Annotated in this window: 92 protein-coding genes, 2 tRNA genes and 1 pseudogene (2 of these 95 only partly in view); 42 read left to right on the top strand and 53 right to left on the bottom strand. The window is 69.4% G+C overall.

Annotated elements, in window-relative coordinates; translation table 11 throughout:
- From AB0436_RS05965 to AB0436_RS05955, 3 genes are all read left to right on the top strand, one after another.
- Nucleotides 1–48, top strand: the final stretch of a protein-coding gene (locus AB0436_RS05965; RefSeq protein WP_366466478.1) for a sugar ABC transporter permease. Its footprint begins 924 nt before the window's first position; only the last 48 of its 972 coding nucleotides appear in the window; its start codon lies beyond the left edge, outside the window; the stop codon is at nt 46–48.
- Nucleotides 49–55: 7 nt separating this feature from the next.
- On the top strand, nt 56–931 hold the full coding sequence (locus AB0436_RS05960) for a carbohydrate ABC transporter permease (protein ID WP_366466477.1): 876 nt from the start codon (nt 56–58) through the stop codon (nt 929–931).
- 68 nt (nt 932–999) lie between these two features.
- On the top strand, nt 1,000–2,583 hold the full coding sequence (locus AB0436_RS05955) for a glycoside hydrolase family 43 protein (protein WP_366466476.1): 1,584 nt from the start codon (nt 1,000–1,002) through the stop codon (nt 2,581–2,583).
- Between the two features lie 18 nt (nt 2,584–2,601).
- Here the strand turns inward: AB0436_RS05955 and AB0436_RS05950 are convergent, their stop codons facing one another.
- The 5 genes from AB0436_RS05950 to AB0436_RS05930 all read right to left on the bottom strand — a co-directional run bounded on the left by AB0436_RS05950 (nt 2,602) and on the right by AB0436_RS05930 (nt 7,682).
- Complete coding sequence (locus tag AB0436_RS05950) at nt 2,602–3,480, bottom strand: carbohydrate ABC transporter permease (RefSeq protein ID WP_366466475.1); 879 nt, start codon at nt 3,478–3,480, stop codon at nt 2,602–2,604.
- On the bottom strand, nt 3,473–4,423 hold the full coding sequence (locus tag AB0436_RS05945; RefSeq protein WP_366466474.1) for a sugar ABC transporter permease: 951 nt from the start codon (nt 4,421–4,423) through the stop codon (nt 3,473–3,475). The genes AB0436_RS05950 and AB0436_RS05945 overlap by 8 nt, the downstream gene beginning before the upstream one ends.
- Nucleotides 4,423–5,730 (bottom strand): extracellular solute-binding protein, encoded by a 1,308-nt coding sequence (locus tag AB0436_RS05940; protein ID WP_366466473.1) that lies wholly within the window; start codon nt 5,728–5,730, stop codon nt 4,423–4,425. The genes AB0436_RS05945 and AB0436_RS05940 overlap by 1 nt, the downstream gene beginning before the upstream one ends.
- A 165-nt stretch (nt 5,731–5,895) precedes the next feature.
- The gene (locus AB0436_RS05935) at nt 5,896–6,543 is read right to left on the bottom strand and encodes a DUF624 domain-containing protein (RefSeq protein WP_366466472.1); all 648 of its coding nucleotides are present in this window, start codon (nt 6,541–6,543) and stop codon (nt 5,896–5,898) included.
- On the bottom strand, nt 6,540–7,682 hold the full coding sequence (locus tag AB0436_RS05930; RefSeq protein WP_366466471.1) for a LacI family DNA-binding transcriptional regulator: 1,143 nt from the start codon (nt 7,680–7,682) through the stop codon (nt 6,540–6,542). The genes AB0436_RS05935 and AB0436_RS05930 overlap by 4 nt, the downstream gene beginning before the upstream one ends.
- A gap of 412 nt (nt 7,683–8,094) precedes the next feature.
- Here AB0436_RS05930 and AB0436_RS05925 point away from each other — a divergent pair, with 412 nt between their 5' ends.
- The 7 genes from AB0436_RS05925 to AB0436_RS05895 all read left to right on the top strand — a co-directional run bounded on the left by AB0436_RS05925 (nt 8,095) and on the right by AB0436_RS05895 (nt 18,108).
- Complete coding sequence (locus AB0436_RS05925; protein ID WP_366466470.1) at nt 8,095–9,447, top strand: extracellular solute-binding protein; 1,353 nt, start codon at nt 8,095–8,097, stop codon at nt 9,445–9,447.
- Complete coding sequence (locus AB0436_RS05920) at nt 9,444–10,442, top strand: sugar ABC transporter permease (protein WP_366466469.1); 999 nt, start codon at nt 9,444–9,446, stop codon at nt 10,440–10,442. The genes AB0436_RS05925 and AB0436_RS05920 overlap by 4 nt, the downstream gene beginning before the upstream one ends.
- A gap of 20 nt (nt 10,443–10,462) precedes the next feature.
- The gene (locus AB0436_RS05915; protein ID WP_366466886.1) at nt 10,463–11,302 is read left to right on the top strand and encodes a carbohydrate ABC transporter permease; all 840 of its coding nucleotides are present in this window, start codon (nt 10,463–10,465) and stop codon (nt 11,300–11,302) included.
- 40 nt (nt 11,303–11,342) lie between these two features.
- Entirely contained in the window at nt 11,343–12,866 is a 1,524-nt protein-coding gene (locus tag AB0436_RS05910; protein WP_366466468.1) for a glycosyl hydrolase family 28 protein, read from the top strand.
- Nucleotides 12,863–16,219 carry an alginate lyase family protein gene (locus AB0436_RS05905; RefSeq protein WP_366466467.1) on the top strand — a complete coding sequence of 1,119 codons (3,357 nt, stop codon included), beginning with the start codon at nt 12,863–12,865 and terminating at the stop codon, nt 16,217–16,219. Before AB0436_RS05910 ends, AB0436_RS05905 begins: the two co-directional genes overlap by 4 nt.
- Before the next feature lie 83 nt (nt 16,220–16,302).
- Nucleotides 16,303–17,559 carry an alginate lyase family protein gene (locus AB0436_RS05900; RefSeq protein WP_366466466.1) on the top strand — a complete coding sequence of 419 codons (1,257 nt, stop codon included), beginning with the start codon at nt 16,303–16,305 and terminating at the stop codon, nt 17,557–17,559.
- A 126-nt stretch (nt 17,560–17,685) separates the two neighbouring features.
- The gene (locus AB0436_RS05895) at nt 17,686–18,108 is read left to right on the top strand and encodes a DUF350 domain-containing protein (protein WP_365858786.1); all 423 of its coding nucleotides are present in this window, start codon (nt 17,686–17,688) and stop codon (nt 18,106–18,108) included.
- Between the two features lie 54 nt (nt 18,109–18,162).
- On the opposite strand, the gene AB0436_RS05890 is transcribed toward AB0436_RS05895, so the two are convergent.
- Entirely contained in the window at nt 18,163–18,723 is a 561-nt protein-coding gene (locus tag AB0436_RS05890) for a DoxX family membrane protein (protein WP_366466465.1), read from the bottom strand.
- A 160-nt stretch (nt 18,724–18,883) separates the two neighbouring features.
- Between AB0436_RS05890 and AB0436_RS05885 the strand changes: the two genes are divergently transcribed.
- Nucleotides 18,884–19,567: an endonuclease V gene (locus AB0436_RS05885; RefSeq protein WP_366466464.1), complete on the top strand. Its 684-nt coding sequence runs from the start codon at nt 18,884–18,886 to the stop codon at nt 19,565–19,567.
- Here the strand turns inward: AB0436_RS05885 and AB0436_RS05880 are convergent.
- Nucleotides 19,564–21,573, bottom strand: a complete 2,010-nt coding sequence (locus AB0436_RS05880) for a translation factor GTPase family protein (protein WP_366466463.1) — start codon at nt 21,571–21,573, stop codon at nt 19,564–19,566. The genes AB0436_RS05885 and AB0436_RS05880 overlap by 4 nt on opposite strands.
- Nucleotides 21,574–21,852: 279 nt before the next feature.
- Here AB0436_RS05880 and AB0436_RS05875 point away from each other — a divergent pair, with 279 nt between their 5' ends.
- The 6 genes from AB0436_RS05875 to AB0436_RS05850 all read left to right on the top strand — a co-directional run bounded on the left by AB0436_RS05875 (nt 21,853) and on the right by AB0436_RS05850 (nt 29,377).
- The gene (locus AB0436_RS05875; protein ID WP_366466462.1) at nt 21,853–23,025 is read left to right on the top strand and encodes a substrate-binding domain-containing protein; all 1,173 of its coding nucleotides are present in this window, start codon (nt 21,853–21,855) and stop codon (nt 23,023–23,025) included.
- A gap of 101 nt (nt 23,026–23,126) precedes the next feature.
- Entirely contained in the window at nt 23,127–24,494 is a 1,368-nt protein-coding gene (locus AB0436_RS05870; RefSeq protein ID WP_366466461.1) for an extracellular solute-binding protein, read from the top strand.
- Between the two features lie 41 nt (nt 24,495–24,535).
- Complete coding sequence (locus AB0436_RS05865) at nt 24,536–25,543, top strand: sugar ABC transporter permease (RefSeq protein ID WP_366466460.1); 1,008 nt, start codon at nt 24,536–24,538, stop codon at nt 25,541–25,543.
- Nucleotides 25,540–26,415, top strand: a complete 876-nt coding sequence (locus AB0436_RS05860; protein ID WP_366466459.1) for a carbohydrate ABC transporter permease — start codon at nt 25,540–25,542, stop codon at nt 26,413–26,415. Before AB0436_RS05865 ends, AB0436_RS05860 begins: the two co-directional genes overlap by 4 nt.
- Before the next feature lie 38 nt (nt 26,416–26,453).
- Nucleotides 26,454–27,482, top strand: a complete 1,029-nt coding sequence (locus AB0436_RS05855) for a hydroxyacid dehydrogenase (protein ID WP_366466458.1) — start codon at nt 26,454–26,456, stop codon at nt 27,480–27,482.
- Entirely contained in the window at nt 27,479–29,377 is a 1,899-nt protein-coding gene (locus AB0436_RS05850; protein ID WP_366466457.1) for a DUF2264 domain-containing protein, read from the top strand. Before AB0436_RS05855 ends, AB0436_RS05850 begins: the two co-directional genes overlap by 4 nt.
- A 10-nt stretch (nt 29,378–29,387) precedes the next feature.
- Here the strand turns inward: AB0436_RS05850 and AB0436_RS05845 are convergent, their stop codons facing one another.
- A complete protein-coding gene (locus AB0436_RS05845; protein ID WP_366466456.1) occupies nt 29,388–31,283 on the bottom strand; it encodes a rhamnogalacturonan lyase in 1,896 nt (631 codons plus the stop codon).
- Nucleotides 31,284–31,405: 122 nt separating this feature from the next.
- Here AB0436_RS05845 and AB0436_RS05840 point away from each other — a divergent pair, with 122 nt between their 5' ends.
- Both AB0436_RS05840 and AB0436_RS05835 read left to right on the top strand, forming a co-directional pair.
- Nucleotides 31,406–31,981, top strand: coding sequence for a YdeI/OmpD-associated family protein (locus AB0436_RS05840; protein WP_366466455.1), 576 nt, complete (start codon nt 31,406–31,408; stop codon nt 31,979–31,981).
- Nucleotides 31,982–32,016: 35 nt separating this feature from the next.
- Entirely contained in the window at nt 32,017–32,235 is a 219-nt protein-coding gene (locus AB0436_RS05835; RefSeq protein WP_365858740.1) for a hypothetical protein, read from the top strand.
- Between the two features lie 61 nt (nt 32,236–32,296).
- Here the strand turns inward: AB0436_RS05835 and AB0436_RS05830 are convergent.
- Nucleotides 32,297–32,370 (bottom strand) — tRNA-Pro (locus AB0436_RS05830).
- Nucleotides 32,371–32,484: 114 nt separating this feature from the next.
- On the opposite strand from AB0436_RS05830, the gene AB0436_RS05825 reads away from it, so the two are divergent.
- Nucleotides 32,485–32,958: a DUF309 domain-containing protein gene (locus AB0436_RS05825; protein WP_366466454.1), complete on the top strand. Its 474-nt coding sequence runs from the start codon at nt 32,485–32,487 to the stop codon at nt 32,956–32,958.
- Between the two features lie 39 nt (nt 32,959–32,997).
- Here AB0436_RS05825 and AB0436_RS05820 read toward each other — a convergent pair whose 3' ends face one another.
- The 3 genes from AB0436_RS05820 to AB0436_RS05810 are packed head-to-tail and all read right to left on the bottom strand — an operon-like array spanning nt 32,998 to nt 35,782.
- Nucleotides 32,998–33,627 carry a lactate utilization protein C gene (locus AB0436_RS05820; RefSeq protein WP_366466453.1) on the bottom strand — a complete coding sequence of 210 codons (630 nt, stop codon included), beginning with the start codon at nt 33,625–33,627 and terminating at the stop codon, nt 32,998–33,000.
- Entirely contained in the window at nt 33,624–35,042 is a 1,419-nt protein-coding gene (locus tag AB0436_RS05815; RefSeq protein ID WP_366466452.1) for a LutB/LldF family L-lactate oxidation iron-sulfur protein, read from the bottom strand. Before AB0436_RS05815 ends, AB0436_RS05820 begins: the two co-directional genes overlap by 4 nt.
- Nucleotides 35,039–35,782, bottom strand: coding sequence for a (Fe-S)-binding protein (locus AB0436_RS05810; RefSeq protein ID WP_366466451.1), 744 nt, complete (start codon nt 35,780–35,782; stop codon nt 35,039–35,041). Before AB0436_RS05810 ends, AB0436_RS05815 begins: the two co-directional genes overlap by 4 nt.
- A 167-nt stretch (nt 35,783–35,949) precedes the next feature.
- On the opposite strand from AB0436_RS05810, the gene AB0436_RS05805 reads away from it, so the two are divergent.
- The 3 genes from AB0436_RS05805 (at nt 35,950) to AB0436_RS05795 (ending at nt 39,538) form a co-directional block, all read left to right on the top strand.
- A complete protein-coding gene (locus AB0436_RS05805) occupies nt 35,950–37,971 on the top strand; it encodes an NADPH-dependent 2,4-dienoyl-CoA reductase (protein ID WP_366466450.1) in 2,022 nt (673 codons plus the stop codon).
- A gap of 53 nt (nt 37,972–38,024) precedes the next feature.
- Nucleotides 38,025–38,555, top strand: a complete 531-nt coding sequence (locus tag AB0436_RS05800) for a helix-turn-helix transcriptional regulator (protein ID WP_366466449.1) — start codon at nt 38,025–38,027, stop codon at nt 38,553–38,555.
- A 68-nt stretch (nt 38,556–38,623) separates the two neighbouring features.
- Entirely contained in the window at nt 38,624–39,538 is a 915-nt protein-coding gene (locus AB0436_RS05795) for a DUF2510 domain-containing protein (RefSeq protein ID WP_366466448.1), read from the top strand.
- Between the two features lie 31 nt (nt 39,539–39,569).
- Here AB0436_RS05795 and AB0436_RS05790 read toward each other — a convergent pair whose 3' ends face one another.
- The gene (locus tag AB0436_RS05790; RefSeq protein ID WP_366466447.1) at nt 39,570–39,893 is read right to left on the bottom strand and encodes a hypothetical protein; all 324 of its coding nucleotides are present in this window, start codon (nt 39,891–39,893) and stop codon (nt 39,570–39,572) included.
- 129 nt (nt 39,894–40,022) lie between these two features.
- Here AB0436_RS05790 and AB0436_RS05785 point away from each other — a divergent pair, with 129 nt between their 5' ends.
- Entirely contained in the window at nt 40,023–40,556 is a 534-nt protein-coding gene (locus AB0436_RS05785) for a GNAT family N-acetyltransferase (RefSeq protein WP_366466446.1), read from the top strand.
- A gap of 48 nt (nt 40,557–40,604) precedes the next feature.
- Here the strand turns inward: AB0436_RS05785 and AB0436_RS05780 are convergent, their stop codons facing one another.
- The 4 genes from AB0436_RS05780 to AB0436_RS05765 all read right to left on the bottom strand — a co-directional run bounded on the left by AB0436_RS05780 (nt 40,605) and on the right by AB0436_RS05765 (nt 47,021).
- Nucleotides 40,605–41,363, bottom strand: a complete 759-nt coding sequence (locus AB0436_RS05780; protein WP_366466445.1) for a sulfite exporter TauE/SafE family protein — start codon at nt 41,361–41,363, stop codon at nt 40,605–40,607.
- A gap of 86 nt (nt 41,364–41,449) precedes the next feature.
- On the bottom strand, nt 41,450–44,173 hold the full coding sequence (locus AB0436_RS05775; RefSeq protein WP_366466444.1) for a TIM-barrel domain-containing protein: 2,724 nt from the start codon (nt 44,171–44,173) through the stop codon (nt 41,450–41,452).
- Between the two features lie 136 nt (nt 44,174–44,309).
- Nucleotides 44,310–45,848: a glycoside hydrolase family 71 protein gene (locus tag AB0436_RS05770; protein WP_366466443.1), complete on the bottom strand. Its 1,539-nt coding sequence runs from the start codon at nt 45,846–45,848 to the stop codon at nt 44,310–44,312.
- A 135-nt stretch (nt 45,849–45,983) separates the two neighbouring features.
- Nucleotides 45,984–47,021, bottom strand: a complete 1,038-nt coding sequence (locus AB0436_RS05765; RefSeq protein WP_366466442.1) for an LCP family protein — start codon at nt 47,019–47,021, stop codon at nt 45,984–45,986.
- Between the two features lie 349 nt (nt 47,022–47,370).
- Between AB0436_RS05765 and AB0436_RS05760 the strand changes: the two genes are divergently transcribed.
- Nucleotides 47,371–48,774 (top strand): sugar transferase, encoded by a 1,404-nt coding sequence (locus AB0436_RS05760; RefSeq protein ID WP_366466441.1) that lies wholly within the window; start codon nt 47,371–47,373, stop codon nt 48,772–48,774.
- 55 nt (nt 48,775–48,829) lie between these two features.
- Here the strand turns inward: AB0436_RS05760 and AB0436_RS05755 are convergent, their stop codons facing one another.
- Complete coding sequence (locus tag AB0436_RS05755; protein WP_366466440.1) at nt 48,830–49,768, bottom strand: GDP-L-fucose synthase; 939 nt, start codon at nt 49,766–49,768, stop codon at nt 48,830–48,832.
- Nucleotides 49,769–49,893: 125 nt separating this feature from the next.
- Here AB0436_RS05755 and gmd point away from each other — a divergent pair, with 125 nt between their 5' ends.
- The 3 genes from gmd to AB0436_RS05740 all read left to right on the top strand — a co-directional run bounded on the left by gmd (nt 49,894) and on the right by AB0436_RS05740 (nt 54,571).
- The gene (gene gmd, locus AB0436_RS05750; RefSeq protein ID WP_366466439.1) at nt 49,894–50,907 is read left to right on the top strand and encodes a GDP-mannose 4,6-dehydratase; all 1,014 of its coding nucleotides are present in this window, start codon (nt 49,894–49,896) and stop codon (nt 50,905–50,907) included.
- A gap of 147 nt (nt 50,908–51,054) precedes the next feature.
- Nucleotides 51,055–53,775: a LamG-like jellyroll fold domain-containing protein gene (locus AB0436_RS05745; RefSeq protein ID WP_366466438.1), complete on the top strand. Its 2,721-nt coding sequence runs from the start codon at nt 51,055–51,057 to the stop codon at nt 53,773–53,775.
- A gap of 115 nt (nt 53,776–53,890) precedes the next feature.
- Nucleotides 53,891–54,571 carry a hypothetical protein gene (locus AB0436_RS05740; RefSeq protein WP_366466437.1) on the top strand — a complete coding sequence of 227 codons (681 nt, stop codon included), beginning with the start codon at nt 53,891–53,893 and terminating at the stop codon, nt 54,569–54,571.
- Here the strand turns inward: AB0436_RS05740 and AB0436_RS05735 are convergent.
- On the bottom strand, nt 54,550–55,677 hold the full coding sequence (locus AB0436_RS05735; RefSeq protein ID WP_366466885.1) for a glycosyltransferase: 1,128 nt from the start codon (nt 55,675–55,677) through the stop codon (nt 54,550–54,552). The two genes, AB0436_RS05740 and AB0436_RS05735, sit on opposite strands and share 22 nt — an antisense overlap.
- 5 nt (nt 55,678–55,682) lie before the next feature.
- On the bottom strand, nt 55,683–56,219 hold the full coding sequence (locus tag AB0436_RS05730) for a WcaF family extracellular polysaccharide biosynthesis acetyltransferase (protein ID WP_366466436.1): 537 nt from the start codon (nt 56,217–56,219) through the stop codon (nt 55,683–55,685).
- A gap of 134 nt (nt 56,220–56,353) precedes the next feature.
- On the opposite strand from AB0436_RS05730, the gene AB0436_RS05725 reads away from it, so the two are divergent.
- The gene (locus tag AB0436_RS05725; protein WP_366466435.1) at nt 56,354–57,886 is read left to right on the top strand and encodes an O-antigen polymerase; all 1,533 of its coding nucleotides are present in this window, start codon (nt 56,354–56,356) and stop codon (nt 57,884–57,886) included.
- On the opposite strand, the gene AB0436_RS05720 is transcribed toward AB0436_RS05725, so the two are convergent.
- From AB0436_RS05720 to AB0436_RS05710, 3 genes are read right to left on the bottom strand one after another with little or no spacing between them, the layout of a single operon-like run.
- On the bottom strand, nt 57,859–59,097 hold the full coding sequence (locus AB0436_RS05720; protein WP_366466434.1) for a hypothetical protein: 1,239 nt from the start codon (nt 59,095–59,097) through the stop codon (nt 57,859–57,861). The genes AB0436_RS05725 and AB0436_RS05720 overlap by 28 nt on opposite strands.
- On the bottom strand, nt 59,094–60,812 hold the full coding sequence (locus AB0436_RS05715) for a lipopolysaccharide biosynthesis protein (protein ID WP_366466884.1): 1,719 nt from the start codon (nt 60,810–60,812) through the stop codon (nt 59,094–59,096). Before AB0436_RS05715 ends, AB0436_RS05720 begins: the two co-directional genes overlap by 4 nt.
- Nucleotides 60,813–60,817: 5 nt before the next feature.
- Nucleotides 60,818–62,023 carry a glycosyltransferase family 4 protein gene (locus AB0436_RS05710; protein ID WP_366466883.1) on the bottom strand — a complete coding sequence of 402 codons (1,206 nt, stop codon included), beginning with the start codon at nt 62,021–62,023 and terminating at the stop codon, nt 60,818–60,820.
- 182 nt (nt 62,024–62,205) lie between these two features.
- Between AB0436_RS05710 and AB0436_RS05705 the strand changes: the two genes are divergently transcribed.
- Nucleotides 62,206–62,724, top strand: coding sequence for an adenylyltransferase/cytidyltransferase family protein (locus AB0436_RS05705; RefSeq protein ID WP_366466433.1), 519 nt, complete (start codon nt 62,206–62,208; stop codon nt 62,722–62,724).
- On the opposite strand, the gene AB0436_RS05700 is transcribed toward AB0436_RS05705, so the two are convergent.
- Entirely contained in the window at nt 62,684–63,406 is a 723-nt protein-coding gene (locus AB0436_RS05700; protein WP_366466432.1) for a CDP-alcohol phosphatidyltransferase family protein, read from the bottom strand. The two genes, AB0436_RS05705 and AB0436_RS05700, sit on opposite strands and share 41 nt — an antisense overlap.
- Nucleotides 63,407–63,649: 243 nt before the next feature.
- Between AB0436_RS05700 and AB0436_RS05695 the strand changes: the two genes are divergently transcribed.
- Nucleotides 63,650–65,842, top strand: coding sequence for a discoidin domain-containing protein (locus AB0436_RS05695; protein WP_366466431.1), 2,193 nt, complete (start codon nt 63,650–63,652; stop codon nt 65,840–65,842).
- A gap of 129 nt (nt 65,843–65,971) precedes the next feature.
- Here the strand turns inward: AB0436_RS05695 and AB0436_RS05690 are convergent.
- A pseudogene (locus tag AB0436_RS05690) lies at nt 65,972–68,277 on the bottom strand (glycoside hydrolase N-terminal domain-containing protein).
- 544 nt (nt 68,278–68,821) lie between these two features.
- Between AB0436_RS05690 and AB0436_RS05685 the strand changes: the two are divergent.
- Nucleotides 68,822–70,600, top strand: a complete 1,779-nt coding sequence (locus tag AB0436_RS05685; protein WP_366466882.1) for an alpha-L-fucosidase — start codon at nt 68,822–68,824, stop codon at nt 70,598–70,600.
- Between the two features lie 52 nt (nt 70,601–70,652).
- Complete coding sequence (locus AB0436_RS05680) at nt 70,653–71,216, top strand: hypothetical protein (protein WP_366466430.1); 564 nt, start codon at nt 70,653–70,655, stop codon at nt 71,214–71,216.
- 12 nt (nt 71,217–71,228) lie between these two features.
- Here the strand turns inward: AB0436_RS05680 and AB0436_RS05675 are convergent, their stop codons facing one another.
- The 3 genes from AB0436_RS05675 to AB0436_RS05665 form a co-directional block, all read right to left on the bottom strand.
- The gene (locus tag AB0436_RS05675) at nt 71,229–74,360 is read right to left on the bottom strand and encodes a glycoside hydrolase family 2 TIM barrel-domain containing protein (RefSeq protein WP_366466429.1); all 3,132 of its coding nucleotides are present in this window, start codon (nt 74,358–74,360) and stop codon (nt 71,229–71,231) included.
- 234 nt (nt 74,361–74,594) lie between these two features.
- On the bottom strand, nt 74,595–75,917 hold the full coding sequence (locus AB0436_RS05670; protein ID WP_366466881.1) for a DUF4157 domain-containing protein: 1,323 nt from the start codon (nt 75,915–75,917) through the stop codon (nt 74,595–74,597).
- A 456-nt stretch (nt 75,918–76,373) separates the two neighbouring features.
- Nucleotides 76,374–76,447 (bottom strand) — tRNA-Pro (locus AB0436_RS05665).
- A 144-nt stretch (nt 76,448–76,591) separates the two neighbouring features.
- On the opposite strand from AB0436_RS05665, the gene AB0436_RS05660 reads away from it, so the two are divergent.
- The gene (locus tag AB0436_RS05660; protein WP_366466428.1) at nt 76,592–77,287 is read left to right on the top strand and encodes a transketolase; all 696 of its coding nucleotides are present in this window, start codon (nt 76,592–76,594) and stop codon (nt 77,285–77,287) included.
- Between the two features lie 24 nt (nt 77,288–77,311).
- The gene (locus AB0436_RS05655) at nt 77,312–78,208 is read left to right on the top strand and encodes a transketolase (RefSeq protein WP_366466427.1); all 897 of its coding nucleotides are present in this window, start codon (nt 77,312–77,314) and stop codon (nt 78,206–78,208) included.
- A gap of 18 nt (nt 78,209–78,226) precedes the next feature.
- Here AB0436_RS05655 and AB0436_RS05650 read toward each other — a convergent pair whose 3' ends face one another.
- The 5 genes from AB0436_RS05650 to AB0436_RS05630 form a co-directional block, all read right to left on the bottom strand.
- Nucleotides 78,227–80,407, bottom strand: a complete 2,181-nt coding sequence (locus tag AB0436_RS05650; protein ID WP_366466426.1) for a right-handed parallel beta-helix repeat-containing protein — start codon at nt 80,405–80,407, stop codon at nt 78,227–78,229.
- Entirely contained in the window at nt 80,404–81,864 is a 1,461-nt protein-coding gene (locus tag AB0436_RS05645; RefSeq protein ID WP_366466425.1) for a M1 family metallopeptidase, read from the bottom strand. The genes AB0436_RS05650 and AB0436_RS05645 overlap by 4 nt, the downstream gene beginning before the upstream one ends.
- Nucleotides 81,861–83,540 (bottom strand): extracellular solute-binding protein, encoded by a 1,680-nt coding sequence (locus tag AB0436_RS05640; RefSeq protein WP_366466424.1) that lies wholly within the window; start codon nt 83,538–83,540, stop codon nt 81,861–81,863. Before AB0436_RS05640 ends, AB0436_RS05645 begins: the two co-directional genes overlap by 4 nt.
- Nucleotides 83,541–83,601: 61 nt before the next feature.
- Nucleotides 83,602–84,462, bottom strand: coding sequence for a carbohydrate ABC transporter permease (locus AB0436_RS05635; RefSeq protein WP_366466423.1), 861 nt, complete (start codon nt 84,460–84,462; stop codon nt 83,602–83,604).
- A gap of 85 nt (nt 84,463–84,547) precedes the next feature.
- The gene (locus AB0436_RS05630) at nt 84,548–85,549 is read right to left on the bottom strand and encodes an ABC transporter permease subunit (protein WP_366466422.1); all 1,002 of its coding nucleotides are present in this window, start codon (nt 85,547–85,549) and stop codon (nt 84,548–84,550) included.
- 336 nt (nt 85,550–85,885) lie between these two features.
- Here AB0436_RS05630 and AB0436_RS05625 point away from each other — a divergent pair, with 336 nt between their 5' ends.
- The 6 genes from AB0436_RS05625 (at nt 85,886) to AB0436_RS05600 (ending at nt 95,166) form a co-directional block, all read left to right on the top strand.
- Nucleotides 85,886–86,872 (top strand): hydroxyacid dehydrogenase, encoded by a 987-nt coding sequence (locus AB0436_RS05625; RefSeq protein ID WP_366466880.1) that lies wholly within the window; start codon nt 85,886–85,888, stop codon nt 86,870–86,872.
- 59 nt (nt 86,873–86,931) lie between these two features.
- Nucleotides 86,932–88,026, top strand: a complete 1,095-nt coding sequence (locus AB0436_RS05620) for a LacI family DNA-binding transcriptional regulator (protein ID WP_366466879.1) — start codon at nt 86,932–86,934, stop codon at nt 88,024–88,026.
- A 141-nt stretch (nt 88,027–88,167) separates the two neighbouring features.
- Entirely contained in the window at nt 88,168–89,538 is a 1,371-nt protein-coding gene (locus tag AB0436_RS05615) for a M60 family metallopeptidase (protein ID WP_366466421.1), read from the top strand.
- A gap of 35 nt (nt 89,539–89,573) precedes the next feature.
- On the top strand, nt 89,574–92,015 hold the full coding sequence (locus AB0436_RS05610) for a polysaccharide lyase 8 family protein (protein ID WP_366466419.1): 2,442 nt from the start codon (nt 89,574–89,576) through the stop codon (nt 92,013–92,015).
- Nucleotides 92,016–92,080: 65 nt separating this feature from the next.
- Complete coding sequence (locus AB0436_RS05605) at nt 92,081–93,280, top strand: M60 family metallopeptidase (protein WP_366466418.1); 1,200 nt, start codon at nt 92,081–92,083, stop codon at nt 93,278–93,280.
- A gap of 17 nt (nt 93,281–93,297) precedes the next feature.
- Complete coding sequence (locus AB0436_RS05600; protein ID WP_366466878.1) at nt 93,298–95,166, top strand: DUF2264 domain-containing protein; 1,869 nt, start codon at nt 93,298–93,300, stop codon at nt 95,164–95,166.
- 20 nt (nt 95,167–95,186) lie between these two features.
- Here AB0436_RS05600 and AB0436_RS05595 read toward each other — a convergent pair whose 3' ends face one another.
- The 10 genes from AB0436_RS05595 to AB0436_RS05550 all read right to left on the bottom strand — a co-directional run bounded on the left by AB0436_RS05595 (nt 95,187) and on the right by AB0436_RS05550 (nt 103,019).
- Nucleotides 95,187–95,756 carry a GAF domain-containing protein gene (locus tag AB0436_RS05595; protein ID WP_366466417.1) on the bottom strand — a complete coding sequence of 190 codons (570 nt, stop codon included), beginning with the start codon at nt 95,754–95,756 and terminating at the stop codon, nt 95,187–95,189.
- The gene (locus AB0436_RS05590; protein WP_366466416.1) at nt 95,753–96,346 is read right to left on the bottom strand and encodes an ATP/GTP-binding protein; all 594 of its coding nucleotides are present in this window, start codon (nt 96,344–96,346) and stop codon (nt 95,753–95,755) included. The genes AB0436_RS05595 and AB0436_RS05590 overlap by 4 nt, the downstream gene beginning before the upstream one ends.
- Nucleotides 96,324–96,695, bottom strand: a complete 372-nt coding sequence (locus AB0436_RS05585; RefSeq protein ID WP_366466415.1) for a DUF742 domain-containing protein — start codon at nt 96,693–96,695, stop codon at nt 96,324–96,326. Before AB0436_RS05585 ends, AB0436_RS05590 begins: the two co-directional genes overlap by 23 nt.
- A gap of 2 nt (nt 96,696–96,697) precedes the next feature.
- Nucleotides 96,698–97,132, bottom strand: coding sequence for a roadblock/LC7 domain-containing protein (locus AB0436_RS05580; RefSeq protein WP_366466414.1), 435 nt, complete (start codon nt 97,130–97,132; stop codon nt 96,698–96,700).
- Nucleotides 97,133–97,139: 7 nt separating this feature from the next.
- The gene (locus tag AB0436_RS05575) at nt 97,140–98,891 is read right to left on the bottom strand and encodes an ATP-binding protein (protein WP_366466413.1); all 1,752 of its coding nucleotides are present in this window, start codon (nt 98,889–98,891) and stop codon (nt 97,140–97,142) included.
- Nucleotides 98,892–99,126: 235 nt separating this feature from the next.
- Nucleotides 99,127–99,651 (bottom strand): peptide-methionine (S)-S-oxide reductase MsrA, encoded by a 525-nt coding sequence (gene msrA, locus AB0436_RS05570; RefSeq protein ID WP_366466412.1) that lies wholly within the window; start codon nt 99,649–99,651, stop codon nt 99,127–99,129.
- Nucleotides 99,652–99,708: 57 nt separating this feature from the next.
- Entirely contained in the window at nt 99,709–100,233 is a 525-nt protein-coding gene (locus AB0436_RS05565) for a methylated-DNA--[protein]-cysteine S-methyltransferase (RefSeq protein ID WP_366466411.1), read from the bottom strand.
- A complete protein-coding gene (locus tag AB0436_RS05560; protein WP_366466410.1) occupies nt 100,230–100,889 on the bottom strand; it encodes a TetR/AcrR family transcriptional regulator in 660 nt (219 codons plus the stop codon). The genes AB0436_RS05565 and AB0436_RS05560 overlap by 4 nt, the downstream gene beginning before the upstream one ends.
- 63 nt (nt 100,890–100,952) lie before the next feature.
- Nucleotides 100,953–102,095, bottom strand: a complete 1,143-nt coding sequence (locus tag AB0436_RS05555; protein ID WP_366466877.1) for an MBL fold metallo-hydrolase — start codon at nt 102,093–102,095, stop codon at nt 100,953–100,955.
- A gap of 132 nt (nt 102,096–102,227) precedes the next feature.
- Nucleotides 102,228–103,019 (bottom strand): SGNH/GDSL hydrolase family protein, encoded by a 792-nt coding sequence (locus AB0436_RS05550; RefSeq protein WP_366466408.1) that lies wholly within the window; start codon nt 103,017–103,019, stop codon nt 102,228–102,230.
- 214 nt (nt 103,020–103,233) lie between these two features.
- Here AB0436_RS05550 and AB0436_RS05545 point away from each other — a divergent pair, with 214 nt between their 5' ends.
- The gene (locus AB0436_RS05545; RefSeq protein ID WP_366466407.1) at nt 103,234–104,049 is read left to right on the top strand and encodes a tyrosine-protein phosphatase; all 816 of its coding nucleotides are present in this window, start codon (nt 103,234–103,236) and stop codon (nt 104,047–104,049) included.
- Between the two features lie 54 nt (nt 104,050–104,103).
- Here the strand turns inward: AB0436_RS05545 and AB0436_RS05540 are convergent, their stop codons facing one another.
- From AB0436_RS05540 to hpnD, 10 genes are all read right to left on the bottom strand, one after another.
- Nucleotides 104,104–104,232, bottom strand: a complete 129-nt coding sequence (locus AB0436_RS05540) for a DUF6126 family protein (RefSeq protein ID WP_365855304.1) — start codon at nt 104,230–104,232, stop codon at nt 104,104–104,106.
- Nucleotides 104,233–104,248: 16 nt separating this feature from the next.
- Nucleotides 104,249–104,827, bottom strand: coding sequence for an XRE family transcriptional regulator (locus AB0436_RS05535; protein WP_366466406.1), 579 nt, complete (start codon nt 104,825–104,827; stop codon nt 104,249–104,251).
- 71 nt (nt 104,828–104,898) lie between these two features.
- Nucleotides 104,899–106,296 (bottom strand): aspartate aminotransferase family protein, encoded by a 1,398-nt coding sequence (locus AB0436_RS05530; protein WP_366466405.1) that lies wholly within the window; start codon nt 106,294–106,296, stop codon nt 104,899–104,901.
- Nucleotides 106,293–108,173, bottom strand: a complete 1,881-nt coding sequence (gene dxs / locus AB0436_RS05525; protein WP_366466404.1) for a 1-deoxy-D-xylulose-5-phosphate synthase — start codon at nt 108,171–108,173, stop codon at nt 106,293–106,295. Before dxs ends, AB0436_RS05530 begins: the two co-directional genes overlap by 4 nt.
- Before the next feature lie 153 nt (nt 108,174–108,326).
- On the bottom strand, nt 108,327–109,349 hold the full coding sequence (gene hpnH, locus AB0436_RS05520; RefSeq protein WP_365855296.1) for an adenosyl-hopene transferase HpnH: 1,023 nt from the start codon (nt 109,347–109,349) through the stop codon (nt 108,327–108,329).
- Between the two features lie 5 nt (nt 109,350–109,354).
- The gene (locus AB0436_RS05515) at nt 109,355–109,993 is read right to left on the bottom strand and encodes a 1-hydroxy-2-methyl-2-butenyl 4-diphosphate reductase (RefSeq protein ID WP_366466403.1); all 639 of its coding nucleotides are present in this window, start codon (nt 109,991–109,993) and stop codon (nt 109,355–109,357) included.
- Nucleotides 109,993–112,038 carry a squalene--hopene cyclase gene (gene shc, locus AB0436_RS05510; RefSeq protein WP_366466402.1) on the bottom strand — a complete coding sequence of 682 codons (2,046 nt, stop codon included), beginning with the start codon at nt 112,036–112,038 and terminating at the stop codon, nt 109,993–109,995. The genes AB0436_RS05515 and shc overlap by 1 nt, the downstream gene beginning before the upstream one ends.
- A 102-nt stretch (nt 112,039–112,140) precedes the next feature.
- Nucleotides 112,141–113,223 (bottom strand): polyprenyl synthetase family protein, encoded by a 1,083-nt coding sequence (locus AB0436_RS05505; protein WP_365855290.1) that lies wholly within the window; start codon nt 113,221–113,223, stop codon nt 112,141–112,143.
- Entirely contained in the window at nt 113,220–114,608 is a 1,389-nt protein-coding gene (gene hpnE, locus AB0436_RS05500) for a hydroxysqualene dehydroxylase HpnE (RefSeq protein ID WP_366466401.1), read from the bottom strand. Before hpnE ends, AB0436_RS05505 begins: the two co-directional genes overlap by 4 nt.
- Nucleotides 114,609–114,735: 127 nt before the next feature.
- Nucleotides 114,736–115,343 carry the 3' portion of a presqualene diphosphate synthase HpnD gene (gene hpnD / locus AB0436_RS05495; RefSeq protein ID WP_366466400.1) on the bottom strand. The gene runs 343 nt beyond the window's last position, so 608 of the gene's 951 nt are visible here — the last part of the coding sequence; its start codon lies beyond the right edge, outside the window — the gene reads right to left on this strand; its stop codon occupies nt 114,736–114,738.

Genomic DNA, 115,343 nt, shown 5'->3' with positions numbered 1-115,343 from the left:
TCCGGCATCAACTACGCACTGTCGCGGCGTATCGCGACCAAGGGGTGACCGCGTCATGTCCACCACCGCAACCGCCCGGCCGGAACGCCGCAAGCAGCACATCTCCCCACTCAGCCGCCGGCCCGGATTTCTCACCTACGCGGTACTGATCGCGGCGCTGCTCGCGTCCGTCTTCCCGCTCTACTACTCCTTCGTCGTGCCCACCCGGGACAACTCCGTCATCGGGGACTCGGCCCTGAGCCTGACCCCCGGCGGCCACCTCTTCGAGAACATCCACCGGGTCTTCGACAAGGTCGACTTCTGGCTCGCGATCCGCAATTCGCTGATCATCTCCACCACGGTGACGGTCTGCTGCGTGCTGCTCGCCTCACTCGCCGGCTTCGCCTTCGCCAAGCTCCCGTTCCGGGGACGGGGTGCGCTCTTCCTCATCGTGGTGATCACCGCGATGCTGCCGACCCAGCTCGGTGTCGTGCCGCTCTACATGCTGATGGGTCACCTCGGCTGGATCGCCACCCTGCCGGCCGTGATCGGCCCGGCGCTCGTCTCCGCGTTCGCGGTGTTCTGGATGCGCCAGGCGTGCGAGGAGTCGGTTCCGTACGAACTCGTCGAGGCGGCGCGGATCGACGGGTGCTCCACGCTCGGCACGTTCTGGCATGTCGCGCTGCCCGCCATCCGTCCGCAGGCGTCGGTGCTCGCCATGTTCACCTTCATGGGCGCCTGGAACGACTTCATGTGGCCGCTGATCGTGCTCGATCCCTCGGAGTCACCGACCGTGCAGACCGCGCTGTCCTCGCTGGCCGCCGGCTACTCACTGGACTACACGCTCATCCTGTCCGGCGCCGCGCTCGGTGTGCTGCCGCTCATCGTCATCTTCATCCTACTCTCCCGGCAGATCGTCGCCGGTGTGATGCAGGGAGCCGTGAAGGGCTGAGTCCTCCGGGGCCCTCCGGAGCCTGAGCGCTCTCCCCCGCACGCACTCGTACACACGAAAGGACCTGCATGTCCGCGGGCCAGATACACAACCCCGTGCTGCCCGGATTCCATCCGGACCCCAGCATCGCGCGGGCGGGCGACCACTACTACCTCGCCACCTCCACGTTCGAATGGTTCCCCGGGGTGCCGCTGCACCGCTCCGCGGACCTGGTGAACTGGGAGCTCATCGGTCATGCGCTGGACCGTCCGGACCTGATCGACCTGCGCGGTGTGCCCGATTCGGGTGGGGTGTGGGCGCCTTCGCTCTCGTACGCCGACGGTCAGTGGTGGCTGATCTACAGCATCGTGCGGACGGTCGGCGCCCCGTACAAGGACGTCGACAACTACCTGGTCACCGCTCCGGGCATCGAAGGCCCCTGGTCGGAGCCGGTGTTCCTGAACTCGTCCGGCTTCGACCCGTCCCTCTTCCACGACGAGGACGGGCGGAAGTGGCTGGTCAATCTGCAGTGGGACCACCGGGCCGGCCGGCAGGCCTTCGCCGGCATCGTGCTCCAGGAGTACGACGCGAAGAAGCAGGTCCTGGTCGGGCAGCCGTGCAACATCCTGCGCCACGACGAGCTCATCGAGGGGCCGAACCTCTACCGCAGGGACGGCTGGTACTACCTGATGCTCGCGGAGGGCGGCACCGGCTGGAACCACGGCATCCTGATGGCCCGCTCCCGCGCACTCACCGGACCGTACGAACTCGATCCGCGCGGCTCCCTGCTGACCACCCGGGACGATCCCGAAGGGCCGCTGCGCAAGGCGGGCCACGGCGAACTGGTGGAGACGCCCGACGGCGAGTGGTTCCTCGCGCACCTCGCCTCCCGGCCGGTGGACACCCCCGACGGGCCGCGGTGCATTCTGGGCCGGGAGACCTGTCTGCAGCGGGTCGGCTGGACCGACGACGGCTGGCTGCGGCTGGTGGGCGGCGGCAACAAACCGCTGACGGAGGTGGCGGGACCGCGCGGGGCGCTGCACCCCGTACCGGAGCCGCCGGCGCGTGACGACTTCGGTTCGCTCGCGCTGGATCCGAGCTGGAGCACCCTGCGGGTCCCGCTGGGTCCGGACCGGCTCACCCTCGCTGAACGTCCCGGCTGGCTGCGACTGCGCGGGCGGCAGAGCTCGCACTCGGCGTTTCAGCAGAGCCTGGTCGCCAAGCCGCTGCGGTCGGTGCGCTGCGAGGCGACGACCGTCCTGGACTTCCACCCGTCGCACTTCTCGCAGATGGCCGGCCTCATCTGCTGGTACGACACCACCACCCATTTCTATCTGCGGGTGACCCATGAGGAGGGGCGGGGCAGGGTCCTCGGCATCGACCTGACCGACGACGGCGCCTACCAGGAGCTCACCTCGTGTGCCGTCCCCGTCGACGACTGGCCGCTGGTCCACCTGCGGGCCCGCTTCCAGGGCGCCGAGCTCCGGTTCTCCGCCTCCCCCGACGGCACGGACTGGCAGCGGATCGGCCCGGTGCTGGACGCCGGCAAGCTCTCCGACGACTACGGAGCACGGCTGCGCTTCACGGGAGCGTTCGTCGGTGTCTGCGCCCAGGACCTGGGTGGTACGAGCGCACCCGCCGACTTCGACTGGTTCGAACTGCGGGACCGGTGACCCGGGGTGGTCGCCCTCTCATCCCTTCAGGCCGGCCGAGGCCATGCCTTCGACAAAGTAGCGCTGCGCGACGAGGAACAGGGCGATCATGGGGAGGGTGGCCAGCGCCGTGCCCGCCATGAGGTAGTTCCACTGCACCTCGATGTCTGCCTTGCTGAAAACGGCGAGACCCAGCTGGATGGGCCGCATACGGTCGGTGCGGGTGGCGAGGAGGGGCCACAGGAAGTCGTTCCAGGACGACTGGAACTGGAAGACCGCGATGGTGATGACCGCCGGCTTGATCAGCGGGGTCATCACCCGCGCCCAGATGCCGATCTCGGAGAGACCGTCGATCCGCGCGGCGTCGGCCAGTTCGCCGGGCAGGTCGACGTAGAACTGCCGGGCCAGGAAGACGTACAGCGGAGCCAGCGCCCCCGGGACGATCAGCGCCCACCAGCTGTCGAGCCAGCCGGTGCCGCCCTGGCCCAGCCAGTCGTTGCCGCCGAAGAACGGGATCGAGCGGACGATGAGGAACTTCGGGACGAGGATGACGTACGCCGGGACCATGATCATGGCCACCGTGAAGCCGAAGACGATGCCGCGACCACGGATCGGCGTCCGGGCGAGCGCGTAGCCCGCCGCGCAGGCGAAGACCACGGTGATCAGGGTCTGGCCGGCTGCCATGATCACGCTGTTGCGGAAGTACAGGTCGAAGGGCGCTGCTCTGAACGCGTCGGCGAAGTTGCCCCACTGGATGTGCTTCGGCAGCCAGTCGGCGCTGCTGAGTTCCGCCTTGGGCTTGAGTGCGGTGAGCACCATCCACACGAAGGGGGCGAGCATGGCGAGCGCGCCCAGCGTCAGGACGGTGTACAGCAGGCCGCGGGCGGCAACACCGGTTCCGGTCTCGGTCCTAGTCACGGCGGGCCCCCTTGTTGAGCAGCATCACCGCGGCCGTCACCATACCGATGATCAGCAGGAAGACGATGGACTCCGCGCAGGCGTAGCCGAACTTCAGCCGGGTGAAGGCGTTCTGGTAGATGTCGTAGGTCAGGACGAGTGTGCTGTTGATCGGACCACCCTGGGTCATCACATAGACCTGCTCGAAGACCTGGAACGAGAAGATCACCGAGGTGACGAGCACGAAGAGGTTGGCCGAGGAGATCGACGGCCAGATGACGTTACGGAAGACCTGCAGGCGGTTCGCGCCGTCGAGCTGCGCGGCCTCCTTCAGCTCACGGGGCACGGTCTGAAGTGCGGCGAGGTAGATCACCATCTTGGTGCCAAGGCCCTGCCAGATGCCGAGCACCATGATCGCGGGCAGGGACCACTGGGTGCTGCCCAGCCAGTTGACGCGTGCGATGCCGAACAGCGCCAGGAACTGGTTGACCGCACCGAGGTTGGGGTCGAGGAGCCAGAGCCAGACCACGGCGATCGCCACGGTCGCTGTCATGTGCGGCAGGTAGTAGGCGGTGCGGAAGAAGCCGCGCAGCTTGATCTTCTGATCGAGGGCGAGTGCGATGAGCAGGGCTATGCCCATGCCGACGGGCACCACCACGACGGTGTAGACGACGGTGTTCCACAGGGCGGTGCGGAAACGGTCGTCGTCCAGCAGGGTCGCGTAATTCTGCAGGCCGATCCACTGCGGGGCCTGCAGGAAGTCGTACCGGAAGAAGCTGAATCCCAGCATCATCAGCACCGGTGCGGCGACGAAAAGCCCCATGTGCGCGAGACTCGGCGCGAGCAGGGTCCAACCTGCCCTGCGCTGGCTGCGGGTGAGCCGACGGGACTCCGGCGATGGGCCGGCGGCACGGCCCCGGGCTTTCGAGCCGGCCGGGGTGCGGGGTGCGGTGATCGTGCTCATCACATCGCCCCCGCCTTCTTGGCGAGGATGTCCAGGCCCTGTTGCGGACTGCGGCGGCCCATCAGCACCTCGTCGAGCGCCGGGGTGAAGGCGTTCTGCAGGTCGAGCCAGTTCGGAGCACCACCCGCATAGGCGGAAGCCGCGGTGGACTTCGCGGCGAACTCGCTCGCCGGGTTGGACTTCTCCACCGCGGATCCGACGGCCGCGCTCGCAGCGGGTATCGCGAGGTTGAGCTTCGCCAGGTCCTGTTCGGCCTCGGGCGAGGTGAGCACTTTCAGCAACTGGTAGGAGGCACCGGGAAGTTTGGTGCGCGAGGACAAGGAGACGATCTGCCCGCCCATGAACATCGACTCCTCGGAGCCAGTGATATTGAAGAACCCCAGGTCGTCACAGGTCTTCTTGCCGATTCCGGTCTTGTTGTCACAGTCCACGTAGGCACCGGTGAAGCCCATCGCCGCCCGGTCGGAGAGGACGAGCGGGCTGCCGTCGGCCGCCCCGGTCGCGAAGTCCGTGGCACGGTCCTTGCTGATCAGGTCGTCCATCACCTGGAGAGCCTCGACACCCTTCGGTTCGTTGAAGGCCGCCGCACCACCGCTGTCATACATCCGGCCGCCGGTGGCTTTGAGGAAGGTGACGTAGTCCTGGATGTACTGGTGCTGGACCGGGTTGACCCAGAAGTCGAAGCCCGAGCGGACCAGTTTGCCGCCCTTGCGGATCGTGAGCTTCTTGGCGTAGGACCGCAGCTGGGCCAGGGTCGTCGGTGGTTTGTCGGGGTCGAGCCCGGCCGCCCGGAAGTCGCTCTTGCGGTACGCGATGACTTTCGCACCGCCGATGTTCGGCACCCCGTACACCTTGCCGTCGTACACGGCGGGCTGCACGAAGCCGGGCCGCACCTGCTGGGCGAGCGACTTGGGGGTGAGGCCGAAAGCGGAGAGGTCGGCGAAGGCGCCCTTGTCCGCGAAGGGCGGGATCCAGCCGACACCGGTGACCATCACGTCAGGCATGTCACCCGCCGCGATGGAAGTGGTGACCTTCTCGCTCAGATGCGAGAAGGAGGCAAGGTCGGTCTCGACCTTCACCTTGGGATACGTCCGGTGGAAGGTGTCGATGACCTTCTGGAGGGCCGCCTTGCCCTCCGGGGTGGTCGGATAGCCGGGTGTCATGAAGTGCAGTGTTCCGCTGACCTGGGACGGGTCCTTGTCGAGCGAGAAGCTGCCGACCGCCGATGTGCGGTCCGCGCATCCGGTCACGGACAGCAGGCCCGCCAGGGCCAGCGCCGCAGCCAGACACCGCGCCGAGCTGCGCATGTCTGTCTCCCGGGATGGATAGAAACCGGTTGTCGGAGTGAGCATAGGTAGGAGCTCCCAGCCCGACAAGACTCTGGGCGGAGGAATCGACAACCGGTTTCTACGCTCACTGTCCTCGTCCATGCGCCGGGCGAAGGCGTCCTCAGGACGACGAGCAGGGTGTCCTCAGGAGCGACGGAACAGACGGTGGAGCAGTAGCGCGGGTGCGCTGATGCCGCACACCGGCGCCAGGCCGGGAAGCCGCCACAGCACCGCGGCCCAGGTCACACAGGCGGCCAGCGCAAGCAGACAGCGACCGGGACGGGTGACGGCCGGCTGCAGCGCGGCGCGCACCAGACTGCCGAACGAGGCATCGGCCCTGTCCTCGTGCGAGGCCACCTCGAAGAGGGTGAGGTGGCCGATCAGCACCAGCACGGCCAAGGGCACGAGCGCGACAGCGGCCACGGCGAGCAGCGGACCGGGGGCGCCCAGCCAGAACGAGGCAGCGCACCAGAGCGCTGCCAGCAGCGGCAGACCGGCGACCGCGAGCGGCAGCGAACTGCGCAGCCGGGCCCGGAACTCGGCGATGAAGCGCACGCTCGGACGGGTCTCGCCCTCTTCGCGCCACGCACGCAGGCTCGCGTGCAGGGCGATTCCCGCCCCGTAGGAGGTGATCAGCGGCAGCGCGGCAAGCAGCCAGCACAGATTCAGCACCGCCAGCTGGGCGGGGAATTCCAGCCACTTCAGGAGCCGGGTACTGCCCGCTCCGGCAGCACCGTCGGAGTCGGCGGTGTCAGCGGCTCCGGCGGTCACCGACTGCCCGCCGGCGCTCATGTCACGCCGCCGCCCGGCCGAGTCCCGACCGGCTGCTCGGCCGGCGGCCGAGCAGGCCGATCGGCGCGGGCCGCCCCGCCCGAGCCCCGCAGGTCACCTACCGAGTCCCGCACCACCACATGGGTGCCGAGCAGCCGATGCTCGTTCCGCGCCGTAGGACTCCGGTCCAGTGCGGTGCTCACCGCGATTCGCCCCAGTTCTTCGTACGGCACGTGCACCGTGGTCAGCGGCGGATACAGGTCGCGGGCGAAGGCGATGTCGTCGTACCCCGCCAGCGAGACGTCCTCCGGCACCCGCAGCCCGGCCTCACGCAGAGCCGTCAGGGCTCCCGCGGCCACCATGTCCGTCGTCGCGAAAACCGCCGTGAAGTCCAGCTCGGCGGCGAGCACCTCGCGCACCCGCCGGTGCCCGCCGTCCCGGGTGAAATCGCCCGTCCTGATCAGGGCTGGGTCCGGATCGATGCCCCGCGCCGCATACGCCTCGCGGTAGCCGCGCTCGCGGCCGTCCGCGGTCATATGGCCGCGGATGCCGCCCAGGAAGAGGATCTTGCGATGCCCATGGGACAGCAGGTGGCTGCAGAGGGCGAACGCGCCGCCTTCGTTGTCGTACTCGATCACCGTGGCGGGAACGTCCGGTCCCAACGGAGGCCTGCCGCACAGGACGAGCCGCGACCCCGCGGACTGCAGGGATCGCGCGATCCCGGACATGCGCTCATGGTATCCAGGGCTCTCCACCGTGCCGCCGACCAGGATGACGGCTGCCGCACGCTGCGCCCGCATCACTTCGACCACGGCGAGCTCCCGTTCGGGGTCGCCCTCCGTCGTGCACACCTGGCACAGGTGCCCGCGCCTGCTCGCTTCCCGCTCCACGCCGTGTGCCATCTGTGCGAAGGACGGGCCGGTGATGTCGTCGAGGACGAAGGCGACCGTGCTCGCTCCCGCGCCGGCGATGGCCCGGGCGCGGGCGTCGGCCACATAGTCCAGTTCCTTCACGGCGCGCATCACGCGGGTGCGCGTCGCCGCGCTCACCGGGTAATGGCCGGCCAGTACCCGCGAGACGGTGGAGGCAGAAACCCCGGCTCGGGCTGCGACATCGCGAATGGTGTGGCGCCCTGCGGCGTCGGCGCTCTTCCTGGTCAAGACCCTACCCCTGTCGGCAACCGGTTTCTGAGCGGAGGCTAGCAGTTGCTGAGCACAGGAGGGGAGAGGTTTCACCGATGGGTCTGGACCACTTCTTGCCGAGGCGGGGCGGGCAGGGGACGGCACGCGGTCTTCGAAAGTTTCCTGCCCGCACGGAGGGGTGTCATGGCTGCCGGGTGGGCCTAACATCCGGGATGCACCGGCCGTGACAACCGGTTGTCCACTCCCCCGCCGTCCCTTCTCGTTTTCAGTGTGTCTCCATTCTTCTGACGTACCAGGCCCATGCGAACCAATGCTTTCGAAACTATGTCAAGAGACTTGACGCACTTTTAGGGACGGCAGCATGATCTGGCCACTCAGGTCCCCACCTCCCCGGGTGACCTGCGACCTTCGATGCGGAAGAGAGGCGTTCATGCGCTCACCTGCCGGCGCTCCGATGAGTCGCCGCCGGTTCCTCACGCTGTCAGCAGCCGGAGCCGCTGCCGGGGCGGCAGCACTCAACGGCTGCGCCCTGCAGGTCGCCGGCGGAGTCAGGGGTGGTGGCGGCGAATCCGTCACGATGATGGTCAACGACGGCGACATCGCCCCGGAACTGCTCAAGCAGGCCCACAAGGAACTCGGCATCCGGATCACGCTGGTCAAGAACGACATCACCCGACTGATCGCCATGATCACCAACGGCGATCCACCGGACCTGGTGCGCGGCATCGGCGCCCTGGATACGCCGTATTTCGCCGCCCGGGGCGTGGCCGAGGACCTGGATCCCTACTTCGCCACCAGTGCCGTCCTCAAAGCCGGCGACCTGGACCCGGTCAACGACCTGTGGCGCTACGACGGCACGACCCAGGGCAAGGGCCCGCGCTACGGCATGGCCAAGGACTTCTCCCAGGACTCCATGTTCTGGTACAACACCTCGCTCTTCGACAAGTCGGGCCTCGACTATCCGCCGGAAACCGAGTCGGTGACCTACGAGGAGTGGCTGGAGAAGGCCAAACGTCTCACCCAGCGCAGGAACGGCCAGACCACCGTGTACGGCGGCAGCTACAACGGCCTGGGCATCACCGTTCTCCTCGCGTCCCTGACGGTGGCCGCAGGCGGCAGCCTCTTCTCCGACGACTTCACCCGCGTGGACTTCACAGCTCCCGAGGCCCGCAAGGCACTGGACTGGTACGTGGGCTATGCGAAGGCGAGGGTCGGGCCGAGCCTCATCGACCCGGACCCCAACACCTGGGACGGGCCCACCTATCAGGCCGGACGCATGGCCATGTCGGGCAACGGCTACTGGCTGGGGGGCGTGTTCGCCGCCGACAAGCAACTCGCGAAGGCCTCGCGTCTGGCGCCCGCGCCGCACTTCGAGGGCGGCACGCGGATCAGCTCCTGCCAGGGCGGCACCGGGCTGTGGATGCCGAAGAAGGCACGGAACAAGGACGCCGCATGGCGGGTCTTCGAGTGGTTCTTCGGCGAAGGCCCCGCCAAGGACCGCGCCTCCGGCGGCTGGGGCATCCCCACCCTGAAGTCGCTGCGTCCGTTGATGCCCCATCAGGAGGCCTATCAGAAGCAGACGCTGAAGGTTCAGGAGGCCGAGCTGAAGCACTTCTCGGTGGTCCCCTTCACTCCCTACGCCAAGTGGGACGCCCTTGACGCCACCACGAACCAGATCATTCCAGCGGCGATGAAGGGCGAGATGCCGGTCAGCACCCTGGCGGACCGTCTGAACGCGGGGATGAACAGTCAGCTGAAGCGCGGCAAGGAGCAGGTGGGATGACAGTCGAGCAGATATCCCCCGTGTCGGACCGTCCCGGCCCGTCCGCCGTACGAACCGGCGCGGCCCGCAAGGCCGACCGCCGGACCTCCATGACCGCGCGCAAGCAGCGGGCGTTCTATCTGTTCACCGCGCCCTGGGTCATCGGGCTCCTGCTGCTGACCATCGTCCCGATGGGATACGCGCTGTGGCTGAGCCTCACCACCTTCGACGGCATATCCCCCCACTGGCGCTACGTCGGGCTCGGCAACTACCGCGAGCTGCTGTCCGACTCGGTCACCTGGGGGGCGCTGGGCCGCACGGGCCTGTTCGCCGTGACCTCCGTGCCCCTGTCGATCATCGCGGGCCTCGCACTCGCGGTCCTCGTCAATCGTCCCCTCCGGGCGCGCGGCCTGTTCCGCACCCTGCTGTACCTGCCCGCCGTGGTGCCCCCGGTGGGCGCGGGACTCGCCTTCAAGCAGCTCTTCGACACGAACTCCGGCGCCGCCAACGGCATCCTGGGTTTCTTCGACATCAGGGCGGTGGGCTGGCTCGCCGATCCGTACGCCCGCTACGTCATCCTGATGACGGTCCTCTGGGGCGCCGGTAACGTCATGATCATTTCGCTGGCCGGGCTGCAGGACGTCCCCCGCGAACTCCACGAGGCGGCCCGAGTCGACGGCGCGAGTGCCTGGCGGACGTTCCGCAGCATCACCGTGCCGCTGCTCTCTCCGGTCCTGCTCTTCCAGACCGTCACCGGCGTCATCGCCTCGGTGCAGACCATCATGCCGTTGCTGCTCGCCGCCAATGCCAATCTCGCCGGCGTCACCGCGATCCCGCAGTCGAACTACATGTACATGATGCACGTCTTCGCGCAGTACTTCGCGTACGGCCGCTTCGGCTACGCATCGGCACTGCTGTGGGTGCTCTTCGTGCTGATCCTCATCGTCACAGGACTCATCTTCAAGGCCACGTCCGGCGTGGTGTTCTACAACGTCGACCCGGAGGCGAAGAAGTGACCACGGTACCTGTGGGCTCCATGACGGCGTTCCGGACGCGGCTGCGGATGTCCCGGCTCCTCCTTTACACCGTTCTCGTCTCGGTGACAGGGCTGTTCCTCGGCCCGTTCGGCTGGCTGGTCATCACCGGGCTCAAGTCGCCCGGCGAGCTCGCGGCTTCCCCGGTCCACTGGCTGCCCGATCACATCCAGTGGGGCAACTTCGCCGAAGCGTTCACCACGATCGACTTTCTCGGTTACGCCCGCAACTCCCTCATCATCGCCACCCTCTACGCCACTCTGGTGACACTGAGTTCGGCCTGGGTCGGCTTCGGGTTCGCCCGGCTGTCCGCGCCCGGCAAGAAGCAGATGTTCGGGGTGCTGCTCGGCTCGATGATGCTGCCGCAGATCGTCACGCTTTTCCCGACCTACCTGATCTTCGCGAAGCTCGGCATGGTCAACACCTACTGGCCGTGGGTGCTCTGGGGCCTTGCCTCCGCACCGTATCTGGTCTTCCTCTTCCGGCAGTTCTTCGCGGGGATGCCCCGTGAACTGGAGGAGGCCGCGATCATCGACGGCTGCGGCTATGTCCGGATCTTCTGGCGGATCTTCCTGCCCCAGTCCCTGCCGGTGATCGCCGCGAGCTTCGTGATCGCCTTCACCTGGACCTGGGGCGACTTCATCGCCCCCTCGCTCCTGCTGGACACCGACCGCACCACGCTCGCCGTCGCCGTCTCCAACTCCTACGTCAACGCATCCGGGGCGCCGATCAACAACCTGGTGGCCGCCGGAGCGGTGATGTACGTCGTGCCCATCCTGCTGATCTTCCTGGTCGCCCAGCGCGGCTTCGTCAGCGGAGCGGCCACCACCGGCCTCAAATGACCCTCCGCCCCCCGCTGTTCCCGTTTACAAGGAGTCATGCATGAACATGCCCCTGTCCCGCCGTACCGCCCTCCAGGCGGCAGGTGCCACCGCGCTCGCCGCCGGCCTGTCCGGCCTGACGGCCACGGCGGCCCGGGCGGACGACGGTCCCTCCGCGCCGAAGCTGGTCACCTACCCACGCCCGTCCGCCATGCCGACCAACACCAGCTTCAAGGTGCGGGTCCGGGTCGCCCCCGACGGCGATTGGCAGACCCTGGACAACTACCGGCCCCAGCTCGAGGAGATCAACGCCACCACCGGCTCGGGCAAGGTCTACAACACGTCGATGGTGTACTTCGACTTCCAGGGCTCCGTCGAGCTCGAGGTCACCTACCTCAAGGGCGGCACCACCAAGGCCCGCGTGAGACCCGACGCGCTCGGCATCAAGCCCGAACTGCTCGGCGACACCCTCCGCTTCACCCTCGACGAGCCGCGCGACATCGTCGTCCAGATCAACGACGAGATCTTCGACTGCCTGCACGTGATCACCAACCACATCGACCACCATCCGCCCGCCGCCGACGACCCGGACGTCATCTACTTCGGCCCCGGCATGCACAGCGTCACCGGCAACGTCCTCACCGTCCCCAGCGGCAAGACCGTCCACCTGGCCGGCGGCGCCGTGCTGACCGCACAGGTCTACTTCAAGGACGTGGAGAAGGCCTCGCTCACCGGCCACGGCATGCTCACCGCTGGCCCCGGCGCCATCCTGTGCGAGGGCAGCAAGAACATCCGCGTCGAGAACGTCATCCTCATGAACCCGAACGGCTACGCCGGCACCTTCGCCGAGAGCGAGAACGTCCATATCAGGAAGGCACGTTCGTTCAGCTCGAAGGGCAACGGCGACGGCTTCGACGTCTTCTCCTCCACCGGCGTCGTCTTCGACGGCTGCTTCATGCGCAACTCCGACGACTGCATCGCCATCTACGCCCACCGCTGGGACTACTACGGCGACACCCGCGACATCACCGTCCAGAACTGCACCCTGTGGGCCGACGTCGCTCACCCGATCAACGTCGGTACGCACGGCAACTCCGACGCCCCCGAGGTACTGGAAAACCTGGTCTTCAAGAACCTCGACATCCTGGACCACCGCGAGCCCCAGATGGGCTACCAGGGCTGCATCGCCCTCAACCCCGGCGACTCCAACCTGATCAGGAACGTGCACATCGAGGACGTCCGCATCGAGGACTTCCGCCAGGGCCAGGTGATCCACATGCGGGTCATGTACAACACGAAGTACAACACCTCGGTCGGCCGCGGCATCGAGGACGTCTACGTCAAGAACCTCAGCTACACCGGCACGCACGCCAACCCGACGCTGCTCCTCGGCTATGACGCCGACCACGCCATCAAGAACGTCACCTTCGAGAACCTGGTCATCAACGGCACCGTCGTCGCCGACTCGATGAAGAAGCCCACCTGGTACGCGACCACCGACACGGTCCAGTGGTACTACAACGAGCACGTCCTGAACCTGAAGTTTCTCACCACCGCCGAGGCCGAGGCGGCCGCCGCGTCATGAGCCTTCCCACCACGAGCCGCCGAGGCTTCCTCGGCGGCGCCGCGGCCCTGCTGCTGGCTTCGGGCGCGAGCGGACTGCTCGTGCCCGGCACGGCGCGGGCCGACGGCCGCACACCGGCCGGCCTCCGGGCCTTCTCCCACCCCGGGCTGCTGCACACCGCCGACGACCTCGCCCGTATGAAGGCCGCCGTCGCCGCCAAGGAATCACCCATCTACGATGGGTACACCGCGCTCGCGGCACACACGCGCTCCTCGTCGACCTACGCCGTGCAGAACACCGGACAGATCACCTCCTGGGGACGTGGCCCTTCGAACTACATGAACCAGGCCGTCGCCGACTCCGCCGCGGCCTACCAGAACGCCCTCATGTGGTGCGTCACCGGCGAACGTGCCCACGCCGACAAGGCCCGCGACATCCTCAATGCCTGGTCCGCCTCGCTCACCGCGGTGACCGGCGCCGACGGCCAGCTCGGTGCGGGCCTGCAGTGCTTCAAGTTCGTCAACGCGGCCGAACTGCTGCGCCACGGTGGCTACGACGGCTGGGCGGACGCCGACCTGGCCCGCTGCGAGGAGTCCTTCCTCCGGGTCTGGTACCCCTCCGTGTCCGGTTACATGTTGTACGCCAACGGCAACTGGGACCTGACGGCCATCCAGACCATCCTCGCCATCGGAGTCTTCTGCGAGGACCGCACCCTCTTCGAGGACGCGCTGCGCTTCGCCACAGCCGGTTCGGGTGACGGCAGTGTGCCGCACCGTATCGTCACCGACGCCGGCCAGGGCCAGGAGAGCGGCCGGGACCAGGGCCACGAACAGCTCGCCGTCGGCCTGCTGGCCGATTCCGCGCAAGTCGCCTGGAACCAGGGCGTGGACCTGTACGGCTACCTGGACAACAGGATCCTGAAGAACGTCGAGTACGCCGCCGGATACAACCTGGGCGGCGACGTCCCCTTCACAGCGGATCTCGACCGGACGGGCAAGTACATCAAGACGGCCGTGTCGGCCATCTCGCGGGGCAACCTGCCACCCATCTACGAGATGGCGTACGCCCATTACGACGGCGTGCGCGGGCTCGACGCACCCAACACGAAACGAGTGCTGTTCCGCGGTGCCGGCGGGGCCCGTGCGGTGGAGGGGAGCAACGACGACCTGCCGTCCTGGGGCACACTGACCTACGCCGGAGCTCAGGCCTCCCCCGCCGCGCCGACAGCGCCGGCCGGGCTCTTCGCCGCCGGTGAGGACAGAGCGGTCCAGGTCTCCTGGCTGCCGTCGGCGTGGGCGACCGGCTACACCGTACGGCGGTCGACCGCACCCGGCGGACCCTACGAGCAAGTCGCCGCCGGGGTCACGACCGCTCCGTACACCGATGACGCGGTGCACGCGGGCCGGACGTACTACTACACCGTGTCGGCCACGGACTCGTCCGGCGAGAGCGCGACGTCATCCGCCGTCGCCGCTACCGCGGGGCTCCCCGGGCACTGGGAGGCGCGGGACGTCGGGGACGTGCGCAGGGCCGGCAGTACGGTCTTCGACGGTGAGCGATTCGTCCTGGAGGCGGGTGGCGCCGACATCGGTGGCACAGCCGATGCCCTGCGCTTCGTTCATCTGCCGCTGCACGGGGACGGCGTGATCACGGCGCGGGTGGTGTATCCGCTCAGCTCGCAGTACTCCAAGGTGGGCGTCGCCGTCCGCGGGTCCCTGGCGGCGAACACGGCGCACGCCGCGATGCTGATCCAGGGCCTGCCGCTGCACACCTGGAGCGGCGTATGGACCACCCGGCCGGCGCCGGGCGGGCCGACCACCGGCACCGGCAGCACACCGGTCGCACCGTCCCAGCAGCAGACGATCACCACCAGTGCCTCCTTCCCCATCTCCGACCTCGGAACGCTCCCCGAGTCGGCGACACCGCTGACCGCGCCGTACGTCGAGGCGGCCGGCGACGGTTACCGGCTGCGCAGGCCGTACTGGGTGCGGTTGGAGCGCCGCACGAACCGGCTGACCGGATGGATCTCCCCCGACGGCGTCAGCTGGACCGAGGTGGGCTCCAGCGAGGTCGAGTTGGGCAGGAACGCGCACATCGGTCTGGTGTTCAGCTCCTGTCTGGGCGTCGACGCGTCGTACGCCGAGACCGGGACCGCCGCGTTCGACAACGTCAGCGTGCAGGCCCCGGCGGGAGGCGGCTGGACGATACCCCGACCGGCCGGCACGGCCACCGGCCTGCGGGCCGAAGCAGCGGCCGACGCGGTCGAACTCACCTGGACCGACCCGGACCTTTCGGCCCGGTACACGGTGCTCAGGGCGACCCGTGCCGCAGGACGGTACGAGAAGATCGCCACCGCGGTGGGCCCGCTGGGTTTCGGCGCCCGCACCCGGTACACCGACGCGACCGGCACACCGGGACGGACGTACTACTACACCGTCGCAAAGGCCAACTCCGCGGGAACCGGCCCGCGCCCCGACCCGGTGAGCGCCGTCATGCCGAGCCCCGCGGCGCCGGAGGCGGTCGCTTCGGCCACCGCCTACGCCAACCGGGGGGTCCCCTTCGATTACCTCATCAGCGCCTCGCACGAACCGACACGCTTCTCCGCGGCGGGGCTGCCCACAGGTTTGGACCTGGACAGGAGGACCGGTCTGATCTCCGGAACACCCACCGGAACCGGCGAGTTCACGGTCCGCACGACGGCCGGCAACGCGACCGGGAACGCCGGCACGGTTCTCGGGCTCACCGTCGGCGCACCGCCACCCGCGCCCTGGACATACGGCGACGTCGGCGACTTCGTCCTCGACGAGCGACAACTGGGCACGTACGGTGTGGCGGCCGTCCGCACACCCGGGATCACCAGTTATGAGAGCGGCAGCTTCACCGTCCGTGGCGCCGGCAGCGATCTGAACGTCAACGGACAGGGGATGACCGGCCAGTTCGCCCGCCTGCCGGTGACCGGCGACTGCGAGATCACCGCGCGGATCGTCTCGCGGGCGGGCTCCGTCACGGCGGACCGGGTGGGCCTGCTGATGGCCAAGTCGCTGTCACCGTTCGACCAGGCAGCCGGTGCGATCGTGACAAGCAGCGGCAACGCCGCCGCCGGCACCCCACAACTCCTGCTGCGCAAGACCGTGGCGGGCCGCACCACCTTCACCGGCGGCGCCCCCACCCCGCTGTCCCTCTGGTTGCGGCTGCGGCGCACCGGCACCACCTTCACCGCGGCCGTCTCGTCCGACGGCGTCACCTGGACCTCTCTCGGCCGGGACACCGTCCCGGACTTCGGTGACGCCTCCTACTACGCCGGGCTCATGGTCTGCTCCCGGGATCCGATGACCCTCAGCACCACGGTCTTCGACCACGTGAGCATCAGCTAGAGCCACGGGTCCGGAACGAGAGCCCCCCATTCGAAGAGTCCCGCAGGGACTCGAAGATCTCGCAGAATGGAGACACCCCACGTATGAACTCCATCGACCGCGACACCACACACCGCGAGCACAACCAACACAGGATGAGTCGCCGCAGCCTGCTGCGAACCGCCGGCGGCCTGGCAGCCGCCGGCGCCCTGGGCGGCGCTGCCACAGTTCTGACCCGTGGCAGCGCGAACGCCGCTCCCGCGACGTTCGCCCACCCCGGTGCGCTGCACGCCTACGGCGAACTGAACCGAGCCAAGGTCCGGGTGGCCGCGGGTGACGACCCGTGGCTGTCCGGCTGGCAGCGGATCACCGCCAACTCCCACTCGGCCAGCACCTGGAAGGCGAACCCGCAGGCCACCATCATCCGTGGCGGCACCGGCGAAAACTACGGCATCCTCTACAACGACATCCACGCCGCCTACCAGAACGCCCTGCGCTGGAAGATCGCGGGGACCTCGGCCAACGGTGACGCCGCCCGCGACATCCTCAACGCCTGGTCGGCCAAGCTCACCACGGTCACCGGCAACGCCGACCGCTTCCTGGCCGCCGGAATCTACGGCTACCAGTTCGCCAACGCGGCGGAACTGATGCGCGGATACAGCGGTTTCGACCTCGACCGGTTCAAGACGATGATGCTCAACGTCTTCTACCCGCTCAACAACCAGTTCCTCACCGGTCACAACGACGCCTGCATCACCAACTACTGGGCGAACTGGGACCTGTGCAACATGAACTCCATCCTGGCCATCGGCATCCTGTGCGACGACGGCGCGAAGTACGACCAGGCCGTGAACTACTTCAAGACCGGAGCGGGCAACGGCTCCATCGGCCATGCGGTCCCCTTCCTGTACGACAGCGAGGGCCTCGCGCAGTGGCAGGAAAGCGGCCGCGACCAGGGCCACACCATCATGGGCATGGGCCAGATGGGCGCGTTCTGCGAAATGGCCTGGAACCAGGGCGACGACCTGTACGGCTACGACAGCAACCGGTTCATGAAGGCCGCCCAGTACGTCGCCAAGTACAACCTGGGGCAGGACGTACCGTTCACCAAGTACACCTGGGGCACCGGGCAGAGCTGTGCGTACAGCGAGCAGACCGTCATCTCGTCCGGCTCTCGCGGGCAGCTCAGGCCGGTGTGGGACATCCTGCACTACCACTACGCGGGGCGCCGCAAGCTGTCCGTTCCCTACATCACGGCGATGGCCGAGAAGGTCCGACCCGAGGGCGGCGGCGGAGACTACGGATCGACCAGCGGAGGCTTCGACCAGCTCGGCTTCGGGACGGTGATGTACGCCAAGTGAGCCGCGCGTCCACCAAGTCGGAGCAGTGACCGTGATGTTCGTGCCCTGACGTGCGGACAGGACCGTGCGATAGGTTTTGCGTCTCCTTGACCGCGAACAACCCGACCAGTGGAGACACGCTTCCCGATGAACGACATCGTCAACGGACTTGGCCGCGCCGCCGTCTACGGAGCCCTCGGAGTGGTGCTGCTGATTCTCGGCATCGTCCTGGTGGACTTGCTGACCCCCGGAAAGCTCGGCCGGCAGATCTGGGAGGAACGCAACCGCAATGCCGCCACGCTGCTCAGTTCGGCGCTGCTGGGCATCGGCGGGATCGTGTTCACGTCCATATGGACGACGTACGACGACTTCGGCAAGGGCCTTGCGTCGACCGCGCTGTTCGGTGTGCTCGGCCTGGTGATGATGGCGGTCGCCTTCCTGATCGTCGACCTGGTCACCCCGGGGAAGCTCGGCGCGACGCTGGTCGAGCAGGAGCCGCACCCCGCGGTATGGGTCACCGCCTCCTGCAACATCGCGGTCGCGGCCATCATCTCGGCGTCCATCGCCTGACCGGGCCTCACCGACCGCCGGTGGCGGCGCCGAACCATGGCGCCGCCATCGCCGTTATTCGGCGTCGGACTCGCTGCCCACCGCGGCGGCCGCCGCGGCCTGCGCCGCCTCGGCCTGCACCCTGATCCGCTTCCCGACGACGGCGACGACCGCGAGCGCGCTGCCCGCGAAGGCCACGCCGACCGTCCACGGCTGGTCGAACCGGTGGTGGGTCGCGCGGTCGAGTGAGAGACGGCCCGGTCCCGCCAGTCCGATCACGGCAGCGGTGAAACCGAGGAAGGCGGGATACTCGTAGCCGCCGCTCTGGGCGAAGAAGCCGGCCGGGGCGTGAACCGCCACGGCTCCGGCCATCGCTCCCGCTGCCGCCGCCCCGGCAGCGGGCGTCGCCAGGCCGAGTGCCAGCAGCGCGCCACCACCCGCCTCACCGAGCCCGGCGGCGATCGCGCTTCGGCGGCCCGGCAGGAAGCCCATGTGTTCCATTCCGGCCGCCGTCCCCGCGAGTCCGCCGCCGCCGAACCAGCCGAACAACTTCTGGGCCCCGTGCGCGCCGAGCACCGCGCCGGTACCGAGCCGCAGCGCCAGCAGTCCGAGGTCATGTCGGTTGATGCAGGTCATCGGGGCTCCAGGTGAGTGGCTGCGGACAACGGCTTCGGGCGTACCTCTCCACTCTCCGCGCAACGGACCGCCCAGCCGTACCGGTGCTGGGCCATCCGGGCGGAACGGCCGACACACGTGTCACCCGGGGCGAGGATGCCGGGCCCCTACAGTGGCCTCCATGGAGACACCCGCCGACGAGGCAGCAGCCCGCGCGATACAGGACGAACTGCGTACCCGTGTGGTGCTGGACGAGCCCGGTCCGCCGCCGGGCACCGGTCTGATCACCGGTGTCGATGTGGCGTACGACGACGAGCGGGACGTGGTGGCCGCCGCTGCCGTCGTGCTGGATGCCGCCACCCTGGCGGTCGTCGACCGGGCGACCGCTGTCGGCCGGGTCGCGTTCCCGTACGTTCCGGGGCTCCTGGCCTTCCGGGAGATCCCCACCGTGCTGGCGGCGCTGGATTCGCTCACCGTGGACCCGGGTCTCGTGGTCTGCGACGGTTACGGCCTGGCGCACCCCAGGCGCTTCGGCCTGGCCAGCCATCTGGGCGTACTGACCGGACTGCCGGTGATCGGCGTCGCGAAGAACCCCTTCGCCTTCTCGTACGAGCAACCGGGCGACCGTCGCGGCGAGTTCACCGCGCTCATCGCCGACGACGGTGAGGAGGTGGGCCGGGCGTTGCGCACGCAGGACGGCGTCAAGCCGGTCTTCGTCTCGGTCGGCCACCGGGTCGGCATCGACAACGCCTGTGCCCACACACTGTGCTTGTCTCCCCACTACCGCCTTCCGGAGTCCACCCGCAGCGCCGACACGCTCTGCCGCCGGGCGCTGCTGGAGGCCACCGGGGTACGGCCCGGTTAGCCGGCGCCGCCCTGCCCGCCGACCCGCCGTACGACCCGCAGCAGATACCCCTTGCGGTCGAGGGGATCACGGTCCGTCCGCGGCCGGGACGCAATCTCCGCGCCGGCGAGCTGATAGTGGTCGAAGGTGGACTCCAGCACGCCCTCACCGCTGGTCAGGGTCGGCAGTTGCTGTCCCAGCCGGTGCACCGACGCCGCTGGGATGTCCCCCTCCAGGAGGTACGAGGCACCGTGTACGGACTGGGTGTGCGGAACGGCGCGCAGCCGCCCCAGAACCGGCAGCACCGCACCGAAGGCGTCGGCGGGGACCTCGAGCCGGAAGCGGTGCATCGGCTCGTGCACCGTGGTACCGGCCTGTCGCAGGGCGTCCATCAGCACCAGCGGTGTCAGATTGCGGAAGTCCCCGGCCGTGCTCGACATGCTCTTGTCGAAGGTGCCGTGCGCGTGGCTCTGCCGCGCCCAGTAACCGGAGTGCGTCAGGGTGACCGTGCAGTCGGTGACCTGCCATCCGCACATCCCCTGGCCCAGGGTTTCCATCACGGTGTCTTCGACCGCCTTGATCAGAGCGTAGGGCATGGAGCCGAGTTCCACCTCCAGCCGGAATTCCACGCCGCTGCCGACCGGTGCCGGTTCGATACGCAGTCCGACGGTGGCGAGAAAGGGATTGGGATCCTTCGCGATGTATTCGACGGCGTTCCCGGTGCCGGCCGGCCTTTCGATACAGATGGGGGTCGTCTCCCGGAAGGATACGGCCAACCCGAATTCACTCTCCAGCGTTGCCTGGATCACCTCTTTCTGAACCTCACCGTAGAGCGAAACGGAAATCTCCTGCCGCATCCCGTCGTGCCGGAGGTTGATCAGTGGGTCCTGCTCGGCGAGCTGCGAGAGCGCTGTGTGCAGCGCCCCCTTGTCGGCCGGGCGGCAGGGGACGACGACCGTTTCCAGGGTGGGCGGGGCGAAGTGGTGACGCGGTGCGGCGTCCTTGCGCGGTACGCCGATCACATCGCCCACCTGAATGCCGCCGAGCCCGCGGATCGTCCCGATCTGCCCCGCGGAGACCGATGCACGACTCACCACCGAACCTCGCTCGAAGACACCGATCGCGGTGACTTTCGCCTCGCTGTCCCGGCCGAACCGCAGCAGCCGTCGCGTATGGATGGTGCCGGAGAACATGCGTACCTGCGCGATCCGCTCGCCGGCCGGGCCGCGTTCGACCTTGAAGACGGTGCCCGAGACCGGGCCGTCCACGTCGCCCTCGGAGGACGGCAGTAGCTCCTTGATCCCGGCAATCAGCGCGTCCACACCCGCACCGGTCAGGGCCGAGCCGAAGTAGACCGGGTGAACGAGCGCCCGCCGGGTTTGCGCGGCCAGTACGCTCCGCAGACCGCTGTACGGCACCGGCGTGCGGTCGTCGAGGCAGGCGGCGAGAAACACGTCGTCGTTCTCGGCGAGCACGTCGGTCAGGGCGTCCGTGAAGTGGGTGTCGTCGGCCCCGTAGGGAGTGAATGCGGGTCCCCGGGTGCCGACTTCGCTGGGCGAGCCCATCGCGACGGCGGCGCTGCTCAGTTTCCCGGAGATGCCCCGCAGGATGCTGTCACCCTGGGCACCGGGGCGGTCGATCTTGTTCACGAAGATGAGCGTGGGAATGCGCAGGCGTCGGAGTGTCCGCATCAGTACGCGGGTCTGTGCCTGCACCGCCTCGACCGCGGAAACCACCAACACGGCGCCGTCCAGCACGCTCAGCGCGCGCTCCACTTCGGCGATGAAATCCGGATGGCCCGGAGTGTCGATCAGATTGACCGTGACATCGCCGATGACGAAGGAGACGACAGCCGACTTGATCGTGATGCCGCGTTGCCTCTCCAGCGCGAGAGTATCGGTGCTGGTATTCCCGTCACTCACGCTGCCGATCTCTTCGATGACGCCCGTGGCATACAGCAGCCGCTCGGTCAGGCTGGTCTTACCGGCATCGATATGGGCGAGAATTCCCAGGTTCAGAGAGCGCACGAAGTTCCATGTCCTCGAGATAGGGGTGAATTCCTGTCCGAATGAACATGAAAGATCCGCGCATGATCAGCTCCCTGGTCGCCTTACCGGTAAGGAGAACAGCCCGGCAGAACCACAGCCCGGCGAAAGCAGTACAGCAAGGGCCGCCCCGGTGCGCAAGCGATTTGTCCGGGCTGCGGAGCAGTGGACAGCCGGGTGCCGATCGCTATGCTGCGACAGACGCTCAGTCGAAGCGTTCAAACAGACAGTGTGCAGCGGTGCGGCGAGGGGGCCAACAGCATGCGGGAACCGGTCGAACTCAGGCGACAGCGGATCCTCGCCGTGGTGCAGTCACGCGGCACCGTCAAGGTCAGCGCGCTCGCCGACGAACTCGAGGTCTCGGTGGTCACCGTCCGGCGCGATGTCGAGGAGCTGACGCTGGCCGGAAAACTGCGGCGCGGACATGGGGTGGCCCGACCGGTGGACGACATCGGAGAACTGCGCGCCGTCCCGGCCGCACGCCCCGGGGAACCGGCCGGTGCATCCGCGGGAGAACCGACGGCGGATGGCGGCGCGGTCGTCCTGGTGGTGCCGGAACGGCATTCGTACCTCTACGAGACCCTGCACGGCGCCCGTAGCGTCCTGGAGGAATCCGGAATGCGGATCGCGCTGCATATCGCCCCGCAGTCTGCGGGCGCCGAACACCCCTTGGTGGAGAGGGCGTTGGCGAGCGGGGCGCGCGGCCTGCTGATCGCGCCGCGGTGGCGCAGCGCCGTCTCGGAGGAGGCGGACTACGGCTGGCTCGCGGATGTGCAGGTGCCGACCGTGCTGATGGAGCGGCGCCCGCGGCCGGGCAGTGCCCTGCACGCGCTGGACTCGGTGTGCTCGGACCACTGGTACGGAGTGCATCTCGCGGTCGACCATCTGGTGGCCCTGGGGCACCGTCGTATCGTGCTGGCCGCCCGCGACGACAGTCCCACCGCCCGCACCGTCCGTGCGGCGTTCGCGGAGATCGCGGCGGCCAGGCCCGAGGTGGAGGACTGGACCGTGGTGCTCAGCACCCCGAACGCGGTGCCCGAGCCGGGTCGCGCCGCCGGGCGGACGACCGTGACGACGCCGGCCGGCACCGTGGCCGCGCCGCTCGACCTGGCCGCGCTGCTGCGCGAACGCGGAGCGACCGGTGCGGTGCTGCACGGTGATGTGGACGCACTGATGCTGGTGCAGCGACTCGCCGAGAGCGGTGTGCGGGTGCCGCAGGACTGCTCGGTGGTGGCGTACGACGATGTGGTCGCGGCGCTGGGCAGCACGCCGCTGACGGCCGTTTCCCCGCCGAAGGCGGAGATCGGCCGGGCCGCGGCCGAACTGCTGCTGCACCGGCTGTCCCGCCCGGCAGGCGACAGCGGCCCGGTGCGCCGGACGGAACTGCTGCCGACGCTGAAGGTGCGCGGGTCGGCCCGGACTCCCGCGCACTGATTGTTTGACCGCTTCGACTTTCTTCCGATCGATCTATTGACCTGCTCCGATCAGCCGATCAGTATTCCCGTGTCTCGACTCAACAGCCGCGGGAGGCGCCCATGCCCGGCCCACAGAGCCGTCGATCCGTGCTCGCCACGATCGCCGCGCTGCCTCTGGCAGGAGCGCTGAGCGCCTGCAGCGGTGGTGACGGGTCTGCGCAGCCGGGCAGCACGGGTACGGCCGGCACCCTCAGCCGCAGGAAGGCGAAGAACGCCACGCGTATCACTTTCTGGTCCGCGCTGCGCGGCAGCCAGCAGGTGGTGGACGCGTTCAATCGCACCCACGACACGATCCAGGTCGACTTCCAGCAAATACCCACCGGTGGCCAGGGCGGCTACGCGAAACTCAGCAACGCGGCCCGGGCCGGTAATGCCCCGGACGTCGCCACCATCGAGTATCCCCAGCTTCCCGGCTTCGCCATCGATGGTGTTGCCCGCGACATCACCGGCCTGGTCAGCGACAGTCTGCGCGCGAAACTGCTGCCGCAGTCACTCGGCCTGACCACCTTCGAGAAGCGAACGTTCAGTCTGCCGCTGGATGTCGAACCGATGGTGATGCACTACCGCAGCGACCTCTTCCGGAAGTACGGGATCGATCCCCCGACCACGTGGGACGAGTTCGAGGAGGCGGCCAGGACGGTGCGCCGTACGGGCGGCGGTCGCAGGATCACCACGTTCCCCACCGACGGCGCCCCTCAGTTCGCGGCGTGGGCCTGGCAGGCCGGCGCCCAGTGGTTCGACACGTCGGGCGGCGCATGGAACGTGTCGCTCACCGACGGGCCGAGCCGCCGCATCGCGTCGTACTGGCAGCGCCTCATCGACCAGGACCTGGTCTTCGTGAACGCGGTGGACAGCCAGCAGAACGATGCACAGGTCGGCGGCGGGCTCGTCCTGGCCAGGCTCAGCGGAGCCTGGGACGCGGGGGCGCAGATGACCGCTCATCCCGGCCAGAAGGGACAGTGGGCCATCGCCCCGCTCCCCCAGTGGGAGCCGGCTGCCCCCGCTCTCGGCACCCATGGCGGCTCCACCTTCGCGGTCACCGAGAGCAGTGCGCACCCGGAGGCGGCCCTGGAGTTCATCGAGTGGCAGGTGGCGCACCCCGACGCGTTGCGCGCCCGGCTCGCCAGCGGTGCGAGCAGCCAGTATCCGGCCGCGCCCGGACTGGTCGGCACCGGGCGCAAGGCCTTCGACCGCGCCTACTACGGCGGCCAGGACATCTACGGCCTCTTCGAGCAGGAAGCGCACAAGATCCGGGACGGCTGGGTCTGGGGACCGCGGATGACCGCGACCGGAAAGGTGATGCAGGACGGCTTCGCACGGGCGAGCGGCGGCCAGGGTTCCCTGATCGATGCGGTACGCGCGGCACAGCGAGGCACCATGCCGGACCTCAAGGCGCTCGGCCTCGCCACCACCGAGCGCGACAACTGACCCCTGATCCCCTTCCAGCAGCAGAGAGGCAGGTGACACTCATGAGCAGCCCCGCCACCACCCCCGCTTCACTCCCGTCCGGCACCGCAGCCCGTCCGTCGCAGGCGTCTTCGGCCGCCGGGCCCGCGCCGCGCTCCCCCGGTAGGCCGGCCAGGCGCCGCGAACTCGGCGCCTGCGGCGTCCTGATGACACCGTTCTTCATTCTTCTGGTCACGATCTTCCTGATCCCGGTCGGGACGGCCGTGTGGCTGAGTTTCTTCAGTGACGACGAGCCGGGGCTCGGATTCGGCCCGGAACGCCGGGTCTTCGTCGGACTGCGCAGCTACTCCGCGGTCCTGACCGACCCGACCTTCCTCGGCGCGCTGGGCACCATCGTGGTGTACAGCCTGATCTACATCCCGCTGCTGGTGATCGGCTCGCTGGCGCTGGCGCTGCTGCTGGACTCCGGTGTGGTCCGGCTGCGCTCCTGGGCGCAGCTCGGTCTCTTCCTGCCGCACGCGGTGCCGGGCATCATCGCCGCCATCATCTGGCTGTACCTCTACACTCCTGGCCTGAGTCCGGTGATCGATCTGCTCGGCAAGGCCGACATCACCATCGACTTCCTCGGTGTGCACACCGTGATCCCGGCGATCGCGAACATCGCGCTGTGGAGCAACCTGGGCTACAACATGGTGGTTTTCTACGCGGCGCTGCAGGCCGTACCGCGCGAGATCATCGAGGCGTCGCACGTCGACGGGGCGGGCCCGGTCCGTACGGCACTCCAGGTCAAAACCCCGCTGGTGCGGTCGTCGATCGTGATGGTGGCGATGTTCACGCTCATCTTCGCGCTTCAGCTGTTCACCGAGCCGATCCTGCTCAGCCAGTCCAGCCCGATGATCAACTCCCGCTTCTCGCCCAGCATGTACATCTACGACGCGGCGTTCACCCGCAACAACTACGGGCTGGCGGCAGCCGCTTCGGTGGTGCTGCTGATCTGCACGATCGCGCTGTCCTACGGAGTCACCCGGTGGACCAACCGCACCGACGCACCCGAGGAGGCAGCCCGATGAGCGCGACGAGCTCCACTCGCACCGCAGCAGCCCTGCGGCCCCGGCTGCTCGGCCGTTCGGTGGTCAATCTGGTGGTGGGCATCTCGGTGCTGTACACCGTGCTGCCGGTGTTGTGGCTGGTGCTGGCCGCGGCGAAGGACCAGGACTCGCTGTTCGGCAGCAAGCTGCTGTCGCTCCACCACTTCTCCTTCCTGCACAACCTGAAGAACCTCTTCGCGATGGACGGCGGCCTGTACGTCCGGTGGTACGGCAACAGCCTGCTGTACGCGGTCCTCGGCGCCGCGCTCGGCGCCCTGCTGAGCGTTGCCTGCGGCTACGCCTTCGACAAGTACCGCTTCGCCCACAAGGAGAAGCTGTTCGGTCTGGTCCTCGCCGCGGTCATGGTGCCGCAGACCGTACTGGCGCTGCCGCTCTACTTGATGGCGTCCGCGACCGGAGTGGTGAACACCTTCTGGTCGGTCTTCATCCCCGTCCTCTTCAATCCCTTCGGTGTCTATCTCGGCCGGATCTTCAGCCAGGGGTACGTACCCAACGAGGTGCTCGAAGCGGCGCGGGTGGATGGTGCCGGCGAGCTGGCCACCTATTTCCGGGTTGCGCTGCGGATGCTCGGGCCGGGCCTGGTGACCGTCTTCCTCTTCCAGCTCACCGCCATCTGGAACAACTTCTTCCTGCCGATGGTGATGTTGTCCGACCAGAACCTGTATCCGGTGAGTCTCGGCCTCTACACCTGGAACAGTGCCGCCACCGTCTCGCCCGAGTACTACCCCGTGGTGATCATGGGTTCACTGCTCGCCGTGCTGCCGCTGATCCTCGCCTTCGCGCTGCTGCAGCGCTTCTGGCGCTCGGGGCTCACGGCGGGTGCCGTCAAGTGACCGAACCGTCGAGCCGCCACCCCCCACACAGGAGAACGATGCCAAGCAGCACCCCCACCGCACACCGTCCGCGCACCGCTGTGGCCATGAGCCCGGAAGCGGCAACCGCGGTACTCGGCCCCGAACCGCTGGCCGCGCTGGCCGAGGTCTGCGACCCGGCGCCGCTGCCGGTGCTCGACGACTTCACCACCGAACGTGCTCGCGCCGTGCTGGCCGATACGGAGCTCCTGGTCACCGGCTGGGGCTGCCCGCCACTGGACGGCGCCGTCCTGGAGGCGGCTCCCCGGCTGCGTGCCGTGGTCCACACGGCGGGCACGGTCCGCGGCCACATCACCGAGGCCTGCTGGGAACGCGGTATCGAGGTCTCGTCGGCCGCCGCTGCCAACGCCCTGCCGGTGGCCGAATACACCGTCGCGATGATCCTGCTCTCCGGCAAGCGGGTCCTGGAACGGGCCCGCTCCTACCGCGCGGCCCGTCACCGCGACAGTGCGCTCGGCACTTCGCCGGAGGTCGGCAACTACCGTCGCACGGTGGGCATTCTGTCCGCCTCACTGATCGGCCGGCGCGTCATCGAACTGCTGCGCCCGTACGATCTGCCGGTGCTGCTGCACGACCCGTACGTCGCCGCGGCGGAGGCCGCCGCTCTCGGCGTGCGGCAGGTCGGCCTCGACGAGCTCTTCTCGCAGAGCGACGTGGTGAGCGTCCACACTCCGCTGCTGCCCGCCACCCGTGGACTGGTCAGCCGCGAGCTGCTCGGTTCGATGCGGCGGGACGGCGTCCTCATCAACACTTCGCGCGGCCCGGTGGTGGACCAGGAGGCGCTCATCGACGTACTCCGGCAGGACCGGATCCGGGCGGTACTCGATGTCACCGACCCCGACGTCCTGCCGCCCGGGCACCCGCTGTGGGAGTGCGAGAACGCGCTGATCACCCCGCACCTGGCGGGTTCGCAGGGCAACGAGTGGCGAAGACTGGCCGATCTGGCCATCGGCGAGGTGCGCCGCTGGGCCGCGGGCGACGGCTTCGCCCATCCCGTACACCAGGAAAGGCTGGCATTCCTCGCATGACGTCTCCTTTTGCACTCCCCGCCGACGACCGGGTACTGAGCCCGGGCACCGGTTACACCCGCGCGCACTGGGAGGCGGCGGCCGACGGCCTGCTGCACGCCGCGTGGCAGTGGGCGACCCCCGGCCGGGCGCTGCTCGATCTGCCGGGACGGCCCTCCGGCTCGGGGGTGCGTTCCGACGGACTCGAGGGGTACGCGCGTACCTTCCTGGCCGCCGCCTTCCGGGTGGCGGGCGCGGACGGCGAGGACCCGCACGGCTGGCTCGACCGGTATGCGGACGGACTCGCGGCGGGCACCCGCACCCCGGGCCGGGACGACATGGAATCCTGGCCGCTGATCCGCGATCACACCGTCTTCGGCCAGCCGATGGTCGAATCCGCCTCGGTCGCCATCGGCCTCCGGCTCACCCGCCCCTGGCTGTGGGACCGGCTGGACAGCGCGGTGCAGGACCGTGCGGAGGAATGGCTGCGCGGTTCGCTGCGCCACGTCCCCGCCCCCAACAACTGGTACCTCTTCCCCTACTCGGTGGCCGCGTTCCTGGAGTCGGTCGGCCGCGGCGACACGGAGACGGCCCGCGCCAAGGAACGGGCACTCGACCTGCTCGACGGCTGGTATCGCGGACAGGGCTGGTACGCGGACGGTGACGGCCGCGCCTTCGACCACTACAACGGCTGGGCGCTGCACCTGTATCCGGTGCTCGACGCCCATCTGTCGGGCGACGAACGGCTGTCCGCCCGTTACGGCAGCAGGCTGCGCGAACATCTGGAGGGCTTCTCCCTGCTGTTCGGCGCCGACGGCGCACCGATCCACTTCGGCCGCTCGCTCTCCTACCGTTTCGCGGCCGCGTCGTCGGTGGCGCTCGGCGCGCTCACCGGCCACACCCCGCTCGCGCCGGGCGCCTCACGGCGCCTGGCCAGCGGCGCCCTGCGCTACTTCGTCGACCGGGGTGCTGTCGGCAGCGACGGGCTGCTGAGCCTCGGCTGGCACGGCCCGCACGACGCCTCCATCCAGCACTACTCGGGTCCCGCGTCCCCCTACTGGGCGTCCAAGGCCTTCGTCGCGTTGCTGGCGCCGGCCGATCATCCGCTGTGGACGGCTACCGAGGAGATGGCGCCCAGTGAGGGCCCCGACCAGGTGCTCGCGCTGCCGGCACCGGGACTGCTCGTACAGACCACGCAGGCGGACGGCATCGTACGGCTGCACAACCACGGCAGCGACCATCTCCGGCCGCACGAAGGCGAGTCGGGCGTACTTGACGACCCGCTCTACAGCCGTCATGCCTACTCGACCGTGACCGGACCGACGGCCAGGGAGAACGCCGCGGACAACCACCTCGCCGTGGTGATCGCGGGTGAGCGCAGCGGCCGCCGCGCCATCCGGCCACTGGGCGCCGGACAGGGCGACGGCTGGGGCTGGGCCGCGTCCTGGCACCGGCCGGTCTTCACCTCGGGGGCGCCGATGGTGCCGGGACTGCGGGTGGAGAGCGTCACGGTGGTCCGCGGGCGGTACGAGCTACGGGTGCACCGGGTGGCCGGCGCTCCGCACGGCGCCCGGGTGGAACACACCGGCTGGGCGGCCGGCCCCGTTAAGCCGGCCGAGGAAGGGGTGCGTTCGGAACTTCTCGGGCTGCACGGCTGGGAGGACCACGGCGAGGTCCGCGCCCCGCAGGGAACCGCCTTCACCCGCTGGGCGGTGCTGCCCCGACTGAGTGCCCCGGTGCAGGGCACCGCGCTCTTCGTCGCTCTCGCCACGCTGACCGGGGAATCCGACGCAGCCCCGCTCACCGACGTCGTGAGCGGGGTGCGGGTGGACGGGGACGCGGTCGAGGTCGGCTGGGCGGACGACGGTTCGACGACCCGGATCGCCTTCGAACCGCTGACCGTCGACCACCGCTGACCGGGCCGGCCTAGGGGGTGGTGACGGTCGGCCGTGGCGCCGTCGCCATCCCGCTGCCGATGAAGAAGCTCGGGTGCGGCGGCTGGTTGTACGCAGTGTTCTGGCAGGCCAGCGCCGTCCGGTACTGCGTGTCCTGGAGCAGTGTGGTGATTCTGGTGCCGGTCACGTCGGGGGTGGAGTAGATGCGCAGCGCGGTGTTGTCCGAGGTGGCCCAGACGACCTCCTCGCGCCAGTCACCGAGGATGTCACCCGAGAGCGCCGGGGTCGCTTTGGTGCCGTTGTCGGAGTGCACGGAGGCGCCGGTGAGCAGGCGGGTGTCGGAGGACGTCCCGTACTTGTCGATATGAGTGCCGTCGAGCAGTTCGCGTGTGGTGTCACCGTCCCACCAGGACAGGAAGTTGGCGCTGCCGGGCTTGCGGCTCGCCACCACCGAACCCTTCGGATTACGCACCCCGTCAGCCGCTGCCGACCAGGATTCTGCGCCCGCGCTGCCGGACCAGATGTCGTCGGAGACACCACGGCCGTTGTCCCCGTCCGGCGCGGTGGACCACAGGATCTGGCCGGTCCTGGCATCCGCCATCCAGGACGACGGCTTGGAGCCGTCCTCGTCCACCTTGAACTCCTCGAGGCCGGCCCGGGACGGATCCAGGTCACCCACGTGCATGGCGTCACCGTGCCCGTTCCTGGTCGTCCAGAGACCGCGCCCGTTGTCGTCGACGGCCATCGCTCCGTAGACGATCTCGTCCTTGCCGTCGCCGTCGACGTCGGCGACCGAGAGCTGGTGGTCGCCCTGCCCGTCGTAGCCCTTGCCGCTGTTGGTGGAGGAGTTCGTGTCGAAGGTCCATCGGCGGGCGAAGGCGCCGTTGCGCCAGTCCCACGCGGCGATGACGGTGCGAGTGTAGTAACCGCGCGCCATGATCAGTGAGGGACGGGACCCGTCGAGGTACGCGGTTCCGGCGAGGAAGCGGTCGACGCGGTTGCCGTACGAGTCGCCCCAGGAGGACACCGAGCCGCGCGCCGGGACGTAGTCGACGGTGCCCATCGCGGCTCCCGACTGCCCGTTGAACATGGTCAGGTACTCGGGTCCGGAGAGGATGTAACCGGAGGAGTTCCGGTAGTCGGCGGATCCACTGCCGATGGTCCTGCCTTGTCCGTCCACGGTCCCGTCGGCGGTCTTCATGGCGACTTCGGCTTTGCCGTCGCCGTCGTAGTCGTACACCTCGAACTGGGTGTAGTGCGCGCCCGACCTGATGTTCTTCCCGAGGTCGATCCGCCACAGCCGGGTACCGTCGAGCTTGATGCCGTCGACGATCGTGTCTCCGGTGTAGCCGGACTGCGAGTTGTCCTTGGCGTTGGTGGGCTGCCATTTCAGCACGAAGTCGAGGACGCCGTCGCCGTCCAGGTCGCCCACCGAGGCGTCATTGGCCTCATAAGTGTAGGCGACGCCGTCGGGTGTCCGGCCACCGGCCGGCGGGGTGATCGGCACGTCCTTGTAGCCGGAGCGGAACTGAACGGCGTGCGCCGAGTCGCCCTGCTCGACACCGTTCTCGACGGCCCGCACCGTGTAGTCGGCGGAGTTCGGCGCCCCTGAGTGGAAGTAGTTCGACGATCCGGTGATCGGCGAGGAGTTGACCTTGGCGCCGGCCCGGTAGACGTTGAAGGCTACGTTGTCGGGGTCGGTGGCGAGCCAGCGCCAGCTGATGAGGTTGCCACTGCTCGTGTGCACGCTGACCACGCCCCGGTCGAGTTTCTCCGCCTGTCGTGCGGTCGCCGCCTGCGAGGACTGCCCTGCCGCGAGCAGCCCGGCGGCGGCGAGCAGGCCGGCCGTCACCACGGTGCGGAACGCCCGGGTCCGGGAGCGGCGGCGTCTGTGCGGGGGATGGGGATGCGTGTGGGGGTGGACCACGGTGTGCACCTCTTTCGAGGGCCGGGGATGGCTTACGCAGCGTCAGTCGCCACGGCAAGGCGAAAGGTTGCCGCACGCTCCGAAGTCGTCCTTCGCGCAGTGCGGTGTGATTCACTGCTGACATGGCTGCGGAGTTGGAGATCTCGTCGTTCGAATCCACCGAAGCCTTCGAGGCCTGGCTCGCGGGGCACCACGACTCCTCACCGGGAATCTGGCTGAAACTCAGGAAGAAGGGTCGCGGAGCCGTCGCCCTGGACTACGCCCAAGCGCTTGACGTCGCCCTCTGCTACGGCTGGATCGACGGGCAGAAGGCCACATTCGACGACGAGTACTGGCTGCAGCGGTTCACCCCTCGCACGGCGAGAAGCAGGTGGTCGATGATCAATCGGGACAAGGTGGCGGCCCTGACCGAGCAGGGCCGGATGCGGCCCCCCGGGATGGCCGAGGTCGAGCGCGCCAAGTCGGACGGCCGCTGGGAGGCCGCTTACGCGGGGGCGAGGTCCGCCGAGGTACCGGAAGACCTGGCCGAGGCGCTCGCGGCGAACCCGGCCGCCGCCGAGTTCTTCGAGAAGCTCGACGGGCAGAACCGGTACGCGATTCTCTACCGCGTCCAGGACGTCAAGAAGCCGGAAACCAGAGCCAGACGGATCGAGAAGTACGTGGCGATGCTGGCCCGCCAGGAGAAGCTTCACCCCTGAGCGCCACGTTGTCGCGGGATGATCGTTAAGAGGGCATGAACTCACAGCGCACTCTCGCCGCTCTGTCCCTGGTCGGGGCTTTCCTTGCGTTCGCGGTCCCCGCCCGGGCCGCCACGCCGACCGATGACGGGGACAACGTGGTCACGGACATCACGGACACCGTGGGGACCGTCGGAAGAGTCGGGCCTGTCGCTCTTCCCGATCGGCACGTGGGAGTCCTGCTCGGCAAGCTCCTCGATCCGGAAGCCGGCTAGCTTGACCGAAAGGCCGTATCGGAATGCTCCGATACGGCCTTTGACCTGCGACTCCTTCGAGTCGGGACGACAGGATTTGAACCTGCGACCCCTTGACCCCCAGTCAAGTGCGCTACCAAGCTGCGCCACGTCCCGATGCCTGTCTGACCTGCGGATTTCCCCCGGCCTGACCTGCACGAGAACCATACCGCACTCCGGGCACGGCGCCGACTCCGCCAGGTGGCGGCACAACAGCGCGACAATCGACGGATGGACGACAAGCGAGACCGCGACGCAGCGGGACGGGCACGCAACGCTCGGCCCAGGGACGGGTTGGGGCGGCCCCTGCCATACGGGTCGCCGGGGGTGGAGCGACAGCCCGAGGGGGTGGTGCGCACCCCGGCGGAGTCCCTGCGCGAAGCGCAGGCGCTGTTGGACGCGGGGATGCCCTTTCACGCGCACGAGGTGTTCGAGGACGCCTGGAAGGCGGGGCCGGCCGCCGAACGAGCCCTGTGGCGTGCGATGGCGCAGCTCGCCGTGGGGCTGACGCACGCGGCCCGCGGGAATACCGCGGGCGGGGCGCGTCTGCTGCTCAGGGGGGCGGCCGGTCTCGACGCATACGGGGAGGCCGAGCCGTACGGGATCGATGTCGCCGGGTTGACGGCCTGGGCGCGCCGCCTCGCCGAAGGGCTCGCCGGGCCGGTCGACGCGAAGGAGTCGGCCCCGCGGCTGACCGGCGGGTGACGTGCGGCGGGTGACGTGCGGACGGGTGGCGTGCGGACGTCACCCTTCGACCAGCACGACCTCCAGGGTGCGCGGTCCGTGCACGCCTTCGACCCGGTCGAGTTCGATGTCGCTGGTGGCCGAAGGCCCTGAGATCCAGGTGAGCGGACGGGCCGGGTCGAGCCGCGGCAGGGCCTGCGGCACGGACGCCACCACCTGGTCCGGGGCCCGTACGACACAGATGTGATGGTCGGGGATGAGGGTGATCCGGCGGCGGCCCTGGTCCGGGCCGCCGTCCAGGACGATGGTGCCGGTCTCGGCGATGGCCACCGCGCACCCGGTGACCACGCTGTCCACCGCGTCCAGCTCCGGTGCGGTGGATGCCTCGCGGTCGTCGATCCGGGTGGCACCGGTCGCGGCCAGCCAGCTGTCCGGGATGCCGGACGGCGCCAGCACGGTCGCGGCGCCGCGCTCGGCGAGCAGTCGGGCGAGCAGCTCGGGGAGCCCGTCGATGCCGGTGCGGTGAACGAGGGCCCGGTAGTCCGCGAGGTTCTCGTGCAGCAGGTCGAGTGCCGCCGCCGGATCGTCGCCGATGTGGCTGGTGAGGTAGTCGCGGGAGACCTCGCCGGCCTCCGGCGCACCGGCGACAGCGGCACGGACACGGGCGAGGATCTGATCGCGGGAACTCATGCGCGGTTCTTCTTCCACCAGTCACGGAACGGTTCCGGCGGCAGTTGTGGCAGCTCCCGGCTGTCGGTCCACGCTGCCGCGCCGGGCACCCGATTCGGGTGCAGCTTGCGGGTCTTCGATGCCACCCGTTCGCCGGCGGCGAGCGCGGCCGGATGATTGAGCACCCAGCCGGACACCTTCATGGCGGCCTTCTCCAGGCGGTGGCCGCTGCCGCCCTGGTCGGCGACGCGCTCGCGCAGGTGGACCAGGACTTCGGGAATGTCGATGGCGACCGGGCACACTTCGTAGCAGGCGCCGCACAGCGAGGAGGCGTACGGCAGCGAGGCGTCGACCTCGCTCCTGACGCCCCGGAGTTGCGGACTCAGGATGGCGCCGATCGGCCCCGGATAGACCGACCCGTAGGCATGCCCGCCGGCCCGTTCGTACACCGGACAGACGTTGAGACATGCCGAGCAGCGGATGCAGCGCAGTGCCTGGCGTCCGACCTCGTCGGCCAGGGTGGCGGTGCGGCCGTTGTCCAGCAGCACCAGATGGAAGTTCTGCGGTCCGTCGCTGTCGGTGGTGCCGGTCCAGGTGCTGGTGTACGGGTTCATCCGCTCCGCCGTCGACGAGCGCGGCAGGGTCTGCAGGAACACCTCCAGGTCCTGCCAGGTCGGCACGATCTTCTCGATACCGACCACCGAGATCAGCGTCTCGGGCAGGGTCAGGCACATCCGTCCGTTGCCCTCCGACTCGACGACGACCAGGGTCCCGGTCTCGGCGACCATGAAGTTCGCCCCGGAGATCCCCACCTTGGCCCGCAGGAACTTCTCCCTGAGGTGCAGCCGTGCCGCCTCGGCCAGTTCGGCGGGTGCGTCCGTCAGCCCCTCCGGAGCCGGCCGTCCCCATTCGCTCATGGTCCGGGCGAAGATCTCCCGGATCTCGCCCCGGTTGCGGTGGATCGCGGGAACCAGGATATGGCTGGGCCGATCCTCGCCCAACTGCACGATGAGTTCGGCGAGATCCGTTTCGTAGGCGGAGATGCCCGCGGCCTCCAGAGCCTCGTTGAGCCCGATCTCCTGGGTCGCCATCGACTTGACCTTGACGACTTCGCGTTCGCCGGTCGCCTGCACAAGACCGGTGACGATCCGGTTCGCCTCTTCGGCGTCGGCCGCCCAGTGCACGGTGCCACCGGCGGCGGTGACGGACTCCTCCAACTGCACGAGGTACTCGTCCAGGTGACGCAGCGTCCGGTCCTTGATCTGTTTGCCGGCTTCCCGCAACTGCGCCCAGTCGGCCAGCTCCGCCACCGCCTTCGCCCTCTTGTCCCGGATGGTGTGGGTGGCGTGCCGCAGATTCCCGCGCAGGGTTTCGTTGTGCACGGCTTCCCTGGCCGCCTTCGGGAAGGACGGCATGCCGAGGTAGGTACCGCTCATGCGTGGGGCTCCTCTTCGGTGCTCGCCAGGATCTCGGCCAGGTGCAGGGCCCGCAGCGGGGCGTCCTGCCGGTGCAGGATGCCGCCGATGTGCATCAGACAGGAGTTGTCGGCCCCGCAGAGCACCTCCGCGCCGGTGGTCACGGCGTTGCGGACCTTGTCCTCGCCCATGGCGGCCGAGACGTCCGCGTTCTTCATGGCGAAGGTGCCGCCGAAGCCGCAGCACTCCTCGGCGCCGGGCAGTTCCCGCAGTTCCAGTCCCTTGACCGCTTCGAGGAGCTTGCGCGGCCGCTCGCCCAGGCCGAGCATCCGCAGTCCGTGGCAGGAGGGGTGGTAGGTGACGGTGTGCGGGTAGTAGGCGCCCACGTCGGTCACTCCCAGCACGTCCACCAGGAACTCGGTGAGTTCGTACATCCGGGGCACCAGCGAGTCGGCGACCCGGGCGAGCTCCGGGTCGGCGCCCTTGCGGCCGATCGTCGGATAGTTGTCGCGCACCATCGCGGCGCAGGACCCGGAGGGGGTCACCACGTAGTCGTAGCCCTCGAAGGCTCGGCCCATCCGTCGCACCAGGGGTTCGGTCTCCCGCCGGTAACCCGTGTTGAACTGCGGCTGCCCGCAGCAGGTCTGCTCGGGCGGGAAGCCGACCTCCACCCCCAGGCGTTCCAGGAGCCGGACGACGGCGATGCCGGTGGACGGGTAGACCGCGTCGTTGACACAGGTGACGAAGAGTGCGGCGCGCATGATCGGGAGGATATGCGTCCTCGAGGGCCTCCGGTAAGAGGCGGAGGGACGTTCGACGGGCCGGCCGGCATCCCCGTGGCGTGACGGAGACCATTATGCAACTTGTTGCATAAAGGCGCCCGAGTGGTCTAGAAAGAGCTGACCACCACTGCGCACGGAGGCGCCGGATGAGCCCGTACCCCCACCTGCTGAGCCCCCTCGACCTCGGCTTCACGACGCTGCCCAACCGTGTCCTCATGGGGTCGATGCACCTCGGCCTTGAGGAAGCCCCGGACGGCTTCCATCGGCTGGCGGAGTTCTACGCGGCCCGCGCCCGGGCCGGCGCCGGGCTCATCGTGACCGGTGGCATAGCGCCCAACGAGCAGGGCAGGCCGTGGGACGGCGGCGCCAAACTGACCACCGAAGCCGAGGCCGCCGAGCACGCCACCGTGACCGCGGCAGTGCACCGGGCGGGCGGCCGGATCGCGCTGCAGATCCTGCACTTCGGCAGGTACGCCTACCACGAGGCGCTGGTGGCGCCCAGCGCGGTGCAGGCGCCCATCAGCCCCTTCGTCCCCCACCCCCTGACCGACGACGAGGTCGAGCGCACCATCGAGGACTTCGTGCGAACGGCGGAACTGGCCCAAAGCGCGGGGTACGACGGGGTCGAGATCATGGGCTCCGAGGGCTACCTGATCAATGAGTTCATCGCAGCCCGGACCAACCACCGTGACGACCGCTGGGGCGGCTCGTACGAGAACCGCACCAGGTTCCCGCTGGAGATCGTCCGCCGGGTGCGCGAAAGGGTCGGCCCGGACTTCATCCTGATCTACCGGCTCTCCATGCTCGACCTGGTCCCCGGCGGCTCCTCACTGGAGGAAGTGGTCTCGCTCGCCCGGCAGGTCGAGGCAGCCGGTGCGACCATCATCAACACCGGCATCGGGTGGCACGAGGCCCGGATCCCGACCATCGTGACCTCGGTCCCCCGGGGCGCGTACACCTGGGTGACCAAGAAGGTCATGGGGTCGGTCACCATCCCGGTGGTGACCAGCAACCGCATCAACACTCCGGAGCTCGCGGAGGAACTGCTGGCCGGCGGGTTCGGCGACATGGTCTCGCTGGCCCGGCCGTTCCTGGCCGATCCCGAGTTCGTCGACAAGGCGCGGCAGGGCCGCGCCGACACGATCAACACCTGCATCGGGTGCAACCAGGCCTGCCTGGACCACACCTTCAGCGGCCTGATCACCTCCTGCCTCGTCAACCCGCGAGCCTGCCGGGAGACCGAACTCGTCCTGTCCCCGACCCGGCGCCGCAAGCGGATCGGCGTGGTCGGCGCCGGACCCGCCGGACTCGCCTTCGCCGTGTCGGCGGGCGAACGCGGCCATCAGGTCACCCTCTTCGACGCCGCCGACGAGATCGGCGGGCAGCTCAACGTCGCGCGGCGCGTTCCCGGCAAGGAGGAGTTCGACGAGACGCTCCGCTACTACCGCGTCCAGCTCGAACTGCACGGAGTGGACGTCCGCCTCAAGACCCGGGTCACCGCCGCAGCGCTGACCGCCGAAGGCTTCGACGAGATCGTCCTCGCCACCGGAGTCACCCCGCGCACGCCGGAGATCCCCGGGGTCGACCATCCCAGCGTCGTCGGCTATCTCGATGTACTGCGCGACGGCGCGGCGGTCGGCCGGCGGGTCGCGGTCATCGGAGCCGGCGGCATCGGCTTCGATGTCGCGCAGTACCTCACCGACAGTGGCGAATCGGCGAGCCAGGACCCGGAGGTGTTCTTCCGGCAGTGGGGCGTCGACACCGAGCACCGGACACCCGGCGGACTGCGCGAGCCGGTCCGGGCGGCCTCACCCAGGACCGTCCATCTCCTCCAGCGCAAACCCACCAAGGTCGGCGCCGGGCTCGGCAAGACCACCGGCTGGATCCACCGCACGGAACTCAAGCACCGCGGGGTCACCATGGTCGCGGGAGCGACGTACGACCGGATCGACGACGAGGGCCTGCATGTGACCGTCGAGGGAAAGAGCGACGTGATCCCCGTCGACACGATCGTGCTGTGCACCGGCCAGGAGCCCCGGCGCGAGCTGTACGACGCGCTGCGCGCCGCCGGCCACCCGGTGCATGTCATCGGAGGCGCCGATGTGGCGTCCGAACTGGACGCGAAGCGGGCCATCCGCCAGGGGACGGAACTGGCCGCGGCGCTCTGAGCCGGGTCCCGCCCCGGGCGACCGTTGCCGCCGCGGGTCCCTAGGATGCCCGCATGTCCCTCCCGCACGCGATCCTCACCGCCCTGCTCGAGAAACCGTCCTCGGGGCTGGAGCTGACCCGCAGATTCGACAAGTCGTTCCAATACTTCTGGTCGGCCACACATCAGCAGATCTATCGGGAGCTGGCGAAACTGGAGAAGTCCGGCTTCATCCGACCGCTGCCCCAGCAGCCGTCCCGTGGTCGGAAGCGGGAGTACGAAGTACTGCCCGCGGGGCGCGAGGAGCTGACCGGCTGGGTGGCCAGGAGTGAGGACCCGCGGGCGGTGCGCGACCCACTGCTGCTGCGGCTGCGGGCCGCAGCGGTGGTCGGATCGCAGGGGCTGGGAGCCGAACTGGAGCGCCATCTGGGGCTGCACCAGCGGCAACTCGCGGAGTATCTGGCGATCGAGGAGCGTGACTTCTCACAGCCGGACCCCTCCGCGGGGACCCGTCTGCAGCACCTGGTGCTGCGCGGCGGCATCGACCTCGAAAGGTACTGGATCTCCTGGCTGACGGAGGCGCTGCCGGAATTCCGGCAGCGCTGACGCCCGCGCGGACCGGACCGGGGCACCGGTTCATGTGATTTTCACGCAGTCCAACTACGGTGAACCCTGTGACCCAGATGAGCCCGCCCGGCTGGCATACAGACCCCGGGTATACAGGAATCGGCCCCGTCCAGGAACGCTGGTGGGACGGCTACCAGTGGACCGACCAGCTCCGCGTGCCGCCGGCCGCGCTCCGCCGCCGCCGGGTACGCATCGGCGCGGCGGTCACCGCCGCCGTGGTGGTGCTCGCGGCTGTCGGAGGCGGCTTGTATCTGCTGACGGACGGCTCGGGCAACACTACGAAGAGCGCGGCCGTTTCGCCGTCCGGCCCGCCCTCCGGAGCACCCTCCCAGCCGGACTCACCCGGGGGCAGCGGTGGGGGCGGCGAGAGCCAGAACCCGGAACAGCAGGACCCGCTGACTCCGCAGACCGAGGCCGGCTACGCGACGGACGCGGCCAGCGGGGTCAGTATTCCGGTCCCGAAGGGCTGGACCGGCCAGTCGGGCGCCGTCGGCGCCGGAGTCACCACCGGTACCTACACCTGCCCCACCGGCACCGACGACAGCGGCAAGGCGGCCACCTGTGTACGCGGCGGGGTGTTCTCCGCCCCGGCGGCCGCCCTGAAGCTTTCCGCCACCACCGCACGAGCCGCAGCCCAGAAGGACATCTCGGGCAACGCCCAGGAGTCGTACGGCGACACGTCGGGAGGCATCACCTCGCACCAGCAGCTGAAGTCCGAGGCGGTCACCGTGGCCGGCCAGAAGGGATATCTGGTGCGCTGGAAGGTGGTGACCAAGAAGGGCGACGACGGTTACGTCCAGTCGCTGGCCTTCCCCTCGCCGAGCGCGTCGCACATGCTGGTGGTCGTCCGCTCGGGCTTCGACATCAACGCCAAGGCACCGAAGCTGTCCGTGATGGACGACATCACCCAGGGCATCAAGGCCGCTTCCGGATCGGGCACCGGCTCCGGCCAGAGCACCTGAGGGCACCGGGAAAGCGTCCGGCCGGGGTGCCTCAGGGCAGGATCAGCCAATCGGCGGCCACCGCCGCGACCAGGCCGACTCCCAACAGCCAGCTCGCCAGCCGGGTACGGCCGCTGCGGCTGAGTTCGATGACCAGGCCGCAGAGGATCAGCGCCATCCCGTAGTCCGCGACGACCAGGAGCGACGACCGGCTGGCAAGCCGCTCCGCGAGTATGGCCGCGATGGCGACCATCATCACGGATGCCACGACTATCCGTATCCGCCGGGCTTGACGAGGCGTCAGGCCCGGCTGCTCCGGGTCGGTCGGGTCGGCGTCGACGGCGTCCACGGCTTCGCTCTGGTCAGGGATGCTCATGAGCCGGAAGCGTAACGGAGTGCTCGTCCCCGTATACGAGGCAGGGCGACAGGGCACGGTGGATACTGTGACCACCGACCTGCCGGAGGCACCGGCCTCCACCGCACCGACCACAAGGTGGCCCGACCCGTGACACCCCGCATATCCCGCGAGAACGGCCTGCTGGTCATCGAGTCCGGCCGGCTGATCCTGCGCGAGCAGTCGCCTGCCGCTGCCGCCGTGCTCGCCGAGGCCGGCTCAGCGGGCATCGACTGGCTCGACGGCGCCCCCGGCAGCGGCACCCAGATCGCCGCGAAAATGGTGACGATGACGGTCGAAGCCGGTGCCTTTCTGCCGGGCTGGGGGCTGTTCGTGATCCATCGTTCCGCGGACGACGTGGCGCTCGGCGGCATCGGTTACCACGGCCCGCCGGCCGACGGCTCCGTCGAGATCGGTTACGACCTCACGGAGTCGGCACGCGGCTCCGGCTGGGCCACCGACGCCGTGCTGGCCATCTCGCACTGGTCGTTGAGCCTGCCCCCGGTGAACACGGTGCTGGCCACCACCGACCCCGGCAACGAGCCGTCCCAACGGGTGCTCGCCCGGGCGGGGTTCAGCCGAGTCGCCGACCGGGACGCACTGTGGGCGTACGAACTGACCGCCGAACCGGCCGGGCCGCGATGAGCGGCGAGATCCGCGCCCGGCAGCCGGTCGGCCTGCCCGCGCCGGCACCTATCGCAGCAGCAACTGCAGGCCGCCCAGCACGGTCGCCCCGATCACCAGCCGCTCGAAAAGCCGCTGGTTGATCCGGCTCGCGCACCTGCGGCCGATGTAGGCGCCCGGCACGACGAAACCCACCAGCGCGGCGTCGAGCAGCAGGGACTTGGCGTCGATCAGCCCGAGGCCCACGCTGAAGGGCACCTTCGCGGTGTTGACGATCAGGAAGAACCAGGCGGATGTGCCGAGGAAGCCGAGCTTCCGGAAACCCGCCGAGATCAGGTACAGCGACATCACCGGGCCGCCGGCATTGGCGACCATGGTGGTGAAGCCGCCCAGCACGCCGTAGGACCGGGCCTTGACCCTGCCACTGCGGGTCGGTTCCGCGGACGCCTCGTCGACGGACTCGGTGGTCCTTCTGCGCCACAGGGTGACGCCCGCCATCAGCAGCAGAATCGCACCGATCGACGTGCGCACCACCGCGTCGTCGGCCCAGAAGAGGAATTCGGTGCCGATCACCACTCCCACCGCGACGGCCGGAAACAGCCGCCACAGGGTGGGCCAGTGGGCGTGCCGCCGGTAGGTGAGGACGGCGAGCACGTCGCCGGTGATCAGGATGGGCAGCAGCACCCCGGTCGATTCGCGGGCCGGCAGCACCGCCGCGAAGACCGCCAGACTGATGGTGTTGGCGCCGCTGACCGCTGTCTTGGAGAAGCCGACCAGCGCGGCTGCCGCAGCGAGGGCGGCCAGCTCCCACATAGTTATCGTGTCCATGCCTGGTACAGATGCTATGCCCCGGCCTCCGGGCACGCGTCGGGGGCCGTCCGAAGACGGGCCCCCGACGCTCGGTGCCCCGGCGGTTATCGCCGCAGGGTGACCGTGAAGCCGTGATCGGTGGAGACAGCCGGTGTCCTGATCTGCGTGACGCCGGTTGCCGGATCGGTGTACCAGCCGGACTCGGCCGCGGCGAACGCCTTGGCGGAGTCCAGCCGGGGCAGTCGGCTGCCGCCCAACACGACCTGCTTCGGCACTCCGGTGGCGTGCACGCTGAAGCGGTACGCACGGGAGGCCGGCTTGCCCTGGTAGTCGCCGGCACTCGCCCCGACCTTGATGGTGGTCGGCGCCTTGCCGTGGGTGGGCGCCTGCACCCGGACGTGCTGGGTGGCAGAGGAGCCGGTCGCGAACTTCCGGGTCACGCCGTCGTCCTCGTACAGGGTGTAGTCCGTGGTGCCCTTCGGGTAGATGTCGTAGTCGAGCTCGTGCTTGTCCCGGGTCTCCCAGGACGTCGTGCCCTTGGGCCACATCGGCACGATGGAACCGCCCTTGACGAACAGCGGAAGGGTGTCGAGCGGCGCGTGGTAGCCGTTGACCGTGGTCGGGCCCTGATAGGTCTTCCCCGTCCAGTAGTCGGTCCAGGTGCCCTTCGGCAGATAGATGCCGTTACGGACGTCCGTGTCGCTGTAGACGGGTGCGACCAGGAAGTCCGAACCCGACATGAACTCGTACGTGGCGTCGGGGCCCAGCGTCTTCGGGTCGTCGGGGTACTCCAGCGACAGCGGCCGCACCGCCCCGACGCCGGTCTTCGTGGCGTCCTTGGAGAGCGTGTACATGTACGGCAACAGCCGCTCCTTGAGCTGCAGGTACTTGCGGTTGATCGACGTGTACGGCTCGCCGTCCAGCCACGGCTGCTGGTCGTGCGGCTTCTTGGTGGTGATGTCGCTCGCCCAGCCGTCCATCGTCATGATGGCCGGAAGGAACGCCTTCCACTGGAGATCGCGTGCGTACATCTCGGGGTCGTGGCTGTAGATGGAGCCGACGTCACCGGTGTTGTAGGCGATACCGGACAGGGTGGCACCCGCATAGGTGGGAATCTGCCAGCGGATGTAGTCCCAGGACAGTTTCTGGTCGCCGCTCCACAGCACGCCGCAGCGCTGCGCGCCGGCCCAGGACACCGGGAGCCAGACGAAGCCGCGGGCATCGCTGTTGTCCTCGATGCCGGCCTTGGCCTGGTCGCAGGCGTCCAGCGCCATGCCGTAGCCGTTCCCGACCCAGGCGACGTCCAGCTTGCGGACGCGGACCCCCGCCTTGGCCTCGGCGGCCTGGTCGGGCAGGCCGTTCTGCGTCCAGAGCCCCAGCTGGGCATGGTCCTTGTTGAGGCCGGCGCCGGTCTGCGGGAGGTTCTCGTAGCCGCAGCCGTAGCCGTCGTTCACCAGCATCCAGCCGAGCGGCATCTGATTCTGGACGTATCCGTCGGCGACCTTCAGCGCGTCCAGGGTGTGGCGCTCGCCCCGGTTGGCGTTGTGCAGGTAGCAGTCGGAGTCGCCCGGTTCGAGGCCGTAGACCGGGGGCATGAAGGGCTTGCCCACCAGCGAGGTGTACTTGCCGATCACGGACTTGGTGTCACCGGTGAAGTAATAGGCGTCCAGGCGACGTTCCTGCTGTCCGGTGCGCACCGGTGAGCCGAAGTCGTAGGTGCCCGGCGTCATGGTGTTCCGGAAGACCCCGTAGCCGGCCGACGAGATGTAGAACGGCTGGGAGTTGTTGTAACCTCCCTCGTTCCAGTTGGTGTTGTTGCCGACGTTCATCAGCTGGTCGCGGTGGGAGAAGCTGCCGTTCTGCTCGCCGCCGCCGAAGAACTGCTCCGTGGCGCCGCGCTTCAGGCTCTGCCGCATACCGCCCGCGGTCCAGCGCAACGGATCGGCCTCCGCCCAGATGACGGTGCGGTTGTCCGCCTTGTAGAGGGCGAACTCCAACGGCTTCTTGTAGACGCGCAGCACCACTCCCTTGGAGCGGATCCCGTAGTAGAGACCGGCGTCGAACGCCGAGGTGTGCCGCTGCGGGGCCGGCTGTTTCCGGATCATGTGGCTGTTCGGCGGATCGGCCAGGACACCGTCCGGAGAGGCCTGCAGGCGCATCGTGTCGTCGGTGAAGAAGTCGGCGCGGGCCTTGAGCGCGCCCGCCGCGATCTCATACGTACCGTGCGAGCCGCTGAAACCGGTGAGGTTGCCGGCGTCCGTGGGCTCGGGGAGGTACGCCGTGCCGGTGAAGGAGTTGTTGTGGACGTCGTAGGGGACGACCACTACCTGGTAGGTACCGGAGGCCTTGGGGATGACGGTGGCCTCGGGGTCGGCCGTGCCGGCGCTGGAGGCGACCTGTTTGCCGTCCGCGTCGTAGATGTACATGTCGAAGTCGTCGGTGGGCGTCTGCCACTGGATGGAGACGGGGACGCCGCCCTCGGGGTTGTCGTCCCACTGACCGGCCGGCGGATGCACCGTCAGGTCGAATCGGGCGCAGACGGCGTTGTCCGGGTCTTCCGCCGCGGTGCCGCATTTGTCGGGCGAGCCCACGGTCCCCTTGGCATAGACCGGGCTCTGCCAGCTGACGCTCCTGGTACCGGAGTCCAGTACGGCCGACGGCGGAGCCGCCGCGTCCGCCTGGGCAGCCGGAACCGTCAGAGTGGTGAGGGCGAGTATCAGGGCCGACGCTGCGGCAGCCGCCGCCTGTCTGGGGCGGTTTCGAAGGATCCGCAAGGAGTGTTCTCCGTTCGTACCGAACAGCAAGGTGTGCAATGTCTGCGCAGACATGCTTGGAACACTGGAGTTTCAAGCATCACCATTCACCGCCGAGTCGGTACGTGTCAACGGCTCAGCACAGCACCGGTCCCGGGACAGCGCTCAGCGCCGTTCCGGGACCGGTGTCAGGCCGTCACCACGGCTGTCGTCAAGGAGTGTCGGGGCGTCCGCTGCTGGCGGCGTAGTACTGGAGGTCCTGCACGTCTACCTGGCCCGCCACCGGGTGGCGCGCGGAGACCTTGGCCACCTGGTGCCCGTCGCGGCGTACGGTGGCGGAGCTCCAACCCGTGTGCAGGGGCACCAGCGTGGGGTGGACTCCGGCGGGAACCGGGTGGCTCTGCCGGTCAGCGCCGACGACCGTGTCCACGCTCGCGGGCGCGGTCAGGAAGGTCAGGGCCTCGACCATGTCCCGTGGGGGCGCCGATCCGCCCCGTGGGCTCATCAGCAGTTGCTCGGTGCCCGCCGGAGGAACCGTCGCCGCGAACTGGACACGCGAGGTCAGGTACACCGTGTCCCGGACGATCCGCGGCCAGGCGCCGGTCTTGAAACGGGTCAGGTAGTACGAGCAGATATCGAGATAGGCGTACCCGTTGTGCATCGAGGGTGCGAACTGGCTGCCTTCGGAGTAGTCGTTCCAGGTGGTGAGCTGGACCCAGTCGGCATCGTCACCGATCGCGTGCCCCCAGGTGGCGCGCAGCGTGGCCGTGTTGCCCGCCTCGTCGTAGACGCCCTGGTCGGGCCGGGTGTCCTGCACCGAGACCGGTTGCATCCAGACCTTGCCGAGGCGATGGGCCAGCGCGGTGTCCGCTGTGGCGCCGGCCTGGCCCCGGTAGCTGCGGCTGCCCCACTCGGAGAACCCGTAGCTGATCGGCGCGAAGCGCTCGGCGTTCGCCGTGAAGTTCAGGAACAGCGGGACCAGCGCCGTCCTGATGCCGTGTCGCTGCTCCAGCCGCGCGGTCATCTGCGACCACCAGCCCGGGTAGTGCGCCTCGGCCTTGAACGGGGAGACCACCAGCCTGCCGTCGCCGAGCCGGTGCACGGACGGCGACTGAGCCAGTCCCGCCAGGGCATCCGCCAGGGTCGTGGGGTCGGTGCGCAGCGAGGTCATGTCCGGCATCAGCATGATCCGGAATTGGGGGTCGACCGAGGCCGCGGCCTCGATCAGCCGGGTCACCCGGTCCCAGTTCGGACCGGACAGGGACAGGATGTCGACGCTGAATCCGTCGATTCCGGCTCCGGCGGCCGTCCGGACCTCCTGCTGCAGATTGGCCAGCTGCCAGTCGCCGCTCTGCTGCGGTACGGGCAACGGCCGGTCCCGCAGCAGGCCACCGTACTCCTCGTGCTTGCCGTTCTCGCCCTGCGCCGTCAGGTAGTTGCGGCTGTAGTAGTCCCGGTCGGCCGGCTGGTTGTCCAGTGACAGCGGATACGGCGTGAAGTAGTGCGCGAACACCAGGTGCTCGCTGCCGTGCAGGACGGCTGCCGAGGGCATATCGAAGGGCAGCGCCCGGCCGCCCGGATCGGCGGACCACGACGCGCTTCCGGGTGCGGACGCCGGAGTCTTCTTGCCGTCGCCGCCCGTCGGGGACCAGGCCATGCCGCTGCCTGCCAGCAGGCCGATGAGCAGCAGCCCCAGCGCGAGGCCCGGCAGCAGACGCCGCCGACCGGCCCGGGGGCGTCGGTGCGTCAAGGATCGTAGCGGCGCATCCGCCATCGTCGTTCCTTCCGGGACCCCGTCCGTGTTGCGGGGGTTGGGCAGTAGTAGAGCCGAATCGCGCCCCCAGTACAACAGCCCCCGCCGTCGTGCCGGGGTCGCACAGAGCCGTTACGGCGTGGTGGCGCCGAGGCGGTCCGTGCGGTGACCAGCGACGTATGCCTTGAGGCTGTCCTTCCGCATCGCGTCCCACAAAATGCGGTCCTTGGCCCGGTCCAGCAGGACGACCGACTGTCCCTTGATCATGCCGGTGCCGGTCACCGGAGCATTCATGAACACCATGCCGGCCGGCCTGATGCCCCGGGAGCTCCACAGCAGATCGCGCAGGTCGCCATTGCCGAGACGGTCGTCCACGCTGACGCTGTCGGTGAGCCTGCTCAGCACCTGGCCCGCTTTCAGCGGGTTGCTCAGCGTGCCGGGGTCCATCACCTTGCTGAGTACCGCACGCAGAAAGTACTGCTGCCGGTGGGTGCGGTCGAGGTCGCCGCGGGGCAGGCTGTGCCGCTCGCGGACGTACACCAGCGCCTGGGTGCCGTTCATGTGACGCCGGGATCCGTCAACGGTGAGGTCGACGCCGCCCACCGCGTCGGTGAGCCGCTTGAAGCCGTCCCAGTCGATGACCGCGAGGTGATCGACCTTCACATCCGTCAGCCGCTGGACGGTGTCGATGAGCAGCGGAGGTCCGCCCCAGGAGAAGGCGGCGTTGAGCTTGGCCGTGCCGTGCCCCGGGATCTTCACCCAGGAGTCCCGGGGCAGGGAAACCACATAGGCGCTCGAGTGGTCCTTCGGCAGGTGGACCAGCATCATGGTGTCGCTGCGCTGTGCCCCGTAGGTCCACTCGGGGGCTTCGGCGTTCTTGCCGGTGGTGGGCAGGTCGGACCTACTGTCGACGCCGACGAGCAGGAAGGTCTCTCCGCCGGTGCTCGCCGACGGCTGCGCGGCAGCGGGTACGTGGGTCGGGAACGCGTTCGGGATGCGCTCGACCCGGTCGGTGTAGTGGTCGACGGCCCACCATCCGACGCCACCGGCCGCGATGATCCCCACAGCGAGCAGCGCAACGGCCCCCAGGAGCATCTTCCGCTTCCGGGAGCGACGGCGTACCGACACAGGAGCCGGTGCTGCTGCGTCGTCGTCGGTTTCCTTCGTCATCGATTTCCCCCCTGGCAAACTCTGCCGCCCCCACGGCCCCTCCCCGGCGCACGCACACGTACCGGCGCAGGGTCGATCATAGGACCGATTTACACGGGATCAACACGCCCTTGACACACTGCCTTCAGAGAAACCGGGCGCCAATCGGTCACAACGTTTACGTAAACGGCATTGTGCGACCCCAAGTTTGTCGTACTGTTCCCTGTTGCGACGCCTGTTCGTCGATCGGGGAATCGACAAACGGGACGGAGCCAGTCAACACGTGCCGGGGGGGTACATGTGGCATGTCAGCACGCCTGAAACAGGTGCGTCCGGGGTCCGCACCGCATCGGGTGCAGTCCAGCAGGGGATGCGCCTCAAATCGCGTTGGTATCTGCCGATCGCCTTGTTCACCGACGTCACCGGCACGGCGCTGCCGGTGGCGCTGCTCTTCCGCGCCGAAAGCCAGCCGTACGCCCTGTGGTCGGCCGCCGTCGCCGCACTCGCCTGGCTGAGCATCCAGACGTTCCGGCACCGGTACGCAGAGCGCCTCATGGGTGAGTCCCGAGGCGCGCTGCCGGTGCTGCACGACTGGCTGATCCTGCTGGGCGTGCTGGCCGTCTGCCGCGCCGCCGCGGACCTGCGCCACGGGCCGCTGCTCTGCCTGGCCGCACTACTGCCGTCGCTGCTGCTCACCCTGGTGTGCCGCAAGGCGACCTACCGCCACCTCGCCTCGGCGCGCCGCAAGGCGCAGGTGGTGACCCGGGTCCTGGTGATCGGCGAGCCGTCGGCGGCCGATGACGTGGCCGAGCATCTGGCGGGTCGTACCGATCACCCGTACATCGTGGTCGGCATAGTGGCGCTCGGCGCGGGCGAGATCACCAGCGGGTCCCGGCTGGCCGGCCGGATGACCTTCGGCAGCCCCGTCGCCAGCAGCGAGGACACCCGGCCGCTGCTCGCCACCGCTCAGGAGTTGCAGGCCGACGTCGTGATGGTCGCGCCGGGAGCCAGCATGTCGGGCGAGCGGCTCCGGCGGCTGTCCTGGGCCCTGCACGACGCGGGGGTCGAACTCGCGCTGGCTCCCGGCCTGGTGGAGATATCCGTCAAACGTCTGCAGGCGACATCGGCGGCCGGAATGGCACTGCTGCGGATCGTGCCGCCGGTGCGCCGCGGTGTGCAGCCGGTGCTCAAGTCCGTGATGGACCGGGCCGGCGCGGCACTGGGCCTTGTCGTCCTCTCGCCCCTGTTCGTGCTGATCGCCCTGGCGGTCAGGCTGAACTCCGCGGGTCCGGTCTTCTACCGGCAGGAACGGATAGGGCAGGCCGGCACGCCCTTCGTGATGTGGAAGTTCCGCACCATGCACCGGGACGCGGACGCCCGCAAGGCCGAACTGGCCGCCGTGAACGAGGTCGAAGGGCCGATGTTCAAGATGCGGCGCGACCCGCGGGTGACCGGCGCCGGGCGCGTGCTGCGCCGGGCATCCCTCGATGAGTTGCCGCAGCTGATCAATGTGGTGCGCGGCGACATGTCGCTGGTGGGGCCGCGTCCGCCGTTGCCCGAGGAGGTCGCCCTCTACAACGAGGTGGAGGCACGACGGCTCGCGGTACGGCCCGGCATGACCGGACTCTGGCAGATCAGCGGCCGCTCCGACCTGTCCTGGGACGAAACGATCCAACTGGACCTTCAGTACGTCGACAACTGGTCGTTCACCAGCGACGTCGACGTCATGGCCCGTACGCTCCGCGCCGTCGTCGACGGTCGCGGGGCGTACTGAGAGAGCCGAGCCGATGACACCGAACGCGGGGCGGGCAGTGCTCCGGCGCTGCCGCTCAGCCGCGCTGCCAGGAGGCGTACGTCGCGGCGATGCCGTCGCGCAGCGGGATGCCCGGCTTCCAGCCGAGGGAGCTCAGCCGCGTGACATCGAGCAGTTTGCGGGGGGTTCCATCGGGCTTGGAGGTGTCCCAGTCGATGCGCCCGGCGAAGCCGGTCACATCGGCGACGGCCTCGGCGAGTTCGCGGATGGTGAGGTCCGTCCCGCAGCCCACGTTCACCGGTTCGTCGTCGTCGTAGGCACGCAACAGCAGTGCGCAGGCGGCGGCGAGGTCGTCGACATGGAGGAACTCCCGGCGCGGCGAGCCGGATCCCCAGAGGGTCACCGCCTCCCTGCCCTCCTCGCGGGCCTCGTGGAAGCGGCGGATCAGCGCCGGCAGCACGTGCGAGGTCTCCAGGTCGAAGTTGTCGCCGGGCCCGTAGAGGTTGGTCGGCATGGCGGAGATGTACGAGGCGCCGTACTGCTGACGGTAGGACTGGATCTGCACGATCCCGGCGATCTTCGCGAGGGCGTACGCCTGGTTGGTCGGCTCCAGCGGGCCGGTCAGCAGGGCGTCCTCGCTGATCGGCTGGGGAGCGAGCTTGGGATAGATGCAGGAGGAGCCGAGGAAGAGGAGTCTGCCGACGCCGGCCCGGTGCGCTCCGGCGATCACGCTCAGCTGGATCTGCAGGTTCTCCTCGATGAACTGGACGGGGTAGGTGCTGTTCGCCATGATGCCGCCGACCTTGGCGGCGGCCAGCACCACCGCGTCGGGTCGCATGTCCTTCAGGTGGTCCGCGGTCCGGGCGGCGTCGCGCAGATCCAGCTCGGTGCGGTCCCGGGTGAGTACCCGGTAGCCGTCGGCGGTGAGCCGGCGCGCCACGGCGGACCCGACCAGACCACGGTGACCGGCGACGAATATGCGGGCGCCCTCTGGCAGAAGCAGCGATTCAGTCATGGGTCGGATCATGCCAGGGCGAAGACCGCCAGTGTGCACAAGACCCTGACTTCTTTCTCAAATCACAACATAACCGTGGGGGACGGACCGGCCGCGCGCCGGTCTGCAAGGGAGGGACATTTCGCATGAGCAAGTCCGCACTGATCACCGGAGTCACCGGACAGGACGGTTCCTATCTGGCGGAGCTGCTGCTCTCCAAGGGGTACACCGTCCATGGACTCGTCCGCCGGTCGTCCAGCTTCAACACCGAGCGGATCGACCACATCTACCAGGACCCGCAGCAGGCCAACCGGTCCTTCGTACTGCACCACGCGGACCTGTCCGACGGTGTCGCCCTGGTGAACCTGATGCGGGACATCAGACCCGACGAGGTGTACAACCTGGGCGCCCAGTCCCATGTCCGGGTCTCCTTCGACGCGCCGCTGTACACCGGTGACGTCACCGGGCTCGGCGCGCTGCGGCTGCTCGAGGCCATCCGGGCCAGCGGTATCGAAACCCGGTACTACCAGGCCTCGTCCTCCGAGATGTTCGGCTCCACCCCGCCGCCACAGAACGAGCAGACCCCCTTCCACCCGCGCAGTCCCTACGGCGCTGCGAAGGTCTTCGGCTACTGGACCACCGTCAACTACCGCGAGGCCTACGACATGTTCGCCGTCAACGGGATCCTCTTCAACCACGAGTCGCCGCGCCGTGGCGAGACCTTCGTGACGCGCAAGGTGACCCGCGCGGTGGCCCGGATCAAGGCGGGCCTCCAGGACCGCCTGTACATGGGCAATCTGGACGCGGTACGCGACTGGGGTTATGCCCCCGAGTACGTCGACGCGATGTGGCGGATGCTCCAGCACGACGAACCCACCGACTACGTGGTGGCGACCGGGGTCGCCGCCACCGTGCGGGAGTTCGTCCAGACGGCCTTCTCCCATGTGGGCCTGGACTGGAACGAGTACGTCAGGTACGACCCGAAGTACGAGCGTCCCAGCGAGGTCGACGCGCTCATCGGCGACCCGGGCAAGGCGCATCAACTGCTTGGCTGGAAGCCGTCGGTGCTGGTGGCGGAGCTGGCCGGGATCATGGTGGACGCCGATCTGCGGCAGGTCGAGGACCAGCTGGCCGGCGCCACGGTGCGTATCGACCGCTGATCCGCGTACGACGCGGACCACGATCGGTACCGGATTGGTCAAGTGTGGCGGAACACGTGTCTTTCCGCCGCAAGGTGCGCCAATATACATGTCAGTTGGGCCACATCAGGCCATATATCTGGGCTTTCACGCCTGGGGGGTAAGTACATGGGTAGATCCCGGGGGCTTTCGGCTGCCCTCATCCTGAGCGTCATCGCCGGCTTGGGGGTGACCGTCGCGCCACCGGCTGCGGCGGTGACACCTCCGGTGGCGTTCACCGCCGACGATCTGCCGACCTGGCAGACCAACGGCATCGTCTGGGCACTGGCGGAGGCACAGGGGACTGTCTTCGTCGGAGGTACCTTCTCGCAGGTCAGGCCGCCCGAGGGGGACAGCGGCACGGCGCAGGACGCGGTCAACTTCGTGGCGATGAACGCCGCGACCGGCGCGCCCACGTCCTGCCATCTCTCGTTCACGATCGGCAGCGGTTCGGCAACGGTCCGCTCGCTGGTCGTCTCGCCGGACAAGAAGACGCTCTACGCGGGCGGTTACTTCGGCGCCGTCAACGGTGTCCAGGTGAGCAGCCTGGCAGCGATCGACATCGCCACCTGCACGCCCAAGGCGGACTTCCATCCGAGCTTCAGCGCGACCGTACGCGCCCTCGCCGTCACCGACGACACGGTGTACGCGGGCGGTGACTTCGGCACCGTTCAGGGGGAAACCCGGCAGCGGTACGCCGCGGTGGACAGCGGCACCGGGGCGCTTCGGCCGTTCACGGCCGATGTGGATCTGCCGGGACGGGCCGTCGCGGTCACGCCCGACGGCAAGGACGTGGTGCTGGGCGGTGACTTCTTCACGGTCAACGGCTCGGACTCGCACGCCCTCGCCGTCGTGGACGCCACCACCGGTGACAACGTCAAGACGTACCCGAACTTCATCGAGACGAACTCGGTCGTCAAGACCATCGGCACCGACGCCACCGGGTTCTACACCGGCAACGAGGGAACGGGCGGTGGAGTCTTCGACGGGCGCATCGCACTGAACCTCAGCGACCTCGCCCAGCGCTGGCGCGACACCTGCCTGGGCGCGACGCAGGCGGTGCTGTCGTACGAGAGCGTCCTCTACAGCGCCTCGCACGCCCACGACTGTTCCAGCGTGGGTGAGTTCCCCGACGGCAAGCGCAACCATCTGCTGGCGCAGCCCACCACGAGCGTGGGCAAGCTCGGCTGGTTCCCCAACACCAACGACGGTCTGGGTGAGGGCATCGGCCCGCGCGCCCTGGCCGTCTCGGACAGCGGATCCACCAAGTACCTCTGGGTGGGCGGCGAGTTCACCACCGTCAACGCCGCGCCCGCCCAGGGTCTGACCCGCTTCGCCTCGAGCCCCGACACCGGTGTCCCCGGCGTGCCGCAGGTCAGCGCTGCCAGCATCAAGCCCGGCGCGGTTCAGGTGCGCTGGCGGTCCAGCACCGACCTGGACGACAGCAAGCTGACGTACAAGGTCTACCGCAACGGCTCGTCGACCCCGGTCCACACCGCGGACGGCGACTCGCTGTGGTGGTCCCGGCCGCAGATGTCCTTCACGGACACCGACGTCACCGCGGGGCAGACGTACAGCTACCGGGTGACGGCCACGGACGCGGCAGGCAACGCCAGTGGGCTCTCGCCCACGGTAACGGTGACCGTGCCCGCCTCCGCGGAGGCCTATCCGAGCGCCGTGATCGACGACGGCGCCACGCAGTACTGGCGCTACGACGAGTCGACCAGCCCGTTCATCGGCGACTCGTCGTCGTCGGACAACAGCGGCATCCAGCTGAACGGACCGTCGCTGCGGCAGACGCCGGCCGCCGTCAACGGCCCGAGTACGGCGATCGGGTTCGACGGCACCGACCAGGTGGTGTACAGCGACCGGCCGTCCACCGTGCCCGGCGCCTACTCCGTCGAGACCTGGTTCAGGACGACCACGGACCGGGGTGGCAAACTCGTCGGCTTCGGCAACAACACCACCAAGACCAGCGGCAACTACGACAAGCACATCTACATGACGAACGCCGGAAACCTGGTCTTCGGCGTGTACACGGGCGGGACGCGGACCATCTCCACGTCAGGTTCGTACAACGACGGCGACTGGCACCACGTGGTCGCCACGCAGGACTCGTCCGGCATGAAGCTCTACGTCGACGGTGCGCTCAAGGACTCCGGCAACGTGACCGGCAACCAGGCCTACACCGGCTACTGGCGGGTCGGCGGTGATCAGTTGAACGGCTGGCCGCAGCAGCCGACCAGCAACTTCTTCGCCGGACAGATCGACGACACGGCGATCTACCCGTCGGCCCTCTCCGCCCAGCAGGTGACGCACCACTACCAGCTGGCGAACGCCCCCGCCGACACCGTCAGCACGGTCGCGGCAACCGACGACACCTACGCCAACGCGGGCGCCCCGAACACCAACTACGGCACGTCGAGCTCGCTCGCCGTCCGTGGTACGTCCGCGTACGCGTCCTACCTCCGCTTCACCCTGCCGTCGGCCCCGGCCGGCACGGTGCTGAAGAGCGCCAGGCTCTCCGTGAAGACCTCGACCCAGTCCGGGGGCGGATCGGCGGACAGCCAGTCCGTCGTACCGGTCTCCGGGGACTGGACGGAGGCAGCACTGACGTACAACAACCGGCCCGCCCTGGGCTCGGCCCCGCTCGGCACGCTGAGCGGTGCCACGGACGGCTCGACCGTCTACTCGGCGTCACTCGACACGGCCGCGCTCTCGTCCTCGCTGGGCAGTTCCTACAGCCTGGCGCTGACGAGTACGGGCACCGACTCGCTGTGGCTGTGGTCCAGCGAGGCCTCCGCCGGCGACGGCACCCCGCAGCTCGTGCTGACCTTCGGCGCGCCGTAGTCGCGCCGGTGACGGCAACGCAATGACAGCGTGCGGGGTCCGGTTCGCCGGACCCCGCACCGCCGATTCCCCTTCGCCCGGCCCCCGCACCACCCCGTACCACAGGAGCCCCACCATGCGTCCACTTCACCGGCGCCCGGCAGCCGCCGCGGCCGTGCTGGCCGCCCTCATCGCCGTGTCCGCCTGCAGTTCCTCCGGGTCCTCGCACCACGACAACGACGCGGCGGCCGGTGCCACGAGCAGCCCCACTCCGACCCGGAGCATCCCGGATCCGGAGACCGAGACGAGCCCGGACCCTTCGCCTTCCCGGGGGCCCGTCCTGCCGGACGCCGAGATCACCCCGGCCACCGGCTCGTTCAGCAAGAAGGACAAGGCCTACCTGAGCGGTCGGGTGCCGAAGAACATGGACCCGGCAGCCGTGCTGCAGACCGGCCAGGAAACATGCCAGCGGGTGGCCCGGACCGCCAAGCACGACCGGGACGCCGCGGTGGGTGCGGTGATCGCGGGCGACATCCCCGATGCGAAGGCCGCCATCACTCATCTCTGCCCGGACCAGAAGCCGGTGCTCGCGGCGGCCGATGCGGGCTTCCCCGACGGAACCCGCAAGAAACCCGCCGCCGGCAGCTACCGCGCGCTGACCACCAGCTCCGACTGCACCTGGCGGGCCACCGGCAGCGGGGGCAAGGTCCTCGCCTCGGGGCCTTCGAACGGAGCCAAGGGGCCGGTCACGGCGAAGGTCCCGGCCGGCACCCAGGAGTTCACCTCGTCCAGGTGTTACGCCTGGGTGCCCGCGTAACACCTGTCGTAGACGGCGAGCAGTGTGTCGAGCACGGCATCCATCGAGAACGCCTCCGTGGCCAGCTTGCGGGCCGCCACGGAGGCTTCTTCGTTCACGACGGGATCCAGCAGCTCCCGCACGGCGGAAGCGATCCCGGACGCATCGGCGACCACCCGGCCGGCGCCCGCCTCCTCGATGTCGCGCGCCAGCCCGTTGGAGCGCGTGACGACGACGGGCGTGCCGACCGACAGCGCTTCCAGAACCGACATCGGGAAGGGCTCGTCGACCGATGGCAGCACATAGAGGTGCGCCGCACGCAGTTCGCTGAGCATCCCGGCGCCGGACAGGGGGCCCGGACAGCTCACCCGCTCCGCCACCCCGAGCTGACCGATCAGCGCCTGTACCGGAGCGAGTTCGCCCTCGTCGGGTCCTGCCACCACGAACCGGGCGTCCGGGTGGTGGCGCAGGATCTCCGGGACCGCGGCCACGAAGTCCTGCGGCCGCTTGCGGGCCTGCAGCCGGGCCGCGTAGAGAAGACGCGGCGCGCTCGCGGGGGCCGGGCGCGGTTCCTGCGCCGGCACCCCGTTGACCAGCCGCGTCGTGTTGACCGGCGTGGACGGTCCGGCAACGGCTTCGAGGCCCTTGCGCTCGTGCCCGGTCAGATACAGCACCGCCGATGCCCGGCGGAGCAGCCTGCGTACGGCGAGCGCGTCCAGCACCTTGGCCAGCAGCCGGTCACTGGGGTCGACCATGCCGTGGGTCTGGAGCACCAGCGGCTTCCCGGCGCGCAGCGCGGCGAGAGCGACCGGCAGGGTCACCAGGTCGCGGGCGAGATGGACATGGACGACGTCGGCCTCCCGGACCAGGCGGCCGGCGCTCGCGAGAAGGGCGGGCGAGGTGATGCCGCTGAAACCCAGCGGCAGCAGCCTGCGAGCCTGGAAGAGCCGGACGGGCACACTCTCGACCTCGGCGGGCAGCGGGCCTTCGAACCCGTCGCCGAGGGCGAGCAGCCGCGTGTCGTGGCCGCGCTCCCTGAGCCCCCGGGAGAGATTGAGTGCCACCCGGACCGGGCCGCCGAAGGCGTGGCTCGGACTGTGCAGGGTGACGACGTGCAGGACTCTCAGCGGGCTCATACGGGTTCCTCCACCGGCCGCCGGCCGTCGGCCGTCTGCAGGGTGAGATCCGGCAGGTCCCGGTGCACGACGGTGCCCGCACCGGCGACGGCGTGCGCGCCGATGGTGACGCCGGCGAGGACGGTGGCACGGGTGGCGACCCAGGCGCCGTCCTTCACTACGATCGGCGCATTGCGGTAACGGAAGTCGGCGGCGCGGTGATCATGACTTCCGGTACACAGCAGCGCCTCCTGCGAGACACAGACGTGCGCACCGATGGTGATCGGCTCCAGATTGAGCAGCCAGGCGCCCTCGCCGATCCAGCTGTGGTCGCCGACCGTCAGCTTCCAGGGCCACAGGACCCGCACCCGATGCCGGATGAGGACGCCCTCGCCGATGGTCGCGCCGAAGATCCGCAGCAGCGCGACCCGGAGCCGCGCCGGACAGAACCACGCCATGAAGACGGTGTTCAGTACGGCGAACCACAGGGCCTGCACCAGCTTGCCGCGGCCCTTTTCATATCCGGCCAATGTGAAAGCCGGGAGATTCCGCATCAATTCACCCCCACCGGCGTCTCCCCAGACGCCTGGCTGCTCAGCCTAGTGGCTGACGCCGGGTGGCAGCTCCCGCGTCGGTAGACTGGCCGCGGGATCTTCTCAGGGGAGATCCGCTCAGGGGCGGGGGCCGCATGACGACGGATACGGACGAGGGCACCGGACAGGCGGCGCCGGCCCGCGGTCCGGTGCCGCTGCCCGTTTCGGCCCTGCCCGCTTCGGCCCTGCGTTTCGCGCCGGTGGTGTCACCCCGGACTCTGCTGTCCCGGGCCCTGTCGGTACCGCTTGCCATCGGGCTCACCGTGGCCATGCCCGTGGTGGTCGCCGTCCAGCCGGGCGACGGGGCCCACGACAGCGCGTACTGGGTGCAGTTGATCCTGACGATGTACGCGGGCGCCCGACTGTCCGGGATGATCCTCACCGGCCGCCGCAAGCTGCTGCAGGGATCCTTCTGGCTCTTCGTCTACATGGCGATGGGAGTGGCCCCGCTCGCCCAGGCCGTACTGGGCAAGGTGCCGACACCCGTGGTGGGGCCGCGTTCGGACGTCACCGAGGCCATCGCGCTCGTTCTCATCGGGTGTGTGGCCTTCGACGTGGGGGCGCTGCTGGCCAGGCACCGTCCCGGCGGCAAGGGCCGAGGGGAGACACGACCCGCGCTGGTGCACCGGCGAAGGCTCTATCTGCTGGTTGTGGTGGCCTTCGCGTGCAGCGCGGTGTTCATCCTGAAGCTGGGCGGGCCGGCCGTGTTCTTCAGCAGCCGGCAGGAGATCATCGCCGGCATCGCGGAGGCGGGCATCTCGCAGGCCGATTCGCAGGCCGGTCAGGCCCTGCTGCGTGGTTTCGGCACCGTACCGGCGCTGATCGCGCTGCTGGCGTACACCCGTTGGCTGGTCACCTCCCGGCGTGCGCGCAAGTCGCCGACGGTGATCGCCGTGTGGTGCGCGCTCGCCGCGCTGAACACGGTGGTCAACAACCCGATCTCCAATCCGCGTTACTGGTTCCTGACGGTGCTGCTCGCGCTGCTGTTCACCGTCTTCCCGGTCAGCGCGGCGATGTACCGCTCCGCACTGAGTCTGGGGGTGGTGGTGGCGCTGGTGGTCTTCCCGTTCGCCGACCGCTTCCGTTACGACGACAAGAACTACCACCCGGTCGAGACCACTTCGGTGCTGGAGCCGCTGGCGCTCAAGGACTACGACCAGATCGGCATGTTCGCGAACACCATCACCTTCGAGCACTCGGGCAGCGGGCATCTCTACGGGCGCCAGCTGGCGGGTTCCGTCCTGTTCGCCGTACCGCGCGCCATATGGCCCGGCAAACCGCACGACACCGGGGTGATGGTCGGCGAGTGGATGGGCGCGGTCAACACCAACCTCTCCTCCCCGGTGTGGGCGGAGCTCTGGATCGACTTCGGTCCGTTGGGCATGAGCCTCGGCCTGCTCGGCATGGGGTACGCCGCGGCCCGGGTGGACCGGAGGTATGCCCGGAGGGCCACCCGCCGCGCGCCGCCCGGGAGCCTGATCTCGCTGGTGGTGCCGCTGGTGGCGGGCTATTCGTTCATCCTGTTGCGCGGACCGCTGCTGCAGGCCTCCGGTCGGGTGGCCATCGCGATCATCTGCATCGCGCTGATCATGACGTACCGTCAGGACAAGGGCGCGGCGCTGCGCTGACCCGTGGCTGAGGGCTCGGGGGTCCGGCCGAGACCGGCGACCCGTATCCAGGCGGCGGCCGCCTTGAGCGCGGAGCCGGCCGCGAGCCCCCAGGCCGCGCCGATGGCGCCGCCCAGGCCGTAGCCGCCGAGCATCAGCACCACCGAGAGCAGCGAGAACACCACCTGCAACGACAGCGTGGCGCGCGGGCTGATCACCCGCAGGGTGACCAGGGCGCAGGTCCCCAGGGCCATCACCGCGTACTGGCTGCCGGTGGCCGGGAGCAGCGCTGCCGCGGACTGCCAGGTGGCACCGAGAAGCTGATGTCCCATCCGGTCGGGCAGGGCGTACAGGACAGCCGCCCAGCCGAAGCCCACGGCCGCCAGCACGGCGGCGAGCAGCGCGGCCGCCCGGGTGGTGGCGCGGCGTCCGCCGAGCCTGCCGAGCACCGGCGGACCGAAGGCGTTCACCGAGTTGAACAGCACGTTGAGCGGGCCGAAGAGGGTGGTGGCTCCGCGGAGCGCGCCGACGGCCAGCGGGCTGGCGAAGAGCCCGAGCCCGAGCACGGCGAGCTGGCTCGACGCGTTCCCGACGGTGAACTCGACGACGAACCGCATGCCGAGGTGGCCGCGTCGCACATAGCGGCGCAGCTGGGTCGCGGCTCCCGTCACGAAGGGCCGCAGCAGCAACAGGCCGAGCAGCAGCGCGGGCAGTGCGGAGACGCCCCACACGGCGACGAGCCTGGCCGGGCTCGCCTGGTGGGGCTGCACCAGCAGGGCGGGCACCACGCAGACCAGGCGCAGTCCGTCGGCGGTGAGCGCCCGGTGGGGTTGCTGCAGCGCGGAGAAGGAGTAGCGCAGCCCGTCCTGCAGCAGGACCACGGGCAGCACCACCCCGAGCGCCAGGAACGCCCCGCCGAGCCGGCCACCGGCCACCGCCCCGCCCACGACCAGCAGCACGCCGGCGACCAGCGCGGCGCAGCCGGTGAAGGCCGCGGCCGAGCGGCACGCCGAGGCCAGTGCGCGGGTGTCGCCGCGCTCCAGTACGACCGCCTGACCCACATAGGACATGTTCAGGCCGAGCAGCACGGTGAAGGTCAGGTAGACCATCGAGAAGGCGGCGAACCCGCCCGTGCTGGAGACCCGGGCCGCCATCACCAGCACCAGGATGTTCGTCAGGCTGGACGCTGCCTGATCGAGCACCGACGCGGCGACGACGGCCGAACGTCTCACCGGTCTCCCGCGCGGACGCTGCGCAGCGCCACGGTGTCGCTCCCGTCGCCGGTGAGTTCCTGCTGCGGCGGGGACGGTCGGCCCGCGCCAGGCCGCTGCCCGGCCGCTTCGCCGGCGTCTTCCTGCTGCGCCGACCGGTTCGCGGCCCGGCCGCTGCCGCGATGCCCGGACTTCTCCGCCCGCCGTCCCGGCTGACGGGGCACCGGGTGGGTGACGGCGCCGAGCACGGTGCCGCCGGCGCCGGTGATCAGCTCCCTGATTCGGACCAGGTCGGCGCGGTGCACCGATCTCGGGTGACAGACGATCAGCACCCCGTCCACCCGGTCGACCAGAGCCAGGGCGTCGGCATAGGCGAGGACCGGCGGGGCCAGTACGACGACCGTCGCGTTCGGGGAGTCGGCCTCCTCGATCAGACGGGTCACCCGGGGGGAGGTCAGGGCGCGGGCCACATTGCGTACCCGCTCGCCGGGAACCAGGTCGAAGGACCCGGACTCCCCCGCGTCGACCTGCAGTTGGCGTGGTCCGGGCCAGCCCGGCTCCTCGGTGTCGGGCTGCCGGCTCCAGGCGGGGCGCCCCGTGTCACCGGCCCGCAGCCGGCCGGCCAGGCTCGGCGTGCGCAGATCGGCCTCGATCAGCAGTACGTCCTTGCCGGTCTCGGCGAAGGATGCCGCCAGATTGGCGGCGACCCCTGCCGCCGCGTCGCTGTTGCCGCCCCGGGGTGCCACCACGAGCAGTCGTCGGCGGCCCGAGAAGCGTTCGTCGTAGGCGAGCCGGAAGGCGACCGAGCGGTACTCCTCGGCCAGCCGGGAGTCCTGACCGCCGACGAGCAGCGACCCGCCCGATGTGCCGCGGGGCAGCGTGCCGAGCACGGGGGCGCGCACCGCGCGCGCGACGTCGGCGGGTGAGCGCGGCGACGGGTCGAAGACCAGCCTGACCCAGGCCGCCAGCAGCCCCAGCGCCACCCCGACCGCGCCGCCGAGACCCAGGGACACCGGCAGCCCGAGCCCGTCGGACGCGGCGGGCGGAACCGCCTTGCCGCTGACGGTGCCCGCGGTCATGTCGAGCGCGTTGAGGCTGGCGATCTGTCCGTTCAGCGTGTTCATCTTGCCGGTCAGGTCGTCATAGCGGGCGTTCGCCGCATCCGAGGCCGAACTGCCCTCGCCGGCCAGTTGCTTGGCCAGGTCGTGCTGTTGCCGGGCGATCGGGTTCAGCTGGTCCTGGGTCTTCTTGACCATGCTGTCCCGCAGGTCGGTCCACTGCTTCTTCCGCAGATCGAGATAGGCCTTCGCCAGTGCGTTCGCCCGGCGGGCCGCCTCCTCCGGCGTGGTGGCCGCATAGGTGAAGCGCAGCACCATGGTCTGCGGCGGATTGGTGACCTGCAGCCCCTTCTGGAGCGAGCCGGTCCGGTTGCTGGGCAGGCCCAGCGCCTCGGCGGCCACTTCGGCCACGCTGTTGCTGAGCGCGGTCTGCCGCTCGGTGCCTATGTTGACGGTCTTGTCCGGGGACACGACGGGGTTGAACGGGTCATTGGTCGGGGCGCGCAGGCGGATGTCACTGGTGGCCGTGTAGCTGTCGGCCGATGTCACTCCCAGCCACGCTCCGCCGAGCAGTCCGATGCCGATGCCCGCACCGATGAGCCTGCGGTAGCGCAGCAGTTGCCGGAACTGGTCTCTCAGCAGATCCGGTTCGTCGTCCCTCGCCGCGGAAGCGTGCATGTCCGTCACGTGCTTGGACCCCCCAAGGCCTCATCGATCAGTGCGTCGATCCGCGCCAGGCCGGCATCCCTCGACAAGTGGGACGCCACATGGCGCGGCCCCTGCGCCCCCAGAGCATCGGCCGTCACCGGATCTCCGGCGAGTCTACGCACCGCGGCCAGGAGTGCGTCCGGATCCTCCGGCGAAACCAGCACCCCGGCTCCCGAACGCAGCACCTCCTGTGCGGTGCCGCCTTCCGGGGCGACGGACGCCACCACGGGCCTGCCGGACGCGAAGTACGAGGTCAGCTTGGAGGGGACGCTCATGTCGAGCACCGAGGCGCGCTGGGTGACGGCCAGTACGTCGGCCGCCGCGAGAATGTCCGGGAACTCACTGTCCTCGGCGGGCGGCAGGAAGACCAGGTTGGGGACGTCCGCCGCCAGCCGGCCCAGTGTCTCGCGCTGGTTGCCGTCTCCCATCAGCACCACCCGCAGCGACGGATCGCGCCTGGCGGCGTTGACCAGCACCTCGAGGCCCTGTTTGAGGCCCATGTTCCCGGAGTGCAGGACGACGGTGTCGTCCGGCCGCCAGCCGAGCCGGGCACGGCTCTCCGCACGCGGGCGTGAAGGGCCCGGTATGTGGTTCCAGTTGGGCACCAGCCGTATCCGGGCCGGGTCGACGCCCATCGCACCGACCTTGTCGATGAACGTCTCGTGGATGACGCCCACCAGGGTCGCGCGCCGCAGCGCATACCGCTCGGCGCGCTCGGCCAGCGCGGCGGCACGGTCGCCCCCGCGTATCCCGCTCTGCGCGGCCGCGGCGCCCATCAGGTCCTGCACGACGGGGACGTAGGGCACCTTCCAGCGGGCCGCCAGCCGGGCCCCGAGCACCCCGCCGGCCAGGCTGGGCAGTTGGGCGAGCACCGCGTCGGGCCGCTCGATCCTGGGCGGAGCGGCCAGCCCGTGCAGCAGGACCGTGCCCTCGAACAGGGCGCGCCGCACGGCGGTCTGCCGGGGCGGCACGCTGTGGCGTCTGCGGTGCACGCGGACACCGGCGCGCTCCTCGGTGCGCCGCCAGACTCCCGCGTAGGCCGGGTCCGTCGACCAGGACGGGTAGTGCGGCATACCGGTCAGTGCGTGCGTCTCATGACCGAGATCCGCCCAGTGCTCGGCAATCTGTGTCGCATACGGTCCGATTCCGGCGTGTTCCGGTGCGTAGTTCGTGGACACCAGCAGCAGACGGCGCTTGCGCCCAGCCGATGTACCGATGCGTCGCGTCTTTACCACGCGGCGATCCCTTCCCCCAGAGGTGAGCCCGTTGTCACCCTAATCGTTCACTCAACCGGAACGGAATGTGCACGCTATCGTCAGTACCTCCAGCCACGCCGGGGGGTGTGGTGCGCAGGGGGGCATTCATGACAACGAGCAGGCGGCACCGGGTCGGGTACGCACCCGGTGCCTACGATCTTTTCCACATCGGACACTTGAACATCCTTCGTCATGCACGGAGCCAGTGCGACTATCTCGTCGCCGGGGTCGTCTCCGACGAGATGGCCGAGCGGGCCAAGGGCCGGCGCCCGATGATCCCGCTGGTCGAACGGCTGGAAATCGTCCGCAGCGTCAAGTACGTGGATGCGGCCTTCGTCGAAACCGTTCCCGACAAGGTCGAGACCTGGAAGCAGGTCCGCTTCGACGTGCTGTTCAAGGGCGACGACTGGCGGGGCACCGCCAAGGGCGACAAGCTCGAGCAGGACTTCGCCGCGGTCGGCGTCGAGATCGTCTACTTCCCGTACACGGTGCACACCTCGAGCACCCAACTGCGCCGCGCGCTGGACGTACTGGCCGAACCCGAGGGCTCCTTCGGTCCGGCTGCTTTCGGCCCCGACGCGCAGTTCAACGCCGGACTGCGCTCAATTCCCGGAACCACTTCGTGAGGAAGGCGAGCAGGAACAGCGCGCCGGCCGCGCCCAGCGCCGTATAGGCCCAGCGGAACCCGCCCCCCGCCCCGAGCAGCAGGAACACCAGGCAGAAGACGCCGTGGTCGACCGGGAGCAGGGCCACCGCCCGCAGCGTGGACGGCGTTGCGGCGGGGCTGCCGGGCGCCGGGCGCGGTGTGAGCTTCTCGGTCAGCAACCCACCGAAGAAGGTCACCACCGCGACGAACTGGAAGCCGATCGGCACCAGCAGCCACGCCACGTCCCGGACGCCGAAATGACCGGGGTGCCGGTAGAACGAAATGAGCACGGCGGCATGCAGCGCCGTGATCTTCGCGCAGTCCACCACATGGTCCAGCCACTCCCCCGCCGCGCTGCCGCTGCCGCGCAGCCGGGCCAGTTGTCCGTCCGCGGAGTCGAAGGCGAAGCCCACGGCAAGGCCGATCCACACGGCGAGCCCGGTGCCCCAGGACGGTTCCCCCACCGCGACAGCGGCGACGGCGGCGAAGCTGAATGCCGCGCTGATCAACGTGACCTGGTTCGGCGTGAGCCGCAGCCCGTGTGCTCCCGCTGCCAGGTAGCGCCCCACCGGCCGGTTCACGAAACGGGAGTAGAGCGACACTCCCTTGGCCGACTTCTGCGCCGTTCTCAGTTCGAGCAGTGCGGTACCTACGGTTCCCATGGCCCCCCCGGGTCATCTGTGCACAAAGTGTGAACATCATCGCAGGTATGCCGCGGCCTTCAAGACCGCACCCTCCTCTCGCCCGAGAGACAGCGCAAGCCTGTCGTCATTTGTTGTTCACAACCAAGATCGTTTAATCATCATGTACACAACTCTTGACGTGACCAAGCCAACGGCGGAGCATCACTGCGCAGGAGAGCGCTCTCCATTTCTGCTCGCCCCGTCGACTCAGGAGAGTTGCTCATGTCCGCACCCCCCGCCGGCTTGCCGGTTGTACAGCGATCCGCGCTACCGGAACGGCGCGGCACAGCCGCCCTGGTAGTGACCGCCCTGCTGGCCGCGCTGCTTCTCGCCTTCACGCCCACGCAGGCCCACGCCGACCCCGCGCTGCTCTCCCAGGGCAAGGCCGTCACCGCCTCCAGCGAGGAGAACGGCGGCACCGGGGCAGCCAATGCCGTGGACGGCAACGACGGCACCCGCTGGTCGAGCGCCTTCTCGGATCCGCAGTGGATCCAGGTCGACCTGGGTTCGACCGCGACGCTCAGCAAGGTCGTGCTCAAGTGGGAGGCCGCGTACGCCAAGGCGTACCGGATCCAGCTCTCCACCGACGGCACCAACTGGACCGACGCCTACTCCACCACCGCAGGGCCCGGCGGCACCGAGACGCTCACCGTCGCCGGCACCGCCCGCTACGTCCGGATGAACGGCACCGCCAGAGCCACCGGCTACGGGTACTCCCTGTGGGAGTTCCAGGTCTACGGCACCACCGGCGGCACAAGTGGCGGGACCATTCCCGGCGGTGGCGACCTCGGTCCCAACGTCATGGTCTTCGACCCGTCCACGCCCGACATTCAGGCCAAGGTGGACGAGGTCTTCCACCAGCAGGAGTCGGCCCAGTTCGGCGACGGCCGCAAGGCGCTCCTGTTCAAGCCGGGTACGTACAACAACATCAACGCCCAGCTCGGCTTCTACACCTCGATCGCCGGCCTCGGCCTCAACCCCGACGACACGACCTTCAACGGCGATGTGACCGTCGACGCCGGCTGGTTCAACGGAAACGCCACCCAGAACTTCTGGCGATCCGCCGAGAACCTCGCCCTCAATCCGGTGAGCGGTACGGACCGCTGGGCTGTCGCCCAGGCCGCGCCGTTCCGACGGATGCACGTCAAGGGCGGACTCAATCTGGCGCCCAACGGCTACGGCTGGGCCAGTGGTGGCTACATCGCCGACAGCAAGATCGACGGCACCGTGGGACCGTACTCCCAGCAGCAGTGGTACACCCGGGACAGCTCGGTCGGTGGCTGGACCAACGGCGTCTGGAACATGACCTTCTCCGGCGTCCAGGGGGCGCCCGCGCAGAGCTTCCCGAACCCGCCCTACACGACCCTGGACACCACTCCGGTCTCCCGCGAGAAGCCGTTCCTGTACCTGGACGGCAACACCTACAAGGTGTTCGTGCCCGCGAAGCGCACCAATGCCCGCGGCGTCACCTGGGACCACGGCGCCCCGCAGGGCAGTTCCATCCCGCTGAGCCAGTTCTACGTGGTCAAGGCCGGAGCGACCGCCGAGACCATCAACCAGGCGCTGGCCCAGGGCCTCAACCTGCTGTTCACCCCGGGCATCTACCACCTCGACCAGTCGATCAACGTCAACCGTGCCGACACGGTCGTCCTGGGTCTCGGCCTCGCCACGATCGTCCCGGACAACGGCGTCACGGCGATGAAGGTCGCCGATGTGGACGGCGTCAAGCTGGCCGGTTTCCTCATCGACGCCGGCCCGGTCAACTCGCAGGTGCTGCTCCAGGTCGGTCCGGCCGGCTCGGCTGCCGATCACTCGGCCGACCCGACGACCGTGCAGGACGTGTTCGTGCGCATCGGCGGAGCCGGTGCGGGCAAGGCAACCACCAGCATGGAGATCAACAGCAACAACACCATCATCGACCACACCTGGCTGTGGCGAGCCGACCACGGCACCGGAGTCGGCTGGGAAACCAACCGCGCCGACTACGGCCTCACCGTCAACGGCGACAACGTCCTGGCCACCGGCTTGTTCGTTGAACACTTCAACAAGTACGACGTCCAATGGAACGGCGACAACGGCAGAACTATCTTCTTCCAGAACGAGAAGGCCTACGACGCTCCGAGCCAGGCAGCCGTTCAGGACGGCCCGAACAAGGGCTACGCCGCCTACAAGGTCGCCGATTCCGTCACCCAACACGAAGCCTGGGGGCTCGGCAGTTACTGCAACTTCACCGCCGACGACACCATCCACCAGGACCGGGGTTTCCTGGTGCCCGACAAGCCCGGCGTGAAGTTCCACGACGTCCTCGTCGTCTCGCTCGGCGGCAAGGGTCAGTACAACCACGTCATCAACAACACCGGGGCGCCCACGTCGGGCAGCTCCACCGTCCCGTCCAACGTCGTCTCCTACCCGTGACGACGGCCGGCTGACGTCTGCCACTCCGCACCGACCCTGTACGAGGCCCTCCCGGAGCATCGCTCGGGAGGGCCTCATGCGTCCGCCGGCGCACGGCGTTCAGGGGTGGCTGCCGTCCCGGCCCTCCGCTCAGGGCCGCAGGGTCACCGTCCTGCCCGGCTTCAGGCGGACCGTGCACCGCCACGCACCGGCCCTTACCTCGGTGGTGGCACCACCGGTACTGTGCAGCGTCGCCTCGGTGACCTTCCCGTCGCGCCAGGCGAGGTCGACGGTGATGCCGCCGCGGGCGCCGATGCCGGTGACGCGTCCCGACTCGGCCCAGGCCACGGGCAGGGCGGGGAGCAGTTCCACAACGCCCGGGCGGGAGTAGAGAAGCATCTCGAGCATCGCGGTCGGGGTACCGAAGTTGGCGTCGATCTGCAGGGTGGCCCGGGAGCCGAGGTCGTACATGTCGAAGAGGTTGGGCGAGGTGCCGTTGCTGGTGTCGACCGACGGCTTCAGATTGGTGCGGATCAGCTGGTACGCCTTCTCGGCGTCCTTGAGCCTCGCCCAGCAGGCCGCCCGCCAGGCGCACGCCCAGCCGTAGCTCGTCATACCGCGGGCGGTGAGCAGGTTCCGCACGCCGGTGACCAGTTCAGCGGGACTGTCCTCGGGGGTGATCCGGTCGCCGGGGAAGAGTCCGATGAGCGGCGAGAGGTGCCGGTGCGTGGTATCGCCCAGGTTGTCGGGGGTCATCCACTCCTCCAGCCAGCCGGTCCTGGGGCTGACCTGCGGGAGATAGAGACGCGACTGGAGGCCCGCGATCGTCTTCGCGTAGCCCGCGTCGCGGGAGAGCAGAGCCGCGGCGGCGCGATAGCTGACGAAGAGGTCGCGGACCAGCTCCTGGGCGTAGGTGATGCCCTTGGCGTTGGTGGGCCCCTGCTCGGGCGACCAGTCGCTGTCGTCGATGAGTACTTCGCGGGTCCCCCCGGTGGCCGGGTCGGTGACGGTGGTGGTGACCAGCCGCGCCTCCCAGAACTCGCAGGCGCCCTTGAGCAGCGGATAGATCTTTTTGAGTACGGCTCGGTCCTGGGTGAACTCGTAGTGCTGCCAGAGCGAGTTGCAGAGCCAGGCATTTCCGGCCGGGTGCCACCACCACCCCATGCCGCCGTAGATATTGGTGGAGATCGCCGTCGTCCAGCCGGCCACTCTGCCACTGGAATTGCGAAAGCCGTTGCGGGGGTCGTTGAAGAGCTTCTGCGTGGTGCGGGTCCACGAGGGGTCTGCGCGGAGCAGTAGTCGAGGAAGGCGTCGAAGCAGTCGGGCAGGCCGGCCCGCTCGGCGAGCCAGTAGTTCATCTGGACATTGATGTCCGTGTGGTAGTCGCCCATCCAGTCGGGGTCGGTGCGGTCGATCCACAGGCCCTGGAGGTTCATCGGCACACTGTCACGTGAGGCGCTGATCATCAGGTAGCGGCCGAACTGCAGGTAGGCGGCTTCGAGTTCCGGATCGGCCGGGGCATCCGCCGCTCCGAGAGCGGTGAGGCGCGCGGCGGTGTCGAGGGCACGCTGGGCATCGCTGGAGCGCCCGAGATCGACCGTCATCCGACCGAAGAGCGCCTGGTAATCAGCAAGGTGGGTACGCAACAACTCCGCGGGTCCCGCTGTGGCGGCGGCCCGGATCCGGCCGGCGGCGACCGCGCGCGGGTCGACGGCCGGGTCCTTGAAAGCGGTGGCGTCGTCGGGGGTGTAGTTGGTGCCGCCGGTGAGGACGAGGAGTACGTCCTCGCAGTCCGTGAAGGTGACCTTGTTGCCGACCGCCGTGACCGTTCCGGTGGTGCTGGTGGCGGTAACCGCGGCCGCGTACTTCAGCTGGTTGGGGAGCGCGGCGGCGAGCGACACCGTGGTGGCGTCGGCCGTGGCCGTCTCGCCGTGCCATCCGTCGAGCGTGACGGAGCCGGTGTACCGGCCGCCGCCGCTGCGGGTGAGGCGGATGACGACGACCTCGTCGGGGTGACTGGCGTACGTCTCGCGACGGTAGGTGACGCCTTCGCGGTCGTAGGTGACGATGCTGAGGCCGTTGCTCAGGTCGAGACGGCGGGAGTAGCCGGTGACGGCCGCGGGCGCGTGGCCGGGGAGGTCGATGGTGACCTTCGCCAGCAGGGTGAAAGAGCCGAAGTGCGTGGTGTCGTACGGAAATTGTCCGTCGCCCTGCAGTGCGTCGTTCAGTCCGCCGGTCCACAGGGTGGCGTCCGTGAGGTAGAGGACGTCGCTCGCGGGGCCCCCGGTCGAGAGGGCTCCGATGCGGCCGTTGCCGATAGGCAGCCCCTGTTCGATGAGTTTCGCTTCCTCGGCGGGAGCCGGATAGCGCAGCGTCACGGCGCGTGCCTCGGAAACCCGGTGCACCCTGGCGGCCGCCGGGCGGCGGACGGCGGCGGCCGCCGTGAAGGGCCGCATCCCGCCGCCGAGGGCGAGCCCCGCTCCGAGGGCCCCTCCCGCAGCTCGGAGCACGGTGCGGCGCGAGGTCGAGGACTGCTCGGCGGAGCTCGTCATCTTCCGGTCCCTTCGACGTGAGTGCCGCAGGAGTGCGGCGGGCGTCGGAAACGTACGAGCTCTGTGGTGCGACGTCAACGTTCTGCGCCGAAAGGACCGCCATGGGGAGTGAATTGAGCACGATAGATCCGATGTATCGACCCCTCCCTTCGCCGAGGGTCGACCATGCGCACCTCGTCACTCCCTGACGGCTCTTCCGGTACGAACCCTTGTCAAGGCGACTGGCCGCGCAGCAGACTGCTGCCCGGACAGACATTGGATGTCTAGACCGCTCGCGCCACCCTGCATCCACGGATCCGAAGGAGTACTCATGGGAACGCCTGTCGAGCGACGAAGCGTACTGGCCCTGGGGATAGGCGTTACCGCCGCGCCATTTCTCGCCGCCACACCCGCAGTCGCCTCCCCAGGAACAGGCGATCCCAGCGGCTCGTCCCTCGGCAGACATCGGATTAATTACGCGTCGCAGATCGCGATTGACGCATCCGACACCCCGGACACCATCGTCAGGAAGGCATCCCGAGTCGTCCCACGGCCCTCTCAAGTCTCCTGGCAGCAGCGGGAGGTGACCGCCTTCACGCACTTCGGTATGAACACCTTCACGGATCGTGAATGGGGCTCCGGGGCCGAGGACGAAGCGACGTTCGACCCTTCCGGGATCGATCCCGATCAATGGATGCGCGCCTACCGGGCGGCCGGCGCCCGCCAGGTGATGTTCACGGCCAAACACCACGACGGCTTCGTCCTGTTCCCCACCCGCTACACCAACCACTCAGTGACCGCCAGCCCTTGGTGGGTCCGCACCGAGGGGTGCTCCGAGGCCGAGCGGAACGCCACCGCCGAGGCCCGCGCACGGGCCCAGGCCGACCGCATCGACGACCCGGCCGCCTACTGGCGGGTCAGGAACGCCGGCTGCCGTAATCCGCAGGGCGACATACTCGGCACCTACCTCGCGGCCGCCCGCCGGGCCGGTCTCAAGGTGGGCGTATACCTTTCACCCGCAGACGGTGCCGAGCAGCCGCACGCCTGGCACGCGCGGTACGTCGAGCAGTTGCGCGCGAAGCAGGCCTCGGGGCAAGGGCTCAGCATCGAGGAGCAAGCCACGGTGGACGACGGCGACCGCGCCCCCGGCGGCCAGGGCCGCTACGGAAACGGGAGCAGGATCGTCAGCCGTACGATTCCCACCCTGGTGTCTGACGACGACCGGGCCACCGCGTTGGCCGCACGCCGCATCCCGTCCTTCACCGTCCAGGCCGATGACTACAACGCGTACTACCTGAACCAGCTCTACGAGCTGTTCACGCAGTACGGCCCCATCGACGAGCTGTGGCTCGACGGCGCCAACCCCTGGAGTGCGGCGGGGATCACCGAGAAGTACGACTTCACCGCCTGGTTCCGGCTCATTCACGCGCTCTCCCCGGACACCGTCACCTTCGCGGGTCCGCAAGGAACCCGCTGGATCGGCAACGAGAGCGGGGTGGGACGCACCACGGAATGGAGCGTCACCCCCGCTACCGCCGACCCCGCCACCGCGCACGGCGAAGGGCTGCTGCCGGACGGCCCGCAAGCCGCCGATATCGGCTCCCGCGACAAGATCACCGCACCCGGCATCGAGTTTCTCCAGTGGTTCCCCGCCGAGGCGGACGTCTCGCTGCGCCAGGGCTGGTTCTTCCACGCGGACGAGAAACCCAAGACACCGCAGCAGCTGGTCACGATCTACGAGCAGTCGGTGGGCCGCAACGCCGTGCTCCTGCTGAACGTTCCGCCGGGCCGGGACGGGCGTATAGCCGCACAGGACGTCGACTCCCTCGCCGCGTTCGGGGACTCCATCACCGCGACGTACGGCCACAACCTGCTCACCCCCGGCCGCGGCCGCCGTGACCCCGCGCTGCGCGTGCTCACCGACGGCCGCCTCGCCACCGGGTGGTCGCCGTCGCACGCGGCCACCACCGGCGCCGTGGTGCTCACACCGGCGGCGGCCCGCACATTCGACCGTGTCCGGCTCGGTGAGGACATCACCCGGGGGCAGCAGGTGGAGCGTTTCGCGGTCGACATCTGGACCGGCGCCGCCTGGCAGGAGATCGCGACCGGCACCACCATCGGCTACGCCCGTATCGTCGTGCTGCCGGCACCGGTGAGTACCGACCGCATCCGCATCAGGATCCTTCAGGCCCGGGCGGCCCCGCGCCTCGCGTCGGCCGCCCTCCATCTGAACGTGCCACCGAAGTAGCCGGGCTCCCGGAACTGGATGTCACACAGGTACATCGTCCATACTGCGCACCGTGGAACAGCAGATAGGCCCGAAGAGCCCGCCCATACACGGCGCCGCGACCGATCCGGCGTTCGTTCCCGGCCTCATACCCGCCCGTCCCGCAGCGCCCGTGGACGAGGCGCCGAGCCCGGTGGACGACAAGGCCGCCGAGGAGGTGACAGACCGGATCCCCGCCGAGCCGGCCCCGGAACCGGAGGCCGAGGCGCCGAAGGCCACCACGCCGGATACCCCGGTGCCGGAGCCTGACCCGGTCCCGTCGTTGGCGGATCCCGGTGCCGGAACCGGCGAGAGCGACGCCGGCCCCGATTTCGAGGCAGCCGACCGTCGCGGTGCGATCGTCGCGAACCGCGCCGGTCTGGTGTTCCGGCTGGACGACCAGGAAGCCGAGTTCGGCTGGGACGAGATCGGCGCCGTCGAGTTCGACGCCTCCAAGTACGGGCGCCGGCTCAGCGTCATCGTCCACCTGACCAACCGGCACCGGTACGAGACCGACGTCACCGCGCGCAGCAAGGACCTCCTCGCGGAGTGGACCACACAGCTCGACGAGGTCCTTGACGCGTACTTCGAGGAGTGACTCCCCGATCCGTCAGGCCTTCGGCACTTCCCAGCCGCCCGGTACGTCGAGCCTGCTGATGCGCTGGGCTCCGTCCAGGGCACCCGGTCGGGCGCTGGTCAGGTCCAGCCGCAGCCGTGAACCGCGCACCGGGTCGAAGGTGATCGTCGTCGGCCGGTCCGACCCGATGGCCCAGGTGGTGGTCGCGCCGTCGACGGGTGCGTAGCCGTGGCCGTCCCAGACGGAGACCTGTACCGACGCAGGCAGTGTGTGGGTCGCGTCGACGGTGAACGACACGTCGACCTGGCGCACCGTACGCTCCTCGCCCCAGTCGACCGAGACCCAGTCGGCGGGGCGGGCGCCCGCGAAGGCCGGCAGCAGGGCGGTGGCGGCCTTGTGGAAGGCGTTGGACCAGCCGGTGGCCGGGTCGTCGTCGAGCATCGCCGCGGGGAGCGTGGTGGGCGCCCCGGAATAGCCGGCGTCCGCCACCGGGTAGGTGGGGGCGCCCGGCCCCGGGTCGGGCTCGAAAGACCCGGCAGGAGTCACCGGTCGTGATCCCGGACCGGTGGCACGGACCGAGACGGTGGCCGTACGCAGTCCCGCTGCGCGAGCCGTGACGGTGACGCTGCCGGCTCGGGTGCCGGACCGGACGATGGCGAGCGCCTTCCCGTGGAAGGCGGCCCGGGTGCTCGCCTGGTAGCGCTCGGCGCTCTCCTGACGGCCGCTGTCGACGCCCGCCAGGGATCCGCCGGTGACCTCGAAGGCGATCACGTCTTCGGCGTCAGGCACGACGACACCGTGCGAGTCGACCACCTCCGCCGTGACGAAACACAGCGAACGGCCGTCCGCTGCCAGGCTCTTGCGGTCGGGGGTGAGGCGAACGGCGTGCGGCGCGCCGGCCGTACGCAGCACATCGGTGGCCACCGTCCGGCCGCCCCGCCGGGCCACTGCCTTGAGCTCGCCGGGGGCGAAGGGCACCGTCCAGGACAGATGCAGCTTTCCGGCACTGCCGTTGGGGCTGGTGTAACTCCCCGGGTACGGACCCGAGGTGACCGTCTTGTCGTCCCCGGTCGGCTCGGTCGTCTCCAGGTAACCGCGCCCGTCCTCCGTCGTCTTGCGGTCGAACGTCCGCACCCCCAGCGACCTGCCGTTGAGAAACAGCTCCACGGTGTCGGCGTTGGAGTAGACCCAGACCTCGACGTCGTCGCCGCGCCGATGGCCGGTCCAGTCCATGGGCAGCAGATGCACCATGGGTTCGCTGCTCCACTGGCTGCGGAAGAGGTAGTACATGTCCTTGGGAAAGCCCGCCGTGTCCACCGCGCCGAAGAACGAGGCCTTCACCGGGAACACGTCGTACGGCGTCGGCTCGCCGATGTAGTCGATGCCCGACCAGAGGAACTGTCCGGCGAAGAACTTCCGGTCGCGGTCCTTCTTCAGCCCGTACTCCCCGCTGATCGTCCAGGACGCGAGGTTGTTGTCGTACGAGGACGTCTCGCGCCTGCCAGGGGTGTGGTTCTCGCCGGTGTTGAGGTGCTCCGGCTCCTGGTAGGCCCCCCGCGTCGAGGTCTCGGACGAGGATTCGGACTCGAAGAGGAAGAGGTGCGGGTAGCGGGCGTGCAGGGCGTCGACCGATGCGGCGGTGTTGTAGTTGAGTCCGAGCCCGTCGAGCTTGGCCAGCATCAGGTCCGCTGCCGACCCGACCGCGGGCAGCGAGCGGTACTTGTCGGAACCGATCACGACCGGCCGCGTGGTGTCGAGCGCGCGGATGCCGTCGATCAGCCGTTCCGCCATGGCCAGTCCAGCGGTGGAGGTGGAGTCGGGTATCTCGTTGCCGATGGACCACATCAGCACGGCGGGGGAATTGCGGGCCGCACCGACCATCTCGGCGATGTCCGCGTCGCTGTTGGCGTCGAAGAAGCGCCCGTAGTCGTAGCGGTTCTTGCCACGCTGCCAGCAGTCGAACGCCTCCACCATCATGATGATGCCGAGCCGCTCGCAGATGGAGATCATCTCCGGCGGGGGCGGATTGTGCGAGGTCCGGAAGGCGTTCACGCCCATGCTCTTCATCAGGGTCATCTGCCGCTCCATCGCGTCCATGTGGACGGCGGAGCCCAGGGCGCCGAGGTCGTGGTGCAGGTCCACGCCCTGGATCTTGGCGTAGTTGCCGTTCAGCGAGAGCCCGTTGTCCGGGTCGATGGTGGCGTGCCGGATGCCGAAGTCGGTGCGGTAGCTGTCCACCTCGGCCCCGTCGACCTCTATGCCGGTCCGGAGCGTATAGAGGTGCGGGGTGTCGAAGGACCACAGCTGCGGCCGGTCGACTCTCATCTCGTGGGTGGCGGTGCCGGGTTCCGCGCCGACGTCGAGTGCGGAGTGGGCGCGCGCCACCGTGCGGCCCCGCGAGTCCAGGACGGTGGAGCGAACGGTGACGGTCCTGCCCGTGCCCGACTCGTTGACGACGTCGATCTGTGCACGGACCACGGCGTGCCCGGAGCGGAGCGTCGCGGCGAGATCCGGCGTGGTCACATAGGTGCCCCAGCGCTTGACGTGCACCGGATCGGTGATCACCAGCCGGGCGTTCCGGTAGATGCCGCTGCCCGAGTACCAGCGGCTGCTGGGCAGTTGGTTGCGGACCTGCACGGCGATCACGTTCTCGGTGGCGCCGTCGGTGTGCAGCAGATCGGTGAGGTCGTAGGCGAAACCGGTGTACCCGTACGGGTGGTTGCCGACGAGATGGCCGTTGCAGTACACGTTCGAGTCCATGTAGACGCCGTCGAACTCCACCGATATCCGGCGGCCGGCGAGCCCGGCCGGCAGCCGGAACGTCGTGCGGTACCAGCCGAGGCCGCCGGGGAAGAAGCCGGTGCCGCTGGTGGTGCCGCGCTCGGTGGTCGGGCTGAGTTCGATACTCCAGTCATGGGGCACCGCGACTCGCCGCCAGCTGGAGTCGTCGTAATCGGGGTCGGCCGCTCGGGCGTAGTCGCCGGTGGGGTCGGTGATCCCGCCCGGGTTGACCAGCGCGAACCGCCAGCCGTCCCGGAGCTCCACGGTCCGTCCGCCGGAGGCCCGGGGGCGCGGGGCCGCCTGCGCATCGGCGGCCGAGGCCAGCACGCCGAGCATCGGTACGGCGGTGCCTGCGATGAGCAACGACCTGCGAGTGACCGCCATGGCGATCCTCCTTCTGTCGGCGAGTGTCTGTCCGGCTTCACCTGTGGCGCAGGGGTACGAGCTGACGGGCCATCCCGCCCCAGGAGTCAACACAACCCACCGTCAGCGCACAGATTCTCACCTCACCGCACAGGTATACGTCAAGAGCCGCGCAGGGATCGCTGTACGCCGGCAGACGGCTGCTCACCACGGCGCGGGCCGGCGTGCTGAACGCCGCTGAGCGCGAGCATCGCGCTACTGGACCACGTCCGCCTTCGGATTGACGTTCTTCGCGAGGAGTTCGTTCATCTCCCCGTACGCCATCGACGCCTTACTGTTGCTCTCGTCGTGAAAGCGCATCAGGTAGTGGTACATCACGCTCACGCACTTGTCGCGGCTGCGGTATTCCGCGTTACCGGTGAGCTGAAAATCCTCGGAGATTTCCTTGATCTTCCCATCAGGCGTGGTGTAGAGCGGATGCCACATGAGGGTGACGGCGGGATTGAGCCGCTGGATCGTGCGGAGTTGGGGGATCTCCTGCGCGATCAGGACACTGTCGGGGTTGTAGGCCCGCAGGAACACGTGCACCGGGCCTGTCGCGCGCTCGACGAATGCGGTGGAGAGGACGTTCCACAGTGGCGCCTGAAGCTTCCAGTTGGCGTGCAGCTCCAACTGGTCCACGACCTTCCCGAGCCGGGTGAACTCCAGCGAGGTGTGTCCCTTCCCGTGTGCGTAGACGCTCACGTCGAAGCCGCCCGACCAGAGCGCCAAGGTAGGCGTGGTGATCTTCAGGTGGTCGCCCACGAGATGGACGAGCTCCCGATACCAGGTGTTCGAGGCCCGGAGCTTACGGCGCTCCGCGGGGTCGATCGATTCGTCCGCGGACTGCCGGTTCAGCTCGTCCTGTTCGAGGACGCCACCCAGCAGAAGCTGCCAGGCGCTCTCGATCACGTCCGCCGGGAATCCACCCTGCTGCATCAGCTTCTGGAATACGAGCCATTCGGGGTGTTCCTGGGCCTTGGCCGCGTAGTGCTCCGTGGGGGCGTCGGCCGACGGTTTGCGGCGTTGCACGGCGCGCGTGGGCCCCGTGTCCTCGGCCATCGCCCGCTGGAACGTGTGGCCGGTGGCCGGGGCGCCCCCGGACATGACGTGCCGGGCGTTTTCCTCCGCGGCGACCTCGTACCGGTCGGACGGATCGGAGACCTTCAAGCCGTCGCCGTTGTCCGTACCCGAGACGGGGCCCTGCCGCTGCTGGACGACATGCGTGAGTTCGTGGGCGAGCGTATGACGGTCGCCGCCGCCCTCACCGAGGACGATGTGGCAGCCGGAGGTATAGGCGCGGGCCCCGATCTCCTGCGCCGACTTCTTCGCGGCCGCGTTGTCATGAATCCGTACGTCGCTGAAGTCGACGCCGCCGAACCGCGCCTCCATGTCGTGCAGCTGCGGCCCGGGCAGGGGCCGGCCGGGCAGGTTCAATACGTCGTGCACGGCCGTCCGGCGCTGCACCGGGGCCTCTTCCGGAGAGGCCTCACGATGACCGCAGGACGTCCCGTGCACATGCCGCTGCACCTCCAGCATGCGGGCTACCGCGGCGTTGCCCGCGGAACGCTGCAGCGCCAGGACGGCCGCCGGCGACTGCCCGCCCGGTAGCCGGTCGGCGAAAGCGGCCGCTTCCCTGGGGCCCCGGGAACGCGGCAGTGCGGCGGGCTCGCGCAGCTCGCTTCCCTGCCGCTGCGCAGCGCTCATATCCTGCTTCCGCTTCCGCACGCACGCACTCCTTCGGTCCTTCGCGCCGCATAGGAGTCCCTGTCTAGGTGACATCGGTGGCGCGGGACAAGAGAGGGAAGGGCACACAGCACGTTCTTGCGGGTACGCCAGGTGGCCCCACCGGGCAACCATCGCGCATCCTCGATCGGGACGCGCAGCGGAACCGACGTCTCCCGGCCACGGACGCCGGTCTCCCAGTCCCCGGAAAAGATCAAGGGCCGACTTCGAATACCTCCGAAGTCGGCCCTGACATGCGACTCTCACGAGTCGGGACGACAGGATTTGAACCTGCGACCCCTTGACCCCCAGTCAAGTGCGCTACCAAGCTGCGCCACGTCCCGATACCCGCGCGACCGAGGAAACTCCGGCCGAACGCGCACGGAAACAATACCGCACTCGGGCGGGTGATCACGAACGTCATTCCTCCCCGGCGCCGACCGCGTCCGCTTGACCTCAACCGCGCTTGATGTTGGATCGTCGGCCGCATGACCAAGGACCTGAACCGACTGATGGCCCTGATGACGGGCGACGAAAAGCACGGCCCCGCGGCGACGTCCACCCTGGACGCGCTCTGGGTGCTCTACGACCGGGTGCTCCGGGTGACCCCGCAGACCGTCGACGCACCCGACCGGGACCGATTCCTGCTGTCGAAGGGGCACGGCCCGATGGCGTTCTACGCGGTCCTCGCCGCGAAGGGTTTCCTTGCCGAGGACCTGCTGGCCGGCTTCGGCTCGTACGACTCCCCGCTCGGACACCATCCGGACCGGCTGCTGGTGCCCGGCGCGGAGATCGGCAGCGGTTCCCTCGGGCACGGCCTGCCACTCGGTGTGGGCACCGTCCTGGGGCTGCGGGCGCAAGGGCTGACCGGGCCCCGGGTATGGGTGCTGATCGGCGACGCGGAACTCGACGAAGGGTCCGTGCACGAGGCCGTTGCCTACGCCGGGCCGGCCGGGCTCGAACAGCTGCACACGGTGGTGATCGACAACGCCTCCGCGCGGTACGGCAGGCCGGGCGGCATCGCCGACCGGTTCGCCGCGGCGGGCTGGTCCACCCGGTCCGCGGACGGGAGGGACCACGCCGACCTGTACGCGGCCTTCACCGCACCGCATCCGGGCAGGCCGCACGCCGTGATCGCCCGAGTCGAGCCGAAGAACGCCGTCGCACCGCAGAACGCCCGATAGAACCCGATAGGAGGAGAACCTGTCATGGACACCATGCGTGAACGCTTCGTATCCACCACGTCCAGGCTGCTGGACGAGGACCCACGGGTCGCCCTGGTGCTGGCCGAGATCACCGGCGACGCGTTCCTCGGCGCGGCCGGGAAGCACCCCGACCGGGTGGTCAATGTCGGTATCCGGGAGCAGCTGCTGATCGGCGCGGGTGCCGGTATGGCGCTGACCGGGATGCGCCCGATCATGCACACCTTCGCGAGCTTTCTCGTCGAGCGCCCCTTCGAGCAGGTGAAACTGGACCTCGGGCATCAGGGAGTGGGCGGGGTGCTGGTGAGCGCCGGGGCCTCGTACGACTGGCCCGCGGGCGGCTTCACCCACATGTCCCCCGGCGATGTGGCGCTGCTGGACACCCTGGACGGCTGGACCGTACACGTCCCGGGCCACCCCGACGAGGCCGAGACGCTGCTGCGGCATGCGGTGGCCGGGGACGACCGGGTGTACGTGCGCCTGTCGGTGCAGGCCAATCGGCGATCGCACCCGGTCACCGGCGACGGATTCGTCACCCTGCGGGAGGGGCACGGAGGGGTGGTGATCGCCGTCGGGCCGATGCTGGACGCCGTACTCGACGCGACCGAGGGGCTGGATGTCACCGTGCTGTACGCCACGACGGTGCGACCCTTCGACCGGGCGGCGCTGCGCTGGGCGGCGGCCGCCCCCGACCGGGCCGACGTGGTGCTCGTCGAGCCGTACCTTGCGGATACGTCGACGGCCGCCGCCAACGACGCGCTGGCCGACCTTCCGCACCGGGTGCTGGGGCTCGGGGTCGGCCGGCGTGAGCTGCGGCGCTACGGGGGAATCGATGAGCACGCCGCAGCTCATGGCCTCGACGCCGAGTCGCTGCGGCGGCGCATCACGGATTTCCTGCGGTAGGCCGGCCGGCGGCCGAGCTCACCGGTGGACGCGGACCTCGGCGAGTCCCACGCGTCCGGTACCGGTGAGCTGGATCCGCACGTACCGGGTGCGGGTGTCCAAGTCGAGCAGCGTCGGGTGCAGCGCCTTGCCACTGACGTGAACGGTTCCCCGATCGGTGCGGACGTCGAAACCGGCCGTCGTCGTCGCGGCGTCGTTCCAGATCTCGACCTGGCCGACGTGCTGGACGGACCCCAGGTCCACCTGCCACCAGGCGCCCGGCTCGGCGAGCGTGCGGCTGTCGGTCGTGGTGTCGCCGTCGACAGCGAGCGCCGCGCCGGCTCCGTCGGTGGACGACTGCGAGGCGGTGCCCGTACGGGCCAGGTCGGGATCGAGCTGCTCCACCGCCCCGCCGTGAGCCCCGGCAGCTGCCGCGACCTTGACGGCCGCTGCCGGGAGCCGGTCGAGTCGGGTGTGGTTGCCGGTCATCGTCGAGCCGGTACCAGCGAGGGCGGGTGCGTCGGTGTCGACCCAGTTGCCTCGGGCGTTGTTGTGGATGCCGTAGTCGGCCCAGTTGGAGACCCACTTGTAGCCGAGCCTGGTCAGCACGTTGTTCTCGACTGTGATGTACGAGGACTGCTCGTCGAGGTAGATGCCGTTGCCGTCGCGCTCGGTGTTCCCGTAGGCGGAACGGTTGATGTAGTTGCCGGAGATCACCGTGCCGGGCTGGGCGCCCTGGGTGTAGATCGCGCCGCCGTCGTGCTGGGCGTCCTTGACCTGCATGACGTTGGTGATGCGGTTGTCGGTGATCCTGTTGTCCCGGAGCACCGATGTCCGGGACTCCGGCTGGTTCCAGCCCCACCCGACCGAGATACCGGAGTACGGAAGCCGGTCGAGGGTGTTGTGGTCGATGGTGAGCCCGGCTTCGTACCCGGCCCAGACACCGGCGGCGTCGGTGTACTCGACACCGGCCCGGCTGACCGTGTTGTACGAGAAGGTGTTGTCCTCACCGGCCAGCTGGGGCGCGGGCATGGGCTCGGTGTCGCCGATGTACGCGGCGCCCGACGACAGGTCGGTGAAATCGGAGCGGGTGACCGCGGAGTCCTTGGTCCCGGCTTCGAGGGTCACCCCCGCACCGCCGAGGTGGGTGAATGACGCCCGCTCGACGGTGATGCGGCGACCGCCCCGCACCAGGAGCGCGGCGGACGGCTTGGTGTAATACCGGCCGGCGTGATCGACGGGGCCGGTCGCCCCGGTGAGGGTCAGTCCGGCCTGTGTACCGGCGTATCCCTCATCGGAGTTGGGCTGCTGGTAGGCGGCGTAGGCGAAGCCGATCCCCTGGATACGGACGTCGTGGGCGCCCTCGACCGTCATCAGGTGCTCGGTGGACGGCGTGACGGCTGTGACATGCCGCATGTTCTCGCCCTTGCGCGGCAGGTAGGTGACCGTGTGCGCGGCCGAGTCCCGGACGAACTCACCTGGCTGGTCGAGTAGTTCGGGCGCGTTCTCGAAGAAGGCGACACCCGAGTAGCGCGTGGAGTCCACCGTGGTGGAGTCCCAGGCGGGGCCGGTGCGGCCGGTGCCGCTCGCCGAGTTGGTCCAGCAGGGCTGGGCGAAGGTCAGGTTGTCGCCGCTGACGCCGGAGATCCGGCAGTGGTAGTTGCGCCAGCGGACCTTGATGACGGCTTCGGCGTCGGTGGGCCGCTGCCAGTCCGCGATGCCGGTGGCCCTGGCGCCGGTCATGCCGGTCCGGGTCGCGTCACAGACGCCGGCCGGGCAGGCCGCGCCGCGGGCCGGGGTGGCGCGCACCCCGTTGACGAAAAGCTGGCGCGGGGTGACTCCGTCGGGGACCTGGGCGGTCCAGGCGCCGTTCTCCGCCCGGGTCCAGCCGGTGATCCCACGGCCGCCGGAGAGGACGGGGTGAGCGCCGGGCGCTGCGGTCCAGGTGGTGCCGGAGTCGGCGGCGGTCAGCTGCAGGGCCGTGCCGCGGGTGTAGGTGCCGTCGGCCAGCTCGACCGTCACCGCGCCGTCGGGCACGGTGCGCGCCTTGTCGCGGGCGCCGTCGAGGGAGCAGGGCCGGCCGTGCGTGCAGGCCGTTCCCGTGCCGTTCGGGGAAGCGTAAAGGACCTCCTGGTGTGCGGGCGCCGCGGCCCGGGTGACCGGCGCGGTGGCGAGCAGCGCGACGGCTGCGGCGAACACGGTGATGACGCGGCGGCTCATGCGGCAGCCTTCCAGTCGGGGTGGCCCGGCATCGGCGGGTTCGTGGCGCCGAACAGCCAGTCGCGCAGAAAGCGGTCCAGGGTGCGGTCACCGGTGACGGAGACCGTGTGCCGGATGAACTGTTCACTGGTGTATGTGGAGTCCTTGAAGCGCTGCACCCATGCGCGCATGATCCGGTCGAACGTCCGTTGCCCCACTTGCTGGTTGAGGGCGTAGAGGACGAGCGCCCCGCCGTCGTAGATGTTGCTGCCGCCCAGCCCCTCGGGCAGGCCGGGCGGACCGTCGGCGGCGCGCACCGCGTCCAGCTTCTCGTAGGTGGACTTCATCTTGTCCGCGACAACCGACCAGCCGCGCTCCTCGCTGTACACGGCGGCGTAGTAGGTGGCGGGGCCTTCGTTGAGCCAGGCCTGCTGCCAGTCGTGCGGGGTGACGGAGTCACCGAACCACTGGTGGGTCAGCTCGTGGACCATGGTGTTCTCATAGGTCGGGTTGCCGGTGGCGTTGGGTTTGAACCAGTTGGTGCCCATCAGGGTGAGGGTCTGGTTCTCCAGCGCGTCGGTGTAGCCGCCGTAGATGTGGAGACCGTAGGTGGAGAACGGGAAGCGGCCGAATTTCGCCTCCAGCCAGGCCAGATGGTCGGCGGTGCGCGCGACGATCGGGGCGTAGGTGTCCTCAAGACCCTGCGGCACAATGTGCCGCAGCGGCAGACCGGTGCGGCTGCTGCCGTACAGGTAGGTGCCTTTGACGACCGCGATGCCGAGCAGTTCGGTGGGCATCCGTTCGCGGAGCGCGAAGTGCCAGACGGCGGAGCCGTCGGGGCGCGGAGACTTGCGCAGCAGTTCGCCGTTGGCGGCTGCCACATAGCCGGCCGGCGCGCTGATGTGGAAGGTCCAGGTGGCCTTGGAGGACGGCGTGTCGTTACAGGGCAGGAAGGTGTCGGCGCGGGAGGACTGCGCCGCCGAGGCGAACCCGCCGTCACTGCCGAAGACCCAGCCGGTCAGCCCGAGCCGTGCGGCCTTTCCGTTGCCGCGGTAGCGGACCTCCACGGTGAAGGGCCGGTCGTTGTGCAGCGGGTCGGCCGGAGTGACCGTCAGCTCCTGGCCGCTGCTGCCCGCCGACAGGTCCCAGCGAGCGCTGCGGCCGTCGACGGTGACCGCGTCGATGGTGTGACCGTCGGTGTCCAGATTGAAAGCGGACAGGTCCTGGGTGGCGCGCGCCGATATCCGCACGGTCCCGGTGAAGTCGTAGGTCACCGGGGTGAAGTCGAAGGTCAGGTCGTAGTGCGTGACCTGGTAGCCGCCGTTGCCGAGTGTCGGGTACAGCGGGTCGCCGACGCCGCTGGAGCCGGGCTGCGGATCGAAGCCCCGGGCCAGAGCAGGCGCGCCGACGACGGGTACAGTCACGGCTGCGGCCACCGCCGCGCCGGCTACCTGGAGAACTCCACGTCTGGTGGTCATTTCTTCCCCTTCTGGACGGCCTCTTCGAACTCGCGGCGGGCCTGCTCGGCGCCCTTTGCCAGGTGATCCCTGGTCAGCTGGTCGTAGTACGACATGGGCTTGCGGCCGGAGACGATGTCCTTGAGGCCGTCCTGCTTGAGGGTGTAGAGGCTGCCGTAACCCTTGGAGTCCCAGGTGGGCGACGAGACCTTGAGGGTCGGGTCCTGCTCCATGATCGGGATCATCTTGGCGTACGCCTGATGGACGTACCGCACCCCCTTCTCGGTATCGGTGCTGAACACGGCGGGGACAGCGGAGGCGAGGAACTTCCACGGAACGGTGATGTCCTGGCTGCCCTTCTTGGTGAGGATCGGGTTGCCGTCGGCGTTCCGGGTGAAGTCGGTGCCTTCGACGCCGTAGTTCATCAGGGTGTATTCCTCGCTCCCGAAGGGCGAGGCGGCGAAGTCGGCAAGCGCGAGAAGTTGCTTGACCCGCTCGGTGGACGCCTTCTTGATGTGCGTGTTCTGCAGGGCGACGTTGTCCATCCAAGCGATGGCCTTGTCGGTGAACGGGGTGATGGGCCTGGGGTCGTACTTCTTGTCGACCGCCGCCATCGCCGCGACGTAGCCGGTGCTCGGGGTGTAGTACGACGGCATCCCGTCGTACACGTAGGCCCCCTTGCCGTTCTTGAACATGTCGGTGTACTGGGCTTTCTGCGCACCGGACATACCGATCGTGCCGGGGTAGTAACAGCCCGCCCGGTAGAGCTTGCGCGCCGTCTCGATGGCCAGCCGGAACTCGTCGGTCTCCAGGTCCGTGACGAACTTGCCCGTCTTGGGATCCATCCGCCAGTCCCTCGGCGCCCCGGCCGACATGGCGAGCAGATTGGTGGCGCCGGCGATGATGGCGTATCGGTCCTTCTTGGGGCGGGTCAGCTCCTTGCACACCTCGACGAACTTGTCGAGACCGGTTATCTCGTCCAGGCTGGTGATGCCGATCTCGGCGAAGAGGTCGTGCCGGTAGAAGCCCGCGCCGCCGGTTCCCATCCGGGAGATCGGGATACCGAACAGCTTCCCGCCGAAGATGCTCCCCTGCCAGGCCGCTTCCGGGATCGCCGCCAGGTTGGGGTAGTCCTTGACCTTCTCGCCGGCCAGGAAGGGCGTCAGATCGGCGCATTTCGCCGCGAGGAACGCCGCCTTGTTGTCGACGCCGCCGAGTTCCGGATACATGAAGATGTCCGGCAGACTGTCGCTGGCGACCATCGTGGTGAACTTGGTCGAGTAGTCGTCGGTGGGCACCGCCGTGATGTCGACCCGCCCGCCGAGCAGCTTCTCGATCGCCTGCCAGGCAGCGTTCTTCCCGCGCGCCGGAGGCGGCGGGGAGAAGGTCTCCATGGCGGCAGTGATCGGCTCGGCGCCCTTGAGCGGCTGCCCTGCGGTGGCGCGCGGCGTGGTGGCCGGGTATCTGAAGAAGGCCTGCGGCACGCCCGCCGCCGTGCCCCGCAGGTCGGGTTCGATGCCGACGTTGCGCACCACCGTGTCGGGCAGCAGGGCGGCGCTCTTGGCCTCGGCCTTGGCGGTGGCGCCGCCGTCGCCGCAGGCGGCGAGCACGGGCATGGCGGCGAGGCCGAGACCCAGGCCTGCCCCCATTCGGAAAAGTGCTCTGCGGTTGAGCGAGGTGGAGCTCGGCACGGACATCTCCTTGAGAGAGGGAGGGAGGGCCGGGGGGTGGCAGGGGCCGGACGTGGCGGAAGTGCCTTCAGCCCTTGATGGCGCCGGTGAGGACGCCCTTGGTGAAGTAGCGCTGGACGAACGGGTAGACCAGCAGGATCGGCACGACGGCGACCACCAGGACCCCCATCTGCACGGCCTGCTGCGGCGCGACGCTCTCGCCGGCAGCAGCGCCGCTGAGGCTCTGGCCCTGCAGGACGAAGGTGCGCAGCACCATGGGGAGCGGCCACTTGGCCGAGTCCTGGAGGTACAGCAACGAGTTGAAGAAGGCATTCCAGTACGCGACCGCGTAGAAGAGGCCGACGACCGCGATGACGGCCTTGGAGAGCGGCAGAACGACCCGGACGAGGATGCGGAAGTCCCCCGCGCCGTCGACCCGGGCGGCGTCGTACAGCTCCTCGGGCAGGTTCATGAAGAAGGCGCGCAGCACCACCAGGTTGAAGGCGCTCATCAGGGTCGGGACGACGAGTGCGGCGTAGGTGTTGTAGAGGCCGAGCTGGTTGACCAGGAGGAAGTTCGGGATGATGCCCGCGTTGAAGAGCATCGTGAAGAGCGCCGTCATGAGGATGAAGCGGGAGCCCGTGACCTCGCGGCGGGAGAGCCCGTAGGCCATGCCGATGGTGGCCAGCAGGCTGGCCGCGGTGCCGAGGACCGTGATGCCCACGCTGACCAGTAGCGCCCGCGTCACGACGCCGCCCGTGAAGATGGTGCGGTAGGCGTCGAGTGTCGGGTGGTCGGGCCACAGGACGAGGCCGGAGGATGTGATGATGTCGGTCTGCGAGGCGAAGCTGGTGCCGATCACGCCCAGCAGCGGGTAGGCCACGACGACGACCACCAGGGTCAGGACGATGCCCTTGCCGGTGAGCCCGAGCCGGGTCGGGCGTTCCATCCAGGGCGGGCGTCCGTCGGAGGGCCTGACCGGAGGCGTCGCCACCGGGAGGGTCACGACGCCGGGCGCCGTCGCCGGTGACTTCTCAGCTGTCCGCACCGCGGTACACCCCTTCGTGGCCGAGACGGTGGGCGAACTTGTTCGCGCCCAGGACGAGGACGGTTCCCACGACGGCCTTCACCAGGCCGACAGCCGCTGAGATCCCCCACTGGTTGTCCTTGATGCCGTGGTAGTAGACGTAGGTGTCGAGGACTTCGCCGGAGCCCGGGCCGACCGCGTCGCGCTGGAGCAGGATCTGCTCGAAGCCGACGGACAGGATCTGACCGAGGTTCAGGATCAGCAGCAGGATCACGACGGGGGCGATCCCTGGGAGCGTGACGTGCCAGAGCCGGCGCAGGCGGCCGGCCCCGTCGATGGCGGCGGCCTCGTACTGCTGCTTGTCGATGCCCAGCAGCGCGGCGAGAATGATGATCGTTCCCCAGCCGGCGTCCTTCCAGATGGACTGGAGGGCGATCAGCAGGGGGAAGGTGTTCGGGTCGCTCATCATGTCGTAGCGGGGCAGCCCAACGTCCGCGAGGAGCCCCGGCAACAGACCCGCGCCGCCCAGTACTTGCTGGAAGATCGAGACGATGATGACCCAGCCGATGAAGTGCGGCAGATAGACCACGCTCTGGATGAACCGGCGGAGCCTGTCACTGACGACGCTGTTGAGCAGCAACGCGAGCGCGATGGGTACCGGAAAGAAGAGAACCAGCTGGACGAAGGCGATCTCCACCGTGTTCTCGGTCGCCGACCAGAAGGCCGGGTCGGCGAAGGCGCCGGTGAAGTTGGCGAGGCCGGTCCACGCGCTGTGCATGTATCCGAGATACGGCTGGTAGTCCTGGAAAGCGACCATATAGCCGAACAGCGGGATGTAGTGGAACACCACGAAGTACAACAGGCCGGGCAGAGTGAGCAGCAGCATCACCTTGTCGCGCTTGATCCGCTGCCACAGGGACAGCCGATGCCGGGCAACCGTGGGTGGTGAGGATGCTTCGGACTTCCGCCGGCGCTTGTTCAGCGGCAGCGGAGGTGCTGTTTCAGCCATGGTGCAGTCCTGTTCGGCGGATGGCGCAGAGCGAAGCCTTCTGCCGCCGCAACGTAGTAAGCGGTTAACCTCGTCGTCAAGGGATCAGCAGCAATGTCCGCGTCGGGCGTCGTTCCCGCCGCCGGAATCTCGGCGACAGGTGGCCAAATAGCCCTGCAAATCCGGCAGATAGCTCCGGCCATCGCTTGACGTGCGGCAACTACTCTCCCTAGCGTGCGGCTCATCGATAGAACGCGTTTACTGTCCGGAGGCAGGGTGCACACCACCGACAAGGCACCGGCCCAGTCCGGTACGGATCTTCCCGACCCGCCGCGGCGGCCTCGGACCGTACTGGCCATGGACCCCGGACTGATCGACGACGTCTTCCCGCCGCGGGTGAAAGCTCTTCTCGAGGAGTCGGCCGATCTCCATCCGCCTTACGTCATCAGGGAGTTCCACTCTCCGGAGGCGGCCGCCGCGCTGGCCGATGCCGAGGTGCTGCTCACCGGCTGGGGGTGCCCGCCCATCGACGCCGCACTGCTGGGCCGGGCACCACGGCTGGGCGCCGTCATCCACGCCGCGGGCACCGTCAAGACCTTTCTCGCCGAGGAGGCGTACGAGCGCGGCATCGCCGTGTCATCGGCGGCCGACGCCAACGCGGTACCGGTCGCCGAGTTCACCCTGGCGGCGATCATCATGGGCGCCAAGCGGGCCTTCCCGTTCGCCCAGCTCTTCCGCACCCGCCGTACCCACCGCACCGCTGCCGACCTCGACCGGCAGCACTGGATCGGTACCCACGGACTGACCGTCGGCGTCGTCGGCGCCTCCCGGACCGGCCGACGGGTGATCGAGCTGCTCCGGGTGATCGACGCGGAGGTGCTGCTGTACGACCCGTATGTGAGCACCGCGGAGGCGGAGCTGCTCGGCGCGTCCGCCACCGATCTGGACACCCTGATGGCGACCAGCGACGTGGTGACCGTGCACGCCCCCGACACCCCGGCGACCCGGCACCTGCTCGACGCGCGGCGCATCGCCCTGATGCGCCCCGGAACGCTGCTGGTCAACACCGCGCGCGGCCGGCTGGTGGACACCGAGGCGCTCACCGGGCACCTGGTCAGCGGGCGGATCGACGCCATACTCGACGTGACCGACCCCGAGCCGCTACCGGCCGGCCACCCGCTCTGGGAGCTGCCGAACGTGTTCATCACCCCCCATATGGCCGGCGCCCAGGGAAACGAGGTCGGCAGGCTCGGGGCCCTGGCCGTGGACGAGCTGCGCCGGTACGCCCGCGGCCTGCCCTTCAACCACCCCGTACATCTGGCGGACCTGGAGCGGATCGCATGAACACCCGTGCCCCACAGGCCATAGGCTCACCGCAGGACAACAACCAGGGGGTGGGTCGGATGCGCCGCCAGAGCTCGGCCGGCGACAGCCGGCGACGTGCGACGGTCACGGACGTGGCACGGCTGGCCGGTGTCTCGACCGCGACCGTCTCACGGGTACTCAACCGCAACTACCCGGTGGCCACGGCAACCCGGGACCGGGTCGAGGAGGCGATGCGCGAGCTCGGCTACGTCGTCAACGCGCATGCCCGAGCACTGGCCGGGGTCTCGGGGCGCACGGTGGGCATCATCGTCAACGAGGTCATCGATCCCTTCTACGCCTACATCGCGCGCGGGGTGGAACGGGAGGCGAGCGCCGGCGGGCGGCTCTGCCTGGTCTGCTGCACGCAGGGCGACCCGCAGCGCGAACTGGCCTTCATCGAGCTGATGCACGAACGTCGCGCCGACGCCGTGATCGTCGTCGGAGGAAGTGTCGCCGACCGCGCGTACACCGCCGAACTGGCCCGCCGGGCCCGCGATCTGGACGCCGGCGGATCGAAGCTGGTGCTGTGCGGACGGCCGCCGCTCGGCGAGCAGGCACTGAGCGCGGCGGTCGAGTACGACAACGAGGGCGGCGCCTTCGCCATCACCGACCATCTGCTGACCCAGGGACACGAACGGATCCTCTATCTGGGCGGGCCGCCGGCCCTCTCGACCACCCGTGACCGGCTGGCCGGGCACCGGCGGGCACTGGAGCTGCGCGGGGTGGCACACGACCCTGCCCTGGAACAGCTCGGTTCGTTCAGCCGCGCCTTCGGGCGCCACAGGATGGCCGAGCTGCTGGCGGACGGGCCGCCGTTCACCGCCGTCTTCGCGGCGAACGACATCGTCGCGGCGGGCGCGGCCCAGGCCCTCGAGGAGGCCGGGATCCGTGTGCCGCAGGACATGTCGCTCGTCGGGTACGACGACATCCCGGTGGCCCAGGAGCTGCGGCCGCGGCTGACGACCGTGCACGTACCGCTGGAGGAGATGGGGCGCCAGGCCGTACGGCTGGCCGTCCCGGGTGGCGACGAGGACGACTGGCGGGAACCGACCACCGGCACCGTGCGGCTGGGCACGCATCTCGTAGTACGCGATTCCGTGGCTCCGCCCCCGTCGCGCGCCCGGCGGGCGTGACCGCTTACTACCGCGTCCGGTCGGCCGGCCATAGTAAAAGACAGTAACTTCGCCGGCCCTCTTGCACGTTGATGGCAACCGCTTACATGCTGGCGCGCAGTTCCTCCCTCACTCCATCGCCCTCTGCTTCTGGGAGCCCGGATGCGCCCTGCCCACACACCTGCCTCCGCCTTCAGCCGCCGCACCGCACTCGCCGCTCTGGCAGGCGCCGGAGCCGTCACCCTTCTCGGCGCGGGCACCGCTTCGGCACGCGAGCCCGGCGGCGCCACCCAGCTGATCGAGGCATTCCCCGACGCGGAGACCGAGCGTCTGCGGCTCGACCGGTCGCTGCGCGCCAGCGAGTTCATCCCGACCGGCCGCTATGCCGCTCCCGGTGCGGAGGTCACGGTCCGGGTCCGTTCCGGGCACGGCCCCCTCCCCGTCCTGCACATCGGGACCTTCGACGACTACAACGAGAACGCAGCCCTCAAGGCGCCCCGCGTCTTCCCGCTGCGAGCCGGCCGCAACACCGTCTCCGACGTCTACGGCGGCCCTCTCTATCTGAGTTTCGCTGGCCACGGCCGGCGTGCGGCTGTCACGTTTGTCTCCGGCACAGTCCGGATGGCCGGCTTCGAGCTGGGACGCACCACCGAGGCCGACTTCCAGCGGCAGCTGGACACCCTCACCGATGTGCCGTGGGTCGAGCTGACCACCGAGCACACCATCCTCACCCTGACCCGTGCGGGTGCACTGATCTACCGCGACGAGGACCATGCCGCACTGCTGCGGCTCTTCGACACCGTCATCGACTCGCACAACAGGATCAGCGGCCTCGACGGCTCGACGCCCCTGAACCGCCCGAAGGCCGGGCGCTACCACTTCAACGAAGTGAGTGTCGTCCCCAAGGGGGTCGGCGCCTACGCCTGGCACGGATTCAACGGTTTCCCCCGCGCGTACATGGACCGGCTCTGCACCGTGAACGGCCTGCGCACCCGCGGCTGGGGGCTCTACCACGAGCTCGGTCATCTCAACCAGCAGGCCGCCTACCAGGCGGGCGGGCTCACCGAGGTCACCGTCAACATCTACTCGCTGGCCGCCCAGCGCACCCTCGGTCAACCGTCCAACCTGCTCACCAAGAACGCGAGCACCGGACTCGACTGGTTCCAGTCGTCGGCGCCCAAGCTCGGCGCCCCGGGGATCGCTTACGAGACGTCATTCGGTCCGTACGAGCAGCTGGTACCGCTGCGACAGCTGGAGCTGGCCTTCGGCGAGGACTTCTGGCCGAAACTGCACCAGTTGGTCCGCACCGAGCACCAACACGACGCTCCCGTCGAGGATTACCACCACGACCCGGCGGTGGACGCCGGACAGTACCGGGCCCTGTCCACCTATGCCAGCCGGGTAGCGGGCTACGACCTGACCGACTTCTTCGTGAAGAAGTGGGCCTTCCCCATCGACGCGCAAGGAGTCGCCGAGATGGCCGCGCTCCGCCTCCCCCAGCCACCGGTCGACCCCAGCTCACTCAGCGACTGACGACCGCACCGCCTGCCGAACGGAAGGGAACAGCCATGGATCTGCCACGCTCCGCCCTCAGCAGGAGAACGCTCCTGGCGACGGGAGCCGCCTCGGTCGTCGCCCCGGCCGTTACCGGGGTGGCGGGCGCCGGACCCGCCCGGGCCGCCGACCGCTCGGCCGAAGACCTCTCGGCCGAAGACTCCGACGTGTACGAGACCCTGCTGGCGCGGGCCGAACAACTCATCACCGGAGGCGCCTTCGACCCCACTGATCCCGACTTCGCCCCCGCGCTGGCCGCCCTGGACTCATCGGCGGCCGACTTCTGGGCCCGACTGGACCGCGGCACCGGACGCTCCGCTCTCTGGGCGGACTACGCACCCGTTACCGACCCCGGGATGTTCGCGCAGAGTTACACCCGGCTGAGGGCCCTCGCCACCGCCTGGGCGACACCGGGGGCCGCCCTGAACGGCAGCGAAGAGGTGGCGGACGCGCTGGTGTCCGCCCTGCGGTTCCTGCACGACGTGGCGTACAACCCGGAGAAGCGCGAAGGCGGCAACTGGTGGTTCTGGGAAATCGGTGCGCCGCGCGCCCTGCTGGACTGCTGTGTCCTCCTGCGGAGCCGCATACCGGCCGATGCCCTGGCCGCCCAGCTGGCGAGCGTCGAGCGCTTCGTGCCGAACCCCGATCGCCGCAGCAACTCCCCCGCGCTGGCCGAGACCGGGGCCAACCGGGCCGACAAGGCCGTCATCGTGGCGCTGCACGGCCTGCTCGCCCGCGATCCGGCGAAGGTCGCGCTGGCCCGCGACGGTCTCTCCGATGTGCGGGACGGGGGACGCAACAGCCTCTTCCAGTACGTCACTTCGGGCGACGGCTTCTATGCCGACGGTTCGTTCATCCAGCACGACGCGGTGGCGTACACCGGGTCGTACGGCACGGTGCTGCTGGGCGGTGCCGCGTACCTGGCGGCGCTCCTCGACGCATCGCCCTGGGCTCTCAGCGATCCCCGGATCTCGGTGATGTACGAAGCGGTCGGCCGGGCCTTCTCCCCGGTGATCTTCGACGGACTGATGATGGACGCCGTACGCGGCCGCGCGATATCGCGTGAACGGGCCGCCGACCACACCGACGGCGCGACCGCGGTCTCGGACATCCTGCTGTTGGCGCGCGCCGCGCCCGCCGCGTACGCGGACGCGTGGCGGTCGGCCGTGAAGGGCTGGATCCAGCGCAACCGCACCGACCCCTACCTCGGGCTCGTCGGGATCCCGCAGGTCGCCCTCGCCAAGGCGGTACTCGCCGACCGGAGTGTGGCCCCCGCGGACCGCGTGGTCGGCCACCACGTCTTCGCCGACATGGACCGGGTGGTGCACCGGCGGCCCGCCTGGTCCATGGCGCTGGCCCTCTCGTCACGGCGGATCGCCGCGTACGAGGCGGGCAACGGCGAGAATCTGCATGGCTGGTACACCGGCGACGGAATGGCCTATCTCTACACCGGCGACGATCTGGGGCAGTTCGGCGACGGCTTCTGGCCGACCGTGGACCCGTACCGGCTGCCGGGCACCACGGTGGACACCCGGCGGCGCGCCGACATCACCGCCGGCGGTTACTACCTGCCGCAGAACAGCATCGCCGGTGGTGCGGTGCTCGACGGCCGCTACGGCGCCGCCGCCATGGAACTGGTGGCGCAGGGCAGCAGTCTGCGGGCCCGGAAGTCATGGTTCTTCGTCGACAACGCGGTGATCGCACTCGGCGCAGGCATCACCGCGACCGACGGCCGCGGTGTCGAGACCATCGTGGAGAACCGCAATCTGCACGCATCGGGTACTCAGCGTCTGCTCGTGGACGGAGCGCGGCAGCCGACCCGACAGGGGTGGAGCCAGACCTTCGACACCGCTCGCTGGGCCCATCTCGAGGGCGTCGGCGGCTACGTCTTCCCCGCTCCGCGTTCCGGGGCGAGACTGAGCGCGCTGCGCGAGGAGCGCGCCGGGCGCTGGAGCGACCTGGACACCGGTGCGGACACCGCCGGTTCCACGGCGCCCGTCACGCGTCGCTATGCCACGCTCTGGGTCGACCACGGCGTCTCCCCGACGAACGCCGCTTACGCCTATGTCCTGCTGCCCGGTGCGTCGCCGGGCACCACCGCGGTCTGGTCCCGCGCCCGACCGGTGCGTATCACGGCCAACACCAGCACGGCGCAGGTGGTCGAGATGCCCCGCACCGGCCTGACCGCGGCCACTTTCTGGGAGGCCGGAAGCGTCGCCGGTCTCACATCCAGCGGTCCGGCTTCCCTGCTCCTACGCCGCCACGCCCACGGCGTCTCGGTCGCGGTCGCCGATCCCGGTCACACTCTGACCACGCTCGCGGTCGAACTGCCCTTTCCGGTACGGAAGGTGATCCGCGCCGATGCCACGGTGGCCGTCACCACGGGCCGCCGTCCCGTCCTCACGGTCACGGTCGGCGGCTCCCGCGGCCACACGCACACCGCCGAACTCGGATGAGTGCCCGCCACGGTTCCACCACTTCAGGAGGTTTCGTATGAGCATCTCGAACTCTGTAAGCCGCCGTGCCCTGCTCGCCGGGCTGGCCGGCGCCGGCGCCGTCGGCGTCCTGGGCGGCTCCCCCGCACAGGCCGCAACCCCCCGGGGCACCGGTACCACTGTCGAGATCACCGCACGCCCCTCCGGGGAGGCCGAGGATCGGCCTCTGGGACTACTACGGCGAGATCACCGAGCCGCGCAGTTACGCCCTCAAGCCGGGTGCCAACACCGTCACCGACCCCCACGGCGGACCCGTCTATCTGACCCTCGAAGGCAGTGGGCAACGCGCAGCGGTGAAGTTCCGCGCGGGGGCGGTGCCGATGCCGGTCTTCGCTCTCGGCCGGACCAGCGAGGCCTCGTACCAGGAGCAGCTGGACGCGCTCACCGACGTCCCGTACGTCGAACTGCACGCGGAGCACACCATCATGACCCTGACGCGTGAAGGTGCGCTGCTCTACCGCGACGAGGACCACGCCGCGCTGCTGCAGCTGGTCGAGACCATCATCGACTCGCACGCCCGGATCAGCGGCCTCGACGGATCACGGCCGGTGCACCGCCGCAAGGCGGGTGTCTTCCACTTCACCGAAGTGTCCAAGGTGCCGTCCGGTGTCGGCGCGTACGCGACGCACGGCTACAACGGATTCCCACGGGCCTATCTGGACCGCGCCACCACGGTGGAGGGGTTGCGCACGCGGGGATGGGGGCTGTACCACGAGCTCGGGCACCTGCATCAGCAGTTCGCGTACAAGCCGGCAGGCCTGACCGAAGTCACCGTCAACATCTACTCCCTGGCTGCCCAGCGGACCCTCGGTCAGCCGTCCAACCTGCTCACCGTCGACGCCGGGACGGGAAAGAACTACTTCCAGTCCGCGGCCCCCAAACTCGGCGCCCTCGGGACCAGCTACGAAAAGACCTTCTCCGCCTACGAGAAGCTGGTGCCGCTGCGGCAGCTGGAGCTGGCCTTCGGCGACAGCTTCTGGCCGCAACTGCACCGGCTGGTCCGCGAGGAGAACCCGCAGTCGGCGGCCGGCGAGACGGCCAGGCGCTATCGCGCACTGGCCACCTACTCCAGCCGGGTCGCGGGCTACGACCTGACCGACTTCTTCGTGAAGAAGTGGGCCTTCCCCATCGACGCGACCGGCCTCGCGGAGCTCGCGGCCCTCCAGCTCCCCGAGCCGCCCGTCGACCCGAGCACCCTGGCCGACGCCCCCGCGCCGGTCTCATAGTTGGGAGCATGACCCGGATGACCCCGCCCCACCTCAGCCTTCCCCCGACCGACCGTCTGCTCTCCTCCCGCACCGGCTGGACCCGCGCCCACTGGGAGTCCCTGGCCGACCATCTGCTGGACGCCCTGGTGCCGTATGCGACACCGGGCTTCGCCCAGTACCGGCTGCCGGGACGGGGCAGTTGGTCGGGGGTGGTGTCGGACGGCCTGGAGGGCTACGCGCGCTCCTTCCTGCTCGCGGCCTTCCGGATCGCCGGTGCGGGCGGGGACCCCGATCCGCGTCTGGTGGAGCGTTACGCAGGAGGTCTGGCCACCGGCACCGATCCGCAGTCGCGTGAGGCCTGGCCGAAGCTCACCGACTGCTCTCAGCAGATGGTCGAGGCAGCGTCGATCGCGGTCGCGCTGCACGAGACCCGCCCCTGGATCTGGGACAGGCTCGACACCCGGGTCCAGGAGCGGGTCGTCGACTGGTTCTGCGGATTCGTCGGCCACCGCACCTGGGACAACAACTGGCGGCTCTTCCAGGTGGTGTCCGAGCAGTTCCTGGCCTCGGTCGGCGCTCCTTACCACCAGGCCGACATCGACGGTGGTCTGGACCGGATCGAGGACTGGTACGTCGGCGACGGCTGGTACACCGACGGCGACGGGCGGAACTTCGACTACTACATCGGCTGGGCGCTTCATCTGTACCCGCTGCTGTGGTCGCGGATCGCGGGCGAGGATCCCGATACCGGCCGTACGAAGATCTACCGCGAGCGGCTCTCCGAGTTCCTGGGCGGCTACCAGCACTTCTTCGGCACGGACGGCGCCCCCGTCCACCAGGGCCGCTCCCTCACCTACCGGTACGCGGCGCTCGCCCCGGTGTGGATGGGCGCCCTCGCCGACTGCACCCCGCTCTCACCCGGCCGTACCCGTCGTCTCGCGTCCGGCACGATGCGGCACTTCGCCGAGCGCGGTGTCCCCGACGAGCGTGGTCTGCTGACACTCGGCTGGTACGACACGTTCCTGCCCACCACTCAGCCGTACTCGGGCCCCGCCTCCCCCTATTGGGCGTCGAAAGGCTTCCTCGGGCTTCTGTTGCCGGCCGACCACCCGGTCTGGACCGCACGCGAACAGGCGCTTCCCATCGAGGAGTCCGATCAGTACACCGCCCTGCCCGCTCCCGGCTGGCTGCTGCACGGCACCCGGCACGACGGCATCGTCCGTCTCGTCAACCACGGCAGCGACCACAATCCGCCGGAGGGCGAGGCGCAGGACGATCCGCACTACGCCGCTTTCGGCTACACCACGGCCACGGCCCCCGAGTCGGCTCCGCACGCGGCGGAGCGGGCCGTGGCCAACCATCTCGCGCTGATCGACCCCGAGGGCAGGCCGTCGCGCCGCCGCCGGATCCATCCGCTGACCTGCGACGGACGGACCGCGTCGTCCTGGTACGAGGACGCCGGGGCCAGAGTCGAGACGACCAGTGTGCTGCACGGTCCGTGGGAGATCCGGGTGCACCGGGTCGATGCCCCGGAGGGCGTGACGATACGCGAAGGAGGCCACCCGGTCGCCCACCAGGAGCGTCCATCCGCCGAGGCGGGGCCCGGCTGGGCCCTGGCCCGCACGGCGGACGGTCTGACCAGCGCCGTCGTGGGGCTGTACGGCTGGGATCGCGGGGAGGCACGGGTCGCCCGCGACGTGCAGGCCAACGCGTACGGCCCGCACTCCGCGACGCCGGTGCTGGGCCGCCCCCACCACCCCGGTGGGCGGAGCGTGCAGGTTGCTCTGATCGCCCTGTCCCGCGACACGGTCCATCCCCGCGCGCTCCAGGAGTCCGTCTCGGTGGAGGTGACCGACCATGCGGTCACCCTGGTGTTTCCGGACGGGACCACCCTGAGCGCCTGATGGCGGGCGGACGACAGCGGTCAGATGCCACCGTCCTCGCGGCGGTGGATCTGCGCGACCAGTTCCGCCGCCGCTGCCTTGATGGTCTCGAGTCCGGCGAGTCCCCACTGCCTCGGCACGGTGTCGACCACGCAGACCGCGCCCAGCGCGATGCCGGTCCGGTCGATCAGTGGCGCCCCCAGATAGGAGCGGATGCCGATCTCGTCGACCACCGGGTTCCCGGCGAAGCGCGGGTAGTCGCAGACGTCCTCCAGGACCAGCGCCTTGCGGCGGGCCACCACGTGCGGGCAGTAGCCGTGGTCGCGGGCCATGATGCGGTGGATCCCGCCCGCGGCGGCCACCGCACTCAGGTCGCTGCCGGTGTAGGTGCCGGCCGGGGTGTGCAGGCCCGCGAAGAACTGCCGGTTCTCGTCGATGAAGTTGACCATCGAGTAGGGAGCACGGGTCGCCTCGGCCAGCCGTTGCGCGAACGCGTCGAAGGCCTCCTCCATCCGCTCCCCCAGCCCGAGCCTGCGCAACCTCCTTGCCCTGGCGGGCGCTTCCTGGTCCACCGGGGTCAGCAGCAGTCGGCTCGTCGGGTCGTAGGTCATGGGTGGACTCCCTCGTTGGTGGCCGGCGTGGTGTCGAGCAGATGCCCCACGAGCGTGACGAGCGTGCGGATCCCCGAGCTGGCGATGCGGGCATCACAGAGCACCACCGGAATGTCGGGCTTGAGGTCGAGAGCGGATCGGACCTCCTCCGGTCCGTAGCGGAACGCGCCGTCGAACTCGTTGACGGCGACCACGAATCCGATACCGCGCTGCTCGAAGAAGTCGATGGCGCCGAAGCACTCCGCCAGGCGGCGGGTGTCGGCCAGCACCACAGCGCCGAGCGCGCCCGCGGACAACTCGTCCCACAGGAACCAGAAGCGCTCCTGCCCCGGTGTCCCGAAGAGGTAGAGCACGTGGTGGGCGTCGAGGGTGATCCGCCCGAAGTCCATGGCGACGGTGGTCGTGGCCTTGGACTCGACCCCCTCCAGACTGTCCGTCTGTTCCCCTGCCTGGGTGAGCATCTCCTCCGTGCTCAGCGGTGAGATCTCGCTGACCGCTCCCACGAAGGTCGTCTTACCGACCCCGAAACCGCCCGCGACGAGGATCTTCAGCGCGGTGGGAAAGAGATCAGAGCCGTCGTCGTAGGCCATCGAGCACTGCCTCCAGCAAGGAAAGGTCGGTGGTTTCTTCGTCCGAGCGGGGTGCACGCGTGGTGACCGCCCCGCAGTCCATCAGGTCGGACAGCAGTACTTTCGTGACGACGACGGGCAGCCGCAGGTGGGCTGCGATCTCCGCCACCGAGGTGGGCCGTTCGCACAGCCCCCGTGCCTGGGTGTGTTCAGGTCCGAGGTGTCCGGGCAACACCACTCCGGTCGCCATCACCTGGGAGAGCAGGTCGAGTTCGGTCGTGGGGCGGGTGCGGCCGTTGCTCACGGCGTACGGGCGGATCAGTCGGCCGGCCGCCTCGTCCAGCCAGGGGCTGTCCTGCGGAAAAGGCACGCTCAGCGCCCCGTGGCACTCGATGCGCCGGCCCGCCTGCGGGCCGGCGTGACCAGGTACGGCCGGACGCTCTTGACCAGCATCGCCATTTCATAGCCGAGCACCGCCGCGTCCGTCTCACGGCCGGCCAGCACGGCGAGGCAGGTGCCCGAGCCCGCGGTCGAGACGAACAGCAGGGTCGAGTCGAGTTCGACCACCACTTGGCGGACCTCACCGTTGTCGCCGAAGCGTGCGCCCGCGCTGCGGCCGAGGGAGTACAGGCCGGAGGCGAGCGCCGCCATGTGGTCGGCGCTGTCGGCATCGAGCCCGTGCACGGATTTCACCAGACCGTCGGCGGAGAGCAGGACGGCGTTGCGGGTGAAGGGGACACGCTGGACCAGCCCGCTCAGCAGCCAGTCGAGATCGGACGCATGTCCGGTCGGCACATCGCTCACCATGGTGCATCTACTCCTTGGAAGTGTCGTCGTCAGGCTGCGGGCCGTCGGTCCGCCCGTGGTCGGGCTCCCGCTCCGGCTGCGCCTCAGCGAGGCTGATGCCGCGCTGGAACGCAGCCACCAGCCCGGGGTCGTGGACGGCGGGGTGCTCGTCCTCGGAGCGCGCGGCGGGCGCGTCCCTGAGCTGGGGAACCAGGTGCTGCTGGCTGTGACGTCGGGGCAGCTCGGGACGGTGTTGCAGGGAGCGCGCCGCCGGAGGTGGTGGCTCGGCGTCCTGCGGGGGGCCGTACTGGGCGCCCGGGAGGGCAGCGGCCGGGTTGGGCCGCTCGCCCTGGGCCTCCCGGACCGGCAGGGGGGCAGGCGAAGCCGCGAGCGGCGCGGACAGTTCGTCCAACGGCTCGGGGGGCCGGGGCTGCGGCACGGCCTGCTGCGGTGGATACGGCTGATCTCCGGACTGGGCGGATGGCTGCGGGGCGCGGACCGAGGCCGGTTGGAGCCCGTTCTGATCGGTGCCGAGCAGTCCGGCGGGCAGCACGAGCACGGCCTGCACACCGCCGTAGATGTTGGTCTGCAGTCTGACCGAGATCCCGTGTCGGCGAGCCAGCGCCGCGACCACATAGAGGCCGATCCGACCGTCCTGGAGGAGCCGTCCGACGTTGACCTGGTCGGGGTCGGCGAGCAGGGCGTTCATCTTGCCCGCCTCGGTGACCGACATGCCCAGACCCCGGTCCTCGACCTCGACGGCGAGCCCGGATGTGACGTACTGCGCGCGCAGCAGGACCTGGCTCTGCGGAGCCGAGAACACCGTGGCGTTCTCGACGAGTTCGGCCAGCAGGTGGATCACGTCGGCGACCGCATGGCCGCGCAGCGTGCCGTCGATCGGCGGCACGAGTTTGACCCGCGGATACTGCTCGACTTCGGCGATGGCGGAGCGCAGCACCTCGGTCAGCGTGACCGGGTTGGACCACTGGCGCCGGGAGATCGCACCGCCGAGGACGGCGAGATTCTCCGCATGCCGGCGGATCCGGGTGGCCAGATGATCGACGTGGAAGAGCCCCTTGAGCAGCTCCGGGTCTTCGACCTGGTTCTCCAGCTCGTCGAGCAGCTGGATCTCCCGGTGCACCAGGGACTGTAGCCGGCGTGCGAGGTTGACGAAGACCTCGACCTTCTGTTCGTCGCCCGCGCTGCTGGACAGTTGAGAGGCCTGTACCGCGGAGACCACAGCGATCTCCTGCGCCCGGACGATTTCCCGGGCGAGCAGGTCGAAGGCGTCGCCGCCGGCCGGGCCGGCCGGTGACCCCGGTCCGGCGGGCGGTCCCTCGCCGCGCCTGAGCCGGTCGACCACCGACCGCAGGTCGGCCTGGCCGAGCGCGATCGAACGGCGCAGCGCGTTGCAGCGGTCGAGCACCGTGCGGGCCACCCGGTCGGCGCCCAGCGCCGCGGCGGCCATGGCGGCCGCGGTGAGGGCCGCACAGGCGGCGAGGACGCCGCGCAGGGCGGGCGAGGGATGAACTCCGACCGAGTGGATGGTGAAGACGACGGCGGCGGTCCCGCTGAGCGCGGCGACCACGGTCGGCAGCACGGCGGCACGCAGCAACTGCGGCCGTATGCGGGCCTCGGGCGGCGGCGGTACGGAACGGGGTCGGCGGGGAGCGGACGGGGCCGGGCGGGGGCCCGGCGGGACGGAACGGTTGCCCGTCCGTCCGTGCCGTCCGCCTTCTGGGCGGTCCGTCCGCGCAGCGGGTGCGCGAAGATGAGACATCAGCGTCCTCGGTACGTGGGATACCAGGGCTCACCGACAGGGACCCAACTCGTCCGTTGCGTCTTCCTGTTGATCAGCAGCCACTCACAGTAGTCGCCACGCCGTCACGCTCGATGTGCAGTTGCCGAACTTGCGCGCCCAGCGTCCCGCTCTGGTATGAGGGTTCGCACGGGCGCCCGAAAATTATGCTGCTGTCATGCCACGGTTTGCGCCGCGGGGCGCTGTGCCGCCGCCCTCACTGCGCGGGCGCGTCGTCCCGGTGGGGAAGCTTCCAGTCGGGACGCACGAAGTGGCAGGTGTACCCCTGCGGGTAGCGCTCCAGGTAGTCCTGGTGCTCGGGTTCCGCCTCCCAGAAGGGTCCGGCGGGCGCCACTTCGGTCACCACGCGGCCGGGCCACAGCCCCGATGCCTCGACATCGGCGATGGTGTCGTGGGCGACGCTCTTCTGCTCGTCGTTCGTCCAGAAGATGGCCGACCGGTAGCTGGCTCCGATGTCTCCGCCCTGCCGGTTCAGCGTGGTCGGATCGTGCACCTGGAAGAAGAACTCCAGCAGCGTACGGAAGGTCGTCTGCTGCGGATCGAAGAGGATCTCGATCGCCTCGGCGTGGTTTCCGTGGTGGCGGTAGGTGGCGTGGGGGACGTCCCCGCCCGTGTAGCCGACGCGGGTGGAGATCACGCCCGGATAGCGGCGGATCAGGTCCTGCATACCCCAGAAGCAGCCCCCGGCGAGAACCGCACGCTCGGTCGATGTGGTGGTCATGATGTCTCCAGCCTCCGAGCACGAAATTCAGCAAAATGGGCTTGACAGCCCATAATATCAGGTCTCCAGGTTGAGCAGCGTGGTCTTGGCGGCCGGACCTCCCACGTAGCCTCCCTGCGTGCCGTCGCTGCGCACCACGCGGTGGCAGGGCAGCACGACGGGAAGCGGATTGGTCGCGCAGGCCGTACCGACCGCGCGCACCGCCTTGGGGCTGCCGACGAGTTGGGCGACCTGGGCGTAGCTCAGCGTGTGTCCGTAAGCGATCTCCGGCAGGTGGCTCTGCACCAGCCGGCGGAAACCGCTGGAGAGGGTCAGGTCCAGAGCAAGGTCGAAGGTCCTCCGCTCCCCGGCGAAGTACTGGTCGATCTCGCGCGCAGCGTCGTCCAGTCGCGCCGGAGCCCGTATCACCCGGGGACTCAGCCGGTCCGCCAGGTTGTCCAGCACCTTCTCGTGATCCTCGCCGGCGTAGGCGACGCGGACCAGGCCCTTGGCAGTGCGGGCGAGCAACAGGGGGCCGACCGGGGTGTCGATGGTCGTGTAGGCCACATCCCGGAAGCCGTCGCTCAAGAAGACGTCGCTCAAGAAGACGCTCCGGAGCCTCGCAACGTGAGGCCCGGCCGGCCGGTTGCGAACGTTTCGATGTAGGCGATCGCGCCGTTCAACGCCGCGCGCAGCGGGCCCACGCTCGCTGCCGCCTGATCAAGGAGCATTCCGCCCTGGAACGCGGCCATCAACACATAGGTGAGCTGTTCCGGATCCGCCGCCGCACTGAGCTCGCCGCGGTCCCGCATCGCCCGCAGACCGCAGCGGAACAGGTCCTCCCAGCGGTCGAAGCCGTCCGCCAGGTCGTCCCGGACCTCCGGCCCCGTCTTGAGCACCTCACTGGCGAGCGAACCGAACGCACACCCGCCGCGACACAGGTCCTCCCGCTCGATGTAGGAGTCGGCCCACAGCCGCAGCGCGGCGAAGCTGTCGAGGTTGCCGAGCGCGGGGATCCGGTGCGCGCGAATCACCGAATCGGCCCGCCAGGCGATCACCGCGCGGACCAGGCTCTCCTTGGTGGGAAAGTGGCGGCTCAGCTGCGACCCGCTCACCCCGGTGGCCCGGCGAATGGCCTCGTTGTTGGTGTTCTGCACACCGTGCTGGTAAATGAGCCGCGCTGCCGCCTCGACGATGCGCTCCCGGGTGACGAGTCCCTTCGCGGTGAGCCGCTGCGCTGGTGCTTCGGTGCCTGCCATGTGGCAAGCATAGGCCTGAAAGGGCCTAGCAGCCCTTAATTCGGGTGCCTCCGAGCCCGCCGCTCATGCCTCGCCCACGAGGTCCGAGTCCTTGACCGTGGCCTCGGCGACTGCCGGCCAAGGGGTCCAGCCCGCCCCCGTAGCAACGGCGACGTTCCGCCACCACGGAGTTGCCGGGGTCGGACTCGCCGGCTCGAACGGCTCGCCGGGCACCGGAGTCGCTACCGCCTGGCCGACCTTGTGCGCCGCGTGCAGCGTGCGTTCGGCCGGCTCGGCCCATGGGTGGAACGCCAGGTTGAACGTGCCCCAGTGGATCGGCAGCAGCACGCCGTGCGGCTTGCCCTGTTGCAGGTCGAACTGGGCTTTGATCCCCTCATCAGGGGTCATGTGAATGTCAGGCCAGTACTCGCTGTACGCACCGATTTGGATCATGGTGGCGTCGAAGGGTCCGTGCGCGGCGCCGATGTCCTTGAAGCCGGGGAAATAACCGGTGTCGCCGCTGTGATAGATCCGATGCTCGGGGCCTCTGACGGCCCAGGACGCCCAGAGCGTGTGCTGCTGGTTGCGCAGTCCGCGACCACAGAAGTGCCGGGCCGGGGTGGCGGTGAGGCTGAGCCCGGCCACCTGGGTGGTCTCGTTCCAGTCCAGCTCGCGCAGCCGGTCCGGCGCCACCCCCCAGCGCTCCAGGTGGGCGCCGACACCGAGCGGCACCGCGAAGACCGTGTCGGTGCCCGCCAGCGCCTGGATGGTGGGGAGGTCGAGGTGGTCGTAGTGGTCGTGCGAGATCACCACGACATCGACCGGACCGAGCGAGGCGAGCGGTACCGGAACGGGGTGCAGCCGCTTTGGCCCCGCGAAGGAGAACGGTGAGCAGCGTTCACCCCAGACCGGGTCGAACAGCACCCGTCGCCCGTCGATCTCCGCGAGGACGCTGGAATGGCCCATCCAGGTGAGCCGCAGACCGGAGGCCGGTGGTTGGGCCAGATCGGCAACGGTGGTGGCATGGACGGGCACGTTTCCCGCCGGGGCCCGGAGGACCCGCTCGTCCTTACGGAAGTAGATCTTCGCGAACTCCAGCATCGATCCGGACTGGCCGGTTCTGCTGCCCTCCGGATTCTGAAATGTCCCGTCGGCGAAGTTCGGCGAGCGTCGGATGCGCTCCATCCGCTCCCCGGCCGGATCCGCGCCGAAGCCTTCCGGCCGCATCGCGCGGAGCCGGGCACGCAGAGAACGGGAGTCGGGCACGGGGACCTCCAGATGTTCGTTGTCGCTCCATTATGTGCGGCCGGTACGACAGAGGGGGGAATGCGCGGTGAGCGATGCCATCGTCCCGGGCATTCAGAGCGGCAGCAGATCCGGACGCTTCGCCGCGACATGATCGCCGGATGACTCGCCGCGCAGCCGGCGCCCGATCCACGGCACCAGGTGCTCGCGAGCCCATTGGATGTTGTCGCGGCGCATCTCGGCCGAGCCGCGCGGCCGCTCCGGCGGCCAGGGCTGGTCCGGGTCCGCGGGCACGTCGAGACCGAGCACCTGGGCGGCGCGCAGCGCGACCCTGGTATGCCCTTCCGGCGACAGGTGCAGCCGGTCGGCGTCCCAGGCGCGCCTGTCCTGGATGGTCTTGAGCGACCAGAGGTCGAGCACCGGGCAGCCGTGGCGTGCGGCGATCACCCGGACATGTTCGTTGTACGTCGCGATCTTGCCGCGCAGATGGCGCAGGACCGGGACCCCGCGGGTGTCGAAGCCGGTGGTCACCATGACGGTACCGACCGAGCCGCTCAGGTCGGCCAGCGCACGCTCGAAGCGCTCCGCCGCGTCGTCCGGGTCGGAGCCCGGCCGGATGATGTCGTTGCCGCCCGCGGAGAAACTCACCAGATCCGGCGCCAGTTCCTTGGCCCGCGGCACCTGCTCGTCGACTACCTGGTCCAGCAGGCGCCCTCGGACGGCGAGGTTCGCGTAACGGAAGGTGTGTTCGGGGACGCGGTCGTCGAGAAGTACCGCGAGCCGGTCGGCCCAGCCGACGAAGGTCCCGTTGGGTCCCGGGTCACCGACTCCCTCGGTGAAGCTGTCGCCGATCGCCGCGTACGACCCGATGATGTCCCTGTTTTTGATTGCCGAATCGTCTGACACAAAGGCTCATCCTGCACCTCGCGATATGGCCTGCGCGACCGAATTGGCGGGGTGACGGGCCGTGAGAAAGGCCACCCGGCCTGTTTGCGTAAAGCCGGAATAAGCGAAGCCCGGGCCCTGCGGTCACGGCGAGAGCCACGCGGACCCCGGCAGGAGGCGATGTCGTATCGTCAAAAGCCGCAGACCCGATCGCATCCGCCCGGAGGAGCTTCCCGTGACGCAGCAACTGCCGCAGGTCCCGTCGACAGAGCCCGAGCTCGCCGGGGTGCGCAACTTCCGCGACGTGGGTGGCCTGCCGACCGTGGACGGCCGGCGGGTGCGGCAGGGCAGGCTGTTCCGCAGCGGTCACCTCGCGCATGCGACCGCCGCCGACGCCGCCTTTCTCTCCACCCTGGGACTGCATACGGTCTTCGACTTCCGCAATGCCGCCGACCAGGCCCTGGACGGACCGGACGTGGAACTGCCCGGGGTGCGCAATGTGAACATTCCGCTGACGGACCCGGCCGACGGCTCGGAGTTCTGGAAGATGGTCCGGGACGGCCATCTCGACGACCTGCGCAAGGTGCTCGGGGACGGCAGGGCTGCTGACCGGATGACCGCCTCCTACCGGTCGATCATCAAGACCCGCACCGGCGAGCACAGCCGGGTGCTGCACGCTCTCGCCGAGGACAGTGTCCCGGCGTTGATGCACTGCGCGGCGGGCAAGGACCGGGCAGGCGTCTCGATAGCGATCTCGCTGCTGGCCGTGGGCGTCGAGCGCGATGCCATCGAGGCCGACTACCTGAAGTCGAACGACCTGCACCGGCGTTACCGGGTGAAGCGCGGCGACGCGTCGTCAGCCGCGAAGTCACCGGAGGTCATGGAGCTGCTCAGTCCGCTCTTCGAGGCCCGCGCGGAGTATCTGGCGGCGGCTTTCGCCACCGTGGACGAGGTCTGGGGCACCCCCGACCGTTACCTTGCCGAGGGGCTGGGGATCACCCCCGAGACCCGGGAGAAGCTGCGCGTCAGGCTGCTGGACGACCCGTCCTGACCGCGTCCCCTGCTGACGGCTTCCCCTGCTGACCGCGTCCACTGCCGGCTGTGTCTACTGCTGGCCGCCCACCGTGAACAGCAGATAGAGGAATCCGGCGAACAGGTGTCCCGCCACCAGGTAGGCGAAAAGCCTGATGACGAGGCCCCTGGGAAACTTCTTCTCCTCGTGCTTGACGGACATGACAGGTCTCCCTCGTTCAGTGCAGATCCGGGCTCTGCAGCAGCGTGTGCACAAAGAGCAGCTCGGTCCCCGCGCGAGTGGCTGCGGCGATGCGGTGCGGGGTCAGTGAGTCGAAGTGCGCGCTGTCCCCGGGCGCGAGCTCATGGACGGCCTCCCCGAGGGTCAGCCGCAGCGTCCCGGCCAGCACGTGCAGCCACTCCTCGCCGGGATGCACCCGCACCAGGTCGCCCTGCGCCCCGTACGGCACCTGGATCCGCAGGGCCTGCATCGCGCGTCCCGAGCCACCCGCCGTGTGGTACGTCCAGCCGTCCGCCTCCACCGCCTCACGGAACCCGCCACGGATGATCGGGTCCCGCTCGGGCGGCGTCTCACCGAGCAGTTCGGAGACCGTCGTACCGTAGATGCGGGCGAGGGAGAGCAGCATCGGCAGCGAAGGCTGCCGGGCCGCCGTTTCCAGTCGGGACAGATGCGCCGGGGAGAGGCCGGCCCGGCGGGCGGCGGTCTCCAGGGTGAGCCGCGCGCGGCGGCGCAGTTCACGCAGCCGCGGTGCGACGTCGGGGAGCTGACCGGCTGGATCGCTCGGGGGCTTGCTCATGCACCCCATTGGGACAGCAAAATGCCTCAGAGGCAATTTTTTTGCCTCTGAGGCAAATTCCCCGCGGGGTGTCACCGGTTGGCGACGGCCTGCTTCACCAGCGTTTTGCTGAAGTCCCACATCAGGCCGCCGCCCCCGTGCGCATCGTCCATAACGGCCGTGAACGCCTCCACGAAGCGGTCCACCTCCTGTTCGCCGATGGTCAGCGGCGGAATCAGCTTGATCACTTCCAGGTGGTCGCCGGAGACCTGGGTGAGGATGCGGTGCCGCTGCAGCAGCGGTACCACCACCATCTGCGCGAAGAGGCCCTTGCGGGCGGCCTGCAGCATGGTCCACCGGCTGCGGAGCTTCAGTGACGTGGGACGGCCGAACTCGATGCCGATCATCAGCCCGCGCCCGCGCACGTCGTGCAGCAGTTCGTACTTCGGAACGAGCGCGGCCAGCCGGCTCCTCAGCAGTTCCCCGGTGGTCCGCGCGTTGGCGACGACTTCCTCGTCCTCCATCACCGAGAGCACCGCGAGCCCGGCGGCCATCGCCTGGGCGTTGGAGCCGAAGCTGGCCGAGTGCACCAGCACCCGGTCCATCGACGAGTAGACCTTCTTGAAGATCCAGTCCTTGCCGAGGGTCGCGCCGACCGGCACGTAACCGCCGGAGAGCGCCTTGGCGACGCAGACCAGGTCCGGTTCGACCCCCGCCTCGTGCTGGTAGGCGTAGAAGTCCCCGGTCCTGCCGAGGCCGGTCTGCACCTCGTCGGTGATCAGCAGCGCCTTGTACCGGTGCAGCAGCTCCTGGGCCGCCCGCAGGAACCCGGGCGGCGAGGCCAGTACTCCCTTGCCCTGGATCGGCTCGATGACGAAGCCGGCCACGTCTCCGCGCCGCAGTTCCCGCTCCAGTGCGTCCAGATCACCCATCTCGATGGCAGTGTCCGGCAGCAGCGGTGCGAAGCCGTCCCGGAATCCGGTCTCCCCGTTCACCGAGAGCGACCCGGTGGTGAGACCGTGGAAGGCATGCGAGCAGTACAGGATCCTCGTCCTGCCCGTCGCGTACCGGGCGAACTTGAGGGCGGTCTCCACCGCTTCGGTACCGCTGTTGCCGAAGAACACCCGGTCCAGGTGCGGTGAGTGCGCCAGCAGCTTCTCGGCCAGCAGCCCGGGCAGCGGCTGACAGTCGAACCGGGTGAGATCCGCGAGCGAGGCATCCAGGACGTCATGCAGCGCCTTGCGCACCACCGGGTGATGCCGGCCCAGGCCCATCACGCCGAAGCCCGCGAGCATGTCGAGGTAGTCGTTGCCCTCGGCGTCCCAGAAGTACGCTCCCTCGGCCCGCTCGTAGACGTTGTCGAAGCCGATGGTGTGCAGCATGCGCGGCAGCTGGTGATTCAGATACCTGGTATGCAGTTCGTAGCGCTCGGCGCCCCGCTCGGCCAGCAGGGTGGCCAGGTCGAAGCCCTTGGGCGCGCCATCCGTCATTCCGTCGTCTCCTTGGCTGTCAGGGCGGCGCTGATCCGTCCCGCGATCTCGACGGGCGTGAGCCCGATGTCGGCCAGTACCTCGGCGCGCTTGGCGTGTGCGAGGAACTGTTCCGGGATGCCGAACGTGCGCAGCGGCACGTCGACACCGCCGTCGCGCAGCGCCTGCCCGACCGCCGAACCCACGCCGCCGCTGCGGCTGTTGTCCTCGACGACAGCGACCATACGGTGTCCGGCGGCCAGCGGCGGGAGCTGCTCGTCCACCGGCTTGACCCAGCGGGGGTCGACGACCGTACAGCCGATGCCCCGGCCCGCCAGGAGCTCGGCGGCCTGCAGGCAGACCGGCGCGAGCACACCCACGGCGACCAGCAGCACATCGGGGCGCTCGGCGCGGTGCAGCACGTCGATTCCGCCCACCCGGTCGACGGCCGGCACGGGCTCTCCCACCGACTCCTTGGGGAAGCGGATCACCGTCGGCGCGTCGTGCACGTCGACGGCTTCCCGGAGCTGCGCCCGGAGCTGGTCCGCGTCGCGCGGGGCGGCGATCCGCAGCCCGGGCACGACCTGCAGGAAGGACATGTCCCACATGCCGTTGTGCGAGGGCCCGTCGACACCGGTCACGCCGGCCCGGTCGAGTACGAAGGTCACCCCGCACCGGTGCAGGGCGACGTCCATCAGCAGCTGGTCGAAGGCCCGGTTCAGGAACGTCGCGTACACCGCGACCACCGGATGCAGGCCACCGGTGGCCAGCCCGGCGGCGGAGACCGTCGCATGCTGTTCCGCGATGCCCACGTCCCAGACCCGGCCGGGAAAGCGCTCGGCGAACTTCGCCAGACCGACGGGCTGGAGCATGGCCGCGCTGATGGCCACCACGTCCGGGCGCTCCGCCCCGATCGCGGCGATCTCGTCGCCGAACACCGAGGTCCAGGAAGGCCCGTTGGGCGGGGCGAGCGGCTCGCAGGTCAGTGGGTCCATGACGCCCACGGTGTGGAAGTGGTCCGCGTCGTCCTCCAGGGCAGGCGGATAGCCGCGGCCCTTCTCGGTCAGGCAGTGCACCAGCACCGGCCCGTGGAAGCGTTTCGCGCGGGCCAGCGCCGACTGGACGGCTTCGATGTCGTGCCCGTCGACCGGACCGAGGTATTTCAGCCCCAGATCCTCGAACATGCCCTGCGGTGCGAAGGCGTCCTTGAAGCCCTTCTTCGCGCCGTGCAGCGATTCGTACAGCGGCCGGCCCACGACGGGGGTGTTCTGGAGCACGTCCTTCCCCCAGCCCAGGAACCGTTCGTAGCCGTCGGTGGTGCGGAGCGTGGCGAAGTGGTTGGCCAATCCGCCGATCGTCGGACCGTAGGAACGCCCGTTGTCATTGACGACGATGATCAGCGGTCGGTCGTCGGCGGCGGCGATGTTGTTGAGCGCCTCCCAGGCCATCCCGCCGGTGAGCGCCCCGTCGCCGATCACGGCGACGACATGGTCGGTCCTGCCGAGCACCTCGTTGGCCTTGGCGAGTCCGTCGGCCCAGCCCAGGACGGTGGAGGCGTGCGAGTTCTCGATGACGTCGTGGTCGGACTCCTCACGGGAGGGATAGCCGGAGAGTCCGCCCTTGCTGCGGAGTTTCGAGAAGTCCTGCCGTCCGGTGAGCAGTTTGTGCACGTAGCTCTGGTGGCCGGTGTCCCACAGGATGCGGTCGGCGGGTGAGTCGAAGACCCGGTGCAGCGCGATGGCGAGTTCGACCACCCCCAGGTTCGGCCCCAGATGACCGCCTGTCCTGGCTACCGCCTGAACCAGGAACTCCCTGATCTCCTCGGCCAGTTCGCCCAGCTCCGCGGCCGGCAGCGCCTTCAGGTCGTGCGGCCCCCGGATATGCTCCAAGATCGACACGCTCGGGCCCCCTCTCGGATTCTTTTCAGCTCACACTGACGTCGCCGCCGCCGGCCCGGCCTGGCAGCGCCGCGAGGGGCGGCGTCGCGCAGGGGCCGGGCCGGCGGCTCGGGGAACCCGGGTGTCACAGGCTCTCCAGCGGTGGTCATCACGTCACCCGCGGTTTCCCGAGACGGTCTCGCGGGCGGCCCTGATGGTTTCCTTGAGCGAGCCCATGGTGGCGAGGACGGCGGTCGGTTCGTAACCGCAGTGCGCCATGCAGTTGGCGCAGCGGTCGTCCTTGCCGCGGCCGTACTTGTCCCAGTCGGTTTCCTCGACGAGTTTCTTGTAGGTGGTCACATACCCGTCGCTCATCAGGTAGCAGGGGCGCTGCCAGCCGAAGAGCGAGTAATTGGGAATCGCCCATGCGGTGCACGGGAAGTCCACCTTGCCTTCCAGGAAGTCCAGGAAGAGCGGCGAGTGGTTCAGACGCCAGCGGCGCCTGTTGCCGCCCGCGAACGACTTCTTGAAGAGCTCCCTGGTCTGCTCCACCCCCAGGAAGTGCTCCTGGTCGGGCGCCTTCTCGTAGGCGTAGGCGGGCGAGAGCATCATCTCGTCCACATCGAGGTCGTCGTTGAGGAAGTTGAGAACCTCGATGATGTTCTGCGGGGTGTCGGTGTTGAAGAACGTGGAGTTGGTCGTGACCCGGAAGCCGCGCCGCTTCGCCTCCTTGATGGCCTCAACGGCCTCGTCGAACACCCCCTCTTTCGCTACTGATTCGTCGTGCCGCTCGCGCAGTCCGTCGATGTGCACGGTGAACGCGAAATAAGGGGAGGGCGTGAACTTCTCGATCTTCTTGCGCAGCAGCATCGCGTTGGTGCAGAGGAAGACGTACTTCTTCTTCGCCACCAGCTGCCGCACGATCTCATCGATCTGCGGGTGCATCAGCGGTTCGCCACCCGCGATGGAGACCATCGGGGCGCCCGACTCGAGGACCGCTCCGACGGCCTGTGCCACCGGCATACGCTGCTTGAGGACGCCCGCCGGGTGCTGGATCTTCCCGCAGCCCTCACAGGCGAGGTTGCACGCGTAGAGCGGTTCCAGTTCGACGATCAGCGGGAACTTCTCACGCCTGCGGAGCTTCTGTTCGAAGAGATACGTCCCGACCCTGATGGTCTGGCGAAGCGGCATGGCCATCTAGCTCACCTCCTGGGGAGCAGCAAAGAACGGTGCCATTCATAGAAAGCTGGAAGGACGGCACGGAGAACACGGAAGGCCGATATTCCTCCGCGAACCGTCCCGATGGAAACGAGTTCATGTTCTGGAGCGTCCACGACCACTCGTACGGCCGCAACCGGGCGGGGCCCGGTCCCTACGGCGCTCCAGAGCGTCGCCGCGGACTCCATGTCCACGGCGATCGCCCCTGTGGCACGCAGCTCGGCCTGCTCATGGCCGCGTACCACATGGTCCGAACCGGTCAGCGGACCGGTGTGCACGGTGTGTCCGGGCAGGGCGGCAGTGAGGGCCTTGGCAAGCACCTCGGTCCCCACGCAGGCGGTGGTGCCACCGCCGCCCCTGGTCTCCTCGGCGACGATCAGGTCACCCGGGTGCATCCCGGGCAGCAGACCTGCGCAGAAGCCGGACGCGATCACGGCGGTGTCCAGGGCAGCGGCCCCGCCGAGCACGCGGGTGACGGCGGAGGCGGCCGCCTCGGGGCCCATGCCCGTGCGGAGCACCGTCACCGGCCCCGGGGCACCACTGCGGTCGCCGCTGCGCAGGGCGAGTCGCTCGATGCCCAGCGCACAGGCGATCAGCAGTGGTGTCCCCGGAGCCGTGGTCATCAGTGGGTCCGCCGTGATGCGGCGAAGGGCTCCCCGTGGACATAGCGGCCCAGTGCGGTGAGCGGGAAGACCTGCCGGTAGAGGTGGTAGTTGATGGAGAAGTCCCAGGGAAAGCCGGTGCCGGTGAAGTACGGCTCGTCCCATGAGCCGTCCGCACCCTGGGCTCCGGCGAGCCAGGAGACGCCCCGTTCCACGGTCTTGTTCTCCCGCTCCCCCGCCGCCAGCAGCGCCAACAGTGCCCAGGCGGTCTGGGATGCCGTCGATACGCCGTGGCCGATCCACTCCTCGTCCTTGTACGAGCGGAGGTCCTCGCCCCAGCCACCGTCCTCGTTCTGCACGGACTCGAGCCAGCTGACCGCCCGGCGGATCGCCGGGTGCGAGGTCGGCAGGCCGGCCGCGACGAGTGCGGGGACCACCGAGCCCGTACCGTAGACGTAGTTGACGCCCCAGCGGCCGAACCAGGCGCCGTTCGCCTCCTGTTCGGCGAGCAGCCACTCGATGCCGCGCTGGGTACGGGGGTCTTGCGCCAGTCCCTCGACGGCCAGCATCTCCACCACATGGGCGGTGACATCCGCCGACGGCGGGTCGATGACCTCACCGAAGTCGCAGAAGGGCAGCCGGTTGGGGAAGGGGCTGGAGTTGTCGGCGTCGAAAGCGCCCCAGCCTCCGTCCTTGGACTGCATCCCGAGGTTCCAGCGCACACCGCGCGCGATGGCCCCTTCGAGCCTGCCGTGGTCGGGCACGCTGACCCGGCGCAGTGCCAGGGCGACCTCGGCGGTGTCGTCGATGTCCGGGTAGTTGTCGTTGTGGAACTCGAACGCCCAGCCGCCCGGCGCGAGTTCCGGACGGCGCACGGCCCAGTCGCCCGGCCGGTCGATCTCCTCGCCGAGCATCCACTCGGCGGCCTTGACGAGAGCCGGGTGGTCGGGGCTCACCCCCGCGTCGGCCAGTGCGATGGTGGCCAGGCAGGTGTCCCAGACCGGGGACTGGCAGGCCTCGATCATGCGGGAGCCGTCCTCGCGCCAGACCGCGAACCGGTCCAGTGACGCCAGACCGGCCCGCATCACCGGGTGGTCGATGTCGTAGCCGAGCAGATGCAGTGCGATCACCGAATACACGGCAGGCGGCTGGATGCCGCCCCAGCAGCCGTCGTTCTCCTGGCGCTCGATGATCCAGCGCGCCGCCGCGTTCATCGCCGTCCTGCGCAGCCTGCGCGGGGCGAACCGGTGGTACACGTGCAGCGCCTTGTCGAGGCGCTGGAACGCGCCGTCCCAACTGGCCACCGGAGCGAGACGTTTCGCCGGATTGGGATCGGCCGGGTCGATGTGCAGTTCGTCGAGGGTGAACGGCGCCGGACGGACCGGACGCTTCGCGGAGACGACCGTCAGCGGCACGATCGTCTGACGTGCCCAGCAGCCGAAATCGTAGATATTGAGCGGCAGCCACTTCGGGAAGAAGATCACCTCCGGTGGCATCTCGGGGAGGTCCTCCCACTTCCACCAGCCGAAGAGCGCGAGCCAGATCCGGGTGAAGACCCTGCTCGCCGCGACGCCGCCGTGCGCTCGGATCCAGGCGGAGGCCAGCGCCATGTGCGGGGCGTCCGGGGTGTCCCCGGCGAGTCGCAGCGCGACATACGCCTCGATCGTGGTGGACAGTTCGCCGGGGCCCTCGAAGAACGTGGCCCAGGTACCGTCGGGGCGCTGCTCGCCCCGGATGAACCGGCCGGCCGCCTCGGTGGTCCGCGCGTCCTGGATGCCGAGGAACTGCCGCAGCAGCAGGTCCTCGGCGTCCATGGTCACGTTCGTCTCGAGGTCGCCCTTCCACCAGCCCTGGGCGTCCTGGGCGCCCAGCAAGTACTCGACGGAACGTGCCGCGGCCTGTTCGGCGGCCGTGCGTACCGGATCGCCGAGCGGCGTCGCGGGGGCCGTGGTGGCGGCCACGGTCGTTGCGGTTGTGGTGCTGGTTGCAGTTGTTACGGTTGTTTCGCTGGCCGCGGCTGCGCGGGGCTCCAGGGCTCCGGGGCTTCCGTCGGTCGTCGCTGTCATGGCTTCCCCTTCGTGCAGTTGCTTCCTCTGCTGTGCTGGGGTCTCCGTCGGCCGGCGCCGCGGGGCACCGGCCGGCGACCGCGATTTATGTGGCGATGGTGATCATCTCTTCCGTACTACGACGAAGTCCGCGAGCGCGACGAGTTGCGCTCGTACCTTTTCCGGCATGTCGACGCCGGTGAGGGCGTCGACCGCGATGGCGTGCTGCCTGCGGGCCTCCTCGGAGGTCCACGCGCGGCCGCCCGCCTCCTCGATCAGAGCCGCCCTCGCGGCGAACTCCTCCTCGGAGAACGTGTCGAAATCACTGCACTTGGCGTCCGCGGCGAGCAGTGCGCCCAGCTGTTCGGATGCCGGGCCGCCTGCTGCGAGCGCCGCGACGACCGGTAGCGACTTCTTGCGCTGGCGCAGATCGCTCCAGGTCTGCTTGCCGGTGGCTTCCGGGTCGCCCCAGATGCCGAGCAGGTCGTCGACAGCCTGGAAGGCGAGGCCGAGGTGATGCCCGTACGACTCCAGGATGTCGGCGGTGCGGTCGTCGGCGCCGCCGAGCACGGCGCCGATGGATACCGCACAGGCGAGCAGCGCGCCGGTCTTGTTGCCCTCCATCTCCAGGCACTCCTCGACGGTGACCCGTTCGCGGTGCTCGAAGGAGATGTCCTGGGCCTGGCCGTCGATCAGCTTCCGGCTCGCGGTGGTGAGCCGCCGCGTCGCCCGCCCGGCCTCCACGGTCCCGATCTCCAGCAGGATCTCGTTGGCGAGTGCGAACAGCGCGTCGCCGACGAGGATCGCCTGAGCGGGTCCGTGCACCTTCCAGACGGTGTCGCGGTGGCGGCGCTGCTCGTCGCCGTCCATGAGGTCGTCGTGCAGCAGCGAGAAGTTGTGGACGAGTTCGACGGCCACCGCCCCGGGGATGCCGACCTCGGCGGCGGCGCCGGCCGCCTCGGCGGAAAGCAGCGCCAGCGCCGGGCGGACCGCCTTTCCGCCGTCGCCGTGCGCCGGGCGGCCCTCGGCGTCGATCCAGCCGAAGTGGTAGGCGGCGACGGTGTCCATGGGCGGCGCGAGCCGGTCAACGGCAGCACGCAGCACCGGTGAGGACAGTGTCCGTCCGCGCTCCAGAAGCGCGACAATGTCGACGGTGTCTGCGGCCGGGGTCACAGGCTCTCCTCTTGTTCCAGTAGCAATGCTCATGCCGCCTCCTGAAGCGGATGATCGTGGGAGCGCCCGAGCGCGGAGAGCGCAGCCCGTGCGGCGCTGAATCCGCTGCGCACGGCGCCCTCCATGGTCGCGGGCCATCCGGTGGCGGTCCATGCGCCGGCCAGGTAGAGGCCGGGGGCCCGGGTGGGGGCCCCGGGACGCAACTGTCCGACCCCGGGAGCGGGCGCGAAGGTCGCGGTCCGTTCCCGGGTGACGAAGAAGTCCCGTACGGCGGCGCCCCGGGCGGCCGGCAACAGCCGCTCGAGCTCCGGAAGATAACGCTCGCGCAGTACGGAGACCGGCGCGTCGATGTCGTCGTCGGCGGCGGACTGGGACACGGCCAGATACTGTCCACCGCCCGTCAGTCCCGAGATGTCGGTCCGGTCGAAGACCCACTGGACGGGGCTGCCGAGCGCGGCGAAGAAGGGCTTGCGCAGCACCGTGCGGTCGTACACGACATGGAGGTTGAGGATCGGTGAGGTGCCGATCTCCAGCAGCCGGTCGGCCTCGTCGAGAGCCCCTTCGGGCAGCAGCGCGTGGGTCTCGCGCTGCGGCACGGCGAGTACCACCGTGTCCGCCTCGAGCGTCTCGCCGGGGATCTCCACCTGCCAGCGTCCGTTGTCCGCGCGGACGACCCCTGCCGCCCTGGTGCGCAACTCGGTGCGGACGCCGGCGGAGTCGAGTGCCTTGCGGGCGAGGGTGTCGTGCACTTCACCCAGCGGTACCCGCGCCCAGCCGATGTCAGCGGCGCCCGGCTCGGAGAGAAGGCCGGTCTTGAAGACCATCGCGGCGAGCCCGAGCGAGGCATGCGGTGCGGTGACGTTGAGCGTCGCGACGCCCACCAGGTCCCAGAGCGCCTCGATGGTGCGGTCCGACTGGCCGTGGCTGCGCAGCCAGCTCGCGAAGTCGACGGAGTCGAGCGCCGGGTCGGCGAGGTCCAGCCGCTTGAGGGCCAACGCAGCCCGACCGACGCTCGCTCGCTCGGCGAGCGAGAGGTGCGGATAGGTCGCCAGGCTCCGGGCCAGATGGAGCGGTACGGGCAGCGCGCTGCGGCGGAGCCGGCCGAGCCGCGGGCCGCCGGCCGCCGCGATGTCGAGCACCGGCACGTCGAGCCGGTCCTGCAGCGGGGCCAGGGCGGCTCCGTCGACGCGGTCGAGGAACCAGCGGTAGGCGGTGCAGCAACGGAGGTACACGTGCTGTCCGTTGTCGACGGTGAGGTCGCCGCGGCGGAAGGAGAAGACCAGGCCGCCCAGGCGTGGCCGCCCTTCGACCAGGGTGACCCGTACCCCGGCGTCGGCGAGTTGGAGTGCCGCGGTGATGCCCGCCAGGCCACCGCCGACCACTACGGCATCAGCGGGCCGCGTGCCCTCGGTTCTCATAGCCCCTCCTCTGTGGCCCCGTCGCCCGGGCAGGCACGACAGGCCGTTGACGTCAGGGACGCCTCGGTCCCCCGTGAGGTTGAGAGCTGTCCGAACGCCGGCGGCAGTGGCGGTCCTTCGAAGGGCATCAGGCACGCCGCCGGGCGCTCTGCCGGGCAATGGACCTGGTATCGAACCCGGACAGACCACGCACCGCGACATAGGCCTTCTCCCGGCCCGGCAGCGAAACCCGGCCGCGCAGGACGGCCTCCGGGTCGCGCTCGATGCGGTCGAGGAGGCGCCGGTAGATACCTGCCATGGCGGCGACGCAGGCGCCGCTGCGGCGGTCGAGGTAGGGCAGCAGCCGGTACCCCTCGGCGAAGAGCGCACGGGCCCGGCGGACCTCGAAGTGCACCAGTCCGGTGAAGTCGGAGCCCGCGGGCGGCGTCGCACTGTGGAAGCCCTCGGCGCAGCCGAACTTCGCCAGGTCGTCGGCGGGCAGGTAGCTGCGTCCGTTGCCCGCGTCCTCCCGGACATCCCTGAGGATGTTGGTGAGTTGCAGGGCGAGACCGAGGGTGTCGGCGTACTCGGGCGCCCGGTCCGCGCCGGGCACGCCCGCTCCGCCGCCGAAGATGCCGAGCGAGAGCCGGCCGATGGCGCCCGCGACGCAGCGGCAGTAGACCTCGAGGTCGTCCCAGGTCTCGTAGGTCTCGCCGCGGACGTCCATCAGTACGCCGTCGATGAGTTCGTCGAGCC

The sequence above is a fragment of the Streptomyces sp. NPDC051322 genome (assembly GCF_040689485.1).
Lineage (GTDB): Bacteria > Actinomycetota > Actinomycetes > Streptomycetales > Streptomycetaceae > Streptomyces.
Note: the sequence above shows the minus strand (reverse complement) of the source record. Positions and strands in the feature narration are given on the sequence as shown.

Excerpts from the sequence above, each read along its gene's own strand:
- AB0436_RS05960 (WP_366466477.1), top strand. The coding sequence starts at position 56 with ATGTCCACCACCGCAACCGCCCGGCCGGAACGCCGCAAGCAGCACATC.
- AB0436_RS05955 (WP_366466476.1), top strand. The coding sequence starts at position 1,000 with ATGTCCGCGGGCCAGATACACAACCCCGTGCTGCCCGGATTCCATCCG.
- AB0436_RS05945 (WP_366466474.1), bottom strand. The coding sequence starts at position 4,423 with ATGAGCACGATCACCGCACCCCGCACCCCGGCCGGCTCGAAAGCCCGG.
- AB0436_RS05940 (WP_366466473.1), bottom strand. The coding sequence starts at position 5,730 with ATGCGCAGCTCGGCGCGGTGTCTGGCTGCGGCGCTGGCCCTGGCGGGC.
- AB0436_RS05935 (WP_366466472.1), bottom strand. The coding sequence starts at position 6,543 with ATGAGCGCCGGCGGGCAGTCGGTGACCGCCGGAGCCGCTGACACCGCC.
- AB0436_RS05925 (WP_366466470.1), top strand. The coding sequence starts at position 8,095 with ATGCGCTCACCTGCCGGCGCTCCGATGAGTCGCCGCCGGTTCCTCACG.
- AB0436_RS05920 (WP_366466469.1), top strand. The coding sequence starts at position 9,444 with ATGACAGTCGAGCAGATATCCCCCGTGTCGGACCGTCCCGGCCCGTCC.
- AB0436_RS05915 (WP_366466886.1), top strand. The coding sequence starts at position 10,463 with ATGACGGCGTTCCGGACGCGGCTGCGGATGTCCCGGCTCCTCCTTTAC.
- AB0436_RS05910 (WP_366466468.1), top strand. The coding sequence starts at position 11,343 with ATGAACATGCCCCTGTCCCGCCGTACCGCCCTCCAGGCGGCAGGTGCC.
- AB0436_RS05905 (WP_366466467.1), top strand. The coding sequence starts at position 12,863 with ATGAGCCTTCCCACCACGAGCCGCCGAGGCTTCCTCGGCGGCGCCGCG.
- AB0436_RS05900 (WP_366466466.1), top strand. The coding sequence starts at position 16,303 with ATGAACTCCATCGACCGCGACACCACACACCGCGAGCACAACCAACAC.
- AB0436_RS05895 (WP_365858786.1), top strand. The coding sequence starts at position 17,686 with ATGAACGACATCGTCAACGGACTTGGCCGCGCCGCCGTCTACGGAGCC.
- AB0436_RS05890 (WP_366466465.1), bottom strand. The coding sequence starts at position 18,723 with ATGACCTGCATCAACCGACATGACCTCGGACTGCTGGCGCTGCGGCTC.
- AB0436_RS05885 (WP_366466464.1), top strand. The coding sequence starts at position 18,884 with ATGGAGACACCCGCCGACGAGGCAGCAGCCCGCGCGATACAGGACGAA.
- AB0436_RS05875 (WP_366466462.1), top strand. The coding sequence starts at position 21,853 with ATGCGGGAACCGGTCGAACTCAGGCGACAGCGGATCCTCGCCGTGGTG.
- AB0436_RS05870 (WP_366466461.1), top strand. The coding sequence starts at position 23,127 with ATGCCCGGCCCACAGAGCCGTCGATCCGTGCTCGCCACGATCGCCGCG.
- AB0436_RS05865 (WP_366466460.1), top strand. The coding sequence starts at position 24,536 with ATGAGCAGCCCCGCCACCACCCCCGCTTCACTCCCGTCCGGCACCGCA.
- AB0436_RS05860 (WP_366466459.1), top strand. The coding sequence starts at position 25,540 with ATGAGCGCGACGAGCTCCACTCGCACCGCAGCAGCCCTGCGGCCCCGG.
- AB0436_RS05855 (WP_366466458.1), top strand. The coding sequence starts at position 26,454 with ATGCCAAGCAGCACCCCCACCGCACACCGTCCGCGCACCGCTGTGGCC.
- AB0436_RS05850 (WP_366466457.1), top strand. The coding sequence starts at position 27,479 with ATGACGTCTCCTTTTGCACTCCCCGCCGACGACCGGGTACTGAGCCCG.
- AB0436_RS05840 (WP_366466455.1), top strand. The coding sequence starts at position 31,406 with ATGGCTGCGGAGTTGGAGATCTCGTCGTTCGAATCCACCGAAGCCTTC.
- AB0436_RS05835 (WP_365858740.1), top strand. The coding sequence starts at position 32,017 with ATGAACTCACAGCGCACTCTCGCCGCTCTGTCCCTGGTCGGGGCTTTC.
- AB0436_RS05825 (WP_366466454.1), top strand. The coding sequence starts at position 32,485 with ATGGACGACAAGCGAGACCGCGACGCAGCGGGACGGGCACGCAACGCT.
- AB0436_RS05820 (WP_366466453.1), bottom strand. The coding sequence starts at position 33,627 with ATGAGTTCCCGCGATCAGATCCTCGCCCGTGTCCGTGCCGCTGTCGCC.
- AB0436_RS05815 (WP_366466452.1), bottom strand. The coding sequence starts at position 35,042 with ATGAGCGGTACCTACCTCGGCATGCCGTCCTTCCCGAAGGCGGCCAGG.
- AB0436_RS05810 (WP_366466451.1), bottom strand. The coding sequence starts at position 35,782 with ATGCGCGCCGCACTCTTCGTCACCTGTGTCAACGACGCGGTCTACCCG.
- AB0436_RS05805 (WP_366466450.1), top strand. The coding sequence starts at position 35,950 with ATGAGCCCGTACCCCCACCTGCTGAGCCCCCTCGACCTCGGCTTCACG.
- AB0436_RS05800 (WP_366466449.1), top strand. The coding sequence starts at position 38,025 with ATGTCCCTCCCGCACGCGATCCTCACCGCCCTGCTCGAGAAACCGTCC.
- AB0436_RS05790 (WP_366466447.1), bottom strand. The coding sequence starts at position 39,893 with ATGAGCATCCCTGACCAGAGCGAAGCCGTGGACGCCGTCGACGCCGAC.
- AB0436_RS05780 (WP_366466445.1), bottom strand. The coding sequence starts at position 41,363 with ATGGACACGATAACTATGTGGGAGCTGGCCGCCCTCGCTGCGGCAGCC.
- AB0436_RS05775 (WP_366466444.1), bottom strand. The coding sequence starts at position 44,173 with ATGTCTGCGCAGACATTGCACACCTTGCTGTTCGGTACGAACGGAGAA.
- AB0436_RS05765 (WP_366466442.1), bottom strand. The coding sequence starts at position 47,021 with ATGACGAAGGAAACCGACGACGACGCAGCAGCACCGGCTCCTGTGTCG.
- AB0436_RS05760 (WP_366466441.1), top strand. The coding sequence starts at position 47,371 with ATGCGCCTCAAATCGCGTTGGTATCTGCCGATCGCCTTGTTCACCGAC.
- AB0436_RS05755 (WP_366466440.1), bottom strand. The coding sequence starts at position 49,768 with ATGACTGAATCGCTGCTTCTGCCAGAGGGCGCCCGCATATTCGTCGCC.
- gmd (WP_366466439.1), top strand. The coding sequence starts at position 49,894 with ATGAGCAAGTCCGCACTGATCACCGGAGTCACCGGACAGGACGGTTCC.
- AB0436_RS05745 (WP_366466438.1), top strand. The coding sequence starts at position 51,055 with ATGGGTAGATCCCGGGGGCTTTCGGCTGCCCTCATCCTGAGCGTCATC.
- AB0436_RS05740 (WP_366466437.1), top strand. The coding sequence starts at position 53,891 with ATGCGTCCACTTCACCGGCGCCCGGCAGCCGCCGCGGCCGTGCTGGCC.
- AB0436_RS05730 (WP_366466436.1), bottom strand. The coding sequence starts at position 56,219 with ATGCGGAATCTCCCGGCTTTCACATTGGCCGGATATGAAAAGGGCCGC.
- AB0436_RS05725 (WP_366466435.1), top strand. The coding sequence starts at position 56,354 with ATGACGACGGATACGGACGAGGGCACCGGACAGGCGGCGCCGGCCCGC.
- AB0436_RS05715 (WP_366466884.1), bottom strand. The coding sequence starts at position 60,812 with ATGCACGCTTCCGCGGCGAGGGACGACGAACCGGATCTGCTGAGAGAC.
- AB0436_RS05705 (WP_366466433.1), top strand. The coding sequence starts at position 62,206 with ATGACAACGAGCAGGCGGCACCGGGTCGGGTACGCACCCGGTGCCTAC.
- AB0436_RS05700 (WP_366466432.1), bottom strand. The coding sequence starts at position 63,406 with ATGGGAACCGTAGGTACCGCACTGCTCGAACTGAGAACGGCGCAGAAG.
- AB0436_RS05695 (WP_366466431.1), top strand. The coding sequence starts at position 63,650 with ATGTCCGCACCCCCCGCCGGCTTGCCGGTTGTACAGCGATCCGCGCTA.
- AB0436_RS05675 (WP_366466429.1), bottom strand. The coding sequence starts at position 74,360 with ATGGCGGTCACTCGCAGGTCGTTGCTCATCGCAGGCACCGCCGTACCG.
- AB0436_RS05670 (WP_366466881.1), bottom strand. The coding sequence starts at position 75,917 with ATGCTGGAGGTGCAGCGGCATGTGCACGGGACGTCCTGCGGTCATCGT.
- AB0436_RS05660 (WP_366466428.1), top strand. The coding sequence starts at position 76,592 with ATGACCAAGGACCTGAACCGACTGATGGCCCTGATGACGGGCGACGAA.
- AB0436_RS05655 (WP_366466427.1), top strand. The coding sequence starts at position 77,312 with ATGGACACCATGCGTGAACGCTTCGTATCCACCACGTCCAGGCTGCTG.
- AB0436_RS05650 (WP_366466426.1), bottom strand. The coding sequence starts at position 80,407 with ATGAGCCGCCGCGTCATCACCGTGTTCGCCGCAGCCGTCGCGCTGCTC.
- AB0436_RS05645 (WP_366466425.1), bottom strand. The coding sequence starts at position 81,864 with ATGACCACCAGACGTGGAGTTCTCCAGGTAGCCGGCGCGGCGGTGGCC.
- AB0436_RS05640 (WP_366466424.1), bottom strand. The coding sequence starts at position 83,540 with ATGTCCGTGCCGAGCTCCACCTCGCTCAACCGCAGAGCACTTTTCCGA.
- AB0436_RS05635 (WP_366466423.1), bottom strand. The coding sequence starts at position 84,462 with ATGGAACGCCCGACCCGGCTCGGGCTCACCGGCAAGGGCATCGTCCTG.
- AB0436_RS05630 (WP_366466422.1), bottom strand. The coding sequence starts at position 85,549 with ATGGCTGAAACAGCACCTCCGCTGCCGCTGAACAAGCGCCGGCGGAAG.
- AB0436_RS05625 (WP_366466880.1), top strand. The coding sequence starts at position 85,886 with ATGGACCCCGGACTGATCGACGACGTCTTCCCGCCGCGGGTGAAAGCT.
- AB0436_RS05620 (WP_366466879.1), top strand. The coding sequence starts at position 86,932 with ATGCGCCGCCAGAGCTCGGCCGGCGACAGCCGGCGACGTGCGACGGTC.
- AB0436_RS05615 (WP_366466421.1), top strand. The coding sequence starts at position 88,168 with ATGCGCCCTGCCCACACACCTGCCTCCGCCTTCAGCCGCCGCACCGCA.
- AB0436_RS05610 (WP_366466419.1), top strand. The coding sequence starts at position 89,574 with ATGGATCTGCCACGCTCCGCCCTCAGCAGGAGAACGCTCCTGGCGACG.
- AB0436_RS05600 (WP_366466878.1), top strand. The coding sequence starts at position 93,298 with ATGACCCCGCCCCACCTCAGCCTTCCCCCGACCGACCGTCTGCTCTCC.
- AB0436_RS05595 (WP_366466417.1), bottom strand. The coding sequence starts at position 95,756 with ATGACCTACGACCCGACGAGCCGACTGCTGCTGACCCCGGTGGACCAG.
- AB0436_RS05590 (WP_366466416.1), bottom strand. The coding sequence starts at position 96,346 with ATGGCCTACGACGACGGCTCTGATCTCTTTCCCACCGCGCTGAAGATC.
- AB0436_RS05580 (WP_366466414.1), bottom strand. The coding sequence starts at position 97,132 with ATGGTGAGCGATGTGCCGACCGGACATGCGTCCGATCTCGACTGGCTG.
- AB0436_RS05575 (WP_366466413.1), bottom strand. The coding sequence starts at position 98,891 with ATGTCTCATCTTCGCGCACCCGCTGCGCGGACGGACCGCCCAGAAGGC.
- msrA (WP_366466412.1), bottom strand. The coding sequence starts at position 99,651 with ATGACCACCACATCGACCGAGCGTGCGGTTCTCGCCGGGGGCTGCTTC.
- AB0436_RS05560 (WP_366466410.1), bottom strand. The coding sequence starts at position 100,889 with ATGGCAGGCACCGAAGCACCAGCGCAGCGGCTCACCGCGAAGGGACTC.
- AB0436_RS05555 (WP_366466877.1), bottom strand. The coding sequence starts at position 102,095 with ATGCGGCCGGAAGGCTTCGGCGCGGATCCGGCCGGGGAGCGGATGGAG.
- AB0436_RS05540 (WP_365855304.1), bottom strand. The coding sequence starts at position 104,232 with ATGTCCGTCAAGCACGAGGAGAAGAAGTTTCCCAGGGGCCTCGTCATC.
- AB0436_RS05535 (WP_366466406.1), bottom strand. The coding sequence starts at position 104,827 with ATGAGCAAGCCCCCGAGCGATCCAGCCGGTCAGCTCCCCGACGTCGCA.
- AB0436_RS05530 (WP_366466405.1), bottom strand. The coding sequence starts at position 106,296 with ATGACGGATGGCGCGCCCAAGGGCTTCGACCTGGCCACCCTGCTGGCC.
- hpnH (WP_365855296.1), bottom strand. The coding sequence starts at position 109,349 with ATGGCCATGCCGCTTCGCCAGACCATCAGGGTCGGGACGTATCTCTTC.
- AB0436_RS05515 (WP_366466403.1), bottom strand. The coding sequence starts at position 109,993 with ATGACCACGGCTCCGGGGACACCACTGCTGATCGCCTGTGCGCTGGGC.
- shc (WP_366466402.1), bottom strand. The coding sequence starts at position 112,038 with ATGACAGCGACGACCGACGGAAGCCCCGGAGCCCTGGAGCCCCGCGCA.
- AB0436_RS05505 (WP_365855290.1), bottom strand. The coding sequence starts at position 113,223 with ATGAGCATTGCTACTGGAACAAGAGGAGAGCCTGTGACCCCGGCCGCA.
- hpnE (WP_366466401.1), bottom strand. The coding sequence starts at position 114,608 with ATGAGAACCGAGGGCACGCGGCCCGCTGATGCCGTAGTGGTCGGCGGT.